This is a genomic window from Chitinophaga sp. Cy-1792, assembly GCF_011752935.1.
Classification (GTDB): Bacteria; Bacteroidota; Bacteroidia; order Chitinophagales; family Chitinophagaceae; genus Chitinophaga.
In genome coordinates this window covers 980,414-1,095,756 of sequence record NZ_VWWO01000002.1, presented here as the reverse complement: position 1 = coordinate 1,095,756, position 115,343 = coordinate 980,414, and the positions used below count along the sequence as shown (strand labels likewise).

The window sequence follows — 115,343 nt, the reverse complement described above, 5'->3', positions numbered from 1 at the left end:
CCTTACAACAACCGGAGGTCCTCTCTGTAAAAACCCGGCGCAGCCGCAAGCTGGTCTTCCTGATTTCGTTAATTATTATCAGTCTGCTTACCGCTGGCGGTGCTTTATTTTTCCATTTCATCCGGCCGGTACCTGCCCATGAGATCAGTGCTATACGTGGCACCAAAACCCGGGCTACCCTTCCTGATGGCTCTGTGGTCAACCTGAATGCCGGCAGCCGCTTACTATATCAAAATGATTATGGCCAGAAAGAGCGTCACCTGTTATTATCCGGAGAGGCTTTTTTTGATGTCAGCAGGATTCCTGATGTTCCCTTTGCCGTAACTACCGGCAACATTACGTTGAGAGCCTATGGCAGCAGCAGTTTTAACCTCTGCGCCTATCCGGAAGACAATAACATCAGCGCCAGCCTGACAGAAGGCTGCATCCAGCTGATCTATATGCAGCCACAAGGCAACACCAGTGTTGTATTGCAATCCGGTCAGAAGATCATCCTCCATAAAGACCCGCAGCATCCGGGGATGTACCAGGCCCAGTGGTCGCAGATAAAGCATAGCGCCGGAGAAATACAGGAGAGCGCCTGGAAAGACAATATGCTGGTGGTGGAGAACGAGCGGTTTGAGCACCTGGCAACAAGACTGGAGCGGTGGTATGATGTTAAGATTATTTTCAATAACAGCTTGTTGCGACAGCTTACTTTTTCCAGTGTCAGTAAAGGGAAGAATGTGCAGGAGATGTTGTCTGTGCTGAGCAGGAATTCTGGTAAGTTCAGCTATATTTATAATCCTACGGCAAAGACTGTGACGATATATGCTAAATAATTTTTTTTCTTTTTTATAAATTCAAAAGGGAGTGCCTTCGGCACTCCCTTTTGAATTTAACAAGGGGTTTTGCCGCTGCTGACGCAGCGGCAAAACCCCTTAAACCCCGAAATGCTACCAATAAGGCAGCGGCACCTTAAACCCCGAATCCAGGCAATTATCTCACCACACGGAAGCCCTGATTACTGAAAGAGGCATGTGGATGTACGGTACCGATATCAACGGAGTTAAAATAATTACAGGAGTTTTTGCTGCACCACCAGGAGCCGCCCCTTGCATGTACAACTTTACTACCGGGCTTATCAAACTTTGCGTGTCCCTGGCAGAATTCGAATACGTTGCCGTAGACGTCGTAGAGGCCCCATGGGTTTGGTGCGAAACTACCAACGGGCGCGGTATACATGAAGCCGTCGCTGCTATCGGCGGTGAGGTGATCACGCCCGTACCAGAGGTTGGCATAGCGTTTTATTTCATCGCGGTTATTTCCCCAGAAGTACCGCGTGCGACTTCCCGCCCTGGCAGCCACTTCCCACTCATCGAGTGTAGGGAGCCGGTATCCTGCCCATTCACAGAAGGCCACTGCATCCCGGTAGCTGATAGTTGTTACAGGGTGATTCATTTTTTCGGTGATATCTCCCCTGCTTCGGCCATTGGGAAAGCGCCAGGAGGCAGTGCTGTCCTTTATCCATTTATATTCTGGCAGTCCCGGTTCAAACACCATGGCGTCGTGTCTCCTTTCAGCATCCGTAATATACCCCGTGGCCTGTACAAATGCTGCAAACTGTTCATTTGTTATTTCAGTAGCGGATATCTGAAAGGAATCCAGCACGATGGTACGTATTGGATTATTGATGGAGTTGCTGTCGCCAACGACGTAGCGGGCAGCCGGAATGGTAACGAATGCCGGCTGCTGTGCAGTGGTGTGCATACTGCCCAGCAGGGAGGCAATGATCAGCAGGTAGCGGATCATTTTTTATAGTTTTTATAGAAATCGTTTACACGTTGGAGTATCAATGCTTCGTTGGCGCTGTTGAAATCGATGTAGGTGCCATAGTCTGAATCATTTCCATAAAGCTTTTTATAAGATACAGAACTTAGGAAAGGAGCATATTTGTTTTCCTTCATCAGCAGGAGGAAGATAGTGAGGATATCATGGTCTTTCTTGTCTTTCAGATATACTTCCTCAAGGAAGGGGATCATTTCAACGGCATTCATGGCCACGATAGCTTCTTTATAGTTGACGCCAACGCGTTTGCTTCTGTTCACTGATTCCCTGATCAGCGCAAGTACGGAGTCCTGGTTATCGTTGAAGAATTTGAGCTGTCTGTCGCTCCAGGAGAACTCTCCGAATGCGGATGGCAGTTGCCCGAATACTTTCTTTTGTTCGTCCTGAACGGGAGGGCTTGCGTCACAATTCTGGGAGAAGTTTTCGCCATGGATCATACAGTAGGTAAATTTCTCGCGGAAGCTAAGCGCATTCCAGGCTTTGGCGGTGAGGGCGGCGGTTTCGTTGTAGTCATTATCGCCTTCCAATTCCAGGCCTGATACCATTGCTTTTACTTTGGGTAATCCGTAGGGTGGTATCGTTACTTTACTTCTGTAAACGCCATATTCCTGGCTTTCCTTTGATGGTTCCTTGTAATCCTGGGCATTTGCAAACAGGGAGACTGACAGGAGCAGGCCGGTCAATAGTATTTTCATCTGATTAAAATTTGGTGCAAAAATAGGGCATCCGGCTAAAAAATCACAAGAGAAGATCCTTACCGATATCTTTCACATGATAAGCTGAGCCTGTCAATGGCAGCAACCGGCCGTTAGTACTGCCATCTTTCTTACTACAAGATAAGACTAACGTTAAAGATAATACGTATTTATACGCTATTTAGGGTCTTAACTTTGAAAATTAAATATTTAGATAATATATTTACACCCGCATAAAACAGCACCTATTCCAATATTTTAATAAACCCGCTGGCCCTGAGCCAGCCTAACAGATGACTGAGCAACCTACGAGGAACACTATGATAAACTTTATTATTCAATAACACCCTTATCCTTCATGAAAAAAAGAATGATGTTAAAATTTGCCGCAGGCGCGGCGATACTGGCCTTTGCACTTACCAGTTGTAGCAAAAAAGACGATAACACTTCTTCGGCTCCTGCTTATCTGCCTAACACAATTATCGATGTGAATACCGGCCTTGCCGTAGATAGCTTTGTTTTCAAAAATAATATTATCCAGAGCGTTTATAGCAACCAGCAGGAAAATGGTGCCTGGCAATACCAGTACGTATTTGTGTATGGTACTGATGGAAAATGCAAACAGGTAAAACAATTGAAACCAGCCACCAGCGAGGTAACGTACCTGGATAGTGTGGTTTACAATGGCGACAAAATAACCATCTATAGCCATGCTCCGGGAGTAGAAACAATGGATAGTGATGTATACAGAATGAGCAATAACTTTGCAGTAACCTATGGCAGCAAAGACACGGTTATCAATGCTGATTCCAAGTCGCTCAACTATGGAGAGTATACTATTTCCGGTAATAATCTTTCCAAAGAATCCTATTCTTACTATTACCTGAATATTCCTACCAAGCAATCTACCTCCTTTGACTACAGCAGAACGTATTACTATGAGGATACACCGAATGGTTTCCAGCTCGCCTTTGAGAGAAATCCATTCTTATATTTCTACCTGTGTACTTACCAGGAAGAACTGACCGTTCCTGCGTCTAAAGGTAATTTCATTAAAATGGAATCTACTGAAAACAGCAATGGTACTGTTTCCAATGAAACCATGACTGTTGTGAATACCTATGATGCTACTACCGGCCTGCTGAGCACACAGAAAGTTACTTCCGGTTCTGATAATTACTGGAACTCTAAGTTTACGTTCAGAAAAGCAGACTAAAATATTCAATACCCTTTTTTACACAACCGCCGGCGGTAAAGTCGGCGGTTTCATTTTTTCAGGACCCCAACTTTGGAAATTAAAAATTCACATAATATATTTACACTTACTTTGATAACACTTAATTCACTGTCGTAAACTCCACCTGGTTGTATGTTTGTTACACTTGGCATCCTACTCGGATGCGGGCTCTTATTACACGCATTCTATCATTTCCTGGACTGCCATGCCTTTGTAAGAGCGGGCGTAAAAGCTACTGCAACGGTGATAGCTATTGAATCAGAACCAGACATTGACTATGGCCATCTGTACGTTCCTACCTTCAAATTCTCAACAGATAAGGGTGAAGTACATACGTTCAGAGGGGAGGGCGGGCCGAAACGCCGCTGGCAACCCGATGCAATCACGGATATCATATATGACCCGAATCAACCCGAACGGGCCAAAGTATATACTGTAATGGGTTTATATAAACCGGTGGTGGTAAACTGTGTAATAGCAATGATAACATTCGCAATAGTCTTCACCGCCAGATCAAATAACCACTAAAAAGATCAGGATCAACTCCGCAGTTGTTGACCAAGCGGCTTTTCTCCTATACTTCCCCTGTCTTCTCAAAAATATTTTGAACAAATTATTATAATTATATTATATTCAAAATAATTAAATATCCCTCTTAACCTATACCTATTTTGTATGTTAACGACATCAGGCATCCTCATTGGCAGCATACTATTGCTCATTGCACTCTATTCTTTTATGGACGGGTATAATTTCACAAGAACCGCCACCAGTACTACCGCCAGCGTTATTGATATCATTTCTGAGATAGACAACGATGGTAACTTACAATATATACCGATATTTAAATTTACCACCAATAACGGAGACACCTATACGTTCAAGGGCATGGATACCTGCGATCATTACTGGCAAATCGGTGAGGAAACGGTGGTCGTATATGACCCTCATAGTCCAACAAGGGCGAAGATTGCTTCATTAACAGGTACTTATGGTACAGCCGTCATTTTATTATTTTGCGCTTCTCCATTTTTAATATATACTTGTTTACATGTACTGAATCTGGCATAAACGAAAAACCATGAATATTCCACTGATCATCGGAATTATCTCAGCCTGTATCTCCCTTGTATATTTCCGCAGGGGCTACAGATTTGTACGGAAAGGGATTAAGACAACTGCCACCGTTGTCTATGTTACCACCAAGGTAGATGGTGAAGGAGACACCCAATATGAGACTACCCTGGAATATCATGCTGGTAACCGCTCCTATCATCTCAAAACAGACACCAGTGATAAAAGCAAAAGTGTTACAGGATATGAGCAAATGGTCATCTATAACCCGGACGTCCCTACGCAGGTGGAGTTTATAAACCTGATGAGTATATATCCTGTTGCCATAGGAGCAGCAGTTGTGGCCGCACCATTCCTTTGGTTTGCATTCCTTACTTACCTTGGGGAAGTATTTTTATTAAAATAATCCTGTTTGTACCATTATCTTTATAACATTCCATTCTCCATACTGCTAAATAAGCGATATGAATATTTCTTCCTTTATCATTGGCATCCTCGCTGCTATCGTTGCGCTGGTGTTTTTCCAAAGCGGATTTCAATTTGTTCAGCAAGGCAATAAAGCAACAGCAATGGTTATCAGTGAGATAAAAGTAAATGGCAGCGACGGCGACGACTACCACGCCACCTTCGCATTTACCGGCGCCGACCAGCAGACCTATTACCTGAAGGAGATAACAGGTAATATCGGAAGATGGCGGGAAGGCGATAAAGTTACCGTCATCTACAACCCGGACCAGCCCACCAATGCAAAACTACTTACGTTGATGGGCGTATATCCTGGCGCTATTCTGTTTTCTATGGCTGCGGTTATTTTTCTGACGATTGCCTTGCTTACTTTTATAGGTAAAACCTGGCTCCTCAAATAGCGCGGCTTACAAGACGCTTTCTGCCGGTTCATCAAATTCCTTTTCACTCTTCGCAATTACGATTGTTGCCACCCCATTACCAATGATATTGGTGATAGCCCTGGCCTCACTCATAAATTTATCTATACCCACCAGAAATGCCAGGCCCTCCAGCGGCAATACACGTGTAGCCGCCAACGTAGAGGCGAGCACCACAAAACCACTGCCGGTAACGCCAGCAGCTCCTTTGGAAGTGATCATCAGTATACCCATAATGGTGAGTAGTTGCGGTATAGCCAGATGTACACCATATAACTGTGCCACAAAGATCACCGCCATCGAGAGATAGATAGATGTACCGTCCAGGTTGAAGGAGTAACCGGTAGGAATCACCAATCCTACAACGGATTTGCGGCAACCCATTGCTTCCAGCTTCTGCATAATGGATGGCAGGGCCGACTCACTGGAAGAGGTACCCAGTACGGTCAGCAGCTCTTCTTTGATATATCGCAGGAATTTGAAAATGCTTAATTTATAATAGCGTAAGATCAGTCCAAGTAATACAAATACAAAGATGGCCATGGTCAGGTACATGACGCCCATCAGTTTAATCAATGGCACCAGGGTGTGCAGGCCAAATTTGCCGATCGTAAAGGCCATTCCGCCGAAAGCACCCAGCGGCGCCAGGTACATCACATATTTCAGGGCAGTGAAAACATAGTGGGAGGTCTTACTAAAAAAATCAATCACCACTTTTCTCTTACTGTAAAAATTCAACGAAATACCTATCACAAGGGCCAGCAGCAGTACCTGTAAAGTGACATTACTCTGGAAAAAGGCCATCCAGTCGAAATGCGCAGCCGGGGCTGCCACAGGGGCATTACGCGATACTTCTATCGCTGATCTGTCGATATCTCCGGGCTTGAGCCATAGTGCCATGATGATGCCCAATGCCAGCGAAATGGTAGATACCACCTCAAAATACAGCAGGGACTTAAGTCCTATCCAACCTACCTTTTTCAGGTCGTCCATGCCGCAGATGCCCAGTACGATGGTCAGGAAGATGATGGGAGCGATAAACAGCTTGATCAGCTGAATAAACCATTTGCTGATAAATTCCATTTTTACCGCTACTGCGGGCGCAGCCACGCCCAGCGCAATACCGGCCGCAATGGCGATCAATACCCAGAAGGTAAGGTTAGTGAGGATACTTGCGACCCTGTTTTTCTTAACGGGAGCCACTTTCGGCGTGGCTGACAACATCGTTGGCATGGTTGATACAGTATGAAAAAAGCATCAAGATGCGAAAATCTTTGGAATTATGAAAGCATACGTGTTGATCATCTCCCTAAAACCCATAAAAAGCCCGCCGGAAAAGGTATTTTCCATGTTCTATACACCACAGCACGGTATAACCACCGGCTCCATCGGAGTTATAGGAACTTACATACAGGCGCTCAGCTGCCGCATCTTCATGAATGGCTACCATATGCAGACTGGGATTAAATAAAGACTGCAATGCCGCTGCCGGCAATTTATATTCCTTCTTTCCAGTGATAATGGTAATAGCTTTGTAAGCTGTCTGGGGAAGGCCACCATCAGTACCCCAAAAGTCCAGCCCATCGATCCTGTCCAGCTGCCGCTGATTACTATAATGCAGTTTATGCCGAGCTGCCACAAAGGGTATTCTTACTATCACCACTTTAATATTCCCCAGCTGTAACACAAGGCTGTCCAGACTTTTATAGGTAGCCTTACCTGCGGGCATACCGGCAATCATTTTCAATCTCGATTTATGCACATAGCCGTTACCGTTATCATCTTTTTTACGGGAATAGTCTATTTCCCACCAATCGCTATTACCTTCGCCTCCCATTACAAATACCACATCACCATTGTACAGTTTATCTTTTACAGGTTTATCTGCACCTGGCCGCTGTCTGACATTGACATAACCATCTTTATCTGCCACTACGGCAAAATCCATCTGGGCGCTGGCATGGCGGCTGGCCATCAACAAGAGCAATGATAATAATACAGGCTTCAATACGGTGTAATTTGCCGTAATATAAGCTATCGTGAGGAGGTTATCAAGTAACAAAGGGGACCAACTAAAAAGCAATCTACACCTCTTTAGTTAATCCCCTGTTTATATATCAGCCAATCATCCTGACAGATAATTTTCTCTTAGCATACGGCTACTTCTTCGGTAGCCATTTGTTTCCTGATGTTCATGAGGGCATAACGGACACGACCCAACGCGGTATTAATGCTAATACCTACTGTTTGTGCCATTTCCCTGTAATTGAGCCCGGCATAGTAACGCAGTATCAGCGCCTCCCGCTGAGAGGCGGGCAGCCGGTCCAGCATCTCTTCTATTTCGCGGTAACGCTCTGTGTTTATCAGCTTCTGCTCGGGGCCAAAGTCGGTATAGTGACTACTATCACCGATTGCATCGTTAAAGCGGATAAAGATCTTGTTGCGGGTTTCAGCCTTACGAAAATGGCTGATACAAAAATTGTGGGCGATACGAATCACCCATGGACAAAAACGGTTGTTTTCCGTATACTGTCCGGATTTCAGGGCATTGATAATCTTAATGAATACCTCCTGAAAAAAGTCTTCCGCGAGCGCTTTGTCGCGAACCAGCAGTACAATAGTAGTAAAGATCCTGTCTTTATGTCTTAGCACCAAAGCAGTAAAGGCCGGGTTATTGCCTGCGAGATACATTCGGACTAACTCCTGATCCGAAAGGTGATTATATTTCTCCATACACCATTAACAAGCTTTAAACTTTTCAAAATAATTGTCGGGAAAAATGCTGGTCCCCCTGGAAAGAGGGACCTTTGTTTCAAGATGTTATTTGTTGTTTAGTCCACAAGTTTGAGGTAGGCTTTAGCCTGTTCATAATTATTCCAGTCGATGGCACCACGGGCTGCAACTGCACCAGGGATAATGATGTAACGGTACTGCAATACTTTTTCACCCTGGTAGGTGAAAGTGCTTGCCTTGATGCTGGACTGCATAACGATGCCGCCTACACGCAGGTCGAAGCCAATATTGAAGTAGTCGTAATTTGGAAGTGATACAATTACCGGTTGGGTAGGTGTATTCACGTTCATGTATACATGTACATCGCATTTACCCAGCATGGCTGCTGTGAGTCTGGATGCCTGAATTACGGAGTACCAGCCGGTGGTATCTACACGACCATTTGCTGCGGTATCTGTAAATGGTGCAAAAGCCTGATCGAGCCATGCAGAATAGATAACATTTGCAGTTCCGGTATCACCTTTACTACCTTGAGATCCGGCAGGACCCTGTGCACCGGTTTTACCATCTGCTCCGGCAGGGCCGGCAGGACCTACAGCACCATCTTTGCCACAGGCAACAACAAACAGGATAGCAGACAGCAGCAGGGCATAGGGCATAAAGTTTTTGAACTTTTTCATAATTGATCTTTTGTTTTTTGTTTGATTTGATTTGTTTATTGGTTGATTAAATTCTCTTACCATACATTTCTGGGGCAGGTATCTCCATACTTATTTCCCAGTAAAAATCCGATCATAATCTCATGAGATCCTTTACTGACGGTATTCAGCGAGGATGTTGAGTAATCATAGGAATAACCGATATTGATCAGGGAATTGATATTTACCCCAAACATACCGGCCACGCCATCCTGTATCCTGTAGGATGCCCCGAACCAGAAGCGGTCGCGGTACATAAAGCGGGCATTGACATCAAAGCTGATTGGTGCGGCAGTAATCATCCGCACCATTACCGATGGCAGTACGGTCAGGTCATCGTTTATCCATAACCGGTAGCCGGTAGTCATAAACAGGTGAGGTATCAGTTTTCCGCCGTAGACAGAATCCCCGGCCACCTTACCGTTGGTGAAGCCTACTTTCTGCGGCACGATGTTCTGCGCAGCAGCGCCGATGAAGAAATCGGCGGAATAGAGCCACAGCCCGAAACTTACATCCGGGCGCCAGCGGTTGATAATCCCTGAGGTACCGAGTACCGGATCATTCGGATCATAGAATTCTACTTTCCTGGTATCGATGGATATCTGCTGCATACCCAGTCCTATACCGGCGCTGATACTGGTGCGTGGCGACAGGTTGATATGATGTGCATAGGCACCGGTGATGGAAAAGCGGTTGATAGGGCCAGCCTGGTCGTTGAGGATGGTAAGTCCGGCGCCGGGATGTGGTGGCGGGGTGGTATAATCCTGCCAGTAGCCACGGCCACGGGGGTTCTCTCCTTCCGGATCGAAGCCGGTAGGCGATGCCTGTGCATAGTCCGACTTACGCAGCGGGCCCTGAATAGTCATATAAGTAGTCACGGGGGCGCCGTTGAGGCCTGCCCATTGATGCCGGTGGCTCAGTCGCAGATCCCAGTAATTTTCAATGCCTGCCAGTGCAGGATTGATAATAAAAGGGTTCATGATATACTGCGTGTAGTGGGGCAGCTGCTGTGCAGACACAACAACCATACTCAATAGCAGCATGCCTGTAAACACAATCTTTTTCATGTGACTTTAGATTTAGGTGATGGGTTATTGCTTCAGCACCGTAAAGGTGGTTCTCCTGTTGAGCTGGCGTCCTTCCGGATTATCGCTGCCGTCAGACAGAGTGTTTGGCGCCACTGGCTGACTGGCACCAAAGCCTTTCCAGGTAAGCCTTGCAGGGTCAATACCTTTGCTGACCAGGTAATCCACTACGCTCCTGGCACGTGCTTCAGAGAGGCGCTGGTTGTGCCTATCACTACCCTTGCTATCTGTATGTGCCCCCAGCTCTATCTCCATGGTGGCATGTTCCTTCAGCATCTGCACCAGTTTATCCAGCGATGCAAACGATGCTTCCTGCAACGAAGCCTTATCGAAATCGTAGTATACGTTATCCATTACAACAGCCGCAGGTGGCGTCACCAGTGGCGTCATGCAGATCACAGGATTTACAGCGGTTTCCACATCCGGATCTTCCGGCGTTTGTACCTGCCCGTTACCTTCCGTATAGCCGGTAGCGTTAGCCTGCATATCCAGTGGCTGATATTCCGGTAATGTAAAGGCATAGCGGCCATCGCTGCCGGTAGTTAAGGTGGCCAGCACCGTATGCGCCGCATCCCTGATAACGACGGTAGCTCCTGGCACAGGTTGTCCGCCATCGCAGGAAACCACGGAACCACTTAACTGACGCGGTGCACGGTCTTTATGCAGGAAGAACAATTCCAGGCAACAGGCCGCATCCCTGTCTGTTCCTATCAGCACATCATCGAGGAGATTACGGTTATTGCTTCTGCTGCCGAAATAGATATCATCTTTTACGGAGTTCACCGGAGCACCCATATTCACCGGAGCTTTCCAGTTACCGGGTGTGCCTTTGCTGCTGAAGAAATCATATCCGCCCATCCCTACTCTCCCATCGGAAGAAAACACCAGCGTGCCGGTGGTACTGTGGTAGAAAGGCGCCTGTTCATTGGCTGCGGTATTGATTGTCTCCCCCATATTGGCGACAGCAACGGGTTTACCACTGGCATCGAGGGTAGCATACCATAAATCGAAAGCGCCGTAACCACCGGGCCTGTCACTGGAAAACAGCAGGTATTTCCCGTCTCCGGTAACGAAGGGCTGCTGGGCGTTTGCGCCGGGTATGTTTACCATACTATCTAACTCAACCGGTGCGCTCCAGGTATCATTATTTTTTTCTGATACCCAGATAGCAGCGATTTTTTGCCCATGATCGATGTGCCAGCGGGTGAGATATAGTTTTTGTCCATCGGGAGAGATAGCCGTAGTACCCTGATGTATATCTCCTGGTTGTTCCAGTTTAAAGAGCTGGATATTTTTCGTTTCTCCGGCTTCATAGTCTGCCGTATAGATGCGGTTAATATAAGTGCCGTTATGTGCGCTTTCCAGAGGCCTGGTGGAGGTAAACAGCAGCGTTCCTGAAGTCAGCCACAGCGGTGCATAGCTGGCGCCGGTAGTGTTCAGGTCGGCAGGCGCTTTGATCATCTTAAAAAGATGCAGGTCTTTTCTATTATTCTCTTTAATAATAAAATCCAGGTTGGCCACTTCCCTGTTGGCAGATGTGGTGAAGTTATCATCTGCTTTATATCTCTCCAGGAACTGGCGAAATACCTGTCCGGCCAGTTCATACTTGCCCAGCGCCCTTAATGAAACGGCGTAATAGTAGGCAGACAGCGGATAACTTTCCAGGCTGGTTTCCATTACGCTGGCGTAATAAGGCGTTGCCCTTTCGTAATTGTGCAGTAGCCTGTAACTCTCTGCCAGCCGAAAGGTAGCTTCCTGTTCATTGCTCACCTTATTGGCCGCAGGTTTTACTGCCGTCGCAGATACGGCCACATATGGTTTGTAGGACTCCTTACGGATAGCCTTTCCTTTTACAGAGAGGTATTTCTCGTAATAGGTAGCCGCAGAGTTATAGTCATTCTTTTTATAATAATCATCCGCAGCACGCAGATAATTATATGCCAGCTGCGCCTGGGCCGTGATGGCCATTAACAGGGCTGTTGCAGTAGTAAAAATTATTTTCTTCATGATTAAGGCTGATTACAATCGTGGACAAACAAAATCTACTCCCGGTGTACGTACTTTCTTTCTTCCGATGAAGGTGAGGGAGATTTCAAAGCTGTTGGAACCCCTGGCCATCTTCGACAGATCAGAAGTATTGATATCATAGCTCACCCCCAGCATCATATTCTTGTGCAGGAAACCAACATGCGTAGTAAAAGCATCCTGTATACGATAGTTCAGGCCCAGCAGAACATCTGTTTCCAGTGCTGCGTTATACTGTGCATAGGCGCCCAGCATCTTCTCAGATGCCGATCCCTGCTGCAGGTACAATACGTTTGGTGTTACGGAGAAACGGTCGTCAATATTGAGCTTCACACCTGCATGTGCCGTAAAGCGCATGGGAATATGTGCGTCGCCGTTGGCGCTGAACTGATCTGTAGGTTTGGTGAGGTGCATTACAGATACGCCACCGTAGATATTGTAGGCTTTTCCGGGTGTGCCGTCATAGTAGAGCACACCGGCGCCGGCATCAAAAGAACCTGCGCTGGTACGGGAAACGCCGTCTGTATATGGATTAGAAGGGTTATAGCCTGTGATGGGGTTCCATTGTTCGCCGTAGCTGAACTTGGAAGGATCAAACTTACGTTGCATGAAGCCTGCCTGCAACCCGAAGGTCAGCTGATGATAGTGGCTGGCATCCAGCTTAACACCGGTATAGGCTGCGCTGATATAGCCGGTGGTATAATTGTATCCCGCATCGCCGGCAGCCTGGTTAAGCACACTGGCACCCAGGTTGATACTTTTATTGGTAGGCACTTCAGCAGCAATACCATAAGTTTTGAACGGACTGATATTTCCCCATTGTGTACGATAGATGGCCGCTATGCGGTAGTCGCCATCAAACGCACCTGTCAATGCCGGGTTTAACCAGGAGGGATATACGTAGTATTGGGAGAAGTGCGGGTCTGTCTGCGCCATCAGCCGGTTACCGGCAAAGATGGCGCTTAACAGCATGAACAATACAGCAAAATTCTTTCTCATTTACTCAGTATTTATTAGTGTTAGTGTGTTATTTCAGAATCGCCACATAGCCTGTCAGCGGCTGGAATCCATTCTTCAGCCGGATGACATAGTAATATGTTCCCAGCGGCAGCATTCCACCTTTGGAAGTACCATCCCATGGCGTATTATAGCCGTTACTGGAGAATACTTTTGCACCATAGCGGTTAAACACCTCTACGGTAGCACCGGGATAGTCGCTCAGGTTTTTAATGATCCAGGTATCGTTGATACCATCGCCGTTTGGTGAGAATGCAGTTGGTGGTGTCACCGGCTTGAGCACTTTCACGATTAGCTTATCGGAGGCAGAGCAGTTATGTTTTCCTATAGCCGTGAGCGTATATTCTCCATCTTTCATGGCTACCAGCTGTGGCGCGAAGCTGTTAGGGTTTGGAAAATCAGCTGCCGGCTCCCAGCGGAACAGCAGGTTCACAGAGTCATTGGCCGTAGGCTGAAAATGGATCAGCGTACCCTGGGTAACTGTAAACGAAGGCCCTGCATCTATCACCGGTTGCAGGTATACGATCACCGTGCTGTTGAATGGTGCGGATTTACAACCGGCCGCATTTTCTACCAGCAGCTGTACACCATATTCTCCGGGGTCCGTATATTTTTTCGTCGGGTTTTGGGTAGAAGAGGTAGTACCATCGCCAAACTGCCAGCTCCAGGAAGTTATATTGCTGGTATTGTCGGTACTCTTATCTGTGAAAACATTATCCGTACCCTGACATAAAGTATCGGGAGCAACTGCAAAGGCAGCCTGTGGTTGTCCGAAGAACCCGCTGAACAGCTGCGTTATGCTGTTGGCACAACCCATATCAGAAGTAGCGGTGAGGGATACGTTTACCGGGCCGAAGTTTTTATAATGATAGACAGGATCCTTATCCGAAGATGTCCCGCCGGCTTCGCCGAAGTTCCAGGCGTAGCTGAGGTTACCATTACCTTTCAACGTAGAATTATTGGTGAAGGCAGCAGTACCATCCGGCATACATACTTTCTGCGGACTGGTAAATCCGGCTACCGGTAACGGATATACGGTAACTGTCTGTTTGAAGGTATCACTGATACAGCCCATGTTGCTGGTAGTTGCCAGGGCAATCTGCCAGGTGGAGTCTTTGGTATAATTAACAGCGAATTGATTGGCATTGGTGTATGATGCGGTGTTACCATTACCGAAGTTCCAGTTGTAGCTGGCAACTCCCGGTTGATTGGCAGGCGAAACTGTCACTGCGGCGCCCAGGCATGCAGGCAATGCCGCAAAGGAGGCCAGTGGCTTTGGATTGATGACAATACTGCTGGAAATGGAGTCGGCACAGCCATCCGTTGTATTAAATACATACCAGATGGTATTGGTGCCTACGGTGGCGTTGGCAGGTGTCAGGTTACCGGCAGCATCTACGCCGGCGCCTTTATAAACGCCTGTACCTGTTACCCCGTTGAGCACAGCAGCCTTATCAATTTTCAGCGTTCCTGTAATGTTCTGGCATACAGGTGTCAGTGCAGCAAAGCTCAGCTTAGGCTTGAATTTGAATTTTGTCGTCAGTACAGAATCTTTCGTACAGCCCTTATCGGTAGTAACGGAATACCTGATTGTATAGGTGCCCGCGCTGCCGTAGGTATGCGCAGGACTCTGCACTGCGGCGGTATTCGGATTCGCTGGTGTGGCAGCTGCATCACCGAAATTCCAGGCATGTGTAGTGATAACTGTATTATCACTGATGGTAGGCGTGCCGGTAAACTGTACGATACCATCGGCGGCGATACAAGCTGTAGGTGAGCTGAACGCCGCTACCGGTATCGCATATACGCTAACCTGTGTTGTCACCGTATCGCTGACGCACTGCTCACTTACTTTGACCACATGTTTTACCGTAGTGGTACCCGGCGTGTTAAATGGTTGTGATAGCGGCAGGCCGGTACTGTCTTTCAGCGTGGTATTGCCGTAACTATAGTACCACTGCCCTATTGGCTTGCTGCCGTTGAAGGTAGAGTTATCGGTAAATTTCACATTGCCACCAGCACACAGCGCTGTAACATCAGCGCTGAAGCTGGCAGTGGGTTTAGGATAGGCCGTAATGTCAAATGCGGTATCTGCCAGACATCCGTCGCCACTGATGGCCAGTAGTTTTACATTTGAAGTACCTGCGGGGAACAATTTATAAACCGTCTGACCACTATCTTTCACATTACCCGGATAGGTCCAGTACCAGCGGTGTTTTTTATTATCTGCTATACTGGTATCTCCCCTTAACGTAATGGTATCAAGTGTACATCCGGAATAATCAATGGTAAGCTTCTTACCAGGTGTATTCTTTACTTCGATGGTATACCCTACGCGCTCTGTATTGTTACAGTTTTCAATACTGGGGTGCGTAGATAATACCGTGATATCATAGCTTCCCGGTGTATTGAAGGTGTAGGTGCCGGGAAGGGTATATTTATAGTAGGGAATACCTTTTACCATTACCTGTCCTTTTGTAACAGGCGCCAGGTCGGTAACGTCTGCGGCAGGGGTCATGACACCTGCCAGGGTGCTGAGTTTCCATACCATTTTGGTAGGTTGGTAGGCCATCAGTATCGACAGTTCTACCGGTGTATTTGTACAGGTAAAATCATTCTGTGTTTTTGAAGTATCGTATTGGTTGTGTATGGCCCCTACGGCATTGAGGTTATTGACCAGTGTGCCCACGTTATAGGCGTAGCTTTCCACAGAACCCAGGCCGTATACCGTTCCGACAAAGGCGGAATCGCAGGTTACCCTCGACTGCCCGGTGGTGGCGCCCCAGCGCTTGATAGCGATAGAGAATCCCGCGCGGTTGGGATGGTCGTAGACATAATCCATGGTATTGGAGCCATCTACCAATAAGGATTTCAGTCCATCTTTAGGCAGTACCAGGGCGAGATAATTTACCGTGATACCCCACATGGTATTCCGGTAGAACCCTGCAGAATTAATCGCCTGTTCAATCGGGCTGATATATACCATTTCCGGGTCGCCAAGGCCGCCTGTATTGTTGCAGGAACCTGCAGACGACATATACTGGGCTACCAGCACCGGTTTATCAGACTCTATATAATCTCCCGTATTACTAACATATTCATAGTAAGAATTGCGTAGTAAGGCAGTTTTAGGGAAAAGCACCCCATTTTTATAAACATTGGCAGCAGGATCTTTTACAACGATTTTATAGATATTATTCTGGCGTCCCATCGGGTTATTATCTACTGCGGTAGGAGCCGTCAGATAGCGTTTACCCCATGTTTCGTAACCAAAGACCTGCTGGATATCGTTATCACCGCTGGATCCGTTTGTACCACAACCGATAGCGGTACGGCTGCTGCCGGAGAATACAGCTATCGGAAAACATTCGCCATTGGCGTTGGCAACAGATTTAATAGTGGTTCCGGTGAGTTCATACCCTTTGGAGCTGTTAGGACCGCCATCCAGTTGTCCTACCAGCTGATAGAGCTCTCCTTTGTTCAGTGTCACGGTAAATGGTACGCCTGGCAGGCGGCCGTTACGAGTAGGTACTGCAGGTGTAATTTCAATCACCGTATTATTCTCTTTGGCTATAGCAAACATGTAGGAGAAGCAGTTATTACCGTAGTACTGCTGGCTATTCACAGAAATATAGGAGTATCCCCATGTTTCCACGGGCATGAGCATGGTAGCGCCTGAGGAGGCAGTGGCATAAATATGCGCATAGGCAACGATAGGCACATCGCTGACGATATGGATGGCCTTATTAACGAAAGTACCTTCTCCACCGGTACCACCGAAAGCCGGTGGCGGTGAATACAGCCTGGCATCGTTTACACCCGCTTTCTGGATAAGATCGGAGGCGATCACAGTATTGGCGGGGATACTATAGGTTTTGGAGTAGGTAGGTCCATAAGATACGGTTACGTTGGCGGGCTTATCAGCGCTCAGGTACAGCACCATTTGCTGATCATTGGCCTGACCTGGCTCCATGTACTGGTGAAGTCCGTAGCCAACCCAGAATTCCTTACCCTTATTGGAGAGATTCTGGGCCTGGCTTTTAATGGCCACGAACTGCAACACTAACAGTAGTAACACCAGCCATGGCCTCCCGCAGGAGGCGATGGTTCGGTGAATGAGGTAGATGATCTGTTTCATATGCATGTGATCAGGGTTATTGCTTGAGAATGATTTGGCTGGCACTGGTACCATCTGCGAAGGATACCCTCAGGAGATAAGTTCCGTTTACCAGTTCAGGAGTACTCATGGCAGCCTGTTTGCTGTTGGGTGTCCAGTATTTCAGCAGCTGTCCGCCGATGGAATACAGGGCCATCTGCTGGATTGCCTTCAATCCCTGTACTGTCCAGTGTGACTGTACCGGATTGGGAAAAACTTTCAGGGGCCGGTTTCTTTCCCGGATACTATCTATTCCCTGAAGGCAGCAGTGGCCGGCTGCCAGCGCCGGAGCGCTGAACAGCCATACACTGATGATGATTAAAAGGATACGCTTCATCGTCAAAAATTTTAACTGTTAGCGGACCAGATTAATAACTCCTTTCTTCTCTGTCACGGTGCCATCCGTCAGGGTAATACGGCATACGTAGATGTATGCACCCGAAGGCAACGGTTTACCCTTGTATGTTCCATCCCATCCTTTCTGCTGACCCACTGATTCAAAAACTTTTTCACCCCATTGGTTGAAGATGCTCATGTGTACATCCCTGATGATATATCCATATACCAGCAACACATCGTTCTTACCATCATTATTTGGCGTGAAGGTGTTAGGTATGAAGATGCCATCCGGTAATGTTTTACCTGCCGCAGGATCAGAAACCTGGTCGGCACAGCCCAGGGCTTTCACCAGGAGGGAGTGGTCTGACGCAGGTTCAAGACCGTTGAGTTCATGCGTTGTTCCTTCCGGACCACTGGATGGGTTCACCCAGGTAATACCACCATCTGTTGATACGAGGTAACCTGTTGCAAAAGGCACGGCATTCCATTTAAAGTGCATGTAGTGCACGCCGATAGAATCCAGCTTCAGCACCGGTTTGGTCAGCTGTGGTGTCACCACCGCCACTGCTTTTGCTCTGGCGCCGCCGGTACATCCCTGGCTGGCACCTTCTACATACAGGGTGGTGTCGTGCGGAATATTGGTGATCGTGAATGTTGTTCCTGAATGTACCAGGTTACCGCCGGTGGCGGCATCGTACCAGTTGTACTGTGCGTTTGGTTGCGGGTCTTTCACCTCGAAGGTAACATCAGTACCCTGGCAGGTCATGATGGAATCTTTCACCAGCACAACGGTAACAGGGGCAAATACATCTACCGGAACGGTGGTATCACCGATACATCCCTCCGCCGCTACGATGCTCAGTTTCACCTGTTTGGTGCCTGGCGTCTTGTACAGCTTGGTGGTATCTTTTGAGTAGGCGTAAGTGCTGTCGCCGAAGTCCCATTTCCAGGAAGCGATGCCTACACCATTGCTCGTATGTGCGTCGCCGTTAAAGGTGGCGATATCCTCCAGGCAGTTGTTATAGTTCGGTGTGATCGTCACTACCGGCGCAGGGATTACCTTCACCTGCAACATACTTTCGAAGGTATTGCTGCAGCTTTCAAACACCGGGTGCGTGATACGGATTGGTACATAGTACAGTCCGGGTGCACTGAATACATATTCGCTGTCCAGCACATAGCGGTAGTAAATCTTACCATCTACATTGATGCTGTCTTTTGGTACCGGGTTGGTCTGTATTACATCGGCATGTGGCTTCAGGTTTGGCACCTGGCTCAGCTTCCAGTTGATTTCATCCGGCTTCACCTGTATCAGCATTGAGAAGCGGAACGGTGTTTTGGCGCAGGTGTAGGAATTGGAAGATGCCGTAGGGTTGTTGACGTTAGTATATGAATTCAGGATATTGAGGTTTTTCACCAGGGTACCTGCGTTGTAACCATAGCTTTCTACACTGCCTTCACCATAGATGATGGCGGTAAATGCAGAGTCGCACGTTACTTTGGTAGGCCCGGCTACTGCTCCCCAGCGTTTTACTACCACGCTGTATCCCGGCGCATTCGGATGCGGGTACGTATAGTCGAACACGTTACTGTTATCAATCAGGAGTGATGTTAAACCGTTCGTAGGTACGATCACGTTGAGATAATTCACGGTGATAGATTCCTGTGTATTACGGTATACGCCGATCTTTTTGACACCCTGCTCTACCGGGCTGAGATAGATCATTTCAGGGTCGCCGTCCAGTGAGCTGTTACTGCCGCATACGCTGGAAGATAACATGTACTGCGCCACCATTACCGGCTGGTCTGCCTCAATAACTTCAGCGGTAGTACTTTCCCATTCATAGTATTTATTTGGCGACAGGTTCGTTTGTCTGACACCATTCACTTTCACGATGGTATTCGGATCTTTCACCAGTACCCTGTAGATGCTCATCAGCTGGGTGTTGGCAGCAGCAGCCTTCGAGAATGGAGAAGTCAGGTATTTCCTGCCCCATGCCTGTGAAGGGAAGTTTTGCTGTATGGCGTTGTCGCCACTATAACCCGCAGAAGAGCTACATCCAAGGGTAGTACGACTACTACCGGAGAATACGGCTATTGGCCAGCATTCATCTGCACTATTCTTCACTGACCTTACGTGGCTGCCGGAAAGGTCATATCCTACCGAACCGGATTGAATGGCGCCTAATACCTGGTATACTTCCCCACGTTGCAGGGTGATGGTAAATGGCACACCAGGTGTACGTCCGCCCAAAGTAGGCACGGTAGGCGTAATCTCTACTGTGGTATTATCATAGTTGGCCATTACGTATAACCAGGAGTAACAATTATTGTCGTATTCCTGGTACGACTGTAAAGTGGCATAGTCATAACCGTAGGTTCCTACCGGCAATAACATGGTGGCACCGGAAGATGCACTGCCATAGATATGTGCATATGCTTCAATAGGTACATCACTTTCTATGCTGATACCTCTGTCAGACAATCCTTCATCCAACAGGCGGGCGTCGTTTAGACCCAGCTTAGGTATAAGGTCGGAGGTGATGGTGGTATTGGCAGGTATATGGTAGATTTTCTCCCATGAAGTACCATTGATACGCACCGTTACATTGGCGGAATCCTGGGCATTCAGGTACAGCACCATCTCCTGTAAATTGTTGGTTCCAAAAAACTGGTGATGTCCGTATGCTACCCAGAACTGTGTTCCCCTGTTGGAACTATCCGGCGCTGAGATGATCTGCTTAACAGGCGTGGTATTGGCTTCCAGACCGGTAAAGAGATCGAGGTAATGCAGACTGCTGTCTCTAATAACATTGGTCACAATATCCACTGTGCTCAGTGTATCGGTAGACCATACCTTAGCGGTATCCGTCATGGCCAGTCTGATATTCTTCTCCCGCTTGATAAAGCCCTGCCAGGAGTCTACATAGAACTGTTTATATTCAAATTCCCATTTATCCGAGGAAGGATTCGCATCTACATCTGTATAGAAATACATATAGGTAGAATCTTTCGGCACGTTTGGTGGTTTCACACCGGAATATCTGCGTACAGTCATATCCGTTGGTACGGCCACACCTGGTCTCCAGGTTATTTTAGCCACGGTATCTGTACCAAACATCCAGGTTTGCGTGGTACCTGCTGCCGGTGTAGCAGGTGTAGCAGGCAATACCGGAGGTATCACTGCCGGGTAGAATTCATACGCACCCATATCAGGCACCCCTTCCGTCAGTATTGTCGGGCGATGTGCACCATTGATATCCACACCATTATCGATTGCCTGTACACCGCGGCCATGGATAGCCCATACTTCCGGATTGTTTACATCCGGACGCAGGTCGGTATTGCTGACAAATGCAGGTTTATAAACGATACCACTCGTTTCCAGGTTGGTAGCAGTACGATAGGCAGCAAGGCTGGTATAATCCGTAGTACCCTGGCGTACCAGCGCGGCGCCATTCGTATACAGGGTATTGTAGTCCGCATTGATATAGGTGGCATTGCTGAGATATAAAGCACGTCCGCTGCTGTCGTGTGCGAAGATGTTATTTCTCAGTTTCAGTCCGCCGTCACTGGAAGATGTGGTATAATAGGCAGCATAGTTACTACCTGTTGTACTTTTGGAGCTGTTCAGCACCGTATTGTTGAACATGTTGGTAGTACTGCTGTAGGAGCTGTACAAACCGTAGGAATTGGTACCGGACGTTTGAACGTTGATTACGTTATTAACGATATTACAACCATCTCCCTCATAAAAATAAGCACCATAAACATCATTGGTATTTCCGCGCATATTAATCTGGTTGGCAGAAATATTTGCTTTAGGGCCATAGATATTCGGGTAATAGAGATACAGACCATAAGCCCTGGTGGCGGCATTGGTAATCGTTATTTTATTTCTCGCCACCGTCAGTGAGGTATCGTTATAGCTGGTATAGATACCATACTGCGTTGCACCCTGAGAGGCATTCATGGTAACCTTGTTACCGGAGATGCTGGTATTGGCACTGTAGTAGGCGTAGATACCATAATCACGTGAAGCAGTAATGGTATTGCTATCGATATTCAGGCTCGGGGTACGCGGACTACTGCTGCTATTCCAGTAGATACCGTAAGAACCGTTACTGATGGTATTGTTGATGATGACGTTTTGTTTACCATATACTGCATTGGCGTAAATACCACTGCTGTTGTTGCTGGTAGTCGTTGTTACAGGCAGTGTAATCACCATGTTGCGGATACTGTCGTAGCCTGCGCCACGATCCAGCATGATCGCACGTGCATAGGTGGTACCTGTTGGTTTTACCGTGATATTTTTCCAGGTAACATAGCTCGTACTATCCATATCCAGCACATAGTTCAATGCGGATGTACCGGCATAGGTCAGGATAACATCTGCAGCATTGCCGGTGGCACTGGTGAAGGTCACCCTGCTTGTATCGGATGCACCAGGAACATAGTGCATGGTTACCTGCTCATTATAGGTGCCGCTGGCAGCTTCAAACACAACAGCTCCTGCGATACCGCATTCCAGCTTGGAAGCTACTGCGGTAAAGGTCTGGAAGTTAGTGGTACTGGTAGGCAGTGCCGGGTTGATGGTATAGGTTCCTTTCAGCAAAGGATCGTTGAGGGTGGCCATGACAACGGTAGAATAAGCCGTATCAGTGCCGCCGCAGATTACCATACAACGGAAATACTTTTTAGTAGTTACCGGTGTGCTGGCTACTGGTGTAAACTGCGGATCCGTAAATGTTTCCCATACACCTGTTGCACTGACAGCCCGTTGCCATTGGTAGGTCTGGTGACCGCCGGTGCTGTTGCCGTTCAGATCAAGGCGCACGTAATTGCCCATACAAATAGGCGTGTTAGGCGTGAGCACAGCAGTACCCGGCACTACCGGATGTACGCAATCCGGAACGGATATTTCGAATGCACCTATATCCGGTGTGGTAGTACTCCTGGTAATGTTCAGGATATCTTTTGCAATACCCACCGGCTTACCGGTATTATCCAGCGGAGAAATCACCGGCTGTAAACTACCAGTGGTCACATCCTGGAACACAGGTTCTATACTGATGGAATTACTATCCAGTTTGGTAGCCGTTTTCCAGGCAGCCAGCGTGGCAATATTATTACCGGAATAACCCCAATAAGCAGTGGTACCGGAATTTTTCGCAAATACAGCGTTATAGTCAGATTTCACCATCGCCGCAGTAGAATAATACAGGCCATATCTCACGCCGGTACCTACTCTGCTGACTTTAAAGATATTATTGACCAGGTTAATGCCTGATACTGTACCTGAATGGTAGAACCCATAATAGGCGGAAGTAGTAGGTACGTTATTATCATCGAGTACGATGGTATTATGCAGATAATCTACATAATTAGCATAATAATCGTAGATGCCATAAGCGGTTCCACCATAGATATTGTATACAGCATTATTAAATACTTTAACAGGTGCATTGGCATCTCCGGTACTGTAATATACCCTGATGGCATAGGCGCCGTTGGTACTGCCGGATACGCCATCATGGAGGTTATGGACCCTGTTATTGCTCACCACACTGGCACCGCTGGAATAATCCAGGGAGATACCATATACAGTGGATGCTTCGTTCGGACGACCTGTCTTGTAGATATTATTTCTGTCTATTATTCCATTCTGGAGATAATAGGTTTTGATACCATCTGAGTAGAAGTCACGAACAGTATTATTAACGATAGAATCATTTTTGCTGTAGTTGGTACCTTCTGCATAGATAAGGATACCGTAGTAACCACCGCGGATGGTATTTCCTTTCAGCACTACCCCGTCACACCTGTTGCTGGTGCTGGTAGTGGTACCTCCGTCTATTCCGTTCACCACGATACCGCAATAGTTCGAAGAAGTGGAAACGGTATCCGTGATGATCACACAACGGCTGATAGTATTGCTGTCTGCATCTTTCAGCATATGCACCCCATAACCGTAGTTGGTACCGCGCGCATCAATCACCAGGCTATCGAAGGTAACGTGATCGGCTGCACGTAGTTTGATGGTAGCTCTTTCATCGGTGATCTGCCCTGTGTAGGCGATCGTATTACCGTTACCGTTAAATGTAATGGTGTTGATGGCAGAGGTGCCCGGGATAGAATCCAGGATCAGCTGTTCATTATATGGACCTGTGCCCGGTACCACGTTGAATACAACCGGTCCGCCGATACCGCAGTTCATGGCTGCTTTGGCATCGTTGAAGGTAGCGAAGTTGGTAGCGGAGTTAGGTTGTGTTTTATTGATGGTATAGGTACCGGCCGCCAGTGCAGGGTTTACGACTACACTTACCGGTGTACTGTAGGCAGTGTTGCCACTACATGTTACGGCTACACGATAATAAGCGGATGCATTTACCGCGAAGATAGTATCCGGATTGGTGAGTGGCTGGCCGATATTGGTAAACGGCCCTGCTGCTGCGGTGCCTGACTGCCATTGGTAGGTCTGACTTAACCCGGTAGAATTACCTGTCAGACTCAGTGCGATCTTTGTACCTGCACATACCGGCGATTTATCTACCGCTGTAGTGCCTGGCGTAGGTGGTGAGGTACAAGGCGGCGGTGTAAATTCGAAAGCCCCGATATCAGGCGTAGTAGTACTGCGCGGCTGATTCAGGATATCGATGGTAACCGACGGCAAAGGTGTTCCTTTATTGTCAATGCTGGCGTTGGCGGGTATGAAATTGCCGGTAGCCGGACTGGTAAACAAAGGATTGGTCGTGTAGGATTTGGCATCCTGCGAAGAAGCCCCCTGCCAGTCGTTGAGCGTAGCTTTTGCCGCCCCCCAGTAACCAACAAAATTAGTACCGCTGGTACCTGGATTATAGTAGTTATTGTAATTGGAGATAATGGTACTGGTGGCCGTACTGATATAGATACCGTACTTGGCACCGCCACCGGAACGGGTTACAGACACCATGTTGTTTTTAAACTCAACACCGTCTGTCTGTCCGGACTGATAATAACCATAATGCCCGTACGTAGTGGTGCTGGTAGAAGCACCGTCTATAGACAGCGTATTATGATAGAACCAGTTATTATCTGAACCACTGTTGTAGATACCATAAGTAGTACCTACCCCGGTCAGGTTATAGATCAGGTTATTGCTGACTTCATTTTCCAGCGTCGTATAGGTATCTACGTTAGACAGGTAGATACCATAGAAAGAGCTGGTATTTGTTGGCACCGCACCAAAAGGATTGGTGATGGTGTTGCGGGTGATTTTACATCGGGTATTGAGGCCGGAGCCATAGATACCATAGAAGGTGGTAACAGTACGTCTTACAGGCCTGCTGAGGGTATTTTCTGCAACGGTAAGCAGGGAAGCGCCACCGAAGTAGATACCATAGTAGTAGAAGTCTGTAATCTTGTTGTTTTTAATCTGCACATTGCTGTTAGGCACATTGGAGCTGCCCATTACGGTGATACCGTAATAGCCCCCGAAGATGGTATTACCGATGATGCTGAGGCTGTCGCAGCTGTTATCGCCGGTAGTGGTAGGAGAAGTAGTAGAAGTAGAGATCACGATACCGGCATAGTTACTTGCTGTGCTGGCGGTATCCAATATGAAAGTACAGTTACGGATAGTATTGGTATCAGCGTTATTCAGGATATGTACACCCCATCCGTAGGTGGTACCTGTTCCCTGTTGGGGTTTAAACACTAATCCACTGAAAGTAAAATGCGCTGCATTGTCAAGTTTTAAGATGGCCCTGTTGGCGGAAGTACAGTTATAGGTCAACGTATCCCCGTGGCCGTTAAACACGATATAATTAGCTGCGGAAGCCCCTGGTATAGCATTAAACACCAGCTGTTCATTGTAATTACCGCTGCCGGCAACCACATCAAACACGCAAGGCCCGTCGATGCCACATTTCATGTATTGGTAGGCATCATTGAAAGAGGCGAAGTTAGTACCGCCGGTAGGCAGGTTTTTGTTGATGGTAAAATTAGTACCATGCACCAGTACCGGGGAAGTCACCAGCACCGCAGTACTGTAAGACACCATACCGCTATTGGTACAGGTAATCCTGCAACGATAGTAACTGGTAGCAGTTTGTTTCTCTGTAGCAAGGCCCAGGGTATCATTGGGGATATCCGCCCAGGTGTTGTTGTCGGCAGAACGCTGCCACTGGTATTTAATACCTCTTGCAACCGTGGAGCCGGTAATACTCAGGTCGAAGGATTTACCACCACAAACAAAGCTGGCACTTGCATTGGCAGTACCACCCGTTGGTGTACCGGCGCAATCTGTTGCCGGAGTCCAGATGAAGGTGAGGTTCGGCCTGGTTGTCTGATCACCGCTGTTGGAAGTAGCGGTGGTGGAACAGACATCATCCGTATTATCAACGCGGTAGGTATGCGACGCATTGAAGCTCAGGCCGGTGGTATATGGCACTTCCGGATTTTCGGTATACCAGGTACCATCGGGCATGGGATTCTGTCCGTTACAGATGTCTACCACCAGGTTATCTGTTCCGTTCCATTGGAAAGGCATGGTAAACTGAAAAGTATTCCACCCGAGAACAGGGGAATAATCCGCAGCAGGCCTTCCTGTAAACGATACAGGCAACCAGGTGGTGGCCGAAAGGGTAGATACCGTGGTGGTACCCAGCTTGATGCTGTACCCTTCAATAACACCAACCCCATTCTTATTGATAACATTTATTTTCATACCGGAAATATCTCCGGCCACCATTCCTGCGGCCCTGAGCTCTGATGCAAGGATCAGGTACTGGGCTTTGGACCCCTCGTAATAGTCCTGTAACGGGCACGGGTACCCGGAATAGGTATTCCCGGATATGTCGTTCCCAATACGGATATCCGTTTGTGCCGATAGCCGGGAGGCTATCAGCAAAAACAGACTGGTAAGGAGTGTGATTGTAAATTTTTTCATTTCATTTTATTTGGGAATTTTCAATACAATTAGCGTTGCCATATAACCCATGCTTTACCATCTGCTGCGCTTACCTGTGCGTAATAGCCAGCCTGGAGCTGCACGAAATAAAACCCTGCAGCATCGTAAAATTTATTCTCCGTGTTGTTGATATAAGTTGCAGGAGAGGGTTTGGTGCCCAGGTAACCATACAGGCTGAAATGCATGAAGCCATTATTATCCACGGTTGGCGGGCCTTCCATACCTACACCATAGTTTATTGTGACACTGGTACCCGCTGCATTAACTACTATCAATGGCATCAGGTCTATGTCATCCTGGTATGCAGGCCAGTACGCAAGCGAATAAAAGCGGGTATACTTCGTGATGGAATAGGCATCCTCCACACCGTTGACATGCCAGCCGGAAAAAGACTGCCAGTAAGAGCCGGCATCTTTAGCTTCATTGTACCATTTCATCGGCGCTTCCTTATCTACTACCAGCGGCAACGCTGTTTCTGTTACCGTTGCGCTTTTACCATCCAGTGTACAGGTAAAGGATTTGTTGCCCCATACTACATTTTCTATGCTATGGAAAGGGAATTTGCTATTGCTGGTATCATACGGGTTAGCCATTACGATGCCACTGCCGGTAAAGGCAAAACTGCTGGCGCGTAATACATATTTTCCGTTATCCACCCAGCCAACAGCGATGGAACGCCCGGCGGGATTGATCTGAATATCATATTGTCCTTCGGAAGTTGTCAGCCGCTGGAAGAAGGTTTGCATACCATGCATATCACTCAGCGGGCGCACCACCTTATGCTGATTATAGGCATCCTGCGTTTCTTTGGTTGCCTTCACCATATAGGCGAGGGTGTGATTAAAACGGCCACGCAGCAGAATGGTATCACCGGAAATGCCGGCGAGTCCGAATTCAAAATCGGACACCATGCCGGCGCCATAATAGCCGCCATTAATAGCTGCATCCGGATCGCTGAGCACATGGATATAGGAATAGGTATCGAAGAGCAGACTCGGTTGCTGCAATGCCTTCAATCGCCAGCTGCTTTCCTTCATTTCCTGCAGGGATGCGGTGCTGTAATCGGCATACATCTGTACCCTGTTGCTATCCGTGAAGTTCATGTAAAACGTATAGCCTCCTCCCCCTTTGGGAAATATCACTGTTTCCCAGCCATAGGGCGCCGACATAATCACCTGCTGATATTTGTTGAGCGTATCGCGCAGGCGGTCGTCAGGAGAGGTATCGAAAATGGGGTCTGTATTTTTCTTACAGGCAGAAAGTGCTGCCATGCCAATGAGTATACAGGTTATGAGTTTTTTCATCCTTCGTTGGTTTAATACAGTAATTTTTCGATTTCTGTTCTGGTACGGGTTTGCAGACTATAGAAGTCTATTTTCCAGGTTTTCTTGAAGTAGTCTACCACGATGGCTTCCTTTGCGTGGAGCATTGCCTGGGCCGCAGCCTGCGTAGTGCCGCTGCTGCTGGTACCGGCAGGAATGCCGTTCACTATCTTGTCAAAACCCGCCTTACCTTCTACCAGCATGGTAGATACCATCTCCACAAAATCATCATCAAAAGCTGACATGGCATAGGCAGTAACAAATCCATCCTGGTTGGCTTCCTTGTTTGAAATATTATTCCAGTTACCGGTATAGAGTCCGGGGTTGATTCGCTTGTATTCCAGCGGGTACATCACATTCTGGTGCAGGATATGTCCGAACTCATGCTCTATTACATGAAACATTTGCTTCACCGTAGCAGAATCAGCGAGTTGATAGCCATCCATTGTTTTGGTGCGGAATTCATTGATGAGGTACAACACGATCTTACGGCCACCTTCGGCAGTACCGAGGGTGATCGTACCATTAGAATTCCAGCTGGCGCTGCCCGACAGGATAATGAACTTGGGACAGAACTTCTTCATGAATATGGAATCTGTTTCAGCGATATAGGTGCTGATCCATACCTTGCGGATAGACTCTATAACAGGAATAACTTTTTCTTCTTTAGGCGGCACCAGTGTTTTACTTACATCAAATTCGAACTGGTCCCATTTATATTTCACCTGGATATTGAAAGGCACGGTAAGTGTGTCGTACAGGTATTTATCCAGCACCGACGCTTTCCATGTATCACCGCCCAGGCCGGGGATATCATTGATGATTTTCATGTCATCTTTTTTGTTGCAGGAAAGCAGGCAGCAAAATGTACACATGAAAAGGAGCCATTTAATTCTTATCATAGTATTACCAGATATTGGTTGACAGATATTTTATTTTCTTGGGTTCAGTTCGAGGCCGCTGTTAACGACCGACTGTGGCAGCTGGAACGTACGCTGATCATCGCCCGGCGCCAGTACCAGCTGATGGCCATCCCTGGTGGTATGTGTTACCGTTATGCCATAACGCAGGATGTCGAACCATCTCATTCCTTCCTGTACATATTCTGCACGTTTAAAATCCAGTATGGCGGCCGTCAACGCTGCTTTATCATCACTTACACCATAGTATTGTTTTACTTTGGCCAGGGTAATATTATTCGTAGTGGCGTTGTAGTTAGTAATACGTTTGCTGGCGAAGAGGTTCAGGTCTTTTATTACCGCATCCGCGTTACCCATATTGGCATTGGCTTCTGCGCGGTTAAACAGCACCTCTTCCGTGGTAAACAGTACGTTCATCATATAAGGCTGTCCGATGGTGGCGTTCACAGAATTTTTCACGAAATATTCTGTGGCCTTGGGCACGAAGTAATCCTGCGTACCATAGTAGTACACGGGATAGGCATACCTGCCGCCGGTAATATTGCTGCCGATGATTTCCTGTTCTTTGTTCCAGCTGAGGTCGTAGCGGTAGCGGCCTATATATCTGCCTGCCAGCGATTTGGTTTCTGCGATGAGCAGGTTGGCATCTTCCGCTGCATTGTTATAGAGGTCGCGGATCATGGCCGGCGACATGCTGCTATACTTGGTATTCCAGGGGCGCATATGCATGGCCAGCTGTTCTCCGGGAAATGCCTGATCAGCATAGTACAGCACTTTTGTATAATCTTTTTTAAAGAGATAGAAACGCGATGCAAAAGCGTTGGCAGCAACCCTGTTGAAATGGTAGCGTGGTACGGTATAGGCATCGTCTTTGATGAGCGGGAGACCTGCCAGCAGATCTTTCTCTATCATCTCATACACATAGGCAACTGTCTTCCGCTCATACTGTTTATTGACCACTGTTTCAGGTGTTGTCACATAGGGAATACCTGGCTGATTGCCGGCGGTAGCCGGATCGTATATTTGAGAGAAAAGATTAACCAGCATAAAATGTGCGTAGGCACGGGCTACGAGTGCCTCCCCTTTCTGCGCCTGGTATTTGGTAGTGTCTGTGGCGGCAGCACATGCCACAAGCGCCTGATTGGCGGCGGCTATGGCAGCATAGGCTGCTGCCCAGTAGGCTTCAGGAGAATCCTCTTCCACCGATTCCACATCCTGGAAAAGGAAACTGTTGCTATTGGGCTTCTCCAGCTCCCCTACTCCTTTATCTTCCACATTATCCGATTTCGACTCACACATGACGATATAGCTGGATTGCGGGTAAGCAGTACCCAGCAGTTTGGAAACCTTTGCAGGCGTATCCAGGTCTGTCCAGGTACTGTCTGGCTGCTGTTCCAGGAATTTTTTGCAACCACCGGCAAGCAATACGATGGCTGCCAATCCCAGCGCAGCTTTACCCCATTTACTACGTTGATAGCTGTACGTTGTATTTTTCATTTTCATGATTGAGTTTTTAGAGGCCGGCTTTTACAGAAAAGGTGAACTGCTTTTGAATAGGCTGTGCCACACCACCGGAGTTAAAGAATTCAGGATCCTGACCCTGCAGTTTTTTGTCTGCATAGATCAGCCACGGGTTGATAGCCGCTCCGCTGAAAGACAGGCTGTTGAAGCCTATTCTCTTTGCAAAACCGGCAGGCAGGTTATAGGTGAGCGAAACGGTTTTTAATCGTACAAAATCACCTTTGGCCACACGCTCTGTGGAGTAGTTGTAGTTGTTATAGGGATAGCTTCCCCATATCAGGCTCTGCTCAAATACATCCAGTATGGAAGGCACATTCGTTCTGGATTCATCACCGGGGGTTACCCAACGGTCGTAGAATTCTTTAGGCATCGCATCCAGGTCGGAATAGGCCGTTTTGAAGGCCGGGTTCAGCCTGATTTTATTACCCCACTGATAAGTCAGGAAAATATTCAGGGAGAGATTTTTGTAGCGGAAGGTGTTAGAGAAACCGCCGGTGATAGGCGGATCTACCGGGCCTTCATATACGAGGTAACCTGTTCTGAGGTCTTGCAGGTTGACGTTGTTGGAGAGGTCTCCTTTTTCGTTGATGAAGTCAGGGATTCCTTCGTAGTGCGACAGGTCCTGGTATTTGATAGAAAACAGGCTGCGCACCGGATAGCCCTGGAGGTTACCCCCTTCTGCAACAACGAGGTCAAAAATGGCGGGGATATTCTTCGCGTTGGTGATCTTGTTGGTATTATAACCGAAGGTCACATTGGTTTTCCAGCCCCACTCCTTTTTACGGATTGGTTCACCACCGATCATCACTTCCATTCCTTTTGAGTCCATATCCGCGTAATTGGCGGCTTTATACAGCTCGCCGCCAATACCGGATGTTTTTATTTTGCTTATGAGGTCGAAACTCTTACGGGTATACGCATCAATCGACCAGTTGATACGACCGTTATACAGGCCTCCATCGATACCGATGTTGGTGGTATATAATTTTTCCCAGGTGAGGTCATCATTTTGCAGGTGCGCCAGCTGGATAACAGATTCTACTTCTGATAAATGCGGACGTTTGGTATTGACCGTCTGGAATACAATATTGGAATTGGTGGCAGGGCCCATGCTGGCGGTAAGACCATAGCTGGCGCGTAATGTCAGGTAGTCAATTTTAGTATGCTGCTGCATAAATGGCTCCTGCTCGATGTTCCAGGAAGCGGCGGCGCTGTATGTAGGCAGCCACCTGGCTTTGCTGGATTTACCCAGTCTGTTGGAACCATCATAACGGCCGGTAACGGTTACGTTATACTTATGATCAAATGCATAGTTAGCCGTGGCATAGAAGGCCGCAAAGCGGTCGAAGTCGCGGCTCATCGCGTAGTATGGAAAATTGCTCTCGATAGATTGCTTCAGGATCTTATAATCCAGGAATGGCTGGCCGCCATTATCATACTGGTAGCCGTAACCGGTGTTGCTGGCCGTCTGGCGGTCAGCGGCCTTTACCTGCTGGCCTATCAGCACGTTCAGCTGATGTTTTACGTTAAAGGTATCGGAGTAGTTCAGTCCATTCCTGAAATCGTAGTTTACCAGCTGGTCTTCTGTGCGGTTGTAGAAACCACCATAGGGCAGTACTACTTCCGGCTGTGCATCGGGGTTGTCCGGATCGCGGTAGAGGAAGCGGTTGTTTTCTGCGATGGTGGCGTTGTCGGCAGCACGGTAGGCATTGGCCATGTTCGACTTCTCTGTGATTTGATGTTCACGGGAAGATTTTACATAGCGGATAGCACCGGTAAACTCATAGCGCAGATTTTTAGTCAGCTTCCAGGCCAGGTCGCCCTGCAGGCGGAGGTCCATCATATTGAGGCTGATGTAATTATTTTCCAGTTCGTTGATGATATTGAATGGTGCATAATTTCTTCTGAAAAATTCCAGGTTACCGTTATCATCGTAGGCAGTGAGCGTACGGCTGGTATTCAGGGAATAGCTGAATGGGTTGATATCAAAATCGCGGTCGTACTTTCCTTCTACCGGGTTGCTGCTACGGGTGAGCGCACCCGGTGCCCGCTGCTGACGCACAGAGGCCAGCGTGGAGAAGTTGGTGGTCAGGCGATCAGAGAGTTTATAGGTATTGCGGTAGTTGAGTGTATAGCGGTTTACCTTATCTGCCAGCGTCCAGCCATTATCACTGAAGTAGCTGGTAGAGAAATAAGACTGTGAACGATCGGTACCACCGGAGATACTGAGCGAATGTTCCTGTACGAAGTTATTACGGAACAGGAGGCCAAACCAGTCGGTGTTGGCATTGGCATAGCGCAAAAGGAATTCCTTCCGGGCTTCCGGGGTATTCTGCAATGGGAAGCGGCCCCACTGGTCGGCATTCAGACTTTCATACATCTTCCCGAAAACGCCGTTATCGGCGCGGGAAAGGATATCGGAAGTAAGTATCCCTTTTCTTTCCAGTTCTGCCAGCACAGACATCTGCTGTGCAGAATTCATGATATTAAAATTTTTATAATCAGGCTTAAGCTGTGTGCTGTAGTTGCCACTGTAGGAAACCATGGGACGGCCTGCCTTACCTTTTTTGGTAGTGATCACCACCACGCCGTTCATGGCGCGGGCCCCGTATAAAGCAGTAGCGGCAGCATCCTTGAGGATATCGAAACTTTCGATATCGTTGGAGTTGAGTCCGGCTACTGCGGAGCCCAGCAAGGTAGTAGGGTCGCCGCTGGAGAGCTGGTCGTTGCTGATGTTCACCACATCTTCCAGTACTACGCCGTCTACTACCCAGAGTGGTTTGTTGTCGCCATTGATGGAGGTAGCACCGCGTACACGTACTTTGGGAGCGGCGCCGAAGGTACCGCTGACATTCTGGATGGCCACGCCGGCCACACGTCCTTCCAGCATACGGCTTACATCCGACAAGCCATCGATGCGTACATCCTCTGCCTTGAGGCGGGTGGCCGCCCCGGAGAATTTACTCTTATCAATACTCTGAAAGCCTGTAATGACCACCTCCTGGAGGTGAGTAGGTTTTTCTTTCATGGTAACGATATGATGGCCGCCTGCAAACTGGGAAGCTGGTACTTCTTCTGTTTTATAGCCGGTGAAGTTGAAAACAAGTACCGCATCAGCGCCTACTTTTTTCAGTTCAAATTCACCTTTGGCATCGGTGGCTACGCCGCGGCTGGTGCCTTTCACCACTATGGTAACGCCGGGCAGCGGTTCGTTTTTAGCATCGGTCACCGCACCTTTTACATCTACGGTGCGTGGTTGCAGTTTCCATACATTCGAGGAAATTTCTGTAGGGATACTGTTGTTGCGATTGTCTTTCCGGATAACGATGCGATCGTACATCACACTAAATGACAGCGAGTAGGGCGACAGGATCTTGTACAGGAGTACGCCTATCTTTTCATTGTTGGCATTGAGCGTTACCTTATTGGCATTGAGTGCATCATTGCTGGTATATACAAATGATACTTCTGCCACGGAGCTGATTTTCTCGAGCGCATCCCGAAGCAACACATCGCGTAGCTGAATCGAAATTTTTTTGTCCAGCAGGTCCTGCGTGGCCGCATTTGCCGAAAGGCTTGTCAGCAGCAGGGCCAGACAATAAACAATGTGTCGGATTTTCTTCACCATAATTCAGAGTTGTATAGACATTAAGGGTAATAGGTTCCCGTTCCGGCTCCTTGTGAGAACTAGGCAATAGCGGGTTTGCTGCATTGCAGTTAGCTTTTAATGAGATATAATCAGGATTCCTATCCGCTTGAGGAAGAGATAGCGCGTCGTGTTTTCATATTAGTCCTTGTATTTAAAATTGGTTGATAAATTCTCAATAGCATCTAAATAACATCCCTGTTAAAACAACATATACATCCCCTGAAATATCGGATGGGACAAGCTTTAGATTTGTTGTGGGCATAGTTTACCCGCCCTGAAAAAATCATGGATTTTTTCAGGAATATTTTTATAGCGTCAAAAATTAATGCTGCTGCTGATTCAAATTGAATTTGAATGGTGCATGGTTAACGCCAGTACTTCTTTTGGTTATTTTGGACAGCTACCCGTAATCATATACTCTTTCTCATTGGCAATAACTTTCACTGATCCGCTATTAGGCGCAGTCAGGAAATCCAGCATTTGCATCAGTCCTTCTGCCGGGTACAGATCACCGTTCCACAGGCAGCCTGCGAGACTTTCCTTCACGTCGATCTTAACATTGTACAGCCTTTCAATATCTCTTGCTATATCGCTGATGCGGACATCTTTATAAGAGAATTTCCCGGCACTTTTCATGGCATAGAAACGGGCATCATCGGTTCCATCTATTATTGTCGGTTCATTGGTTGATAGATTAAATACTACTTCTTTATTTGCTGTGAGTATGACAGCATTATCTTCAGTTGCTGTTCCCTTAGCTTTTGCTTTCACTTGTATTTTACCTGACACCACTACTACTTTCGGTGCTTCACCTTCCCGTACGGACATATTAAATGAAGTACCCAGTACAGTTGTTTTAATGGCAGCGGTATTAATAACAAACGGATGTTTACCATCTGTATTAACATTGAAAAAAGCTTCACCTGTCAGGGTAAGTTCCCTGTTGCTGCTGCCGAAATGTTGGGTATAGCTGATGCTGGAAGCCTTTTCCAGCTGTATTTGTGAGCCATCCGGCAAGGTGAGCACTTTCCGGTCGTCGGTAGTATTAAATACGATCAGCTGTGGCCTGCCCATATCTTTCGCGAACCATGCTGCGGTGCCTGCCAGCAATAAGATGGCGGCAGCTACGGCGATTCTTCTGAAACGCAGGCTGAATATACCTCTGAAAGAGCTTTCGTTTATGCCTGCACGTTCGTGAATATTTTTCAGCAGCTGACGGGATAACTCCCTGTCGAGTGTAGCCTTCATCTGTAGGAGGTCTGTCTGAAAATCCTGTTCTGCAATTTCCTGCAATTCAGAAAGATCATCTCCTTCGAGATATTCCCTGATCCAGTCCCATTGCTCGGATGACCAGCTATCTTCCTGTAATAATTGCTGTAAATATGCTTTTCTGTTATTCACTATCGTGACGGTTTATAAACTAAATACGCGCGACTTAAAAAAATGGGGGGTCGGTTTTCAGGATTTTTTTACAAAAACTTAATATATTTTATTTTTTAATACAAAAAGTTATTTACCGTCAGGGAAATTGAGGAAAAACAGCAGCAGTAAAATATATTTCTGGTTGCCGTTACGTTGCATATATTCATTGAGTATAGACATGGCATCAGAGAGGTGTTCTTTCACGGTATGGCGTGAGATATTTAGTTCTGAGGCTACTTCCGCATAGGTTTTTCCTTCTAATTTACACCGGGTTACAATTGTTTTTTTCCGTGGGGATAGCTGATCAATGGCTTTCATGAGCAGGCCATATTGTTCTTCCTGCATGCGGGCGCTGTCGATGGCTGTCGGGTCATCGTCCGACATAGACAGTAAATCCTGTTGTACCGCCAGTTCCCGCGCACGTTTTCGTATATGCGAGATAGATAGATTGAAGCTGATAACGAACAACCAGCCGCTCACGGGTTGGTCCGCCTTCAGATCATAACGTTTTTCCCACAGGCGACTAAACACTTCCTGCAGGATGTCCTGGGCAACAGTTTCTTCTTTCACGAACTTGAAAATATTGCGGTAAACCGCTTCATGATATTTCCAGTACAATTCGTCAAATGCGGCAACCTGACTGCTTTGTAATTGTTCGATTAATTCGGCATCATAAATATTCATATTTCCTCCTTTATATGAATCATAGCGCGGAATAATTGTGGCATTTCAAGTCTGGCACTTCAAATAACATCATAAGTTTTCATGGACCGTACTATCGCTGTATAAAATAATAACAAAAAATCATTATTTTATAAATAAACTTATATTATTCCATTTACCTACACATTAAACCTTGGTTATAAAACTAATATCTGCTAAAAAATGGGTATTATTTAACAATGATATATATACAAGGTATAAATTTACCAGAGTAAAAAGCAAAAAAATATGATGACAATGCCAGGTAACAGGTCTTGTTGTGCTTTTGGAGGTATATAAACAAAAAAGCGTGGTACATTCGTATCACGCGCTCAAAATAATTCAGAAATACTTGTTGCAGGTATTATTTCACCGGGGCTTTCGCCTGGTAAATAATACGTTTTTCATACTCTCCGAGGATAACTTTTCCATAAATTATCCTGGTCCAGCCGTTTTCATAGCCATGATTATTGGCGATCAGCCAGCCTTTGCCTGCATCTTTCTTCACTACCTTGTGCGCATCGATATAATGTCCGCGTACTTTGCAAAAGACAATATCCCCCGGTTCATAGTCGGCCGCCCTGATAAAAGTAAGCAGGGTGCCGCTTTTCAGAATGGGTAACATGGATGTGCCAAATGCCTTCATCTTACCGGTACCTGTCGTTTCAAGGTCCGATTTTAGTCGTTCAAACTTGTTCATTTATTTACATTTTAACTTAAAAAGACCAGTGGGAAATGATATGACGTGTATGCGTGAGGGGTATAAACGATCGGGTTACCAAGTATTCTCATAGGTTTTCGTAGTGCAAATATAGCTAGTATTTTCTTTTTTTCAGGGGTTTGTTTTTCTCCGGCTACGCCGGAGAAAAACAAACCCCTTTATTCCGCAATGCCGAAGGCATTGCGGAATAAAGGGGAATCAGATAGCAAACGGCAGCGATAAAAAAATAATCCCTTCTATTCTAATTTTTAGCAGCAAGGCTTTCCACCGGATTCACCTGCGCAGCTTTCAGTGCCTGGCTGCCGAAAGTAATACCGGCCAGTAACAGCATCGCTGCTGCCGGCAACAGGATTAACAATACATTCATGGCTACGTGATAGGCGAAGGTATCCAGCCATCTGGCCGTCATCCACCATGCCAGCGGCATCGCTACCACCATGGCGCCTGTGAGCGAGGCGGTGAAATCTTTCGATAACAAAACAACAATATTACCTGCACCGGCGCCCATTACTTTACGGATACCTATCTCCCGCCGGCGGCGCTCTGCGGTGTAAATAGCCAGTCCGAGTAAACCCAGACAGGAGATCACCACTGCCAGTACTGCAAAGTATTTTGACAATACTGCCACGCGCTCTTCTGCAATATACTGGGCCTGGAAATCGCTGTCCAGGAAGTTACAGGTAAAGGTATAACCCGGGTTATAGGTATTATTAAAGCGTGTCAGCGCATCGATCACATCATGTACCTCACTGCCCTTCACCTTGATAAGAATGGTCTGTACCTGATTATCGAACTGAAAAAACAACGGCTTCACAATTTCGTGCAAGGATTGAAAATGAAAATCCTTAGTCACCCCGATGACCTTACGTGGTGTACCACCAAGATCTACCAGGCTGCCTACCGGGTCTTTCAGTCCTAATACCTTCACGGCGGCCTCATTCAGCAATATACCTGCTGTATCCGTAGGAAATGCCCGCGAAAAACTCCTGCCGGCCACCAGGCCTATGCCCAGTGTTTCAATTAGGTCATAGCTTCCATTCACGTTGCGGAACATGATCGTTTGCTCGTTGCCGTTAGTTTTAACGTTAATGGGTATACCAGGCCCACCCAGTATACTGCCTACCATTGCACTGGCATGCTCCACGCCTTTCATATCACGCACGGCATCCAGATAGCTACCAATACTGGTAGCTATCTTCCCTTCTGCCTCGAAATGCAGTACATGCTCCTTGTCCATACCCGGATCCTTGTGGCGGATATAAGATAGTTGCTGATAAACCACCACTACTGCCGATACCAGCAATACGGACAACCCGAACTGAAAAGCCACCAGGCCTTTGCGCATCAGCAAAGGACCTGTTTTATTGACCATCTTTCCTTTCAGTACCAGTACGGGTTTGAATCCGGATAGGTACAAGGCAGGATAGCTACCTGCCAGCAAACCGGTACAGAACGGCACACATAAAAAGAGGAGGATATCTTTTGTGGCAGCGTGTAGTCGTAACTGTTTGCCGGTGATCTGGTTAAATTCCGGGAGTAACAGGAACACCAGTCCTGCGGCGATTACCAGGGCCAGCATGGCCATCAGGAGTGATTCCCCGAGGTATTGCCCTATGAGCGACCATCGGGAGGCGCCCATCGTTTTGCGGATGCCTATCTCTTTCATCCTTTCCGCTGATCTTGCCGTGGAGAGGTTCATGAAGTTGATACCGGCGATCAGCAATACGAACAGGGCTATCAGGGAAAAAAGCTTCACATAGGTGATGCGGCCGCCTGCCTGTTTACCATTTTCGTATATGCCATAGAGGTAGTTATCAGCGTAGGGCACCATCAGCATTTCACGGGGTACCTCCGGCGAAAAGGCTGTCAGCATGGAGGAAATCTGCTGCGCAGCACCACTTGCCGAAGCGCCTGGCTTCATGAGTACGTAAGTATGGAATGGTCCGTTGGCTTGTATGCCTAAGGTACCGTTGATGCCCATCAGCTGCCTGAACTGCCCGAATGCATATACCACATCGAAGGATATACTGCTATTGGCCGGTGTGCCTTCAAACACGCCGGATACTACGGATAAAAGCTTTTTATCTGCCAGCTGCCAGCTGATCGTTTGTCCAACTGCGGCGCTGACACTTTTAAACAGTGCTTCGGCCACCTTGCGGGAAACGACTACATCTTCCGGCTTAAGGAGCGCCGTGGCGGCATCGCCAGCTATTAAAGGGTAGGAAAATATCTTAAAATAATCTGCACCGGCAAAAATACCAGTGGCAGTAACCAGGCGGTTATCATGCGTTAAAGATAATCTGGTAAACCAGTTCTCCGGGGTTACTGGCACTGCTGCCTCCGCGCCCGGCACCTGTGCGGCAATGGCATCGGCGAGCAACGGAGAGGTGCCGTTGCCTGTCATCACGCCAGACTCCACCTTGCTGTTCTCCATTACCTGGAAGATACGCCCGTCGTTATGATGAAAATGATCGATACTTCGCTCATCATTGACCCATAATCCTATCAGCAATGCGGCTGCCAGCCCGGTACTGAGGCCCGCCAGGTTCAATAAGGTAAATAACCGGTGCTTGAGCAGATTTCTTACTGCTACCTGAAAATAGGTCCTTATCATCTTACAAGAAATATAACCTATTCCTCATTAAAAATATGCCAGCAGCTACTGCGTATGCTTATCACCGTTATAAATAGATAATTATTTATTATATGTTCGGTTTTGGCACAAAAGCATGTCCGCTTTTGGCAGCTCATTTATACCGGTAGGTTTCATTAAACTCTATTTCGTTTTTGGATACATATTCCATCACCAGTTTCCCGGCTTTTTCCGGATTGTTCGCTTTATACGCCTCCAGCACCGGTTTTACGATGGAATTACTGTAGGTTTTTGGGTAATGCAGTCCCAGATAGGTATAGGCATCTTCAAAATAAGGGTCCAGACTTTTCCCATCATCGGCCAGCAGCCTGGTATTGTCCATTCCTTGCAGGAAGTAAGTCAGGTAGGTACGACGCTGTAATCTGGCTTCCTCCAGCAATAAAAATTTAGGATATTTTTCTATAAAGGCATCCCACCAGGCCAGTCTTTCCACAAAATCCTGCGGAGATAATAAAATGCCTGCATCTTCCTCAAAAGGACTTTTATTCTCCCTGTTGATCTGCTCCAGATAAGCTTTCATTTCTTTAGAAAGATGTTTATAGAAGCGCTTACCAAAGAAATCGCCTTCTTCGCCAAGAAAAGGAGTTCCTTCACTGCAGGTAATACGGAAACCATACTGGCGTATATTTTTCTCGTATGCGTTAATGTACTTTACTGCCACAGCAGCCGTATCCTCCACCCCTATACAGGCATTGTTGCCAATAATGGTATCTTCTGTAAAATGTTCTGCCACACTGGAAAAAATCTTTTCATAGAAACCATAATACACCACGTAGGCAACATCACACAACGCAGGATCTTTCCCGGTAAATGCCTGATCAAACATATCTGCTGCCACAACCGTATTTTTCATATCAGTGGTATCCAGTTTCTCCAATGCCTGCTGATAGGCGATCACCTCCGGCGGCGACGGCAGCAGGCGATGTCCTGCGCTGTCCTGCACCACTTCAGGGGCCGATTGTTTCGTAGGGTGGGTTTCGTGACATGCTGCCAGCAACAGGGGTACAAAAAGGTAATAGTGTTTCATACAAGGTATAGCGTTAAAAATGCGGTAACTTCTTCCGCAAGATAGGGACTTCACCACCAACTGACAACTTTGCCTGCAGGTCATCTCCGCAAAAATAGCTTTCTTAATAAATCAGTAATCCTTACCGGCTTTGTATTTTTCCAATTATCACTTACATTTGAAAGCGTATTCCAAGCCAATTTGGAGCAACATTAACCCAAACATATCTTTATCATGTCAGATGTGAATAGCCTGGCAGAAGCCCTGAAAAAAAGCAATTGGGCCAACGCCAAAGAACGGATTAACCAGGGCGAAAAATTAGGAAAAGACCTCGCCTCCCACGACAAAAGATGGGTATTCGATCAGTTAGCCCGTGCAAAAGAATTTGATATCCTACTCGGATTAGCCGCCAACGGCAGCATCGAAACAGACCTGTATGAATATGAAAGTCTCAACAATTCTGTATTCGAAAGCATCTTCCGCTTCGCCTCCGACGATGACGCCACGCTGGATTTCATCCAATCGTTCTTTAGCAGGATAGACAGTATCAATGACGCCGTAGAGAACAAAACCTTGCTGGAACTGGCTTTCAACGCCAATGTACCGTTACCCGTGATTGAAATCCTCGTCAACGCCGGCTGTGATATACATTATAAAAGTAATTATGAAGAGAATTACCTCTACAAGATTGTACAGGAATATAATATCAAACCCGATACCGGCGTCAAATACCTGGAATACCTGATCCGTCAGGGCCTGGACCCCAACGCTGGCAATATCGTCCAGGAAACGCCGCTAAACCTGGCGGTAGGCAACCGCAAACTGCCCTACATCGACCTGCTGCTGGAAAATGGCGCAGACCCTAACCAGCCCGGTAAAAATGAGGAATCAGCATTTTATTATGCACTGATACACCAGGTATGTGAGGTTCCTATCTATCAGAAGCTGGCCCAATATGCTCCTGCAGATTTCAACCAGGCCAACAAAGCCGGCGAAACGCTTATCTGCGGCGCATTACGTATGCGCAAACGCGGCACAGAACAGGAAGTAGCTTTGATAAAAGCATTGGTAGCAGATGGGGCAGATATCTACCAGACATCTCTCTACTACCAGGTACCAAAAGCAGCGCTGGACTGGGTAGCAGAATATCCGGCCGCCATGCTTGAAGGACTCCTGGAAACAGACGCCATTGAGATCGACCGCCGCGACGACAAAGGGAACACGCTGCTACACAAAGTTTGCGCGTTTAATGTGAACTATCAGCAGGAAGATGCCAAACAATTATATAAAAAAGTAAAGCTCCTGCTGGAAAAAGGCGCTGACGCCAATATCACCAATGATCAGGATAAAAGCGCAATGGACCTGGCTGCCCAGGATAACCTGAAAGCCAAAGCTGTAGAGCTTCTTCTTAAACATAAAGCATAGTAACCATGTCCATGTCATTTATTGTTGCCTGCGAAAGCGGCAAACGGAAAATTGCCGAAATATTGCTGGCGAATAATGAGGTTGATGTTAAATATACCGACGAAAAAGGCAGGACCGCCCTTCACTATGCGGCGCACCATGGCTACCAGGACCTCGTAAAACTCTTACTGGACGCTGGTTCTGAACTGGACTACGAAGACCATAACGGGGAAACACCTTTCTACTTCGCCTGCCTGCAAAAACAAAAACAAACGGCCCTGCTCCTGCTGGAGAAAGGCGCCCGCACCAATATCAACGACTATAGCGGCAACAGCCTGCTGCACCTCACCGCCCTGACCGGACAAAAAGAAGTCATGGAAGCGCTGATCAGCAACGGTGCCAGTATAGACCAGGAAAATAACAATGCCGAAACACCGCTGCTGATCGCAGCGGCATGGCGCAACAAAGATATTGTACAGCTGCTACTGGACAACGGCGCCAATATCAACACCACCAACAAAGCCGGCGATAGTCCGCTGCTGGTGGCTGTCAGGGCCAAAAACCCGGTTATTGCCACCCAGCTGATAGATAATTATGCCGACTTAAACCATACGAATCATGCCGGTGAGTCGGCACTACTCATTGCCTGCTACGACTCCAACCGCGCACTGACCAATCTGCTGGCCGACAAAGGCGCTGATGTGCTGGTCACCTCCCGCGAAGGCCTCTCTCCTATCTGGTATGCCTGCGCCAATAACCAGAAGGAAATCGTCAGCATGTTCCTGGACAAAGGCATAGACGTTAATTTCAGTCAGCCGAAAACGGAGAACACCACCACCATGAACAGCTACCTGGAATGGGTGGAAACGGCCAGCAATCTTTCTATCAGTAGTTCTTTCAGCTTTAACCACAGCTATAGCAATGGTGGCGAGAGCCTGCTCCATGTAGCCGCCAAGAATGGCCACCTGAGCATGGTAAAACTGCTGCTGGAACGTGGTGCCAATATCAACATCCAGGATGAATCCGGCAATACCGCCCTGCATTATGCTGCGTCTGCCGGGAAAAAGGATATTGTAAAATACCTGCTGGAACAGGGCGCTGATGTAACGGTCGTAAATACAAAAGAACAGAAAGCGATCGACTATGCTTCCATCAAGGGTTTCAACGAAATTGCCACGCTGCTGCTCTCGTACAATTCGCCACAGTCAAGCGCTGCACCTGCTGCCACTCCAACTGCACCTTCCACGGAAGGCAATGGCATCGCCGACAAAAAGAAAGCGCTGCTCGACCTGAAAGAATTACTCGATGCAGGGATTCTTTCGCAGGAAGAATTTGACAGCGAAAAAGCTAAAATACTTAAAGGATAATTTCAAGGGAGACTGGCGTATCTATCCGTCAGTCTCTATTTTTACCCCATGAAAATTTTCATCACGTTTATATTGCTATTTTGCTGTAGCACCGGCGCGTATTCACTTTCCACTACAGATCCTGCGGTAACGCTGGCGCATACACTGGATTCCCTTCCTGCTGCCCAACGGCTGGTATTATACCAGTATGGCACCCTGAAACAATGGGCCGGCGATAGCGCCGCAGCACGTTACTGGCAGGCCAATATGCCGGCGGCAGGCAGTATGGATACTACCACCAGGAATCTGCTGGCGGCGGAATTACAGCAGAGTGCCAGGCTGGAATTCAGTATCAGCCACCCTTCCAGGATACAGGCACTGCGGGGTGTTTTTACCACCAGCCGTTTGTTACTGGGCCTGGCAGCCCTGGTAGCCGCTGCAGCCATCATACAGCTACTCAGCAAATATCTTCCCAATATATTCCAATGGCTGCGGGTACATCTTACGCCGTTGATACGGTGGCTGTTCAATCCCCGTGCACTGAGCTGGGAAATGCTGGTTATTGGCATGCTGGGCGTGTATTTCGGGCCGCTTATAACAGAAACGGTTATACGCACTATTGTCATACACCTGGGGATTTTCTTTATATGGTCGCAGCTAACGGCTATCCTTACACGCAGATATACTTTTAAATATTACAGTCCGTTAATAAAAGAAATTTTCGAAGGCGATACTGCCGGCTCCTGGCTGGCGTTTTTATATGTATCACTGCCGGCAATGATCACTGCGGCGGCCATCAGCTGGGCATTTACGCATACCAGCGACCCCTGGTTTGCCTATGAGATCATCGTACCATTAATGATCAGCATCTTTGCATTGCCGCCATTACAGAAAATGGAACGTATCATCAGCAGGCTGATTTTTCCCTTCCCCCATTATGTTGGCAGAACAAAAGATATTCGTTTAGCCGCCTACGTTACCATCACGCTGCTGGTATGGGCCGCCATGGTGCTCATCCCTGTAAACATCCCGGAATCCATTCTGGTCCTGAGTATCGTCCTGACATTAATGCTGCTCGCCTTATCCATAGAAGACATCACCCGTTGTGGCATCCCGAATTTTATCTGGATACAGTTGCTCACCTTATGTTTCTGTACAGGTGTTATCCTCACCGGCACACGTTATAGCATGTTACCCATGATATACACCGGCCTGGGAGGGTTTATCATGTATGTATTAATTAAGTATTGGGAGATACCTACCCTGTTTGGCTGGAAATGGAAGAACAGCAAAGCCTGGGGCGCGCTGGGCATGGCGGTACTGATATGGGGAATAGCGGTGTTGCTGCGTAGTCACGCAGCATGGTTTGCATTTATTAAATAGTTTACTGAGCGAATGTAGCAACCGATTCCTTCGGTATCGGTTGGAGGAGTTTCTCTCCCCGCGCGCAGCGCGGGGAGAGAAACTTTCCCTGCTATTGGGAAGCACATTATCACAATGCATCCAGGTAGGTCAGATAATCGCTGGTACTCTGCTCAATGCGGGCATCACTACCATGGTGCTCTGCACCATAAAACGCAAACAGCGGACGATAATCTGCCCTGATATATTCGAACGTAATCTGGAAAGGGGCCGTCAATGCCGCCAGGGAATATTTATATCGCCCGTCTGTACTGTAATCATCTTCATTAATACCTGCACTGATACTCAGTGCCATCTTTTTTCCCGCCAGCAGGTATTCGCTGTTTTTACCATAAGCCCAACCATGTGTCAGCACTTCATCCAACCATTTTTTTAGCAACGGCGGACAATTAAACCAATAAAAAGGAAACTGGAAAACTACTTTGTCATGTGCCAGTAATAAGGCCTGCTCTTTTGCTACGTCCAGCTGTTCATCCGGATAGGCAGCATACAGGTCGTGTACGGTGTATTTCTCAGGAAACTGCTTTAATGCTGCTGCCCATCTGCTGTTGATCTTCGATTGTGCAATATCCGGGTGTACTACTATTACTAATGTTTTCATCCCTGCTTACTTTAACAAACTTTTTAAATAACTGCCATTACCTTCATGGCAGTACAAAAGTATAGTAGCTACAGGCGATTTCGTACCTTTACGACCAATTGTACGTTACTATAAAAAGTGTAAGTATGAGTAAAATAAAGGAAACCTCCACACATTTCGGCAACAGGCAATCGTTGCAAAATGAATGCGCGGAAGTTTATGGTGCAGGACTGATCAGCGGGCAATGGACGATCGCCATTTGCTGCTACCTGCTGGGTGGCAGGTTACGATTTGGCGAACTACGCCAGCGCCTCCCCAATATCACAGAACGTATGCTTACACTCCAGCTAAAAAAGCTCGAAGAAAACAAGTTAGTGACCAGAACTGTTTTCCATGAGGTACCCCTGCGTGTTGAATATGAACTGACCCCGATAGGCTACGAAATGCGCCCGATCATCGAGCAACTGGCCCTCTGGGGAACCAAACACAAACAGTTACATCCATAGCATATTTTTTTAAAACCAGATTGTATGTTAAGAACCATCAGCATTAGCTTTTTCCTTCTTCTCTTCCTCCTTGCAAAAGAAGGAAGCGCACAGACCAACAGTGCCGCTTTCCAGGACATCTATCAGCTCATCAAAACCAAAAACTTTTTTAAAGCAAAAGAGGTTTTTGATAATAACAAAGATCTGCTCAACAAAGACCAGCTACTATTTGCTTCCGCCGTACTGGACAACGCTTTCAATAAGCTGGACCATTCCAATCAAACCATCCGCCAGCTAACTGCCGCTCCCAATACCCTGCCCGACTCCCTTCAACTGCAACTCTACAAAACCGAAGAAGATAATCTCGTAAAATTATACGACTACAAAGGCGCCAAATATGCCGTGGAAAATATACTGCAACGTTGCGGTAAACTACTTAGCGCAGATGAAAAAGAAGACCTGGCAAATGACCTGAAAATATGGAGCGCCCTTCAAAACATAGGCCGGCAGCGGGTGAGTATTAAAGGCGATAATCATCTGAAAATGACAAAAGATAAAGCCGGTCTGAATAACCTGGAAGTGGCCACCGCCAATGATACCATGAGCTTTATCTTCGATACCGGCGCCAATATGTCCACCATTTCCCGCAGTGCGGCCACGCAGCTGAAAATGCAACTCATTCCTACCGACATCACTGTGCTATCGATTACCGGCAACCAGGTGACGGCACAACTGGCCGTTTGCGACTCGCTAAAACTGGGGCATATCAGCTTCTACAATGTGGTATTCCTTGTGCTGGCAGATGAAGGCCTTACCTTCCCGCAGATCAGCTACCAGATTCAGGGTATCCTGGGCTTCCCTGTCATAGAGGCGTTGAAAGAGATACAGATTACAAAAGACGGCTACTTTAACGTACCACGACAGGAAACAAAAATCGATGCGCCTTCCAATATGGCCATGTTCGGGCTTACGCCCCTGATTTATGTAGATGATATGCATTTTACCTTCGATACCGGTGCTGAAAGCACAATGCTGTATGATAATTTCTACCAGAAATACAAGAAAGACATAGACGGACATTACAGACGTACTAAAATCAGCTTCGGGGGCGCCGGCGGTAAAGTGGTGGTCGGGGGCTACAAAATTGATCATACCTTCAATATCCTGAATAAGGCCGTGGAGCTGAAGCAAGTGAGTCTGCTCCGCAAAAACCTGCCGCCAATGGGCGTTTACGGCAATATCGGACAGGATGTTATCCGGCAGTTCGATAAAATGACCCTGAACTTTGATAAGATGTTTATCAAATTTGATTAGCACCGGGTTAAAGATATAATAATCCCGGCCTGTTCTCTAAATCAAAACGGATAGTGTACATTTACAACATGAGCAACACTTCTTACTCCTGCAATCAGCAGTCTATGCTCGAACTTACGCAACAGGGATTCTTTATTGTCGAAATAGACAACCCATGCCTGATCAGAGACTACAGCAGAAAAGATTTTTATAAGATTTGCCTTGTCACCGGTACCAGCCTGATTGAATATGCAGACCGTGCCATTGAGATTACCGGCACTACCCTTTTCTTTGGCACACCTTATATTCCTTATTCCTGGCAAACCTTGTCGGAAAACCAGACGGGGTTTTCCATTTACTTTACGGAGCAATTCCTCAAATCCGGTGGCATCAGTGAAAGTCTGCTGCAGTCGCCGCTTTTCAAAATCGGCGGTACCCCCATTTTCTTCCTGGACGAAGGGCCGCAGCAATTCATTCATAATATTTTCCAGAAGATGATTGCCCAGCAAGGCAACAACTACACCTTCAAAACGGACCTGATCAGGAACTGTATCAGTCTGCTCATACATGAAGCACTGATGTTACAGCCTGGCAACAGCTATTTCAGGCTGACGAATGCGGCTGCCCGCATCACCTCCCTGTTTATGGACCTGCTGGAACGACAGTTTCCTGTAAGTGCAGGCCAGGAGCTGCAAATCCGTACACCGCATGAATTTGCCGATTATCTTGCCGTACATGTAAACCACCTCAACCGTGCCGTAAAGGAAGTGACAGGCAAGCCTACCTCCGTGCATATTGCTGAAAGGATCGTTACAGAAGCCAGGGCTTTGCTTCAAAATACCGACTGGCCCGTAGCAGATATCGCTATAGCATTAGGTTTTGAGTACCCCACCTACTTCAACAACTTCTTTAAGAAGCATACCGGCAAGGCGCCACTGGCCTACCGTGCTGAAATTGTTTGATTTCTATAGGATTTAGTTTGATTATCGTTAACCCCTGCAGCCCTCCCCGGACTATTTTTGTGTTATAAAAGATGCAATGCCATCTGGCGGAAAGTCATGTTCCCGGCCCTTTTCCATGAATCATATGGCATCTGCAACCACTTAGAGCGAAATTATGTTATAGTGGTTACCGGAAAATGATACCGTCCCTCCATCTTTTTAAAATAAACAACAACAAAACTTCTGACAAAATGAGTAATGTAAACACTAAAGCATTCGGCACAAATGCAGCTAAAGCGCCATTGGAAGGAATGAAGATTGAGCGTAGAGACACTACCCCACATGACGTGGAAATAGAAATCCTCTTCTGTGGCGTCTGCCATTCCGACCTTCATACTGCACGCAACGAATGGCATGGTACCATTTATCCGGTAGTTCCCGGACATGAAATCGTTGGCCGCATCACCAAAGTGGGGGACCATGTAAAGAAATTCAAGGTTGGCGACCTCGCTGCGGTAGGCTGTATGGTAGATTCCTGCCGTACCTGCGAATACTGCCGGCAGGGACTGGAACAATACTGCGAGCCCGGCAATACACTCACGTATAACTCTCCCGACAAACACCTCGGCGGACAAACATACGGCGGCTATTCTGAGCGCGTAGTGGTAGACGAAAACTATGTACTGCATGTACCTGAAAACCTTGATCCTGCCGGCGCCGCCCCATTGCTGTGCGCAGGCGTTACCACCTGGTCGCCGCTGAAACACTGGCAGGTAGGCCCTGGTAAAAGAGTCGGCGTGGTAGGTATCGGCGGCCTCGGACACATGGGCATCAAATTCGCCAAAGCCATGGGCGCACACGTAGTAGTATTTACTACCTCCCAGTCCAAATTTGAAGACGCCAAACGCCTCGGTGCCGACGAAGTAGTATTGTCTAAAGATCCTGAGCAGATGAAGAAATTTCATGGTAGTCTGCACTTCGTACTGGACTGCGTTTCCGCCGAACACGACATCAACGCCTACCTGGCGCTACTGAAGGTTGATGGCGCACTGGCGCTGGTAGGCGCACCGGAATTCCCGCTGCCTGTCGCTGCTTTCAGTCTTATCCCGAAAAGATTAAGCTTTGCCGGCTCTACTATCGGCAGCATAAAAGAGACACAGGAAATGCTGGATTTCTGCGGCCAGCACAATATTACCGCAGACATTGAAATGATCAACATCCAACAGATCAACGAAGCATATGAACGTCTGCTGAAAGGAGATGTACATTATCGCTTCGTTATCGATATGGCTTCACTGAAAAACTAAGTGGTTATGAGTAAGGTACTGATCCTCGGCGCGGGCGGACAAATCGCCCAGCAGGCCATTCCCCTGCTGCTGGAAGATAAGAACGTGGAACTCACCCTGTTCCTGCGCCATCCGAAAGAACTGCCCCGGCTGCCCAAAGAGCGCGCCATTATTGTACATGGCGACGTACTCAAATATGATCAGCTGGAACCTGCCGTAAAAGGACAGGACGTAGTATATGCCAACCTGGCCGGAGAAGTAGATAAACAGGCCGCCAACATCATCAAGGCGATGCATGCGGCAAAAGTAAAACGACTGATCTTCATCGCGTCGCTGGGTATCTACGATGAGGTTCCCGGAGAATTCGGGAAATGGAACCATCGTATGGTAGGCCAGTACCTGAAGCCCTATGTTAAAGCGGCTGAACTGATAGAAGCCTCCGACCTGGAATATACCATTATCAGGCCCGCCTGGCTTACCGACAACGATGAAACAGACTATGAAACCACCGAAAAAGGCGAGCCTTTCAAGGGTACGGAAGTATCCAGGAAAAGCGTCGCCGCACTGGTGACAGACTTAGTGGAACATCCGCGTAAAGCCCACCGCAAAAGCTTAGGTATCAACAAACCCGGCACAGACGGGGATAAACCTTCCTGGTATTAACAGCTGCCCGGATACAGGTCTGGTGTGCACCCCGGTGTACACCAGACTTTTCTTTTTCCTCTCCTCCGTATATTTGTAGTACACCAAACCCTTCATGCTATGAGCTCCGGCAGTGATAAAAACAAATGGGAAGAACGTTATGCCAGCCCTGTTTATGCCTACGGCAAAACACCTAACAAATTCTTTGAAGAATGGCTGTTGAAATTTAAGCCCGGCACCATCCTGATGCCAGCAGACGGCGAAGGCCGTAATGGCGTTTTTGCGGCCCTTAACGGCTGGCGCGTAACCAGTACCGACCAGAGTGAGCAAGGACAGCTAAAAGCCCTGCAACTGGCCGCAGAAAACGGTGTACCGCTGGACTATGTCACCGGTGATTTCGGAGAGATGAATTTTCCGCCGGCATCCTTCGACGCCATCGGACTTATTTTCGCTCATTTCCCCGGTGATAAAAAATCCGGCTTTCACCAGTTGTGCAACACCTTCCTGAAACCTGGTGGTATCGTGATTTTTGAGGCCTACAGCAAACAACACCTGCAATACAAGGAAAAAAATCCGGAGGTAGGCGGCCCCAATGACATCACCATGCTTTTCAGTACCGAAGAGCTATTCCACGACTTCCCCCATTACGAAATAATACTGCTGGAAGAAAAAGAAGTGTTACAGGAAGAAGGTATTTTTCATAATGGCCTCAGCAGCGTGATACGATTTGTAGGCAGAAAGCAATAGCTTAATATTCGCCCACCGAAATGCCTTTCGCTTCCAGCGCCGATTTAATCTGTTCCATATCACCGTCATAGAATAGTGACATTGATTTCAGATTCGGAAAGTGCTGTACATCGCTGAAGTCTTTAATATTGAAAGTATCGTCTTCGCCATCCCAGAAACGAAACAGCTGGCCATAGATTTCATCGCCGCCATCCTGCTGGATATCGGTTATTTCCGTGGCCAGCCGTTTATCTACTTCCAGTGCTTCAAACCAGCGGGTCACTTCAGGAATAAAGGCGTAGCCTTCCGCTTCAATATCTATCTGGCGGCCGCTATAATGTTTTACAAAATCATACAGGTCAAAAACCGGCTGTAGCAGCCCTTTTTCATACATCAACACCTGCACCACAGCCAATTTGAAATTGAAATCCTTAAAATCGATTTTCTCTCCGGCTGCTTTAATATATTCATATTTTGTTGTATCGATCACCTCCGGCGCTTCCCGCTGCATGAGTTGCAGCGCTGCTATCTTCCCCTCGTCTATATCAAACCACAGTTCATTATCTCCCAAAACAACACTTCCGCTATCATCATTTTTCGAAATACGTTTGAGCTCACTTTCGTGCGCTGCCAGGAATGCTGGATAATCTACCCCATTGATGAGAAAGGTATCGGTAAAGGTTTGTTTTGGGGAGAAATCATATTTATTTGGTGAGATATCAAGCATAATACTTTCTGCGACTTTCCCATCTTTTGCATAGGCGGTAAGTCCGGCTTCATCCCAGGTATAAATGTGATTATATTTCTTTTTAACATGACGTCCGGGGCCCAGGATGGCTTGCAGTACCTGTATTTTTACAGGAAAGATGATGACCTGGTCTTCAATAAAGATGGTGTTGTCAATGATGGCTGCTTTCATTATTATTTTTCAGGGAGTGGGTTATAAAAACGATTTCAGGCGGAAAGTTATTAAAAGTTGACCATAATCTTCATAAGCACGACTAACAATATCTCCTGAAATGGCGGTTACAGTGAAAAAAAGCGTAAATTTAGAATAGTATATTCTGCTGATTCGTCCATCGCTTAAAAAAGATATAACCATGAAAACATTAGCATTATTAATCGGATTTTGTCTGGCCACGGCAGGGGCTTTTGCCCAGGATGCAGCACATGCCATTACGGGTGTGTGGTTTAACCAGGAAAAAGACGGGAAGATAGAAATTTACGAAAATGGCGGCAAGTACTTCGGCAAGCTGATATGGGTGAAGGACACCTATGAACCTGATGGAAAAACGCCTAAAAAAGACAGTAAAAATCAGGATGCCAGTTTACGTAACCGGCCGCTGGTGGGTGTTGTGCTGCTTACCAATTTCACGTACAGCGATGGCAAATACCGGGATGGTAAAATCTATGATCCTAAAAGCGGTAAAACCTACAGCTGTATAATGACGCCCAAAGGCAATTCGCTGGATATCCGCGGTTATATTGGTGTGTCTATGTTTGGCAGAACAACGACCTGGACAAGGCCTTAAAATATCTCAGCATACTTCGGGCAGGCTGGCAGCCAGCTTGTCCGATAGCTGTTGAAAGGTATCAAAAGGAAAGGAATCTATTCTGCTCTTTGCGTAGTGCCTTTCTTTCAGTAGCAATTTTATTTTCTTTAATTGCTGATAGGCGATTATGATAAAGCGATACTGCGTAATTTCTGTATCAATTATTTTCTTTCTCAGAAATTGATCCCCATCTGTAACCACTTCTATTTTTATCAGGTTACGTTGCGCCATATTCCTTGTTACCGTTAAGTCTGTCCAACCCTGTCCCAAAAAAAACCTTATCGTATATTCCTGCTCGTTATTGAGCAATGCAAGGAGTAATTGCATTAAATCATGTAGCGGTGCTCCCACTGCATCTGATACACCGTCTTCGTAGAACCCGTTTCCGCGGAACCACATAAAGGTCATCCATCCGCCCTTCTCCAACGTAATACTAAAATCAAAATCGTCTGATAAATCTGCCATTAGCTGCAATTTATATTTATAAAGATATCTCCCAGGAATATCATCTTCACAAAACACTGTAATTCCAGCACTTATTTCCTCACCCAATCATCCTGCTGAAATCCGCTCCCAAACTAGTAAATAATCGCAAAATACGGATGTTGATTTTGGTGTAATTTGCTATTAAATGTTTCAATAGTAAAGAGAATTAACCCCGCATCAGCATGTAACAATAAGCAACAAAAGCGGATCTGTACGGAAGTGTAAACCAGGCTAATCAATTGCTTACAACTTCCCAGGAATGAACATCCAGACTCAGACTATGCGACATGGGCTGATGCCGACAAACACGCTGGCAAAGCCAGCCATCACTTATTCATGCTAAAACAAATCATCATGGAAAACAACACTTCATCCAAAACGGAAGACCTGTTTGCAACAGCGAACCAATATATTAAAGGCGGCTTTCCTAATCCGGAAGATTATGGCAAACCACATATAAACTGGCATTGGGCAAGCGGACAATTTTTCGGTGAAGCCTATGAAAAGGCCCGCCAGTCCCTTATCGGCTCCTTACTGCCTGCATCCTACGATACCATCAACCAGGGCTTGCGGATGCTCAACTTCCTCACTGAACCTCAACCTAATCCATGGCGCAATGACTCCTTCAAACTCACGATGGCGCGCTCCTTTGCGCAGGTGGTTATTGGCAACGCCCAAACCATGCAGTATACCGGTGAAAATGCCGGCCGTAACACCGATTATATAGGGGGCATACAGCTAATCAGCGATGTAATTGATGATATCTGTCCACCATACAACAAACGGGGCCCGCATCATCATTTCGACAGCATAGACCTTTTTGTAATCGCCGCCGAGTTTAAAGCCGCAACTGGTACCATTAGCCATGAAGGCCTCCGGCAATCGCTGGCAAAAAACGCGGAAAAGCTGGCAGAAGCTGCATTAAAACAGATAAGTGCGTGATTTATTCCTATCATGAAATTATCCATAAAAACAAATATGAAACAAATTTTAAGACTACCACTACTACTGACCGCACTCAGCATTTTTTTACTTTTTAGTTGTAAAAAAGGTGATCCTGGTCCTGCCGGACCAGCAGGTACTAATGGCACCAATGGAACTAATGGCGCTACAGGCCCAACAGGTGCGACGGGTGCAACCGGGCCTACCGGAGCCACCGGCGCAACCGGCAGCGCTAATGTGATCTATTCCGCCTGGGTATCCACCAATCCGTGGAATGCTTCCACCACCTCCAATGGCAGTGGTAAAAACACGTTCTATTTCGATTGGTCCACCACCCAGGTAACACAGGATATTCTTGACAAAGGAGTAGTACTGGTGTACGCAAAATTATATAGTGACCCGGATGGCATCGGCAGTATTAAACAACTCCCTACCTCCTACTACAATGGCGGTAGCACCAACCAGGTATACAATTTTTCAACTGCCCTGAGTTTTAACAAGATCAGGGTCATCTGTGATGTGGTTCCACTGGGATCCCCCTCTACCAGCAACCAGGTGAGATATATTATCATCCCGGGTGCAGTAGCAGGTGCACGTACTGCCAGCTACGACTATACGAAAATGAGTTACGAAGATGTCTGTAAACTTTTCAATATAACTCAATAAAATGAGCAGATTGAAAAACCCATCACGGCCTGCATTACCCATGCAGGCCTTTTCTATGGCTCCTATCTGTTACAATATCCGGTGATGCATTTCATAAAAAAAGCCAACACCCGAATTCGTATGGATATTGGCGTTACCGTTGCGAAAAGCCCCTGTTATCTTCAGAACTTATCTTTATAATATTGGGCATCGTTCAGGAATTTCTTCACCGCTTCCAGGTTGGTATAATCCAGGTCGATGATATCACTGACTGCCTGTTGTTTGTTTTGAGCGTGCCGGTAGTAAGATTTGCAGATCGTATAGCCCATAAAATACCCCAGATCCCCCATGGTGGCAGATGTGCTACCATTATACAACCAGTTCGACAACTCTTCCCCGAACATTTCTTTTTTAAACGCCTCTTTTAGCTCCTGTTCGTGTAGGCGGCCATAGGTAAGGTAGGAATGCATCAGCGGCTCATGCAGCACCAGTTCAGTGATGAAATCGCAGGCGCCTTCATAAATACTCTGACTCAGCAATACTTTCCCCTCCCCTTTCTGCTGCGTATGTACGTATTCGTGGATTGCCACAGGTATGATATTATCTGTTTCCTTTGGCTGGAAGAAGTTGGCCAGGCGTTTATCCGGAAATTCGGAAACATCCGTATAACGGTTACCCGTGGCTATTTCCGTACCTATCAGTGCAATTCCTGTTTCTGCTACACCGGCGGCACGTACGGCGGTAATGGTGAAATAGAGCGGTGCCGGGCGCATGGCAGGATACATCGCTTTTAATGTGTCCAGGTAAGCCTGTATCAGTGGCAATGCCGGCGGCACTTTCAGGGTGTTGGGCCTGGCAGAAGCCCAGAACTTAGGGTATTTATGGATGCTGGCTACCAGCCTGGCCGCATCGAAATTACGGAGCTGCATAAATGCTTTCAGTCCTGCGGTGCCTTTATCAATATAGAGTTTTTGCATGATAGCGACCTGCAGTGCGGTATCTGCGGTGGTATGTACACTGTCGAATGCTTCCCAGAAGTGGTCGATATCGGAAATGTACACGGCGGCGTTTTGCTGGGCATCGGCTTTGCCGATACCTGCGGTCGACATGATAACCCAAAGGAAGCAGGACAATAATTTGTTTTTCAAGGGTTGATTCGTTTTGAATTGTTACAGATCCTGGTTGAACTTAAATATCATACACACCGGAATTCGCCTACACATCTTAAAAAGCATTTTAAAAATATGCATTTTTATCTATATAAATTACAGATAAACGTATATTCATCAACGTTACAAATTAAATATCAGCTAAATCAGCAATTTATGGATTGGTGGGTACAGGTTACAATTATTGCAGAATATCTCGAAGATGCGCCGGCAATAGCGCAATACATTCATGATCAGGACGCAGGCAAATGGAAGAAAAAAGAATATAACCGTGCCTGTTATAAGACGGAAGAAACCGGACAGGTGTTATTCTATACCTATCAGTTGTATTATTCCTATGAAAGGCAAAAATGTATACCCGACTGGTTAATAGCGGAGTTGTCGGCCCAAAACCCTCAGGCCTATTTCACCGCAATGGCAGACATTCCTCTCCCTGGTGCCCTTTTACGTTATCAGGCAGGGAAAATACAGCATCATTATTTAATGGAACAAAGGCGTACGAATTTAATACTACCACTCGATGATTTCGATAAGCCCAACGACCTTTGTAATCCAGACTTCCTGTACCATTGGTTTGGGCATGGTAAAGCGGAACAGCAAATAGCCATTGACGATCAATCTCTAATCATAAGTCAGGAGCTATTCGATGGAATATTCCCGCTGGAACCTGAAGAATGGGAGATACTGGACAATTTAATTGCCGAGTGGAACCTGGGCGGATTAAGATCTACCTGGACAGAAATTAAATTTGAGTAAATCATCTGGAAAAATAAATTAATCAACAGCATATGGGTTGGTGGACACAGATTACCATAATTGCGGAGCACCTGGAAGATGCGCCGGCAATAGCAAAATACATTTATGAAGAAGACGGGAAGAAATGGGAAAAGAGTGGTTATACCCGTGTATGTTATCAGGAAGAGCCAGGAGGAGCAGGACAAAGATTGTTTTACACCTATGAAAGACGAAACTGCATACCAGACTGGATCATAGCGGAGTTATCGACGCAAAACCCTACGGCATATTTCACCGGAATGGCCGACTCTCCTGCATGGCTTTGTTCTCCTGGTGGCCTGATGCGCTATCAGGCAGGGAAAATGCTGGACAATTATCTATTCGATAGAAAACGTACGAAGCTGATAACACCACTGAATGAAACCGATCAACCAAATGATCTCTTTAATCCTGATTTCCTGTATAACTGGTTTGGACATGGTAAGCCAGAAGCGCAGCTAACTACAGTACCACCTCACCTGGCTTTAAAGGATCTGAAACTATTCGAAGGGAGCTGGGAGTTCGATGCCGAAGAAATGGAAATACTTGATAGCTTCATTGCTGAGTGGGACTTAGGTGCATTCAGATCTGCCTGGACAGATATTACCTTCTAAAAATAAAGAACCTTCTCTACTAAAATAGAGAAGGTTTTTTTTAACAAACACTGAATATTAAACCTGGCCGTTTTCATCTCTTGGTGCGCGGTAAGGTTGCTTGTCTACTTTCCTGTAGGCCCAGCCGAATATCAGCGGGAATACCCACAATGAGAACAGCATCGCGCAAAGAATACCACCAATTACAACCCTGGCCAGCGGCCTCGAACTTTCGGACCCTATCCCATGCGATATCGCTGCAGGAAACAGCCCTATCGCCGCCATCAGGGCCGTCATCATCACCGGTCGTATTCGTGTATTCACACCCAGCTTGATAGAATTATACAACCGCGCTTCTCCCCTCACCGTGGCGAGGTTCTCCTTAAACCGCGTTATAAGAATGATACCATCCTGGATACATATACCAAACAGGGCAATGAAACCGATACCGGCGGATATACTGAAATTGGTGCCGGTAATATGAAGGGCCATGATACCGCCGACCAGCGCAAATGGTACGTTGGTAAATACCAGCAGGGCATCCTTGAAATTACCGAACATACTTAGCAACAGCAGGAATATCAAAGCCAGACTGATAGGCACCACCAGTGTCAGGCGCTTTTCCGCGCGCTGCTGGTTTTCGAAATCCCCCTGAAACTGCATACTGTAGCCACGTTGCAGCTTCACTTTCTTCTTCACTTTTTCCATGGCTTCTGCAATGGTACTACCCATGTCGCGCCCCCTGACGGAGAACTTCAAGGCGGCATAACGACGGTTGTCATCCCTGAAAACCAATGCAGCACCTGTTTTCTGCGTGATGGTGGCAATCTCTTTGATAGGTACCTTGCTGCCATTCTGCGTAGGCACCAGCAGTTCGCCTATCTGGGCAGGCGTTTTCCTGAATTCTTCCGGCATACGCACCCTTATATCAAAAATCTTAATGCCTTCATATAACTGGCTGGCCGGCGCCCCACCTGCTCCCAAACCTGTCATGGCCATACTGATCACGGCATTGGCCTGGGAAGTGGCTACACCATACAGCGCCATCTTCTGCTGACTCAGGTTAATATCCAGCTCCGGCTGTCCGATGTTATGCATAATGCCAAGGTCTTCTATCCCACGTACATCTTTCAGGACATTATAATATTCATCCAGCTTACCTTCCATATAATTCAGGGAATCGCCGTAAATCTTCAGCACGATGCTTCCTTTTACCCCCGATACGGCTTCTTCTACGTTATCCATGATAGGTTGGGAGAAGTTGAGATTGACACCAGGAATGACCGACAGCGACTTATTCATCTGATCGATCAGTTCCTCCTTGCTGATCTTCGGCTTCCACTGCGATTCAGGGAACATCAGGATATCAAATTCGTTGTTATAGTAACCGGTAACGTCGGTACCATCGTCCGGACGGCCGGTCTGCGATACACAATACTGTACCTGCGGGAACTTCATAATGATATCCCTGGCCTGTTTGGATACCTCCACCGACTTCTGCAAATCAATACTGTAGTTGGTTTGAATACGCAGCCAGATACTACCTTCATTCAGTTCAGGCAGGAACTCAGAGCCCAGCCATTTAAACGAATAGATACCCACCACCATCACCACCATGGCGATGGCCACTACCAGCTCCTTTCGCTTGAATGCCCTGATGAAACCCATCAGCATAAAGCCCATCATGGCATGGACGATAGGATTATGTTTCTCCCTGACATTCTTCCGCATCAGCATACTGATCAGCACCGGCACCAGCGTAAGCGTGGTAATCAATGATCCCAGGAGTGCGAAGGTTAAGGTGTTGGCCAATGGCGAGAACATCTTACCTTCTACTTTCTGGAAAGAAAAAATAGGCAGCAGGGCCGTGATAATGATAACGTTCAGGTAGAATGGCCGCTTACCGATATCCGCAGCATTCTTGCGGATAAGGCCCAGCTTGGACATCTTATTAAACCGCTCCATCCCGACCTCCTTGGCCTTATGGTCAAGGACGACAAATATCCCCTCCACCATCACGATCGTTCCGTCCAATATAATCCCGAAGTCTACCGCACCCAGCGACAACAGGTTAGCACTCATCCCCATCAGGTGCAGGCATATAAATGCGAACAACAATGATATCGGGATAATACAGGCCACAATGAAAGTGGCTCGCCAGTCGAACAGGAACAACGAAATCAGGATAATCACCAGCACAATACCTTCGATGAGGTTATGCAGCACCGTATGCGTAGCATAGTCTATCAGGTCGCTTCGATCGTAGTAAGGAACAATTTTAGTATCTGCCGGCAGAACGGAGCTGTTGAGATAATCGATTTTATTCTTCAGCGCAGTCACCACTTCGGAAGGGTTTTCCCCTTTACGCATCACGATGATTGCCTCTACCACATCTGGCTGGTCTGTTACCGAATCTTTCCCGTTTTTATCAATTGTTCTGTCACTTCTTCCTACCCAACCCAGTCGGGGTACATTGGAAATTTCCACGGTGGCCACATCTTTTACCAGCAGCGGTACACCGTTGTTATTCTGTACGATAATATTTTTTATCTCTTCGATATCATTGAGCAAACCGATACCACGTACCACAAAAGCCTGGTTATTCTGGGAGATCATATCTCCCCCCACATTAATATTCGTGTTCTGAACGGCATTGAAAACATCCAGTGGCGTAAGGCCCAGGTTGGCCAGCTTTCCGGGATCTACCTTGATTTCGTAGGCTTTTGTTTTACCACCGAAGCTGTTGATATCAGCGACACCGGGCACGCTGCGCAGCTGGCGGTCGATCACCCAGTCCTGCATGGTTTTGAGCTCTCTTACATCCCGGAAGGTACTTTTCAGTGAATAGCGGAAGATCTCTCCCGTAGGGCCGGTGGGCGGTTGTACAGAAGGCTGTAGTCCGGCCGGTAGATTAGCGTTGGGCAGCAGGTTCATGACCTGTTGCCGTGCCTCTGCATCTTTCACATCATCATCGAAAATCAGTTTTACGTAGGAGAGGCCGAATATGCTGGTAGAGCGGAGACTTATTTTTTTCTGTACCGGGTTCATGGCCACTTCAATAGGCACGGTAACGAACTTCTCCACTTCTTCAGCGCTGCGTCCGGGCCATTGCGTGATGATGGTAATCTCTGTATTGGTCACATCCGGGAAAGCCTCAATAGGCATGTGAATGAAGGTAACCACACCCGTGATGATCATCAATGCAGTGATGAACAGTATAAAGAATTTGTTTTTTATCGAGAACCCTATGAGCCGACTTAATATCTTAGTCATTTGCTTGTATTAAAAGATACGGAGTATGATATGACGGAACGAGTAGCCGGTTAACTGTTTAAAGCCTGGTAGATCAGGATTACATCGTAGGCAATCACCCTGTCCCCTTCCTTCAGGCCGGCAGCGATATATGTTTCATTTCCATTGGCACCCAGCACTTCTACCGGTGTGATTTTTACATCACTTTTTCCGTTGTATATGAGCACGTAATACTGGCTATGATCAAACATCAGTGCGTGTGAAGAAACGGTGAGCGCCTTTTTTCCGACAGGATTGAGTACGTTCACGCTGGCAAACATCTGCGGCTTCAGGAGGTAGTTATCGTTCTGCAGTACAATGCGGACTTTCATCACCTTGCTGGCGGGGTCCAGCACATTCAGCATCTTATCTACCCTGCCTTTGAAAACCTTATCAGGATAGGAAAGGGTGGTAACGTCTACATGGTCCCCCACGTGAACGCGGCTGATATTGGACTCGTAGACGTTGGCCTGCACCCATACGTTTTTCAGATCTGAAATGGTAAAGAGATTATTGCCATTATCCGTGCGGATGACGGTGTTATTGGTAATATTTTTCTGCACAACAAATCCATTGATGGGAGATTTCACCACATAGATTCCCTGGCGGTTGTTGCCATTGATTTTGAGTACCCTTTGCTGCATCTGCAACTGCGCAATTGCCTGATCGTAGGCAGTTTGGGCAGCGGTGAGGTCCAGCTGTGAGGAGAGGCCGTTTTTGAAGAGGTCTTTGGTGGCTTCCAGCTGTTTTTTGGCGCTGGTAACATTTGTTTCTGCCACCACCATGCTATTTTCGTAGCCGGCCATTTCACTACTTTTTACTGTCGCCAGCACCTGTCCTTGTTTTACGGCGTCGCCGAGTTGCACGTTGGCATCCTGTACGATACCGCTGACAGGCGGGAAGATGCTCACCTGGTTATCCTGGTTGAAATCGACCATACCGGTGAGGGTGATGGCATCTACCACCGGTGTCATCCGGACGGTATCGATTTTCAATACCTTCATGATGGAATCGGGTATTACGTAGGCGGTACGCTCGTCGGTTTTCTGTTCCTGTTTGTGGCCGCAGGAGCTGAGTGTTGCCACTGTCAGCGGCAGCAGCAGTAACAAGGCGTTGTATGGTTTAAGTATTGCTTGCATGGGGATGCCGGTCTTTATTTAATTAAAAAAATTGAAGCCAGTGAAGAAGTTAATACTTTCCAGTGCGTTCAATTTATTCAGTTGTATTGCGTTTATCTGTAGGGTATTCTGTTTGTAGGAGTCGTAGAAGTCGAGGAAATCGAGCAGGCCCATGGTGCGCTTTTTATAGGCATCGAGGGCAGCGCTGATCAGCCGGCTGTAGTCGTTCTGGAATGCCGGATCTACTTTCTTATAGAGCTTATCTGCGTCAATAGATTCCTGCAGTGCGCGGTATACATTTTCTTCCACTGTTTTCTCCACGCTTTGTTCCGTCATCTCATTCATTTTCACGGCAAATTTTGCAGACTTTATATTACCCTGGTTGCGGTTGAATGCGGGGAGATCTATCGCGATACCTGCCATGAAGAGGTCTTTGATGTAGCTGCCTTGCTTGTCGTAGTTGATACTGAAAGAAGGATCAGGAACGGCGAGTGCTTTCTGGTAGTTGTAATTCAGTTTGCTTATTTCCGTATTCTGCTGGGCGATTTTCAGGTCGGTGCGGCGTTGATAGGCAGAATCCACCAATTCGGGCAGCGGGTATTTCAGGGGATTGATATTGGCTGCCAGTGTGGGATCGAGCTGGGGAACAATATACGTGAGTGTTTTTACCTGTAGTAAGAGTTTCAATTCACTCTGTGTATTGTTGATCTGGTCTATCAGTGCCTGGTATTCGCTTTGCAAACTATAGAGCTGTGCTTTCACCCTTACGATCTCTTTTTCCGACACCCAGAACTTCCCTTCTTTCTGCAGGCCGTTATAGCTGTCTACCACTGTTTGCAGGCCATCAATTTCATCTTTGTAGACGCTGGCGCTTTGTTGCAGGTAGTAGATGGTGTAGAAGTCGGTGCGCAGGGTGTATTTAAGCGTCCGGAGCAAATCATAGAACTGGTATTCAGCCAGCCTGGTATTAGATTTAGCGAGTTTTATCGCTTTATTTCTTTTACCTGCGATCACTATTTCCTGGCTGATATTTGCCGACGCTTCACCAGCCTCAGAGAAGGGAGAAGGAAACAGTTTGTTGGCAGGTGTTGGCGTGATGTTGGGATCATGGCCAACAAGTGCGGTAGCAAACGAGAAGTTTGGGTTGGGGTACAGGCGTGATTGTATTTCCAGTGCCTGTTGAACGTTGACATTGTACCTTTGTGCCAGCAGGGCGAGGTTATTTTTCAGAAAAAGATTTTCTGCACTGTCAAGCGGCAACTTCAGTGAATCCGCAGCGGGTAACGGATTGTTTTGCTGCGCATTCACACTGACCACGCTCATGCATAACACAAGCCACAAACGCAATATCTTATTACATTGCATAGAGAAGATATATTAGGGGAGCTTTTCGATGTCAAACTTAGTCAAATAGAAAATCCACGCAAATTAGAACCTTCTAATGTGCAGGGAACGATCAGTGGAACAAGTATCATATTTTATAAATTATATATTTTTAGATTGCTATTACAGAAACAGTTAATCATATATTTTTCGATAAACTACCCGCCATATTAGAAATTGATTAGTAACGTGTACGGCTGCTTGCTGTTAGGTATCCCATCAGCTCCGGTTGAAAAAGCGGGGAGTTTTTTTTATATAACAACAGGCAGTAAGAATAGTTGAGCCTAACCATGCCATCCTGCCCCTTTATTTTCCACTCTTCATTTTCTGCGGAAAATCCAGCAAAAAATATACATATTGTGGCTGACGGCCTATGTAGGGCCAACAGTGGGCATCAATTTACATTAAAACAAGCGTTTATATTTTCCACATGATCAGTCAACCCGAGGTTCTTACCAGTAAGCCACAAGCTATGGTACTTAGCAGCAAGCCACATTACCCTATCCTGGATGGTTTGCGCGGCGTCGCCGCTATGATGGTAGTGGGCATGCACGTATGTGAGGCCAATTCTACCAGTATAATGGACATGAAAATTAACCACGGCTATCTGGCGGTGGATTTCTTCTTCCTGCTTTCAGGGTTTGTTATCGGCTATGCCTACGACGACCGCTGGACGAAAATGAGTATTGGCGGCTTTTTTAAGCGGAGGCTGGAAAGGCTGCAGCCACTGGTTATCCTGGGGATGATCATTGGCGCCATCTGCTTCTACTGGTCCGACTCCCCTACCTTTCCCAATATCCATAACGTACCGCTGTGGCAGGTGATCGGCATTATGCTGATAGGCTTCACATTAATACCCGTACCCACGTCTATGGATATACGCGGATGGCAGGAAATGCACCCCCTGAACGGGCCTGGATGGTCACTATTTTATGAATATGTAGCCAATATACTATATGCTGTCGGACTCCGTAAGCTTTCCAAAGCAGCGCTGTCCGTGCTGGTATTCCTGGCAGGAGCAGCCCTGCTGTATTACTGCGTTACCTGCAAAAACGGCGATGTAATCGGTGGGTGGTCTATCACCCAGGAACAGCTGACTATCGGATTTGTCAGACTGATGTACCCCTTCTTTGCAGGGTTGCTGATATCACGTACCATTAAGCCAGGAAAGATCAACAATGCCTTTTTCATCAGCGCACTGATGCTGGTGATATTGCTGTCGGTACCCCGCATTGGCGGCGAAACACAGCGCTGGATGAACGGCCTCTACGAGGCGCTGACCATCCTGTTCCTCTTCCCGGTAATCATCTATATCGGTGCCAGCGGCCAAACCAGCAGTAAAACGGGAACGGCTATATGTAAATTCCTGGGAGACATCTCCTACCCTATCTACATTACCCATTATCCATTTATCTATATTTACACCGGGTATGTAAATAGTCACCCCAGAACAGAAACCACCCCTAATATCCTTTACGGTGCGCTGACATTTATAGTAGCCGTTTCCGTGGGTTATGCCAGTCTGAAACTATACGACGAACCGATAAGGGCGTGGCTGAAACGCAAGTGGGGCAATGCCTGATCTTCTTACAATAAAATAAAAATACCCCTTTATGGTACAGTACCTTAAAGGGGTATGACCAAAATACTGAACCCCATCCCCATGCGCAAGCCCGTCACCCTTATCATCCTTAGCCTGCTCTTACTGGCTACCTCCTTTTCCTACGCCCAGAAAGCAAGCATTTCCCGTGACAGCATTCTTCAGAAATACCTGCATAATGGCGCCTACCAGTACGCTATTTATTCGCAATCCTGGAATGTATATCTCGACAGCGCGCTGGCTATACTGCCACAAGATGCATTTTTATGGCAGCAGAAAGCCATGCCGTACTTCAAAACGTTGAAATACGAAGTGGGCATGGCTTACCTCGATAGCGCTGTTAAATACAACCAGCCGCGATATATAGATTACAGAGGTTTTATTAAATGTATTTTCCTGAAAGATTATACAGCCGCCATCGCTGATTTTCAGCTGGCCAGCCAGGTCAATGGCGACATAGGGATTATGGACCATGAATACCGCTTCTACATTGGCTTATCCTATCTTCAGCTCAATAAATATGACAGCGCCGCCAGCTGTTTCCGGGAATGTATCCGGCGGCAACAGGCACGTTTCGGTGACAGCATGGTACATCACCTGGTAAATTTCTATATGGGCATCACCTTATATGAACAGCAAGAATATGCTGCGGCTATCTCCTATTTTGATAAAGCATTACAGCGGTACTCCAACTTTTCAGATGCAAAATTCTATAAAGCCCTGTGCATGGGTTACTTACAGCAAGATACAGCAGCAATGCAACTATACGAGGAGGCGGTGAAGGATTTTAAGGATGGTTTTACGATTAATGAAGATAATGCCATCTATGAGCGCTATCCATATCAGGTAAACAGCTTCTTACTTAGCCGTCTTAAACCCTGATAAATTTTCATATACCCGTTCCTGTTAGTTACCAACAGCACTTCCCAGGAACGGGCCTATGGATCAGCTACTCAGCCTGACAAGAGCTGTCGCTGTAGTATCCAGAAAGTTGACCTGTTTTCCTTTATTACTTTCGAAGATAAAATCGCGGAAGGCCTGCCCGGGATATTTGGAAAAATCTCCTACAATTGCCAGCCGCATTTTATAGTTGGTATACTTCTGCAATATCTCTCCTGCAATACCGGTGCTGAGGTCGAAGAATGCCGGTGTGATATTATCTTCATGAAGAATGACCCTTTCCACATCCTGATAGTACAGGTTGCCCAGCAGGTCAAGGGCATCTTCCGTATTACTTATCAAAACACCTGTTCCCTGTAATTCCGCTACGGGATAGTTTCTCGTCTGATGAATCTTAATTTCCATAATGGTTAACAATTAAAGTCCCCAAAGATAAGTTACTTATTCTACTAAATCCTGGTAGGCGAAGAGTCCGGGTGTACCGCCGGTCATTACAAACAGCAGGTTACTTCCTTCCGGAAATCGTCCCTGTTCTATATCTGCCAGCATACCAGCGAAGGCTTTGCCACTATATACGGGGTCGAGGAATATACCTTCAGTGGATGCCAGGAGCTTCAGTGCATGCCACATGGCCTCCGTGGGGATGCCGTAGGCTTCTCCGCGGGCGCTGTCGCTAACGAATACCTCTTCTGCCGGAATCGATTTCGTATAGCCGAGCAGGTTAGCTGTAGCGTTTGCTTTCTCCAGGGTAGCCTTTTTAGTAGTGACTTCATCTGCCAGCACGGCATAGGAGCGAATCTGCGGGCCGGTATGACCGGCGTATTTTTGTCCGGCCAGCAGTCCGGCATGTGTGCCACTGCTACCGTTAGGCAATAGTATATGCGAGAACGTGATATCCATTTCCTGGCTTTGCGCCATGATTTCCAGGTAGCAGTTGGCGTAGCCCAGCGCGCCGATCGGACTGGAGCCTCCCATCGGCATTGTATATGGATGTTTGCCCTGTGCTGTCAGCTCTGCCTGGCGGGCTTCCAGCACGGCAGCCCCTGATCCGTTTTCAGGAACGATATGCATTTTAACACCTAAGATCTTTTCCAGCAGGATGTTGCCGTTCTGGTTATAGTTGGCCGTTTTAACAGGCACCAGTTGCGACAGTACCACCTCACAGGCCAGTCCGGCGCGGGCCGCCGCAGTGGCGGTCAGGCGGGTGTGGTTCGACTGTATACCACCTGTAGTGAGGAGCGTATCCGCACCCTTGCTGATGGCATCATGCAGAAGGTATTCCAGCTTACGCAACTTGTTGCCACCAAGGCCGATGTCCATCACATCATCCCGCTTTACATAAATATTGACGCCGTTCAGTCGGCGGTTGAGGTTCGTTAAGGGATGAATAGCTGTTGGTATTGCTATCAGTGGATAGACAGGAAATTTATCTGCCAGGTAATTTTGTTTCACAGTAAAAAGATGAAGTGGTTAGACAATCAGTTTTGTTCAGATAAAGCAGCTAATACTGCCATTGCTTTTGCTGCATCGGCGGCAGGCACGAAGATATGATCGTGGTGGTAGGCCGCCACTACGTTGCAGCTGATACCATTGCCGGACAGCGCCTGCGAAAATGCAGCAGTGAGTCCTACCGCTTCCAGCGATGAATGCACGGTTAATGTAATCCAGGCAGCCACAAAAGTATATTCCAAGCCCAGCATTTTCGCATAGGGTTGTTCCAGAACGACGGTCCATCCTTCTTTCTCCCTGAATACAAACACTGCCTGGCTTATATCCAGCTGTTCAATGCCTGGCATCGTACAAAATACATATGTCCCTTTGTTCAGTTCAGGTTTCATATGTTTCAGCAAATGGCGAAGGTTGTTTTCTCCAGTCATAATGAGTCCGTGCTTTGTTTCATCCAAAAATACATCATCCTGATTGTCAGGCACAAAACAATTTTCCTGGCAAGTACACATACATTCATAACTTTTAGTATATTTAGTAAGCAATGCAGTAACCCTGGTTCCGGCTTTTTCCACGTATGCTCCCTGGCCGGATAGTGCACCACGATAGTACGACAACGATCATTTCATTGGAGCCAATTTCTCTTACGGGTAAATCTATCGACGATATTTCACTAAAACCCAATCTGAACAACAATGAAAAATTCAAGCCCTTTGTTTACAGCAATGATTGCTGCATGTCTGTTTTCCGCCACCTTTCTCCTGAGTGCCTGCACGAAAAATCTGACGGACTCAAATCTTTCGACACAGTCTGGTGTATCCGCCCAAAGCGCCAGCGCTGCCCTTACCGCCAGCGACAGCAGCTTACAGGCGTATAAGAAAACCCAGCATGAGATTTATGCCGGCTTCTATCGTTTTCAGGGTCCCTGCTATGGCGCAGGATTGAACGGCTCTAACTTTTCCGCTATCCCCGACAGTATGGACGTACTGATCGTATTTTGTTTCAGCTCCACCTCACCAGTTGCCGACAGTGTGCCTGTATGGATCAACAAACTACACAACAAAGGCACGAAAGTCATCGTTACCGGTAATCTCAACCTGATATCAGGCGCCTCTGCCAATACAGCCGGCTATGCCGCCACTGCGAAGTATATCATGGATAGTATCGTCAACAAATATGGCTTTGATGGTTACGACGTAGACATTGAGAGTAACCCGAGCGGCACCACCCTCACTACCATGACCGGTGTTTACACCGCATTATCTGCCTACCTGGGGCCTAAGTCCGGCACCGGTAAGCTGCTCACCTTCGATACGAATCAGAGCGGCTCCAACAGTCTGTTTAAAAAAGTGTATACCATGGTAAATTATGTATGGCTGCAAGCCTATGGCAGGGGTGCATCTACCTTACAATCTACCTGGAACACCTTCTCTCCTTACATCAGCTCAACACAGTTTGTTCCAGGTTTTTCTTTTTATGAAGAGAATGGATATCCAAGTAATGTATGGTATGATGTAACCTACCCGGTAAATGGTACCGGCCGTGCCTATGATTATGCCAACTGGGAACCTACCGGTGGTGTTAAAAAAGGTGGTGTATTCAGTTATGCGATCGACAGAGATGCGAATCTGACGTCGTCTACAGACAATACGCTTTATTTGCCTACTTATGTAGTAAGTAAGGCGTTGATACATATTATGAATCCGTAATTGTTGATTTTACAATTAATTTTTCTTAAAAGAGGTAGGAGAATGTAGATTTTCTCCTACCTCTTTTTTTCATCCGATACCTTCGGTATCGGATGGAGGGTTCCGCGCTGCGCGCGGGGGCGCTTTTAGCAGCGGAGAGTGAAAATTTGCCATTCTTTTTTACAGCTGATACCTTCGGTATCAGCTGGTTTGGTTCCGCGCTGCGCGCGGGGGCTATTTTCTAATAGCGAGTGTACTCCCCCTTTGTTACGACCGACTCCTTCGGTAGAGGATGGGAGTTCTACGCTGCACACGGGGGCTCTTACCTGAAGTATCCCTGCAAGTTTATGCAACCGATTTCATGCTACTATAATGCATTCGCCTACATCAACGTACCGTCTTTTTTTCAAAAAAAATAACATTGTCCATCTAAATAATTTAATTGTCCATCTTCTCACTGATTTTTAAATGTAGATTTGACATTTAATAATTATCAGCTATTATCATCAACTAAAATCGGACATCTAAAAATTCCCGTATGAAAAATTACACTGGGGTGAGCATTTCACCACCTGCCTGGATCAGGCATGCAATCCTGCTCTTCCTTATTATGGCCAGCTTTTCAGCATTCGCTCAGAAAAAGATTACCGGAAAGATTACAGAAGAAGGTACCGGCGAGCCAGTAATCCTGGCTTCTGTTCAGATTAAGGGAACAACAAAGGGAACCACCACAGATGAAAAGGGACAGTTTTCACTGGAGGTAAAAGAAGGCGAACGCCTGCTTATTTCCTCCATGGAATATGAGGCCAAAGAAATTACCGTGGGTGCAGCCACCACTTTAAATTTGCAGTTAAAACGCAGCACTGCCGGCCTGAATGAGGTGGTAGTGATTGGCTATGGATCGGTACGGAAGAAAGACCTTACCGGCGCCATTGCTTCCCTGAAAGCTGCCGATCTTAAAACAGAAGGTGTAAGTAACGTAGCCCAGGCCTTACAAGGCAAGCTTCCGGGTGTAACCGTAGAATCTGCGGGTGGTAACCCAGGTGCAGGTACGCGTATCCTCATCCGTGGTGTGGGTACCCTCGGCAACGCAGATCCTTTATACATTTTAGACGGAGTACCCGTAGCAGGCATTGGCAACATTGCATCACTCGACATCGAATCGATCGATGTACTGAAAGATGCTTCTGCAGCAGCGATCTATGGCTCCCGTGCTGCCAATGGCGTAGTACTGATAACCACAAAAAGTGGCAGGGCAGGAAAACCTAAGATCGATTTCAGCACCAACTTCGGCATACAGAAACTCGCGCACAAATTGGATGTCCTGAACGCTTCCGAATGGGCGACCGTAAGTAATGCGGCACATGATGCTGCCGGATTGCCACGCCTCCCTATTGCCGCCAACCCTAATACATTAGGCGCCGGCACCGACTGGCAGGACGCCATCTACAGAAGTGCCATGATCCAGCAATACCAGCTGAACATCAGTGGTGGCAGCGAGTCTACCAAATACAGCGTATCCGGTAACTATACCGACCAGAATGGTATCGTAGATGTCACCAACTACAACCGCTATGGCATCCGTGCTAAATCTGAAACCACCAAGGGCAGACTGAAAGTAGGCGAAACTATTTTGCTCTCCCGTGAAAGATGGGTAACCATGCCTGGTGGCTGGGGCGGACAAGGCGGCGACCCGGTTGGTTCTGCCGTTAAGATGATCCCGGTATTCGGCATCTACGACAGCACCGCCATTGGTGGCTACTCCGGCGCCAGCGGCAACGTAGTAAACGTAGCGAATCCTGTTGCACAGCTGCACCTCGAAGATATCAACAATGTTACTACTACCATTATCACCAACGCCTTTGCAGAGTTTACCATCCTCCCATCATTGAAATATAAATTCAACCTGGGTTATACCAACGCTACCAATGAGGCAGAGGATTATATGAAAAGACATGACGTAGGAACCCTGTTCAGTCAGCCTACCAATGATCTTACACAAGGCAAAGACAGAACCATCCTGGTACTGGCTGAAAACACCCTGAACTTCGATAAAACGATCGGTAAACACAGCATTCAGGCATTGGCGGGTTACTCCTACCAGAAATCGACTTATAATTATATGGTGGCCTCCAAAACCAACCTCTCCGACGGTATGAAGGAGTTGGATGCAGGCTCCAATATCGGTACTGTAGTGGGCAACAGTAAAGTAAGCACGCTGCTTTCTGTACTGGGCCGCCTCATGTACACGTACGACAACCGCTATAGCTTAACAGCCAGCTTCCGTCGTGATGGATCTTCCCGATTCGGCCCTTCCAACCGCTTCGGTAATTTCCCTTCCGTAGCTGCCAGCTGGAACCTCTCCAACGAGAAATTCTGGAACATTAATAAAAACACCGTTTCCTTCCTGAAACTCCGTGGTAGCTTCGGTATACTCGGTAACCAGGAAATCGGTGACTACCAGTACAGCGCTGCTGTTGCTTCCAATATCAACTATGTTAGCGGAGCAGACCAGCAGAAATGGTTCGGTGCTATCCAGACGGCTTTTGCCAATCCTAATATCAAATGGGAAAACACCAAAACCACCAACATCGGCTTCGATGCAGGCTTCTTCAATGATAAGCTGACCCTCACCGCCGACTACTTCACCAAAACCACTACCGACGTATTGCTGAACGTTCCGATCCCGGGTTCGGCCGGTTCTTCTGCCAATCCTACCGTTAATGCCGGTACATTGCAGAACAAAGGCTTTGAAATGGGCCTCGCCTACAACAATACCATCGGTAAATTCAAATATGGCGTAAATGGTATCATCTCCGCTGTCAGGAACAAAGTAATTGAACTGGGTACCGGTTCACAACAGATCTTCGGCGGACAGCCTACCCACCACGGTGCAAACTCCACCCTCACACAGGCTGGCGGAGAAGTAGCTGCCTTCTACCTGATCAAATCCCTGGGTATCTTCCAGTCTCAGAAAGAAATCGATGATTATAAAGACAAGAATGGTAACCTGATACAACCGAGTGCAAAACCTGGTGATATCAAATTCTATGATGCCAATGGCGACGGTGCTATCAGCAGCAGCGACCGCGTAAACATGGGTAGTCCGTTCCCTAAATTCGAATATGGTATCGGTGGAAACGTGGCTGCCTTTAATTTTGACCTGAATGTCTATTTCCAGGGTACACACGGCAACAAGATCTATAACGGTCTGCGCCAGGACCTGGAAGGCATGAACCTGGAGTTTAACTACAGCCGTGCCACCCTCAACGCCTGGACACCTACCAATACGAACACCAATATTCCAAGAGCGGTGATCGATGACCCTAACTACAATGCACAAACGTCTTCCCGTTTCCTTGAAGATGGTTCTTACCTGCGCTTAAAAACACTGCAGTTAGGTTATACCATTCCTGAGAGATTACTGGAACGTGCAAAAATCAGCAGCATCAGGGCTTACTTCAGTGCCAACAACCTCTTCACCATCACCAACTACAGCGGCTTCAACCCGGACATCGGCAGAACCGGCAGTATCCTGGACAGAGGTGTAGACTTCGGCCATGTTGCTTATCCGCTTGCCCGTACCTTTTCTCTCGGCGTTCAACTGTCATTGTAATTACTTAAAATTCAACGTATGAAAAAGATATTTATCTCGGTCGCAACCATCATGGCTTTAGCCAGCTGCTCCCGCGATACACTGGAACTCACTAACCCGAACCAGATTACAACGGAGACATTCTGGAAAGATGAAACGGATGTAAAAAGTGCACTGGCAGCCACCTACGGATTGTTCAAAAACGTGAACGGTGGTTACTGGGGTGTTCGTGGTGTGGAGCTTTCCAATGGCCGTGGCGACGATTTCTTCATCAGGAATGACGTGAGTTACCTGTACCAGCTGTCGACCTTCACCAATACACCTGATAATGCTGCTGCTACCAGCGTTTTCAATAACTCCTATATGGCCATTTTCCGCGCCAACCAGATCATGGAGAACATCAGCAAAGCAAAACTCTCTGCTGACCTGGAAAAAGCCTATATAGCAGAAGCAAAGTTCCTGCGTGGTATCAACTACTTCATCCTCGTAACCAACTTCGGTGATGTACCTATTCGTACTACCGTTCCCGTTAGCAAGGATGATTATTTTATCGCCAAATCACCCGCAGCGGACGTATGGGCACAAGCCATCAAAGACTTCACCGAAGCTGCTGCCGACCTTCCTGTTTCCAGAACAGGCAGTGATCTTGGAAGAGCCACCAAAGGCTCCGCCATCGGCTATCTTGGCAAATCTTACGTATACCTGAAACAATGGGCGAATGCTGAAACAACGCTCAAACAGCTGACCACCTCTCCTTACAGCTATTCATTGATGCAGGATTACAACGACAACTTTACCACCGCTAAGAAAAATAACAGCGAGTCTGTTTTTGAAATTCAGCTGGCAGACGTTGGTGGTACCAACCCATGGGCTGGTGAAAACTCCAATGAAACCCTGGGAACCACCACTGCACAGGAATTTGCACCTTCAGAAGTAGCAGGATGGTTTGAAGTGAGTCCGACAGACAAACTATACACCGAGTTCCAGAAGGAGAAAACAACCTCCAATGAGCTGGACCCTCGTATGTACGCTACCCTCATGTGGGACTACCCTAATGCGGTATTCTACCAGAAACCATTCAGTGCCTTCACCCTGGTATTCGGCTACAAATCCATGTATAAGAAATACCAGAATTACCTGCAAAAAAATGAACTGAGCGGTTCCAGTGGTGCGGCAGACTATACTACCAGCATCAATGAGCGCGCATTGCGTTATGCAGATATCGAGTTATTACTCGCAGAAGCACTGACCATGCAGGGCAAAACCGGAGAGGCATATCCTTATGTACAGGCCATCCGTACAAGAGCCAACCTGGGTACCTTAACCGCCGGACTCGGACAAGATCAGCTGATGGCTGAAATCAGACATCAGCGTATGCTGGAATTCGCCCGCGAAGGACAGCGCTTCTACGATCTGCAACGTTGGGGACTGCTGAAACAGGAATTGAGCGCCAGCGATAAAATCGGCGTTCAGTATTATGTTGCCGGCAAACATGATTTCTTCCCGATACCACAGGCAGAAATCGACAACAACCCGAAAATGGTACAAAATACCCTCTGGAAATAAGTATTCATAATGTGTGACGTTAGGGGCTGGCCTATTCCTGGGTCAGCCCCTTTTTATATCCGCTAACAGCAATAAATTATTTCTGGCAGTGTATTTCAGATAACGAGAACGGCGACCCCGTCTATATTCCCCAGCCGAAGGTTGTCCAATGCCTTGTTGGCATCTTCCAATGGAAAAATATATGTTTGTGTCTGAATAGAAAACTGATGCGCCAATGCCAGCAATGTTTCACCATCTTTCCTGGTCAGATTGGCAACAGATTTAATAGTTCGCTCTCCCCATAATAGCTGATAGGGCAAAGACGGAATATCCGTCATATGAATACCACCGCATATAATAGTTCCACCTTTTATGGTGTCTTTAAGGGCTTTCAACACCAGTTCTCCCACAGGAGCAAAGATGATGGCCGCATCCAGCAACTGCGGGGAAGTCTCAGTGGAATCACCTGCCCATGCAGCACCATAGCTGGTAGCAAAGGCCTGCGCAGAAATATCACCCGGCCTCGTGAAAGCATATACCGACTTCCCATGATTGATAGCCACCTGTATGAGGATATGTCCTGCCCCTCCAAAACCGTATATACCAATGTTTTTAGCGTTAGGCGGTAACATCGCATAACTGCGGTAACCTGTTAATCCTGCACATAGCAAAGGGGCGCCGAAGGTGCCACAATGCTTATCTGAAAGTGGAAAACAATAGCGGTGGTCAGCTACAGCATATTCTGCATAACCTCCATCAATGTTATAACCTGTAAAGCGTGCATGATCGCAGAGATTTTCCTGCCCGTTTCTGCAGTAATCACATTCACCACAGGTATACCCCAGCCACGGCACGCCAATCTGTTGCCCGATCGTTATGTCTTTAACCTGGCTGCCTAAAGCGGCTACCACTCCAACGATCTGATGGCCAGGCACTAAAGGTAGTTTGGGATGCTTAAGATCTCCATCAATAATATGAATATCCGTGCGACAAATAGCACAGGCAGTCACTTTAATCAATACCTGGTAATCGTCAGGATGGGGCACTGTTATGAGACGCTGTACCAATGGACTGCCGGCTGCTTCCAGTACCATCGCTTTCATGAAATGAGGGGTTTCCATGGTGATAATATTTCGGGTTAATTGAGGCTTATATTTCCAATGGAAATTTAATGGTTTTCCAGCTACTAAATATTTACAATAATGGTTTTTTCCCTGTCACGGGAACAAAATGACATTTTCCGACAAATAAAAAAGGCGCCTTTCGGCGCCCTTCCAACTATTAAGAGACCACTATTTGTCGTTGTTAATCAACTCCATCGTATAACTCATTTCCGGGTCTTTACCGGCCTGTATATACGAAGCGCACTTACTCACCGGCACTTCCCTGTCAGGCATCACTCCATGGCCCTTATCTGTGCTGGCATTAAAGAAATACAACTCCGACATCGGCACATTCAATATACATTTGGTACGTGGCATCAGGTATTTCATGAACCACGCTGCCGTAGTAGCGGCTTCACCACTGCCTGTTTCATGCCCTATTATGGTACCACGTTTATTCTGCTGTACCAATGATGCAAAATAGGTAGCCGCAGATACGGTACCACCACCGGTCAGCACATATACCTTCCCGTGGAATGCATCTTTATCCGGAGGGAAATTCTCCAGCAAACCTTCTCTCAGGCGGGCATTACCGATATATAACCCGGTGCTGTCTTTATCAAACCGCTGATAAAGAAAATTCTTCTGCGTCTGAATATCTTCGTCGGATAATCTTCTTCCATTCTCCGCAATCGCATACTCCGGCATGGCGATGTCGATCGTATGGGTGCGGTAATTGTAAACGTTACGGAAAGGTTTGTCTGTCAGGAAGGAATACAGCAGCGCTGAAATAGCCGGATTACCGCCACCATTGCTGCGTACATCGATGATTACCTGTTTGTATTTACGATTGTTCAGTTCCCTGAAAAACTCGCTGAACTCTTTATAGGCATCGGATTCATTGATACCAAAAGTATTCACTGTCAGCAATCCTGTTTTCGTATCATCGTAATAGTTATTGTAGATGGCATAGGAACGCTGCAACAGGTTTACCGGCAGCACCGCCATGCGGCTATCATGAAAAGCCTGTGTGGAATTGGCATAAGGCAGCGTCACCTTTTTGGTATCTGTACTGCCAGGTGCGATGTAGCTTACCTGGAACTGCTGTTCATGTGGCGACAGCAGGCTGTACATCACCTGGAAATTAGGATACAGGCGGTCCAGACCACTGGTGATGTACCCATCGCTGTATGCCGGGGTCGACAATGCCTGTAGAATGTCCTTGGCAGCCATGTTGTTGATGCTGGTCACTTCCGCACCATAAGGAATAGCCCCTCCTTTTATATTGACAAAAATCTTTCCTCTCTCTACTGCTACCGGAAAAGGAAAAAGGTTGATCATACTATACAAATCCTTTGCGTGGTCATTGTTTACACTCAGGCTTGTATGTACATCCCTCACCAGGTATACCGGCGAATACTGCAGCACAGATACCACGTCAGGTGCTGTGGCAGCCTTTTCCATCAGTGAATCGACCTTACGCTGAAAGCTGGCGGAGTCGATAAACTTATAGGGATTGGGGTGTTGCTTTTTCAGTATTTCTGCTGCCAGCCTGAAGTCGGCAATAAAATCTTCTTTGGTAAGATTCGACAATTTTTTATCCTGGGCAGATACGCGCATACTACACAATGCACAAAGTACAGCAGCCCCGGAAAGCATCCATCTCTTCATTTGATTGGTTTTTGAATATTAACATGCCTGGGAACGTATCAGCTCCAGTATACCTTCATTGCGAATGATCATCATACCTTGCCTGTCTTCCGTAATACCTTCCTGCAGACGGTATGTATAGCGCGGGCGGCCGCCTTCCAGTACGGTAGGCAGAAACGCAAAACGAATATTGCTGTTACCTTTCAGGGCCTCTCCTACTTCGATGATATGGGTAGAAACAATGAAGAGGCAGTCCTGGTACTCGGCAAAAGCCTCAGTCACAGCCAGTGTACCGTCATAGGCATCTTTCACGTTGGTACCTTTAAACAGTTCATCGAACATGAGCAATAACCGCTTCCCACTGGCAGCCGCTTCTGCGGCCTGTTTCACGCGTACCACCTCTGCATAGAAATGACTGTATCCCAGGTGGATATTATCTGCCACGTTGATAGAAGAACAGATACCCTGGCGCACAGAGAACACCATGGATTCCGCTGCTACCGGAAAGCCCATATGTGCCAGGTACATGCAGATGCCCACAGATTTCATCCAGGTAGATTTTCCCGCCATATTCGCACCGGTGAGGAACAATACATTACTGCCTTCTTCCATCCTCAGGTCGTTGCCTATAGCCCCTTGCAGACAAGGGTGCCTCAATACCTTCACCGAAAAGAGGTTCTTTTCTTTCGGCATGGCCACCGCATAGGCAAAGCCTTTACTCCTGGCCACATCACTGACAGCTATGTACATATCCAGTTCGTAAATGAATGACAGCAACTGTTCCATAGCTGCCAGCAGGCGGCCTTTCAGGAGGTGATCATAGTAGGCAAGGGTTTTCACGGATAAGGGCTTGTATATATCTATATTCATCAGCTGATCCACTTCCTTATCTGCCAGTATATCACTGATGACAGCCGCTTTGGCGGCATATTTTTCTGTAGTAACAGGGAGTGCCTGCAGGAACAGGAAACAGCGTTTCAGCGTAACGATGGTAGCCTGCAAGCCTTGTACCTTTTTCCGGTAGCGCTCATCCCTTGTAAGCGACGATAACCCTTTTTTTATCAGTGTATCGATGACAGTAATGACGGCATTTCCCGCAACACTGCCATCGAGGTATTCGCGCATCATACTGAGTTGCGACACGTCGAAGGGAAAGCCCAGGTTAGCCTGCTGGAAAGCCTGGAAGGTAGCCGCCCTTTCGTTGATGGCAGCAGGGTCTTCCAGCGGACTGCGAAACACTTCGTCCAGCATTTGTTGTCCGCCGCTCGTCTTCACCTGGTTGAAGAGGTGATATACAGAACCGTTACGGTATTTACCCATGAGGTTCAGTTCATCTGCGGTCTGTTTATCTATATTAAAACTCATAGCTGTTCTTTTATTGTTCCAGTGCACGTTTACGGCCGTTCTTCAGAATATCCAGGATACCTTCATTGCGGATGATGATCATACCATGGCGATCATCCGTGATACCACGTTCAAGGGTATACGTATATTCCGGTGTATGTCCTTTCATGCGTGTTGGCAGGTAGAGGAATCCGGTACCGGGGAATTTTTTCAGGTCGTCGCCCGCTTCTACAATGTGGGAAGAGATCACGAAGAGACTGTCTTTCTTTGCGGTGAATGCGCCGGTAATAGCCACGGTGGCTTCATGCGCATCTTTAACGTTGGTACCGCGAAACAGCTCATCAAAGATCACCAGCAGCGATTTCCCTGCATGTAGTTCTGCGGCTATCTTTTTCACGCGTAATACTTCCGCATAGAAATGGCTGGCGCCCATGCCCAGGTTATCCGGCAGGTTGATCGTCGTGAAGATGCCATCCAGCACTACAAATTCCATGCGCTTTGCCGCTACCGGAAAGCCCATATGTGCCAGGTATACTGCTGTGCTGAGCGAGCGCAGGAAGGTGGATTTACCGGCCATATTGGCGCCTGTCAGGAAGATCACATGCTCTCCCGGGTGCAGACGTACATTATTCCCTATGGCATTTTTAACACCAGGATGGTACACACCTTCCAACAGGAGCATATCGCCGCCTTTCGCTACCGCCACCGGAAAAATGAACTGTTGTGCTGTGGCCACGGCAGCTACGGCGAGGTATACGTCCAGGCGATATACCTGCTGCATCAGCTTTTCGATGCGGCCACGTTCGCGGGTGCGGAACAGGAGATCGTAGGCGGTAACGGCAGCGAAGGAAAGCTTACTGCCGTTTTTTTCCTGGTGCACCGGTTCCAGCGCAGCATCGTTCAGTAATTCCCTGATAACGGCGCGCTCTCCTTCATAGGCTTTGATCTGCTGTACGGCAGGATCGCTGACAAATGCTGAGATCTGCTGTACCAGCGCTATCACCGCCGATACGCCGTTGTTGATATCCTTTTCACTCAGTGCAGCGTTCCTGGTGGCATTCTTCGTTTGTACGTCGGCGTTAGCGATGTACTTTTCTGCCATATCGAACAAGGCTGCATTGAAAGGAAAGCTGATATTGTTTTTTGCGAAATGCGCTATAATACTACTCCTGGTGTTGATCGCTGTCCTGTCGGACAATGGGTTCCGGAACATCTCCTTCAGGATCGTTTCGCCTCCCCTTGTCCGGGTTTGATTGAACAGGTCATAGATCCCCTTGCTGTCGCGCTTTCCGAAGATCCTGAGATCTTCAATTGTCTGATCATCTGTATGCAAAATCATTGCTTCCTGTTTTAATTATTTTCTTTTTCTTCTGATCAGTAATACGGTTCCCAGCAACAATACAAGTGCCGGCAGCACCCATACATACACGATTCTGAGCATACCTGCGCCGGTAGAACCTATCAGCAGCAGGGTATCGTTAGGCTTCGGCTTTGGCGTATAAATCGGGAATTTGCCATAGTCGAGCCAGGAGTAGATACTCTGTCCGAGGAAACCGCCACCCTGGCGCAGGTTACTCATGAAGTCGGCATCAGCGGTAATGACGATGCGTTGTTCTTTGTTGTGCTGGTTTCTGCTGAGAGAAACCATGGTTGTATAGCGTGGAATCTGACTGTCACCATCTGCGGGATTAAATACCGGCGGCACTGAATCCGTTACCACGGTTCCGGCTTTCAGCCAGACTTTCCCGGTGCCGGTCTGCAACAGTGGTTTTACCGTATATCCATTGTCGTTAGTCCATTCCAGGGCAGTAACACCTGACATCAGCTGCGGTAAACTGTCTTCCCCTTTTTTGAACTGCTCCTTCAGCAATAGCATTACGCCATCACCGGAAAGGTCCGTAGCCTCCCTGGTCAGGAAGGGTTTCACCATATGTGGCATTTCTTCTTTGGAGAGCTCAATGAGTGTACCATCGGTCATCTTCACGCCCAGCTGCGACAGCAGCGGGTTCAGAACCTGTTGCTTGCCTGGTTCTCCCAGGATAAACATATTGCCGCCGTTATCGATATAGTGCTTTAACTTATCCATGGTAGCGACACTGAGGGCCGTTTTCGGATCTGCGAGTACCAGCGTGCTGATATCTGCCGGTATCTCCTGTGTTTCTGCACAAATAGTATCTGCATCAAAACCCATGTTTATCAGGGCATAGCGATTTGTTTTCGCAATAGAGTGGTAGTTAAATTCTCTTTCTCCGCCCTTGGTGATATCGCGTTCGAGGTTGCCCATGAGGAAAATATTCTTAGGCATAGCCGGTTGCGTGAGTCGTTTGATGGCGGCGGATACCTGCTGCTCTTCCGGCCAGAATGTAGCATCATCGAAGGTGCGCAGGAAAGTGGTTTTGCCTTTGTATTTCAGCTGCATCACAAGGCGGTAGTTTTCCGGCGAGAGGTCGATTTGCTTACGTACTTCAGGGCCCGGTACGAACAGGGAAGGCTTGATTTCGTAACCATCGCACATCTTCTCTGCTATCTCTTTATGACTTTTACCCCCCCACATGATATCCAGGGTCTTATCACCATCCCGGGTATCATAGTAGTAAACGTAGTTGAATTTAATATCCGGCTTAAAGCGCAGGAAAGGTTCCCAGAGGTTCCAGAGGTAATCATTTCTGTTTTCCGGCAAACCGCGCTGCAGGCCTGTTCCGAAGAGATTACAATACAGGGTCACTTCCAGCGGCCCGTCGTTCATCTCTTTAATCACCTGCTGTGTATTGGGATGTATGGTATTACTGTTGGTAGCAGTAGTATCCCAGTAACCGATATAGCCTGGCCTGGAAGTAAAATAACCGATCACCAGCACCAGCACTGCCACGCCGATGTACCTGCCGGCATTCACATACCAGGGCTTTGATTCACGGCCAGCCTTCAGCTTTATCAGTGTAAAGCTGACGAACATATATACGATGAGGATAAAATATACGAAGTCTTTGGTGGTGATAAGTCCACGCAGCATTTTGGAAGTACGTCCTGATATGGAAAGAAAATAAGTCAGGTCTCTTACTAAATCATATTTCTGCCACAGGCCACCAATACGGCTCAGCACAAAGATGATGATAAAACTACCGATAGCAGATACGATCTGGTAGTTAGTCAGACTGCTCATAAACAACCCGATAGCGGTATAGGCGCATACCAGCAGATAAAATCCCAATGTGGCAGATAACAGCACACCATAATCCGCATGTTGTATATTGATCATCCCTGTGATCATAAATACCCCTACAATCCCTACCAGCAGCAGGTTATACAACATCACTGCCAGGTATTTCCCTAAAACGATCTCGCGGATTTTTACGGGAGATGAATAGAGTAGTTTGATAGAACCGGTGTTGATTTCACGGCTGATAAGGCCCATGGTCAGCAATGGCACAAACAGGTAAAGGTTTTGTAGTACGTTCATGAATATGCCATCCTGTGCCAGGAAGATGGTGGAAGTCATGGCAATACCGAAGTCTTTGAACTTAGGCGTATTCTGCACCAGCACTTCCTGCCATTTAGCCATAGGATATAATGCGCCCGTATAATAGACGCCACATTGTATCATAAAGGCAATTGTAAGAAACCACGCTACCGGGGAATAGAAAAGATTTCTCAGTTCTGTTCCCGCGATTTTAAATATCATCTTCATGTAAGAATATTATTGGAGAGATTGAATAGATAGTTGCTTGAAAATATCGTCCAGCAGGCCTTTATCGAGACTGATCTCCCGTAGTCGCCATCCTTGTTGTACACTGGCTGTGATAATTCTTTCGGTGATATCTGCATCACCATCAAAATAAATTCGTATCTGGCGGTCGCTGAGGAACTCCACTTTAGCGGCGCCGGGTATCTTCATCAATTCACCGGAAGAAGGAGGATTTTCCATACGTACCAGCACACTATGCGGTTGTACGTAGTTATTAAAGGCATCCATGGTATCGGAGAAGATAACGCGGCCCCCTTCAATCATCACTACTTCACGGCAAAGCAGGTGTACTTCGTTGAGGATATGGGACGACAACAATACGGTATGGTCCTCTCCTATTTCGCGGATTAGTTTTCGCGCTTCTATCAGCTGGTTGGGATCGAGTCCGTTCGTCGGCTCATCCATTACTACCAGTCGTGGTTTATGGATGATGGCCTGTGCGATGCCTACCCGCTGCCGGTAGCCACCGGAAAGGTTACCAATCAGCCTGGAGCTGAAATGCCCGATACCACAGCGTTCTTTGGCTTCTTCCACCGCTTTTCTGACACTATGCTTTTCCATCTTCCGCAGCTGTGCGCAATAGGTCAGGTATTCATCCACGGTGAGGTCTGCATAAACCGGTGGGTACTGTGGCAGGAAGCCGATTTCTTTTTTGGCTTCTTCGGGGTATTTTCTCATGCTGATGTCGTTGATATAGACATCCCCTTCTGTCTGATTCAGCACACCACAGAGGATATTCATGGTAGTGGATTTGCCGGCCCCATTGGAGCCAAGCAAACCAACCACACCAGTTTCTGTAATTTCCAGGTTAATATCGCGTATAGCCCATGCGCTGCTATACCGGTGCGAGAGCCGCTCAATTTTCAATATCGTACTCATTGCGGTTGTTGAATGTTGTTAATATTTTACGATCATCACCTGTTGTTTTTGTTTCCCTGTTCCGCCGGGTATACCAATCAACGCGAGTGCCCTGTTCTGGTATAACCATGGTTGTTGTCCGGATGATGGTGGCGGATAATGCACCCCTGTTGTTGTAAACGTTGTTATCAAAGCATCTGTGGCGGCATCTCTGAACTCAAAAACATATTCATCCAGGTGTGCATTGACAGGATAGGTGATAAATGCAGATTGTGTTTTAAACGGTAGCGACGCAGCTTCCGGCGCGCTCTTGCCGCGCTGAACAACCTTCACCGGGCCACTTCCCGGCGAAAGATTAATAAACCGTATGCTGGTAGTACTGTCGCCGGCAGGATGATAGGGTAATGATTCTTCTGTCAGTAAGGTGTCTGGCTTTGCCAGGGTGCCCGTTACATATACCATATGAATAGAACCTGCTGCCAGATGAAGGTTCAGCTTCACCAGCGGCTCATCTTTAGCGGTTGTATCCGGATAGTTGTAGATCCATATCGGCTGCTCACCTGCATTCATGCTGTAGTGGCGTGTCGGCAGCGATGCATCTGCATATCCCAGCACGAAGGTGTAGTAATAATCGTAGGGCAGTCCTCCCTTGAAATTGGTGGCCAGGTAGGAACTTCCTACTACTGCATTCATGATATTCACTGCTGCTGCCTGCCTGGGCAGTACATCCTGTTTACCGCAGGACATCAGCATCATCCCTGACAGTAACGCATATATGAAAAGTTGTTTTTTCATCTTAGTAGAAAGGATTTTGGGTGAGGAAATGATTGGTACTGATCTCCAGCACAGGGATAGGATATACCGCCTGATAATCGCCTATCCATGGTTGTTTTAAAGGATCATTTGCCAGCACATCGTGCATGAGTTTAGTACGTTTCAGATCGAACCAGCGGTGTCCCCATTCGGCAAAGAGTTCTGTCCTTCTCTCTTTCGCTACCGCAGCAAGTACCTGGTCTTTATTCAGGCCGGCAGACAGCGATGATAATCCTGCCCTGTTTCGGATCATGTTCAGGTCGGAGATAGCAGTGGCAATACCGCCGGCGCCGCCGTTGGCAGCGGCTTCTGCGCGGATAAGGTATACTTCCGCGAGGCGTAATGCCATATAATATTCTGTAGGCAGCATGCCCGGTATACCTGTGGCCTGTCCTACCTTATACTTGGCAGGGAAGTAAGTGACGCCTGGTTTATCGTTGTTGCCGGTAGTATTATCCGTGCTGTCTACCCATTGTTTCCATCGAAGGTCGCCTGGCTCGAAAGTAGCCGCCAGCGAAGGCGTCAGACAATACGTGGCCGGTGATATTTTCATCACCAGTGGCTGCATGATGAACCCTTCCGGCGTGGCGCCTTTCAGCGAGAAGCTGGTGGAAGTTTCCTGTAGTTGCCACAGTGCTTCTCTGCTACCGGTCAGGAATACACGGGAAAGATCGCTTTCCAGCGTATAATCTGCCTTATCGTCAATCACTTCTGTGGCGGCCGTAACGGCATTGCTATAATCGCCGGTATAGAGGTAAGCCCTTGCCAGCAAGGCAAGTGCGGCGTATTTGTTAGGTCTTATACGTTCGCCGGTGGCGGTAGGATAAGCTGCAGGCATGCTCTGCGAAGCCTCTTTCAGGTCATCAATAATCAGTTTCCATACCTGGTCCTGTGGCGCTCTCGACAGTTTAGCGGTTACGTTAAAGTCGATGGTAAGCGCCAGTGGTACATCTCCGAAAAAATTTACCAGGTAAAAATAACTGAACGCACGTACGAATTTCGCCTCTCCCGTCAAAGCCTTGCGCACACTATCTTTCAGGCTAGCGGATTTACTGGCTGCTATTCCTTCAATGATAGAGTTGGCGCCATAGATGGCATCATATGCCGATCTCCATGCAGACCATGGCTTATCGCTGTTATAGATGGTCAGTTTATTGGTGTTGATACCGTAGAGCGATTGATCTGCGGTACCCCTGTAGTTATAAAGTTCATCGGAAGATAACCCGCCGAGGATGGTAGACAATCCTGCGGAAAAGCCTTGCAGTCCCATTTCCTGAGCACTGCCAGCGTTCGCACCGTTGATCATCTTACTATAAACACCTGCTATCGCACTATTGGCTTGTTTTTCTGTGCTGAATACCTGCCCGGTGGAAATGGTATTGATAGGATCAGGCACTGTCACCAGCTTTTTGCAGGCGCTCAACATGCCCAGCAGCAGCAGGCTGCCGGCAACAACTATATTTCTCTGATTTCTCTGCATAGCCATTGATTTTAGAGGTTAAGGGAAAAGCCGCCGGTGATAGTTCTGGAAGGTGGAACACTGGACCTATCCCGTGTTTCAGGGTCCATACCCGGGTAGCTGGTGATGGTGAAAATATTTTGTGCCCGTACAAAAACGCGGCAGCCGGCCATATGCATTCTCTTCATCATTGCATCAGGGAGGCTATAGCTGAGAGCGATGTTACGCAGCCGGAGATAGGAGGCATTTATCCATGCGGCATCAGACGAACCAATAGAGGTACCGTTGGAATTGCTATAGGCGGGATAGGCGGCGATATCACCAGGTTTCTGCCAGTGGTCGTGCAGGGCAGCTACCGGCAGGTTACCAAATGCTCCTGGCACCACTATGAAGGGATTTTCCCCGATCTGACGCTTGTAATCGAAGAACAGGTCAAGGTTCCAGCCTTTATAGGTAAGTCCGGTGCCCATACCACCGTAGTATTTAGGATTTTTATCCAGTACGATGTAGCGGTCGTCGTTGCCGGTGCCCGGAGGTACGCCACCATTGGAGATTGCCTGACCATCCTTGTTATGATCTTCAAAAGTGTAGCGCCCTGTTTGAGGGTCCACTCCGAGGTAATGCAGCACATATTCCGCACTCAGGGACTGTCCTACGCGGTAAAGGGTATAGTACGGCGACTCCTCAATACCCGGATAAGATACCAGTCTGTTTTTATTGGTAGCGATATTAAAGTTGATGGTCCAGCGGAGATCTTTTTTCTCCACCAGTGTGGCGCGGAGGGTGCCTTCCCATCCGGTGTTGGCAACTACGGCAGCCCAGTTGGCGGTAACGATGCTGAAACCGGTATAAGACGGAGTAGGGATGGCAGTTACCTGGTCGCCGGAACGGTAGTTATAATAGGCCGCTTCCAGGTTGATACGGTCTTGCAGGAGGCTGATATTAAAGGCAGCTTCATATTTTTTATTCGACTCCCAGTGGTATTGCTGGTTCATGGCATGTATAGGCACCAGCGGCTGTACACCGTCGTACGGATATAACGGCGTGCCGCTAAGCTTCACCGCCCATTGCGACAGGTAGGCATAGTCTCCGATGGAGCCATCGCTACCTGTGATACCGTAACTGGTACGCAGTTTCATGAAGCTCACCCATTCCGGCAGAACTGCCTTCATCCATGGCTCTTCCGAGAGGTTCCATGCCAGGCCCACCGAGCCGAAGTTACCGAACTGACTTCCCGGCGCAAACCTGGAAGAGCCGTCTCTCCTGCCATTCAGGTTAATGATATATTTATTGTCCCAGTTATAATTGATACGTGCAAAAGCACCGGCATATTTATAACGGGCATAGTTTTCAGCAGTTTGCTGGATCAGTGCATTGTTGATGCTTTTGAGCATATTATCATCGGTGTAGCCTAAACCGAAGGAGGTTACTGCATCGGTGATCGTAGACTGTAAGCTACCACCCACCTGTATTTTCAGGTCGCCCTTGCCGATGTAGCGGGTATAGGCGATCTGCGGTTCTATGATCCAGTTGGTATTTTTTGTGGTGCCGAAGTTGGCCATACCTGTTGGATTCAACAGCGGATTCTGGGAAGCAATAGGTACGATATAGCTGGTATTGGCAGCCATATTCGTAAAGCCTGCGGTAGTAGACAGCGTAAGTCCTTTTACCAGTTCATAGTTGATACCCAGGTTGGTGCTGAACTGGTTAGTTTCCATCGCATTTGTCTGCAACAGGTAACCAAACGGGAAGTCACTGCCGTTATTGCTGGCATTCCATTCGTCCCAGTTGAGTTCTCCTTTGCTGTTATATATCCCTGGCGCATTCGGCGGCAGGTTTAAAATATTTGGATTGGCGGAGATGGCATCTACATGTGTATAGGAATATTGTGTTCCGAGGTTAACGGACAGTTTCTGGTTCTGGCTGCGGTGGCCCAGGTTGGCGCTTAAAGACGCCTGCTTACTGGACCCGCTCTGGCTCAGTACATCTACCTGACGACTGTAGTTACCGCCAATACGGAAAGTATTGCTGGCATCTCCGCCTGACAAGCTGGTGCTGACGGTTGTCTGGCTACCTGTTCCCAGAATCGTTTTCTGCCAGTCGGTATAACGGGTAGTATCCCAAACCGTAATATCGGCAGCATTGGCAGGAGTAGGTGTGACGCCATCATTCTTGAAAGCCTCTTTTCTCATCTGCACATACTGCTGTGTATTCAGCATTTTCCTGTAATGAGGAATATCTATATAACCCTGGTTAACATCGAAGCCGAAACTTGTTTTGCCAGGCTTACCTTTTTTGGTAGTGATGAGGATAACACCATTTGCGGCGCGGGAGCCGTAGATAGCGGTAGCATCTGCATCTTTGAGCACTTCAATACTTTCGATATCGCGTGGGTTCATGCTAAAGAGCGGGCTTTGTCCATTTGTTGCGGTCATGCCGGCTTGCATATATCCGGCGCTGACACCATCAGGATGATATACATCCGGGAGGTCGAGTACTGTCAGGGGCACACCATCGATCACATAGAGCGGATCGCCGATAAAATTGGAACCAAGGGAGTTGCGTCCTCTTATTTCCACTTTCACCGGGGCACTGGCATAGCCGCTGGTTTGGGTGATGAGTAACCCGGGTACCTGCCCTTGCAAGGCCAGCAGCGGGTTCAGTACGGGTTGTCTTTCTATTTCCTTTGCAGTGATCCTGGAGATATTACCTGTGGCCAGTCGCTTACTGGTGATACCATAGGCCTGTACCACTGCCTGGTCCAGCTCGCTGGTGGCGGGTTCCAGCTTCACGTTGAAGATGGTTCTCAGGCGTGCAACGGAAACCGAAGTTTTCTGAAAACCGATGCTGGTGAAGGTGATGATATCGTCTTCATTGACGTTCTTCAGTGTAAACAAACCTTTTTCATCTGTTTGGGTGCCTTTGCCGCTGGCGGCGATTACTGCGGTAACACCGATGAGTGGAGTGGTGCTTTTGTTGTCAGATACCACACCCGAGACATCGCGCGTGGGCGCTTTGTCTTCGGGGGTAGCATGCTGCATGTCATCCGTTTTCCGGATCACCACAATGGTAGTACCTACGATACTATATTTCAGTGGTAATCCGGCAAAGAGGGATTTCAGGAAAGTAGCTATTGGCTGGTTTCTGGCATTTACGGAAACGGATACAGTGACGTCTATCTGGTCCGGATTAAATATCACGACGTAGCCGGACTGTTTTTTAATCTCTGCAAACACCTGTTGCAGCGTAGCTTTCTTGCTGCTGTAGGTGATTGTTTGTGCTCCTGCCTTCAGGGAAATTCCCAGGCAGAAGACCATCAGCAGCATGACGGTCAGCCTTTTAAATGGCCGGTGGCAGGCTGTTGACCGTGTGCGAATAGTTGATGCTGGATTCATGGTAATTCTGGTTGATGAAAATAATTTGTTTTAGTATGGACAAAGCTCCGCCTGTAGCTTTTCAGCCTGTACCGGGTATCATGCCGGTACTGATAATTTCAGATGATTGGAATAGCAGTAATAAACTGTTTGTTGGCGAATAACAGCAAGGCTACCCCTATAGCTTTACAGCTTTAATGCAACATAAGCGCGATGGCCATAGCCATTAAATGTTCAAAAAATCAGGTATGGTACACATGACAATAAATGTTACGGCATAATAATCAGTTTGCGTCCTTCGAGCCGGTAATGCACGCCCATAGTACTTAGTATGGTCAGGGCGTCGTTGAGTCCGAGGTCTCTTTTAATCTCACCGCTGAAAGGAATATGTGGCACGCCATGTTCATATACCACCTCTACATCGTACCATCGGGCCAGCTGCCGGAGTACTTCGTCGAGGGCGGTATGATCAAAGCGAAACAGTCCATCCTTCCAGGCAACGACCATTTCTGTATCTGCGTTGCTGGCCACATTCAGCTGATCGTTGCTGACAACAGCCTGTTGTCCGGGCTTCAGCACTGCTGAAGCGTTCTGATGTATCATCCTTACACTTCCCTGTAATAAGGTGGTACGAATAGTTGGTTCGTCGGTATATGCGTTTACGTTAAATGCTGTTCCTAATACTTCTATGGTGGCTTTACCATCTACATCTACTACAAATGGTTGCTCTGCCTGTTGTTTAATATCAAAATAGGCTTCTCCGCTGATTTTCACCGTACGGTTCTTCCCATGGAAGGCCGTAGGATAGGTAATTGCAGATCCTGCATTCAGCCATACGGCGGTACCATCGGGCAGCATCAGGCGGTATTGTCCGCCTTTAGGTGTGGAGAGCGTATGCAGCTCTGTATTGCCGGCATGCCCGTTATAGTCCAGCTCCCCTTTATTATTGGCAACCTGAAGGCCGTTTTGCTGTACGATATTACCATAGGCACTATCGAGTTGTATCTGTTTACCATCGGGCAGCGTGAGGACGGCATGGTTGCCGGGAACGACCAGTGGCTGATTAGCTGCCAGCGGCGCCTTACTTTTCTGCGGCTTCATCAGCCAAATAGCGGAACCTATCAGCAGCAGCACCGCTGCGGCCGCGGCATATGGCTGCCAGCGTCTGCGTATAGGCACTACCGGAGTAGCGGTACTGTCCATCAGCTTAGCCAGGATACGTTCCGTGCCTCCCGGCAGTAAAGCAGGCGGCTCCCCGAAAGATTGGCGGTATACCGCTTCCAGTGCAGCTTCCATTTCTGCATTATCTGTTCCAGGATTTTCCCTGAGCCATGCAAACAGCGCTTCACTATCGGCCTCCGTAATGGTGCCGGCCAGAAATTGCTCCAACAACACTTTAACAGGAAAATTATTTGGCTCCATATCTATAAGACTAATGAATAAAACAAATGGGTGGATGGATTTAAAAAAAATCTGAAAATTCTTATTTCAGCGCTACCAGCAGCAGTAGCAACCCGATATCACCATGGGCCAGGAGGTAGTCCCGTATTGACTTTACGGCCAGCGACAGGTGTTGTTTGAAGGTATTCCGGGAGATATTCATCATGGCGGCGGCTTCTTCATAGCTCCTGCCCTGCTGCCGGCAAAGGATGAAAGCCTCGCGGCGCTGGGGCGGCAAACTGTCGATCGCCTGCTGCAGCAAGGCCTCATATTGCCTGGATTCCACGGTATCCATCAGCGACTGCTCATTGATGCCCAGCGTAAGGCGATGCGTAATTTCATCGCGGATGGTATCATATAAGGCAATGCGGTTGAGTTGTGTGAGGGCAGTATTGCGCGCCAGCCGGTAAAGGTAGCTGTCAAAAGATTTTTTGATATCCAGCTGGGCCCTGACTTCCCAGACTTTCAGAAATACGTCGTGGACCAGGTCTTCCGTAAAGGCCGGATTCCTGGTAAATTTTACCAGGTAATTATATATACCTGCGTGGTATTGCTGGTATATCGCTGTGAATGCCTCCCGGTTGCCGAGGGCTAATTGCTGCAGTAAATCCTGTTCATTCATCCCTATATTGCTATCAGCCCCTTTTACTGATGCACCAGTAAAATTAATATTAATTGTTAAAAATCATAGTAGCAGAGAGGATGGGTGGTTATCCTGACGGACAAATACAGGTATATCTCTGTAAAAATATTAATAAAATACCTGATAAGTCAGCTGGACCGATTTGCCAAATCTTTGAGCCAATTCACCAAGGATCGGGTTTAGACATGCTGTTATTTTGTTCTGTTAATGATATGGGTATAAGGACAGGTTTATCAGGATGTACTACAATCGCTCAGTCAACATTTTTGCTTAAATTAGCTGCCTGTTGAATGATGCATTGCATCAAAGTTTCCATCCTTTCCCTGCTTCCATACTGTTACCTGCACAACATGTGCAACGCGGACCACAACAGCAATCTTTTGAGATAATGATTTTAGACTATAAGAAAATAGAACTCTTTGGGAAAACACTATTACAAAAAGTGGAAGTAAAACCACCTTTCGAATATGCATTTCCCGTGGCTGAACAGGCTTGCTTTTTATATATGTTAAAAGGTGAGATGACCTATCAATCAGGAGATGACCATTTAGAAATTCCTGCTAACCATTCTTTACTGCTCAACTGTTTAAACTCCGGTAAACAAATACACGGCACCATTCCGGGCAGTGCCGGTGAAATCATCATCGTTACTTTCCATCCGGATATATTAAGAAAAGTTTACGACAAGGAAATTCCGTATATCTTTCAGCCCGGCCATCAGGCAACCTACCTGTCAAGGGGAAAGGTTAACAATGACTTTCTGATTCAAAAATATATTGAAGGATTACTCTTCTATTTTGAAAATCCATTTCTCGTCAATGATGAAATTTTAATTTTGAAATTGAAAGAAATCATTCTGTTACTATCGCAGACACAACAAGCGGAGACTATACGGGTAATTCTCTCTCAACTGTTCTCCACTACCACCTATACTTTTAAACAGATTATCGAAGCCAATATTTTCCTACCTGTTAATATAGATGAGCTGGCAGCGAAAACCAATTTGAGCTTATCCTCTTTTAAGCGGGAGTTTAAGAAATTATATAATGACTCACCCGCTAATTATATAAAAAATAAAAGACTGGAAAGAGCAGCAGAATTGCTGGTAGCCACAGCGCAACGTATTACCGACATTGCCTTTGAATGTGGATTTAATGACATCGCCAATTTCACGAAAAGCTTTCATGACAAATATGGCCATTCACCTACCAACTACAGAATGCATCATATGAAGTAAGTGTAACATTGCATGTACCAAACCCCTTTAAACATAAATGTTTAAAGGGGTTTTCTTTTTGAGCCGGATTATCAAATCATTGAACCAATCTGCCAAATACCTTCCCGGTTTGTATTGCAATTTTGCAATATCAAATCATTTAAAAATCAATTTATGGGACTGTCACATTTAGGTATTTTTCATACCATCATAGGCGTTGCAGCGATAATTTCCGCAGTTATCTCTTTAGTAAAAACAGCAAAAATAGATCTCTCCCTACTCACCGGTAAAATCTACTTTTATTGTACACTCATTACCTCGCTCACTGCCCTGGGGTTGTCTAGTATTAAAGGGGTGAATCCGGGTCATATACTGGCATTACTGATTGTAGTCCTGATATCCGCTGCTTATTACCTTCACACAAAAAAACAAGGCAGCAACAGGGCCCGTTTTTTTGAAAACTTCTTTCTTTCATTCAGTTTCTTCCTGTCATTAATTCCTACCGTTAATGAAACCCTTACCAGGGTACCGGTTGGACATCCAATAGCACAGGGCCCGACAGATCCATTGATTGGTAAAACACTATTATCTTTACTTATTCTATTTATTATTGGTGCTATTTTACAATTCCGGAAGCAAAAAAGCATCAATAATTATGCATAAGTTCCCGTATAATTAATGGCTGATAAGAGACCGCCAACAGGAAATATCCCGTGCGGTCTTTTTCTATTTTACATACCGTTATTCCTCCAGAACTACAGCAGTAAATCTTGTTGAAACCCCCGACATTTAACCGTGAAAACACGCCGGAACATTGCGCTAAAACCACCATTGTAAAACCAGCGGGCTCATGGTACTTTTAGCATTACTAAGTCCTTCCCTTTTTATATGAAAGCTACTTCTTCGCTCAACACCGTTAAGGTGCCTGACATTTCTCTGCCTGCTGCCGGCGGTACAGTGAGGGCCGCAGATGAGCACTACCACACCAATGCCTATACCGGCAACGCAGGTTTTTCCATCCCCATACCGTTACCTGCTTCGCGGGCACTAACTCCTTCCCTGGATATCGGCTACAGTTCAGCAGCGGGTGATGGTATACTGGGTATGGGCTTTCATCTCAACGAATCCTGCATCAGCATAAAAACCAATAGGGCCTATCCCCGCTATAACAACGAAGACATATATACGCTTGATGATACAGAACTGGTGTTTGCCGGCACGGCCACCATCACAGAAAATGGTGTACTGGTAACAGTAGATACCTACCTGGAAAGGTTTCAGACTACCTTTAGCCTGATTCAGCGATACAGTTCCCAAAATAATACTTACTGGAAGGTTACCTTCAATGACAATTCCTCCATCATTTACGGTGACACCCCGGCGTCCCGCATTGCAGACCCTCAGCATCCCGACCACATCTTTGCCTGGTATGCCGCCAGACATACAGATGCCGTCGGAAATATGATACAATACACCTACACACAGCTGGACCCACAGGATGCCAATATCTATATGACCGGTATTGCCTATGGCAATTACCACCAGCCGGGACAAGATGATATTTTTGCGTTTAAAGCCTGGATAGATTACGGCCAGCTGGATGTACAGCTTAATGAGAACAGCCTTCTGTTTACAGCAGCTTCGAAAATACCAGCTAAGCGCACAGACATCAACTGTAATTACCGTGCAGGTTTTGCCGTTTATACGCAGTTCCTGGTAAAGCATATCATAGTAGTACACGATTTCCCGGATGAACCTACCGCCGGACAAAACTGCATCACCGCACTGTGGCAGATGGATTATACTGCCGTTAAAGATGCGGCGGCCTGCACTACACTGAAAAGCGTTACGGAATATGGCGCCATCAGGACCAAAGAAAATGAATACCAATTAAAGGCACTTCCACCGATATTACTGGATTTCAGCACCTTCGGCCAGCAACAGCTGACATTCACCCCGATTATGGACGACAAGGGGGCCATATTCAATCAGCCATTGCACCTGCTGGACCTTCACCGCGACGGGCTTCCAGGACTGCTCTACCGGAATGCAGACACCCTCTACTTTTACAGGGCAAAAGGGAATGGTGTTTATGAAGTCCCGAAAGATAGTCTCACTGCGCCCAACGGCTTTGCCGACCCTTCCCTGCCCATGCAGGTTGTTTCCCTGGAAGGCAACGGCCAGTTTCAACTGGAATACAGCAACGATCATTATAGCGGCTACTATGCCCAGAATGAACAGGGACAATGGCAACCCTTTACGGCTATGCCGAAGATAAGTCTGGATAACATGGCCGGCTATACGGAGCGGCTGGACTTCAGTGGCACCAGTCGCGCAGATGAATTGCTTATCACGCCAAAGGCATTACACTACCGTGCGTCGCTGGGGCTCGAAGGTATGAGTACCGACCTTCAGTCCCTGGAGAATATCCACGCTGTAGAACAGGAACAACTCCCCGACCCTTACATATATTATGGCTTCGAAAATATTTTCGGTGATGGCATGAACCATCGGGTGAAGATCACCGGCAACACGCTGACGGTATGGCCCTGTTTAGGTTATGGCCGTTTCGGTGCGCCCATTACGCAGTCATTGCCAATAACCGCCGGGTACCACATTAACCTGCAACAACGGCTACTAATGGCGGATGTCAGCGGTTCCGGCACAAGTGATATCGTTTATATTTTTAGAGACAGGATCACTGTTTGTTTCAACCACGGCGGACTGGCGTTTTCTACGCCGCAGGAATTTACTTTTCAAAATGGGCTGGAATGGACAGATACAGACCAGATCCGGTTTACTGCCATCACCGGGAAAGGTAATATTTGTATGGTATTGTCTAAATTGAGCCCCCATACTTATGATGGCAATTTCAGGGATCTCGCACATTATTTTTATGAATTTAATGGTAAAACAGATGATTTTTGCCACAAACCTTTCCTTTTAAGCAGGATATCCGGTAACGCCCTGACGCATGATATCCGGTATAAAAGCTCCCTGCAATATTCGCTGGTCGAGCCATGGTATACCAGGCTGCCCTTCCCGGTCATAGTAGTGGCGGAAGAACAAACAACAGACCTGGTCACCGGCACCAGTTACGGCGTTGCCTATAGTTACCGCGATGGCTATTATGATCCGGTATCGCATGGATTTTTCGGGTTTGGCAGCACTACCAGAAAAGATATTACAACAGATACTCCGGGCACGCTGACAAAAACCTGGTTTCACCTGGGTAATGGCCTGGACGAAGACAAGATGAAGGCGCAGTTTTTTAATGGCGGTAACGACTACCAACTTATCCCCGCTAGCATTACTGAGGAGAAAGATTTAACTGCCCTGTCGGGAAAAATACTGCATGAAGAAGCATATGGCCTCGATGACATGAGCTGCCCTTTCACCGCCGAAAGCAGCAGCTGGCAGCTGATCTGCACGCAGCCAGCCACAAAGGCCACCAAGGCTGTATACCGCAGCTATGATTGTCAGGCGGTCTCCTTCAATTACGAAAGACGTGCAGACGACCCGCTGATTCACCATGCATGCATATTACTGGCCGATCAATATACACATACGCTTTGCAGTGCCAGTCTGACCTACCCGCGACGTACCCCACTGATCCCTGAACAGGCCATACAATACTGTACCGGTAATGCCTATACGTTAAAAAACCAGGATACCGCAGGATTACCGCGCCGGATAGGTGTACCGTTACGCGTTGAGTCGTTTGAAATCACCGGTATCCCACCTGCTGCTGACGGTATTTATCGCTACGAAGCGCTGCAGCAGCAACTAGTCGATGACAAAGGATTTCTGCACCGGCTGCCGCCTTCAGGAATACCAGGAGATACAACGGCCGCCCGCCTCCTCTCCTGCGACCACCAATACTATTGGGCCGACGAAAAACAATTGGCCGTATGGCAGGAAGACATGCCACTGCCCGCCGTTTTACTGGAGCAATACACCGCCACCCTAGCCTTTGATGATACGGATATCAATAAAATACTACCAGGCAACGGACACCCCGAAGAACTCTCAACAGCGGGCTTCTGGCGGGATAACGCCGGCCTCTGGTGGACTCGTACTGCGCGTGCTACCTATGAAGCGTTACCTGGTTTCTGCCTGCTAAAACAACTGCAATATGATTGGGTCGATATAACAGATACACTTTATACATCTACCCAAATCACCCATGATATATATTTCCTGCACGCAATTGCCAGCAGTCAGTGGCTGAATAAAGAGATATCGCTCACTACCCGCGCTACGATTGATTACCGGGTAATGCAGCCTTACCGGATCACAGATATCAACGGCAATTACAACGAGGCACTGTTCGATGCCCGCGGCGAAATCATTGCCACCGCTTCCATCGATAAATCTCGTAAAAGCGGCGACCAACCGCTGCAAGACTTTAAACAGCAACCGGTCACTGATCCCGGCGATGTGATGGCCCATCCACTGCATTACCTGCAAGGTGCTGCCAGCTTTGTGTATTATCAGTTTGCCACTCAGCATAATGGCCAGTGGCTGCCCGGCTTTACCATGGTCCTTTCCCGCACGGAATACAAGTCTGCCGAAGATACTACCGTACAACGGGCGGTATCCTATTCGGATGGACTGGGCCGGCACCTGGAAACTAAAGCCTTTAAAGGAGAAACGGGCGCCATGTGGATGACTTCCGGCCGTGTAACCTATGATTCAGCAGGAAACGTTAAGGAGCAATACCTGGGTTATTTCAGCGACAGCTGGACTTACAACGCAGACTGGGATGGCAGGATTCTGCCCACACCGGCAAAATTCACCTATGATGCTACCGGCAGACTGCTATCCACCCTTACGCCTAAAGGGTTTATAACCGCCAGCCAGGTGCTGAATGCATGGGAAAGCAGGGATTATGATGAAAATGATACTATTCTCGAATCGCCTTATTATAAAAGTGGTGCGTGGAATAACAATCCGCAGGAGAAAGACGCTGTTACAAAAGCGGTAGCCTGTTACAATACGCCAGCGACCATTGTGTCGGATGGATTAGGAAGAGCCATTTTAAGTATTGCGGATAATACTTCTGGTAAAACCTCCCCTATCAACTGGCAGCAAACGAGGCTGGGGGCCGCAGAGATTAACGCCGCAGCTCCCGCCCTGGAAGTCAGCCGGCAGTCGTTTGATATACTGGGAAGATTGCTGTGGCAGCAGGATGCACGTTTCACCGAACAAAATAATGCTACCTATAATATTGAACATATTTATCCCGTAAGCACCGGGCTTTTCTACACCAATAGCAGCGACAGTGGTATCACCTACGGCTATACGAATGTGCATGGTCTGAAGCATTCTCAATGGGATGCATTGGGTATCAAACATACAGTTGCCTACGACAACCTGCAACGCCAGGTAAGTATTACGGTGCAGACGCCCGCGGGGTATAGTCCTGCAGTAAATCAGCCAGTAGATATTAAAATCTATGGAGAGCATCATCCGGCAGCGATGGAAGCGAACATGATGGGGACTTTATGGAAGCATTACAACGACGGCGGACTTTCCTACGTAGATGCCCTGACGTTTGATCATTTCGCGGTAAATGAGCATTTCCGTTTCAAAAAAGATTATAAACAGGCGTCTGACTGGCATACACTCTCTGATGACATGCTGGAAGCGGAAGTCTTCACCACCGTTAACACCCATGATGCAGCGGGGAAGCTACTATCGAGTACAGCGCCTGATGGTACGGTCAGCAGCTGGGCCTATAGTACGCTGGGGTATTGCCGGAAATCGGGGGTACAGGTACAGGGCACAGGTAGTATACAGCCTGTTTTAACTAATGTACAGGTAGATGCCAATGGTTTGCTCACCCATATTAGTTATGCGAATAATATTCTTACCCAACAGCAACATGATCCGCTGACGCTGGAAGTGGCCGGCATTCAATGTACGCGCAATGGAACGCTGATACAGGATTTGCAGCTCTGGCATGATCCTGCGGGGCATGTTACCTCCGCATTGAATGCGCAGCAGCAATCTGTCTTCTTTAATAATCAGCAGGTAAATCCGGTATTCTCCTGGACCTACGATGCCGTTTATCGTTTACGCATTGCCACCGGTCGACTACAACTACAAAAAGGCTCCCTGGCATCACTGGAGCAGTACACAGAAAACTATCAATACGATAAAAGCGATAACCTCACGCAGCTTAAACGTACCTGCGCCAATGGTTTTACGCGACAATTTACGATCGCGGACAAATCTAACCGTATTACCGGTTTAACTATTGGTAAGGAAAATTTCACGATAGCGTATAACGCTGCCGGCTATATGAAAAATACGGCAGATACAAATAGCAGTACCCTTAGCTGGAATATAACCGGCAACGTCAGCTCCGCCACAGTTGTAGCCAGGGAAGATGGTCTGGCAGACGCAGAGTATTACGTGTACAGCAATGGTATCCGGGTAAGAAAAGTGACAGAGAAATATGACGCTGACGGAAAACTGCTCACCCTTACGGATAAACGATATACCGGCACCTACCAACGCACTACCAGCACTACCGGTAATACAATGCACAGCATATCCATTGGTGGCGCCAGTCAGCGGGATTGCCTGCTGCAGTATTTTACGGTGCCAGCTACTACAAAGATCACTGCTCCGGCGATATATCGTTTTCAGCAGGTAGAAAATATTACTGTATTTTCTATGGAAACAAATATAGACGGAGGCCTGATTAGCTACGAAGAGTACAATCCTTTCGGAGAAACCGTTTACAGCTACGATCCTGCGCACCTGGACAGCACCCGTGAATATCGATATTCCCAGCAGGAAAAAGATCTGTTCACCGGGCTGTATTACTATGGCTATCGTTACTATGCGCCATGGCTATGCCGCTGGACACGCCCTGATCCTGCCGGCCCCGTTGATGGACTCAATCTTTATGCGTTTGTGAGCAATGACCCGGTGGGAAATATTGATGTGCTGGGATTTGCCACCCAAAACAAAACAAAAAAAAGAAATGCGAAGAGGCAACCTGCTAAAAACGCCGGCAGAAAAGGAAAAACAACTACTGCGCGTAGTACTAAAAAACCAGTTACCGCCGCAGTAATGCAACAAAGGATAGTGGCGGAGCAGCAAGGAACAGTGCCTAAAAAGCCTAAACGAAAATTCGTCAAGCCTCCCACACGCTCACTACGACTCAAAGCAATAGAAACGAAAGAACGGGCAGCAGCAATAGCGACAGCCCAAGGCCTTACCGGCTATGACAGAATCGTTGCTAAAGTTACTGAACGCGAGATACTAAAAACAGACAACGGCGACTTTGGCCAACTCATCAAAAGAAAAATGAAGGATCAGAAAGGGATTAATGAAAGTTTAGTTAATACTACAGAAATAGATGAGGTAACGAATCTGATAGATTTCAATAAGGAATTTTATTCACACAATATTACAATAGATAACAATACGGGCAGAAAAATCTTCTATGCCTATGGAAAAATTTTTCCTGCAGCCCAAATAAAGGCCGATAGACAGCCCATTGACAAACAAATGCCGCCCAACCTGAATACTGAAATACATGACCGCGGACACCTGATCTGGCAAAGTGGCAATAAACATGAAGAGATTGACACAGAAACAAACCTGATCGCCGAAAATTCAAAAGTAAACCAGTTTACCAAGACAGCATATGAAAGAAGAACACAAAAGCGGGCAAGTAAGTACGAGGTACATCATCTGTCTATTCCTCAATGGGACGCAAATAATAATGTTACTGGGGTTTACCATTTCTCTTTTGCGAACAGAAAATTCCGTGAAGGTATTTACATCGCTAACCCACAAAGAAAACTATTATTCCACCGATAAACAGATAAAGATATCCATCTACCCAAAAAGCATTCAAATAGCATTATATGTCAAAAGCATTTAACGAAGAAGTCAGTTACATGACCTTATTTCCTGAAACCACTTTCAACAACATTACACCAGCCTACAGCATGTATGGGCCTGACGCCTATCTCCTGTACCTGATATATACCGTGGTGGACCCCAAAAAAATAGCACCACTCATTGATGTACTTGCCCTGTTGAAAAGAAGGCCGGACATCGCGCAACTGCAACTCAACGAAGACACCACCAACAGCGTAAAGCCTTACCTGCAGGGCGTCATCAATTCATTACTCGCGCACCTCGTTAGTCCTGCTGCTTTAGACAACTGGCAAACGATCCCGCAACAGCATCCTTCCTGGCAGCAGGCTGCCGCCGGAAAGAATTCCTTTGTGCCCTACAACCGCCCGGTAACCGGCATACGGGCAGGCCTGAACGCACTGGGCCTATCGCTGCATGAACTGGCCTACCACTTTGCAGCAGATGGATATAATAGCCCTGCCGCCGTGTACGCAGAACTGGGACTAACGGCAACGGATATATACATCCTCTGCAATCCCGATACCGGTCTGGATACATGGGGACCGGCCACGATTACACCTGACCAGCTGATGATGTGTACCGGCCTCAGCTCGGACCAGTTGCTCCAACTGGTATATAATGGCTATCTCAACACCGATACCAAAAGCCTGGAGCAGTTATTTATTAACTACAATACCGCCGGCTCTCCCCCGTTGCAATACCAGCCACAAAAGCAGCCGGGCGAGCAGGGAACGTTTCTGAATATCTCTGTTGAACGTTTGCTACGCATCCGTATGTTCCTGCTGCTGGCAGACAAAACCGGATGGGACTTTAAAACCCTGAATGAAGTACTACTGCAAACAGGTACTAAAAACTTTACCACCGCCGATATAGACAAACAACTGCAACCACTCTTTCAGTACCATTTTATTTCCAAAGTACTGCATAAACAATTCAGGTATATACTACCAGGAAACACCGCCCTCACATCCTATCCCGGCCTGATCGCGCAGCTGGTACATATCGCCGCCGGCCTCGATATCAACGTGGTGCAACTGAAGCAATACCTGGACATCCAGCATATTCAACAGCCTGATATAACGGTTATCTACCAGTTATGCCTCTTACAAAAGCAACTCACGGATGCCGGCAGTTCACTGGCTACCTACATCCCGGCATTCATTGATGCCAGTAATGCCGAAGCGAAGTTCGACGCATTTGATAAGTGGTTCACGGTATTGCAGACATCTTTACAGGAACTGACGGTAACGTACAATGCCAATACTACCGATTTGCCCGCATTGATGTTTAAGTATTGGATACATGAATTGTCTGTTTACTGGGGCGTGAATGAAGATATCACCTATAATCTCTTTGCCGGTTATATATCAAAAACTGGTATTCCGGAATATGCGGCTGTCAATGGAATTTTTAGTAATAGCCATCTGCCTGCTGATATCACCAAAGCAAAAACCTTCCTGGAAGCATGGCTGCCTTATGTATTCATGGCTGATCGGTTTAAAGCAGATACCGGTGTAGTGTATACTTTCAGCGGAAAACTGGCAACGGAGCAGCCAGTGCAGGATACGCCACCTGCATACAGCGTAGACCATATACTGCCGTTATTATATTTACAGGAAGTATATACGCAGACCATTGCAGAGAAACGCACCGCACTGCTGGCGCTGATGCAGCAGACATCACTCACTGCAAAAGAAATGCTGACATCCTTACCAGCCATTACCTCCTGGCAGGAAGCAGATATACAATCGCTCTTCACCGCATGGAATATCGCAGACAGTACCGGCGGCATAGCCTGTATCCACCTGCTTTCCAGACTGGCGACATGTTTCAGGATATCTACCACTGCTGCTTTGTCAGCGGCTACCATCAATGGTTACCTGCATGCCGTTACCAGCAATGATTTTACACAACTGGCCAATATTGCCACTGCCTTCGAATCCTATCTTACCGGCCTGGCAGCAAAAAACACTGTTCTCCAGAACGCCTTGCGGCAGCAACAGGGCGCATGGCTGGAAAAAGACAGGAATATACTTGTGCCCATTGTATTATGGAGCCTGCATACTGCATGGCCCGATATTGCCTCCTGGGAGCATGTATCTGACTATTTCCTGAACGATGTTTCCGCCGGTGGTGCATTGGACATCGCGCCGGTAAGGGAAGCAACGGATGTTGCTCAGTCATACCTGCAACGCTGCCGCAATGGTCAGGAACAGGTGCAGGCCAAAGCATTACAGACCATCACCGCTGAAGAATGGGCTCAGCTGCTGGATTATAGGATATGGCAGGCAGAACAGAAGCTATTGCATTATCCGCAGCAATATTTTCAGATAGATAACAGAACAGATGCCACTCCTGTATTTAATAATTTTAAAAATCATTTGCAGCAACAGGATGTAGATAATACAGTAGCACAGGAAGCCATCGGGTTTTATATAGATGAATGGCTGAAGCTCAGTGACAAAACAATTGTAGATGCCTACTATTATTTACGGGAGCGCGATCAGCAATTTATGATCACCTTCCTGGCAAAAAGCAATACTGCCCATCAGCAGTATTATTATCTCGAAGTGGTAGCCACCAATAATGAGCTGAAAAATCCTACACCATGGATAGCCGTGGATATTAACATACCTGCATCACAAGCCAGTATTATCTATATCTACAATAAATATTTCATCTTCTGGTCTGTATTAAGTACCAAAACAGACACTGATCCCGGTTCTAAAGAAAATAAGAAATATCATCTTCATACCGCTACTATTAACTATATCACGCAGGATACACGTGGCAACTGGCAATCACCGGCTACATGGGACAGCTTCCCGTTTGACCTGGACCTGGAAGATGCCCAAAGTACAAGCCGCGTATTACTGATGAATACAAACGCAGGCCTCACCCCGCTAAAATCCTTCCTCACACCAGATCAGCCATACTGGCAGAAGCCGGTGCCACTATGCATCAACAATACGCTTTACGTATATCTGTCGCCGTTAATTCCGTTACGTACCAATCTGGATACGTCGATGAAAGTGCCTGCAACAATGATATCGTCCGCCTATTATGATTTTTGTAAAATAGTGGCCGATGCGTGGCCAAAACAAGCAGCCATTGTCTTTCCGCCGCGCTACATGAGTGCAGCTGGCATCATCAGCGAACGGGTAGCTCCGCAGATATTGAAAACTACGGACAATATATACCTGTTTCCATGGGAACAAAATGGTATACTTGCGGGAGTTGCCTCCTACCCGCGCTTTTCACTGTTTGATGTACTGAAAAGCTGCACCAGCACATTTTATCTTGCTGATGAATTTTACAAGGAAGGCAGCGATATACTCAATACCCTGCCACAGTCGGGCAATGGCCATGGCAGCAACTGGGTACTATACAGTGTACAGGCTATCCGTGGCATGCAGGCCATGCTCGCCAATACAAACCTGGGCAGTATCCTTATCTCAGGAACCTTAGGCAAGGAACCTATGGTATTCGGTGTAGATCAGTATAATAACGCCGGCGTTGGAAATACCTTTGCTGTGGCGACTTTCAACATGGTCACCATCAGCAATCTGTTCCCGCAGCTATATGAGCAGTACTTCCGGGTACATGGACTAAAAGCTTCGCTGGATACCACATTACAGGCAGCACCATTAGCTACTGACGCGGTGTATGATTACAGTAATTATCGTACAGGCCATAACGTTATTCTTCCTGCTATTAAAAATGCTACCCAGCTACTTTTCAGCGGCACCGATGGTTTCTATGCAACCGAATTGTTTTTCTATGCGCCGGCACTGATAGCGCAGTACCTGCGAAACAACCTGTGGAATGAAGCCGCCATGAACTGGTACCGCTATATCTTCAATCCGCTGGCCGGTAATGCCAACCCACAGCAAGCCTGGCAGTTCTATCCATTCTTTAGTTCCACAGACAATACTTTTACCCATGAGAAAAAATGGGTAGTAGAACAATATATCCGTAATGTGCTGGAATGGGGAGATAATGAATTCCGCCAGGAAACGTGGGAAAGTCTGAGTATGGCCACACAGCTGTATTTCGAAGCCACCGACCTGCTGGGCACCGCTCCTGCCATACTGGACCTCCTCTATGGCTACCGTGGCGGAAACCGTTGTGCCAATACGATAGGCCCGGATAAAATGCAGTACTTTTTCAGCTGGCAACAGGATGAGAATTTAAGTGGCCTCTGGAGCCTCGTGGATGACAGACTACACAAGCTACGCAACGGATTGAATATAGATGGCCAGCAGGAACATCCATCTGAATACGGTACTCCACTGAACCCTGGCAGACTGAAACTCGCCATGCAGCATGGAGGCATCAACCCATATGACGACAGTAACCTGAAGACAAATACGGGCATTTACCGGTTCAGGGAATTGCTGCCGGTAACAGCATCCGTGATAGAAATGGCCGCCGGCTTTGGTAATCAGCTCCTGGGAATATTACAGCAACATGATGGAGAAAAGCTGCAGCTATTACAGGCTACCCATCAGCTGAACATGGAAAATTTCATTGTGCAGAATTATCAGGCGCAGATAGATGCTGCCGAAGCAGAAATACTGGGCTTACAGGCCAGTCTGGATAAGGCACAATATGAGCAGCAACATTACCGTAATCTCATCCTTAAAGGACTGATACCACAGGAGGCAACAGCACTCCAGGAGATGCAGACAGCCATGCAGTTGCAGGAAAGTGCTGCCGCACTGCGGGAAGGTGCTACCATCGCACATTTGATCCCCACCATTTTCGGATTTGCGGATGGCGGCTCACATCCTGGTTCTGCCATTGATTCCGCCGCCCAGATACTAACGGAAACGGCTACTGTAAAAGACCACCTGGGCGGCCTTACCAGCACCAAGGCAGGTTATACACGCCGGACTGAAGAATGGACTTTCAACGAATCTGATGTAGCCTTTACCGTGGCGCAGTTAACAGCAGATATAACGGCCGCGAATAAACGCTTACTGACAGCACAGGCAGGACTACAGCAACAACAGCTGGCCGTCACGCAAAGCAGGGAAATGCTGGATTATTTGCATAAAAAATTCACCAACGGAGATTTATATGGTTGGATGAGCGGACAGTTATCCAGCCTGTATTTTAAAGTGTACCAGCTGGCGCTGGCGGCATTGCACCGGCTACAGGCGGCCTATGCCTATGAACTGAACGATCAAAGCAATTTCATACCGGCTAATTCCTGGAACAGCCTGCGTAAAGGACTGCTGGCTGCCGACACACTGAAGCTGGCCGTGGCCCGCCTGAATGCCGCCTACCTGAATAATAACAAACGCAGGCAGGAAGCCGAAATAATGATCTCCCTGAAACAACGCTACGCTGCATTATTCACGCAATTCCAGCAAACAGGGAAAATCGATTTTAAAATCCTAAAGGATAATACCTGGATTAATAACAGTGGTACACTTAAAATTCATGCCATTTCTGTTTCTATTCCTGCTGTTATCAGTCCGTATGAGGTATTTAACGCGACATTCAAAAATAACGGCTTAAACGAGCAGATAATTATCTCCAGGGGCATTGATGACATGGGCATCTTCCCGGATGAATTCAGCGACGGCCGTTATCTCCCCTTTGAAGGACTCACCGTTCCGGGGGCAGATACAGACCCCAACGCATCCTGGTCGCTGACAATACCTGATGCAGACCTCGCAAAACGTATATCCGATGTCGTTATTACGATAAAATACAAGGCATTTTAATACAAAAGACAGGATGTCAAAAGTTTGTTTGACGGGCGCCAGCCCACCGCGCGCAGCGCGGAACAAAACAACCGATACCGAAGGTATCGGTTGCAAATCCGGCAAACATAATCTGTAATGGAATTACTTTTGACACCCTGTCTTTTCTACCTATACTTTTAGAAAGAATAACGGAGTCCCAACTGCCCCTGCACCCTTGAATTCAGGTAATCAATTGCATAGGGATTACCCGGATTACTAAACGTATATACAGGATAGTTACCTGCATTCTGTTTCACAGGGAACAGCGTAGGCGCCAGGCCTACGCTGGCAGTAGAGTTAAAGGTATTTGGTGAGAAATACACCCTGCCCCAGTTACTGCTGACCAGGTTGGTCAGGTTCATAATATCGATGGTAAGGGTAATAAACCTGGTACTCTTCGAGAAATAAAACTCCTGTGCGAAGTGCAGATCGGCGGTAGTATTCCAGGGCGTGCGGCCCGCATTACGTTCTGTAAAGGCGCCGCGGCGACTACTCAGGTATTTGTTGCCGTCGATATAGGCGTTGAAATCTGCTGCCTGCTGCGAAGCAGTAACAACAGCTCCGGCAGTAGTGGTATAGTCCTGGAAGAAACGAATCGCCTCACTTTCTTTAGGAATATAAGCCACACTCACCTGCTGCGGCAGGCCCTGCATACTGTTATTGACGATACCATAGGTAAACGGACTGCCCGACTGTGCACTCACAAGTAAGTTGATACGGCTTGTCCAGCGGTCGTTCCAGGCACGCTGGTAACCAACGTTGACGAGTATACGATGACGAATGTCAAAGTTAGACCATGCCAGGCCGGTGTTATTCGGACTCAGCGCCTGGTTCAGCTGCCAGTTGCTTTCCATGGAGTTACGGATACCATTGAATGCATCTTTGGAGCCACCATAGGTATACGCCACCGAGGCATTGAAGCCACCATTGAAACGGCGACTCACCGTACCTGTCAGCGAATACCTGTAGCCAAGGTTGGTATTACTCAGCTCATAGGCATTGGAGAAACGTGGGTCCACACTGCCACTATACACAGGAAACTGATGCGCACTGTCAAAGCCGTAATACCGCGGGTTGTCTTTAATATTCACCTGCTGGAAAAATACATCATGGATTGTTTTGGTGTACAAACCTTCTATCCCGAATTTATAGCCGCTTTCCGCAGTATAATCCAGTGCCAGGTTTACGCGTAATACTTTCGGTAATACGAAATTATTATCCACTACATCCACCTGCGTTTTGCCGACTTTAGCGCTGTTAACATCCGTTCCGTTTGCGGCAATAAAATCTGCGATACCATTTTTACCGGGCTTCACCGGATCAGATCCTGGTGCAAACGGCTGCTGGTCGGCCTTCTGATCGTAGGCGCCATAGTTGATACCGGTGTTATAGAAGGCATATCCCAGCCATGCCAGCGGGATACGGCCGGTAAATAATCCGGCGCCACCACGCAGCACCAGCTGCCCATCTTTTGTCATGTCGTAACGGAAGCCAATCCTGGGCGACAACTGCACCTTATCCAAGTAATGATTGCTGATCTGGTTCAGCGGCGTATAGGTGTAACTGTTACCAAAATAGGTATCGGTATAGGCATTTTTCACCTGATCGCTCAGCGGCTGCGTATGTGGCAGGAAGGTATAGTCTGCACGCAGGCCCGGCGTAATACGGAACCTGTCTGTAACACTGATTTCATCCTGGAAGTAGGCACTGAGCATATTTACATCAAATACTGCTTCCGGGTGCGTGAGGATATAATCCCTGGAGTTATTGTTATAGTTGTAACTACCTCTTACGCGGTAAGGGTTATTATTCAGAAAATCTTCTATACTTAAATAATCTACGCGGCCATTCCATGAGTTGACAAAGCCATAGCTGATATGGTACAACTCATTGTGTGTACCCAGCAACATCGTGTGTTTGCCACGGTGCCAGGTAAGGTTATCCGTAATTTCCCAGGTGCGCTGTTTCATGTTGAAGATAGCTGCTTCCCTGTCGGTACCCATATAGATCGTAGTACCTGGCGTACGGCCCATGATCTGAATTTGCGGCAAAGCCGGGTCCGATAAAGGATCACGGTAATCGTGAATTGTAGTATACCCCACTATCAGGCTGTTGGAAAAATTTCCTTTCAGGGAAGACTTGAGTTCCGCAACGGTGGCACTGGTATTATTGGTTTGTTTATAAGCCATGGAGCTGAAGCGAAAATCCATCTGGTCGCGGTCCATATTCACGGCGCGGGAGAAGATGGTATTATTTCGTATAGCCAGCTGGTTATGCGCATTAATATTCCAGTCGAGACGGTTGAAAAATTTCTCCGACCGAGAATAACTCGTATAGGCGCCGGCGGTACCCGGATCAAAGACATTACCGTAGTGGTTCAGTGTATAGTCACGAATATCAGTGGCATCCTTCGCACTGAGTATCTGTGCGGTTTCCGGCTGTCCGGCCATGAGCTGCACGGGGTCCTGGCGGCGGGTAATTTCTTCGTTGGTAAAGAAGAACAATTTATTTTTTATAATCGGGAATCCCAGTCTGACACCAGCCTGATAATCATAAAAATCGTTGTTCATCTTCCCTAAAGACCCTGTTTTATCATTCCCTGTAGTGGCGGCATTGCGGCCAAAAACATAGGCAGACCCGGTTACGGTGTTGGTACCGCTGCGTGTTACCGCATTGATGCTACCACCGGTGAAGTTACCGATCTTCACATCGAAGGGCGCCAGGTATACCTGCATATCTTCAATGGCATCCAGGGAAATAGTGTTGGTGCGGGTACTGGATCCAGGCGCGCCGGAAGTACCGGTAATACCACCTGCGGAGGGACTGAAGCCTATCGCATCATTATTCACCGCACCATCGATGGTGATGTTGTTATAACGGAAGTTCGTACCTGCGAAAGCGTTATCTTTTGAGCCTTGCGGCACCAGTCGGGTCATGTCCTGCAAACTGCGGCTGACGCTGGGCAGGCTGCTGATCTGTGAGCGGGTAATGTTTTGTCCGGCCCCGTAGGTATTGGCTTTATTTTTTGTATTGGCAGATGTGATCACCACTTCTGACAACTGTTTTTGTTCTTCTGTCAGTAAGAAGTTGAGCTGTTGAGGCTCTCCCAGGCGAACAGTCACCTGGTCCCTGTTAACTGTTTTTCTTCCTACCATACTAACAGTAATGATATAGGGGCCGCCTATACGAAGTCCGGGTAAATAGAAACTCCCCAGTTTATCCGTACGCGTGCTGTACACCGTACCGGAAGGCTGGTGCTTTGCGATTACGGTAGCATCAGCCAGTGCGAGGCCGGTGCTGTCGGTCACCTTACCGATAAGACTACCATCCGTTTGCTGCGCAGTGGCGATAGTCAGGCTGCATAGTAAAACGACCAGCGTCAGTAATAGCGCTTGTAATTTTTCATTTATCAGTGAGAACATAAAAATCGTTTAATTATTTAAAAGCCCGGAGATGCTATGTACTACGCCGTTACCTGCGAGTATATTTTTTCGGGAGATGCTTACACTGGCCCCCGAAGCAGTTTGCAGGGTGATACCTGCAAATCGGCCCTGACGCAGGGGATCGGGCACAAGTGTAAAAGTAGAAATAGCGCCACTGAGCATATGCTCCTGGTAAGTATTGGCGGTTACATCTGCTTTCAGGATATAATCATAGATAAAATTCCTTCCCGTAGCGATATGTGCCTTCACGATTTTTTGCAGCTTGGACACATCCATTTTATACACACTATCCACCGTCATCACACCGATAGCGTTGAATGCCGCGTTTACCGGGGCAAACACCGTATAGGGGCCGCCGGTGTTATAATCTGCTGCAAGGCCGCTCTGAATAATGGCAGCGTTGAACATCGACAAGGCAGGATCACCTGAAACCGCCTGCTGTACATCGTTATAGACGATCGGGTAAAGCACCCCATCCGTAATGTTCACCAGGCCATTCGTTGCAGGCTTATCGAAAGTGCTTACTCTGACACCATTTACCACAATAGCGGTATCCCGGCTATTCACCCAGTGTGTAACATATAGTGGCTGTCCATTTCCGGCTGTCAGTGGCTGGTTAAAAGCCATCGGTAAGGAATCAAGCTTAATAGCGCCACGAATAAAATGGTACGGCATCATGGCACGGATAGAATCAGTGGCACGTATCAGCGCTGCGCCAGATGACCAGCCCGCTGCCGTAAAAGCATCGTTGGACGGGCCTAACAAAGTATACGGACCAGGCTTACTTAATGTATCATCATAATGGGTAGTTACCAATGCATACCTGCAAAGCGATAAACTGAAATTGCTGTTCACCACGGCGGCAATACCTGTTTTGGCATATATGTTTTCAGGCTGCACTTTATCTTTGGTGCAGGCAGTAAGTAGCACCACTCCCATCATCAGCCGTGTAATAATTTTTTTAGGTTCCATTATAATTCTTTTATGGAGTAGGCAATAAAAGGTTATCAACGCGGTGTATCACACCGGTAAGCGTAGTGATATCCGACGGTGCTATAATAGTGGCAGCGCGGCCCTGCGGGAAATCCTGCCGGTGCAGCACCACCTGCCCGTTGATATTGGTAGCCAGCAAAGCCCCTGCTGATGGCGCATTGCTCAAAGGTTGCAGGAACATATTATTGAGCAGGTCTATCGAATATATGTAGGTATAAAAAGGATTCAACGCGTTATAATTACTCAGTATCTGATGATTCACCAGTATAGAATCCATATTGGTACGCATCTGGGTATAATCAGGTGCAGTTACCAATGCAGACTTATCTATATAATTATTGATATCTGCAATAGAATTAAAACCGGCTTTTCTGAAAGCATTGTTATCCGGAGCAAATACAATAGCAAAAGGTTCCTTACCAGGTGTATTGCTACCAATGGCCAACACCAGCGAAGAAGTATCGTTATACTGGCCTATAATTCCTTTTGCAGTATAGATGGCATTATTCTTCTTCAAGGCTGCCATATAGAAGCTGAAGCTGGTATCATGATTCAACACCTGGTAACTTTCATAGAAAGGCTTCACGATCATTGTATCCAGCAGGAACAGGCTGCCATTGATAGCAGGAATAGCCGGCGCCTTGCTGGCTGTTCTGCCATTTAATCTTAATGTGCCGGATGTGAGTCCTACCGCTATCCTGTAGTAATAGTACATGTTGGTCCACGACAGGAATGGTGACGGCACCTGCGAACGCGTCAGTGTTCTGTCGCCGGCCATTAATGGATAGAAATTTGTTTCCCCGGTAAGATCAACCGTATTTGCCGGCAAACCACCGGGTATGGTCAGGTACCGGATAATCGTATCCAGCGTCGCTACCGGAACCGTACCGATATTATCAGCAGTAAACCCTGCGGCCTGCCATGCCTTGTTGGAAGGCACAAACATCGTATAGGGGCCATTGGGGTTCTTTCCGGCCAGACTATCCATATAACGCTGTATGGTAGTACGTTTGATAGCAGCACTGAAAATGGATGCTTCAGGTATGGAGTCTATCAGCTGTGCCAGACTTTTATTGACGTTGCCGGAATACGGCAGCTTATCTCCTATTGGTTTTGGCGGTTCCTCCGTTTTTGTGCATGCGCTGATCAATAGCAGCAACAGGCAAAAACAGTATAATGACCAGTTAGTATATTTCTTCATAAAGAATTGCTGTTGTTAGAATATTATCTTCTTACTTAATTACTTTACCCGGCAATACCAGTATATCTCCCAGCATATGTACCACGCCATTGGAGCAGGTATAATTGATATAGGTACCTTTCAGGAGATTCAGGCCCAGACCCTGTGTAGTCTCTCCCAGGAAAGGCGTACCCTGGTTACCGTAAGGCTGGTTCCAGAAGGGCGTCACCGGTACCAGTGTGGAGGTCAGCGCAGAAGCAGCCGTTACAACGCCAACGCCTAAACCGAATGGCTGCTGCCCCATCACTAATTTATATTTGGCATCCGCCAGCGAAAAAGCAAGGAAGTTAATACCTGAAGGAGGTGGTAATTGTAATATATCCAATACAAACAGGTGATTGGGTTGCAGAAAATAACCACCAAATACCACCGGATCATATTTGTTTGCATCCATTCTACTGATGCTGTCCAGCGTGATTCCCCAGCGGTCGAAAGTGGAGTCCATAGGTGCATACACGGTAAACGGACCATCTGTGCCCAGTTTATCCCAGTAGCCGAATTTTTTAAAACCCGCTACGAGATGCGAAAAGGCTGGTCGGGAAGAAAGGAATTCCTGCACCGTTTGGGGCAGCACTTTCAGGGTGTTTCCCAGCGGATATACCACACCGTTCAGTTGTGTAGCGCCATAAGTAGCCGCCACAGAAGTACTCAGGGAAGGCTGACTTTGTACGATAACGCCATTCACCGCTAACGCAGCATTATACGCGGAGGAGCGGGAAATATAGAGCCTTGCCCCGTTGAGGTTGTCGTACCGGTTATCGGAAGACAATGGAATATCGCTGTAAAAGAGTCTGACAGGCAGTATATGCGTTCTGACAAAGTAGCGTAAGCTATCTGCGGGCCATTTATCAAAATCGGCTGCCGTGAGTACACCATCTTTATTGAAGGCTGCATTCGTGGGCGCCAGCACCGTATAGGCTGCGCCGGCCTTATCCAGGCTATCTGCCAGTCCGGCTTTATTGACTGCGGCAGCAAAGAGGGAAAAGTCAAAATTATTTTTCAGATAGTCGCTGATAGTACCGGCAGCCATGGCCTGTTGTTCCGCCTCAAAATCCGGCTTTTTACAGGAGAAGACCATCAGCACCAGTACCAATAACCAACCGCTATATTGTAGTTTTTTCATTTGTTTTTTATTGAAGATTTTCAACCATAAACCTTACATGCGCTGTATCACTTATTTGGCGGCGCATAGCTACGCTGCACGCTCATCATATACACCTGGTTATTGATGATTTCTATGGTACTGATAGTAGCGAAAGAACGCTGCGCATAGCTTCCCGAGGCGGTATACCGTATCAGGTTGGGCAGCCAGCAGCTGGCGAGGTAATCCCTGTTGGATACTCTTGGTATACTTTTCCTGGCAGCGGCCGAAGTGGTACCTCTGCCGTCATCGCTGCCGTTGCTGCAGGCGATGGCGCCGTATTTAGGATTAGCGGTGGCCATCCCCTGTGTAGCCGTTACCGGTAGTATGCCCGGCATAGGGAATAACCCTGGTTTCATCAGCACCAGCAGCTCCCATTCGCGGCTGAGTATTCCTTTCGTCGTATCTGAGGCTGCAAACATGGGCATACTGTAATAAGGTGCAGTGCCTGCATTATGTGAGCGAACCACCGTTCCGAGCCAGATATTGTTAAATCCGGGAATCACCGTACTACCGATGGCCGTTCCTTCTACATACGGATATCCGCAATCATCTTTATAAAGCGTATAGTAAAGGTTCATGGTATCACCGAAGGCCGTACATTTATTGGTAGCATTGTAATAAGAGATCGCTGTTCTCATACCCGGGTTGGCGGCAGCATACCCTTCGGCACTCAGGTTGTATACATTAGCATACAGCAGGGTATCCGCAAAAGGCAGCTTTGTAAACTGTTCCTGACGGAGGTATAAAGTCACCGGTAAAGGATATTGCTGCGATACGGTTTTCTGCAATACTTCCATGGTATAAATCTCTCCCGGTTTAAATTCCACGGTACTGTCCAGCAGCAGGTTTTTACGTTCCCGCTCCAGCAATCCGAAGAAAGACATTTCGCTGATCGGGCGACTGAAAAACAATACCCGGTGTTTGCCCGAAGCTACCTGCGCCCAGCTGGAGAGGTTGATACCATTCAGGATAGGCCCTACCAGTACTTTCTGGCTGCCAGGATATTCCGTATTACGCCAGGAAGTAGTGCCGGCATTGGCAGGATAAGGCCCTGCATAGGCGCTTCGCTGATCGAGGTGGTCGCCTACGATCTTACCACCTGTTACCAGCCCGTTCGCGTCAAACTCAGGATCAATGATCATGGTGAGAAAGGGCGGCGGCTGATCTTTGGTGGTAACGTTTACGTCATAGTTCAAACTATTGAATACACGCAGGTAGGCCGCATCGGGAATAAGGTTGTATTCTGTTTTACGGCAACCCGCCATTATCAGCAGCAGGCAACAGTAAGCCAACAGGCTGTACAAACGCTTACGGCTATACGGCATTGTATGATTAAAATGCGTCATGATCGCTTTCTTATTTACTGGTTATGTTTTACTACTATCATCCGGGGATGCTGGCTGCTGTTGTTTCTGCCTATCAACGCCACGGTATATACGCCTGACTCCGCACCGGCATTGCCATCCAGGAAATACATGGCAGGCATCTTCACAAAATCCATTTTAGTAAGTGCCGGCACATTAATCAGGCGGTTGCCAGGTAATACGCCTGGCTGCGACTGATAAGCCTCCACAGCGCCTCCTGTTACCACGCCAAGATCGATATAGGGATAAGGGACAGTTACTGCCGAAGGCGCTAACCCAGGCTGCAGCTGCTGTGCAGCGGCAGCGGCAGAAAACATCGCTTCTGTAAACAGCGCCCCGTTCTTAGCGGTAAAGCTGACATAAGGTAAATCAGGACAGAGATTGAGGAAACGTGTTTGCACCAGCACTTTATATTTCAGCGGATCATAGCTGTTATTGGCGCCATCGGAGCCGTCAGCATTGGTACCATTGCTACGGAGTCCGCCCATATTGTTTGGTATAACGCTCATGGCTATACTGTTATCTGTAGCCGGATAGGCCCATAATGTGAGGTTATCGCCTCCGCGAATGGTAATATCCTTTTCCATAGCCGTTTTACCGGTAGCATCAGTCGCTTTGATATGGTGCGTTCCCGCTACCAGTATCGTATATCCGCCGGCGTTACCATAGGTAACAGGCACCTGCGATACGCCATCTACCTGTATGACCATACCTTTCTCTGATTCATCAAACGCATTCACCAGCTGTAAGCGTCCATAGGTAAGGTTCGCAGCAGGGTCCACATCGGTGACCACAGTGAAACAGTTAGGGTACAGCGGGTATTCCTTGTATTGATACACGCTGGACATCTGCGCCACTACAATCGTATATACACCACCGGGCTGAAAGGTTTGTACCGGCGCATAATACACCTGTGTACCACCTAATGAGTAATTCGTTTGTGAAGCGGCATCGGTCAGCAAGGCAGGCCTGCCGGGTATTTGCAGCCCCGAACCATCTATCAGCACCTTGAACTGGTAGCTGCCATAAGGCAGTTCTATGTAATCAGACCAGCTATGATTGGCAATACCGGAAGTGGTAGTACTTACAGGGGTACCATTCGCATAGGCCAGCGATAAAGTACCGCTACCATTGCCGGTAGCCATACCAATATTTACCAGGCGAATACGTATATGCGTAGGATCTCCGGGCAATGCGGTATTACGCGGTACCGCCGTCATACTGTAAATACCATTCTTCGCGGCGGCGCTGGTTCCCAGGTAATAATCCCAGGGCTTGTAATAATCTTCCTGTACCTGGAAAGAATCGGCGATAAAGTCCGGCTGGCCCGTACCGCCGGGATTTCCGGCTTTAATGGTGGCCTGACCTTTATTATCCAGGAATTGCTGGGGCAGATACCAGCTGCCGTTAAATTTTCCGGAAGCGGGAAAATACGGTGTCGGATAAGGCAGGTCTACCGGATTGGATAACGTTGTTGCATACCAGTTAGTAACACGGGTACTGTTTACGATCAGATCTGTTTTGTTGAAAGTGATCAGTCTTACCGTTGATTTAGCCATGTTGCTGTAATCCGGCTCGTTGCCCGGCCGCACGTCGGTCTTGCTCTTATTGCAGGCCGTGCCCAGCAACAGCATACCGGCCATCAGCGCATGAAAAAAATATTTTGTAGTAGTCATACTCATATTCACTTTTTTAGAACAGGTTATAGGTAAGGCCAAGCATAAATTCGGTTCCCCTTTTATAGCTTCTTCTTAAATACCTGGTACCATAGTATTTTCCGTTCGTTTGCGGGTTGCTGTATACTTCTTCATATGGACTGTTGAGGATATTTTTGGCATAACCTTTAAACACCAGTCTTTTAGCCAGCTGCTGACTGAAGATGAAGTCCAGCACAGGCATTGGCCGGCTGTACAAATCCGGAGAACCGTCCATATTTACCTGTATCAGCCTTTCTCCTACCATATTGAAAGTGGCAGTGATATCTGTACCTGATTTTTTATTGGTATAGTTCAGGAAACCATTGATGGAATAAGGCGCCTGTTCAAACAGCGGACTGTTTTCCGGCGACTGGCGATCAATAATTCTCGCAGCATCCAGGCGTTCTTTGTTTTTGCGCACAGAACTGGAAGCAACCATCAGGTTAGAGCCGATGAAGAAGTTGTTGAGGGGTTTCCATAACAATCCCAGGTCTTTTACTATCTCCAGCTCAATCCCCCATACATGTCCGGCATTGGGGTTGTTCTGATAGGCCACCGTAGGGAATTCCGGAAACTTCGCATTCACGCCGTCCGAATTCTGGATAAATACTTTTTCTAACTGGTTACGTATTTCTTTGGCGAAGAAAGATGCTGCCAGTACTTCTCC

Annotated in this window: 78 protein-coding genes (2 of these 78 running past the window's edge); 29 read left to right on the top strand and 49 right to left on the bottom strand. The window is 47.3% G+C overall.

Annotated features, from left to right (window positions below; translation table 11 throughout):
• Positions 1-821, top strand: partial view of a FecR family protein gene (locus F3J22_RS18565; RefSeq protein WP_167019436.1) — the 3' portion only. It extends 220 nt beyond the left edge of the window; only the last 821 of its 1,041 coding nucleotides appear in the window; its start codon lies off the left edge, out of view; the stop codon is at positions 819-821.
• A 157-nt stretch (positions 822-978) separates the two neighbouring features.
• On the opposite strand, the gene F3J22_RS18560 is transcribed toward F3J22_RS18565, so the two are convergent.
• Together F3J22_RS18560 and F3J22_RS18555 are read right to left on the bottom strand one after the other, a co-directional pair.
• On the bottom strand, positions 979-1,791 hold the full coding sequence (locus tag F3J22_RS18560) for an SUMF1/EgtB/PvdO family nonheme iron enzyme (RefSeq protein WP_240155130.1): 813 nt from the start codon (positions 1,789-1,791) through the stop codon (positions 979-981).
• Positions 1,788-2,522 carry a hypothetical protein gene (locus F3J22_RS18555; protein ID WP_167019435.1) on the bottom strand — a complete coding sequence of 245 codons (735 nt, stop codon included), beginning with the start codon at positions 2,520-2,522 and terminating at the stop codon, positions 1,788-1,790. Before F3J22_RS18555 ends, F3J22_RS18560 begins: the two co-directional genes overlap by 4 nt.
• Positions 2,523-2,880: 358 nt before the next feature.
• Here F3J22_RS18555 and F3J22_RS18550 point away from each other — a divergent pair, with 358 nt between their 5' ends.
• From F3J22_RS18550 to F3J22_RS18530, 5 genes are all read left to right on the top strand, one after another.
• Complete coding sequence (locus F3J22_RS18550) at positions 2,881-3,738, top strand: hypothetical protein (RefSeq protein ID WP_167019434.1); 858 nt, start codon at positions 2,881-2,883, stop codon at positions 3,736-3,738.
• Positions 3,739-3,891: 153 nt separating this feature from the next.
• On the top strand, positions 3,892-4,287 hold the full coding sequence (locus F3J22_RS18545; protein WP_167019433.1) for a DUF3592 domain-containing protein: 396 nt from the start codon (positions 3,892-3,894) through the stop codon (positions 4,285-4,287).
• A 147-nt stretch (positions 4,288-4,434) separates the two neighbouring features.
• On the top strand, positions 4,435-4,830 hold the full coding sequence (locus F3J22_RS18540; RefSeq protein WP_167019432.1) for a DUF3592 domain-containing protein: 396 nt from the start codon (positions 4,435-4,437) through the stop codon (positions 4,828-4,830).
• A gap of 10 nt (positions 4,831-4,840) precedes the next feature.
• Entirely contained in the window at positions 4,841-5,239 is a 399-nt protein-coding gene (locus tag F3J22_RS18535) for a DUF3592 domain-containing protein (protein WP_167019431.1), read from the top strand.
• Positions 5,240-5,297: 58 nt separating this feature from the next.
• Positions 5,298-5,699, top strand: a complete 402-nt coding sequence (locus F3J22_RS18530; protein ID WP_167019430.1) for a DUF3592 domain-containing protein — start codon at positions 5,298-5,300, stop codon at positions 5,697-5,699.
• Positions 5,700-5,705: 6 nt separating this feature from the next.
• Here the strand turns inward: F3J22_RS18530 and F3J22_RS18525 are convergent, their stop codons facing one another.
• From F3J22_RS18525 to F3J22_RS18435, 19 genes are all read right to left on the bottom strand, one after another.
• The gene (locus tag F3J22_RS18525; RefSeq protein ID WP_240155129.1) at positions 5,706-6,950 is read right to left on the bottom strand and encodes a cation:dicarboxylate symporter family transporter; all 1,245 of its coding nucleotides are present in this window, start codon (positions 6,948-6,950) and stop codon (positions 5,706-5,708) included.
• A 76-nt stretch (positions 6,951-7,026) separates the two neighbouring features.
• On the bottom strand, positions 7,027-7,725 hold the full coding sequence (locus tag F3J22_RS18520) for an SH3 domain-containing protein (RefSeq protein WP_167019429.1): 699 nt from the start codon (positions 7,723-7,725) through the stop codon (positions 7,027-7,029).
• Positions 7,726-7,865: 140 nt separating this feature from the next.
• On the bottom strand, positions 7,866-8,450 hold the full coding sequence (locus F3J22_RS18515; RefSeq protein WP_167019428.1) for an RNA polymerase sigma factor: 585 nt from the start codon (positions 8,448-8,450) through the stop codon (positions 7,866-7,868).
• 98 nt (positions 8,451-8,548) lie between these two features.
• Positions 8,549-9,130, bottom strand: a complete 582-nt coding sequence (locus F3J22_RS18510) for a collagen-like protein (protein ID WP_167018489.1) — start codon at positions 9,128-9,130, stop codon at positions 8,549-8,551.
• 56 nt (positions 9,131-9,186) lie between these two features.
• Entirely contained in the window at positions 9,187-10,215 is a 1,029-nt protein-coding gene (locus tag F3J22_RS18505; protein WP_167019427.1) for a type IX secretion system membrane protein PorP/SprF, read from the bottom strand.
• 24 nt (positions 10,216-10,239) lie between these two features.
• The gene (locus F3J22_RS18500) at positions 10,240-12,240 is read right to left on the bottom strand and encodes an OmpA family protein (RefSeq protein WP_240155128.1); all 2,001 of its coding nucleotides are present in this window, start codon (positions 12,238-12,240) and stop codon (positions 10,240-10,242) included.
• 12 nt (positions 12,241-12,252) lie between these two features.
• A complete protein-coding gene (locus tag F3J22_RS18495) occupies positions 12,253-13,257 on the bottom strand; it encodes a PorP/SprF family type IX secretion system membrane protein (protein WP_167019426.1) in 1,005 nt (334 codons plus the stop codon).
• A gap of 28 nt (positions 13,258-13,285) precedes the next feature.
• A complete protein-coding gene (locus F3J22_RS18490; protein ID WP_167019425.1) occupies positions 13,286-17,413 on the bottom strand; it encodes a PKD domain-containing protein in 4,128 nt (1,375 codons plus the stop codon).
• A 16-nt stretch (positions 17,414-17,429) separates the two neighbouring features.
• Positions 17,430-17,768, bottom strand: a complete 339-nt coding sequence (locus F3J22_RS18485) for a T9SS type A sorting domain-containing protein (RefSeq protein ID WP_167019424.1) — start codon at positions 17,766-17,768, stop codon at positions 17,430-17,432.
• An 18-nt stretch (positions 17,769-17,786) separates the two neighbouring features.
• Positions 17,787-26,702 (bottom strand): right-handed parallel beta-helix repeat-containing protein, encoded by an 8,916-nt coding sequence (locus tag F3J22_RS18480; protein WP_167019423.1) that lies wholly within the window; start codon positions 26,700-26,702, stop codon positions 17,787-17,789.
• 29 nt (positions 26,703-26,731) lie between these two features.
• Positions 26,732-28,027, bottom strand: a complete 1,296-nt coding sequence (locus F3J22_RS18475) for a DUF4302 domain-containing protein (RefSeq protein ID WP_167019422.1) — start codon at positions 28,025-28,027, stop codon at positions 26,732-26,734.
• Between the two features lie 11 nt (positions 28,028-28,038).
• Entirely contained in the window at positions 28,039-28,875 is an 837-nt protein-coding gene (locus F3J22_RS18470; RefSeq protein ID WP_240155127.1) for a putative zinc-binding metallopeptidase, read from the bottom strand.
• 102 nt (positions 28,876-28,977) lie between these two features.
• Positions 28,978-30,468: a RagB/SusD family nutrient uptake outer membrane protein gene (locus F3J22_RS18465; protein ID WP_240155126.1), complete on the bottom strand. Its 1,491-nt coding sequence runs from the start codon at positions 30,466-30,468 to the stop codon at positions 28,978-28,980.
• 10 nt (positions 30,469-30,478) lie between these two features.
• Positions 30,479-34,114: a SusC/RagA family TonB-linked outer membrane protein gene (locus tag F3J22_RS18460; RefSeq protein ID WP_167019420.1), complete on the bottom strand. Its 3,636-nt coding sequence runs from the start codon at positions 34,112-34,114 to the stop codon at positions 30,479-30,481.
• A gap of 408 nt (positions 34,115-34,522) precedes the next feature.
• Positions 34,523-35,536: a FecR family protein gene (locus F3J22_RS18455; RefSeq protein WP_167019419.1), complete on the bottom strand. Its 1,014-nt coding sequence runs from the start codon at positions 35,534-35,536 to the stop codon at positions 34,523-34,525.
• Positions 35,537-35,644: 108 nt separating this feature from the next.
• Positions 35,645-36,241, bottom strand: a complete 597-nt coding sequence (locus tag F3J22_RS18450) for an RNA polymerase sigma factor (RefSeq protein WP_167019418.1) — start codon at positions 36,239-36,241, stop codon at positions 35,645-35,647.
• Between the two features lie 382 nt (positions 36,242-36,623).
• Positions 36,624-36,959 carry a S24 family peptidase gene (locus F3J22_RS18445; RefSeq protein WP_167019417.1) on the bottom strand — a complete coding sequence of 112 codons (336 nt, stop codon included), beginning with the start codon at positions 36,957-36,959 and terminating at the stop codon, positions 36,624-36,626.
• A gap of 262 nt (positions 36,960-37,221) precedes the next feature.
• Entirely contained in the window at positions 37,222-39,594 is a 2,373-nt protein-coding gene (locus F3J22_RS18440; RefSeq protein WP_167019416.1) for an FtsX-like permease family protein, read from the bottom strand.
• 133 nt (positions 39,595-39,727) lie between these two features.
• Positions 39,728-40,660, bottom strand: a complete 933-nt coding sequence (locus F3J22_RS18435) for a hypothetical protein (protein WP_167019415.1) — start codon at positions 40,658-40,660, stop codon at positions 39,728-39,730.
• Positions 40,661-40,873: 213 nt separating this feature from the next.
• Between F3J22_RS18435 and F3J22_RS18430 the strand changes: the two genes are divergently transcribed.
• The 3 genes from F3J22_RS18430 to F3J22_RS18420 are packed head-to-tail and all read left to right on the top strand — an operon-like array spanning position 40,874 to position 44,772.
• Positions 40,874-42,064, top strand: a complete 1,191-nt coding sequence (locus tag F3J22_RS18430; RefSeq protein WP_167019414.1) for an ankyrin repeat domain-containing protein — start codon at positions 40,874-40,876, stop codon at positions 42,062-42,064.
• A gap of 5 nt (positions 42,065-42,069) precedes the next feature.
• A complete protein-coding gene (locus tag F3J22_RS18425) occupies positions 42,070-43,410 on the top strand; it encodes an ankyrin repeat domain-containing protein (RefSeq protein WP_167019413.1) in 1,341 nt (446 codons plus the stop codon).
• A gap of 48 nt (positions 43,411-43,458) precedes the next feature.
• The gene (locus tag F3J22_RS18420; protein ID WP_167019412.1) at positions 43,459-44,772 is read left to right on the top strand and encodes a hypothetical protein; all 1,314 of its coding nucleotides are present in this window, start codon (positions 43,459-43,461) and stop codon (positions 44,770-44,772) included.
• A gap of 109 nt (positions 44,773-44,881) precedes the next feature.
• Here F3J22_RS18420 and F3J22_RS18415 read toward each other — a convergent pair whose 3' ends face one another.
• A complete protein-coding gene (locus tag F3J22_RS18415) occupies positions 44,882-45,412 on the bottom strand; it encodes an NAD(P)H-dependent oxidoreductase (protein WP_167019411.1) in 531 nt (176 codons plus the stop codon).
• A gap of 125 nt (positions 45,413-45,537) precedes the next feature.
• Here F3J22_RS18415 and F3J22_RS18410 point away from each other — a divergent pair, with 125 nt between their 5' ends.
• The 6 genes from F3J22_RS18410 (at position 45,538) to F3J22_RS18385 (ending at position 50,785) form a co-directional block, all read left to right on the top strand.
• On the top strand, positions 45,538-45,897 hold the full coding sequence (locus tag F3J22_RS18410) for a helix-turn-helix domain-containing protein (protein ID WP_167019410.1): 360 nt from the start codon (positions 45,538-45,540) through the stop codon (positions 45,895-45,897).
• Positions 45,898-45,921: 24 nt separating this feature from the next.
• A complete protein-coding gene (locus F3J22_RS18405) occupies positions 45,922-47,190 on the top strand; it encodes a retropepsin-like aspartic protease (RefSeq protein WP_167019409.1) in 1,269 nt (422 codons plus the stop codon).
• A 68-nt stretch (positions 47,191-47,258) separates the two neighbouring features.
• Positions 47,259-48,131, top strand: a complete 873-nt coding sequence (locus F3J22_RS18400; protein WP_167019408.1) for an AraC family transcriptional regulator — start codon at positions 47,259-47,261, stop codon at positions 48,129-48,131.
• A gap of 230 nt (positions 48,132-48,361) precedes the next feature.
• Positions 48,362-49,417, top strand: a complete 1,056-nt coding sequence (locus F3J22_RS18395; RefSeq protein ID WP_167019407.1) for an NAD(P)-dependent alcohol dehydrogenase — start codon at positions 48,362-48,364, stop codon at positions 49,415-49,417.
• 6 nt (positions 49,418-49,423) lie between these two features.
• Complete coding sequence (locus F3J22_RS18390) at positions 49,424-50,059, top strand: SDR family oxidoreductase (protein WP_167019406.1); 636 nt, start codon at positions 49,424-49,426, stop codon at positions 50,057-50,059.
• Between the two features lie 99 nt (positions 50,060-50,158).
• Positions 50,159-50,785, top strand: a complete 627-nt coding sequence (locus F3J22_RS18385) for a bifunctional 2-polyprenyl-6-hydroxyphenol methylase/3-demethylubiquinol 3-O-methyltransferase UbiG (RefSeq protein ID WP_167019405.1) — start codon at positions 50,159-50,161, stop codon at positions 50,783-50,785.
• A 1-nt stretch (position 50,786) separates the two neighbouring features.
• Here the strand turns inward: F3J22_RS18385 and F3J22_RS18380 are convergent, their stop codons facing one another.
• Positions 50,787-51,683: a hypothetical protein gene (locus tag F3J22_RS18380; RefSeq protein ID WP_167019404.1), complete on the bottom strand. Its 897-nt coding sequence runs from the start codon at positions 51,681-51,683 to the stop codon at positions 50,787-50,789.
• A gap of 181 nt (positions 51,684-51,864) precedes the next feature.
• On the opposite strand from F3J22_RS18380, the gene F3J22_RS18375 reads away from it, so the two are divergent.
• Positions 51,865-52,296: a DUF2147 domain-containing protein gene (locus F3J22_RS18375; protein ID WP_167019403.1), complete on the top strand. Its 432-nt coding sequence runs from the start codon at positions 51,865-51,867 to the stop codon at positions 52,294-52,296.
• 6 nt (positions 52,297-52,302) lie between these two features.
• Here F3J22_RS18375 and F3J22_RS18370 read toward each other — a convergent pair whose 3' ends face one another.
• Positions 52,303-52,782: a hypothetical protein gene (locus tag F3J22_RS18370; RefSeq protein ID WP_167019402.1), complete on the bottom strand. Its 480-nt coding sequence runs from the start codon at positions 52,780-52,782 to the stop codon at positions 52,303-52,305.
• A gap of 375 nt (positions 52,783-53,157) precedes the next feature.
• On the opposite strand from F3J22_RS18370, the gene F3J22_RS18365 reads away from it, so the two are divergent.
• Both F3J22_RS18365 and F3J22_RS18360 read left to right on the top strand, forming a co-directional pair.
• Positions 53,158-53,745 (top strand): hypothetical protein, encoded by a 588-nt coding sequence (locus F3J22_RS18365; protein ID WP_167019401.1) that lies wholly within the window; start codon positions 53,158-53,160, stop codon positions 53,743-53,745.
• Between the two features lie 36 nt (positions 53,746-53,781).
• Positions 53,782-54,411 (top strand): hypothetical protein, encoded by a 630-nt coding sequence (locus tag F3J22_RS18360; RefSeq protein WP_167019400.1) that lies wholly within the window; start codon positions 53,782-53,784, stop codon positions 54,409-54,411.
• 161 nt (positions 54,412-54,572) lie between these two features.
• Here the strand turns inward: F3J22_RS18360 and F3J22_RS18355 are convergent, their stop codons facing one another.
• Complete coding sequence (locus F3J22_RS18355) at positions 54,573-55,538, bottom strand: hypothetical protein (RefSeq protein ID WP_167019399.1); 966 nt, start codon at positions 55,536-55,538, stop codon at positions 54,573-54,575.
• A 177-nt stretch (positions 55,539-55,715) separates the two neighbouring features.
• Between F3J22_RS18355 and F3J22_RS18350 the strand changes: the two genes are divergently transcribed.
• Together F3J22_RS18350 and F3J22_RS18345 are read left to right on the top strand one after the other, a co-directional pair.
• Complete coding sequence (locus F3J22_RS18350) at positions 55,716-56,315, top strand: hypothetical protein (protein WP_167019398.1); 600 nt, start codon at positions 55,716-55,718, stop codon at positions 56,313-56,315.
• 32 nt (positions 56,316-56,347) lie between these two features.
• Positions 56,348-56,947: a hypothetical protein gene (locus F3J22_RS18345; protein WP_167019397.1), complete on the top strand. Its 600-nt coding sequence runs from the start codon at positions 56,348-56,350 to the stop codon at positions 56,945-56,947.
• 57 nt (positions 56,948-57,004) lie between these two features.
• On the opposite strand, the gene F3J22_RS18340 is transcribed toward F3J22_RS18345, so the two are convergent.
• Genes F3J22_RS18340 through F3J22_RS18330 form a run of 3 tightly spaced genes read right to left on the bottom strand, consistent with a single transcriptional unit; the run spans position 57,005 to position 62,700 of the window.
• On the bottom strand, positions 57,005-60,199 hold the full coding sequence (locus F3J22_RS18340) for an efflux RND transporter permease subunit (protein ID WP_167019396.1): 3,195 nt from the start codon (positions 60,197-60,199) through the stop codon (positions 57,005-57,007).
• A gap of 50 nt (positions 60,200-60,249) precedes the next feature.
• Entirely contained in the window at positions 60,250-61,356 is a 1,107-nt protein-coding gene (locus F3J22_RS18335) for an efflux RND transporter periplasmic adaptor subunit (RefSeq protein ID WP_167019395.1), read from the bottom strand.
• Positions 61,357-61,374: 18 nt separating this feature from the next.
• Positions 61,375-62,700, bottom strand: a complete 1,326-nt coding sequence (locus F3J22_RS18330; RefSeq protein WP_167019394.1) for a TolC family protein — start codon at positions 62,698-62,700, stop codon at positions 61,375-61,377.
• A gap of 448 nt (positions 62,701-63,148) precedes the next feature.
• Between F3J22_RS18330 and F3J22_RS18325 the strand changes: the two genes are divergently transcribed.
• Positions 63,149-64,300: an acyltransferase gene (locus F3J22_RS18325; RefSeq protein ID WP_240155125.1), complete on the top strand. Its 1,152-nt coding sequence runs from the start codon at positions 63,149-63,151 to the stop codon at positions 64,298-64,300.
• Positions 64,301-64,354: 54 nt separating this feature from the next.
• The gene (locus F3J22_RS18320) at positions 64,355-65,200 is read left to right on the top strand and encodes a tetratricopeptide repeat protein (protein ID WP_167019393.1); all 846 of its coding nucleotides are present in this window, start codon (positions 64,355-64,357) and stop codon (positions 65,198-65,200) included.
• 63 nt (positions 65,201-65,263) lie between these two features.
• Here the strand turns inward: F3J22_RS18320 and F3J22_RS18315 are convergent, their stop codons facing one another.
• From F3J22_RS18315 to F3J22_RS18305, 3 genes are read right to left on the bottom strand one after another with little or no spacing between them, the layout of a single operon-like run.
• Positions 65,264-65,623 carry a DUF4180 domain-containing protein gene (locus tag F3J22_RS18315; protein ID WP_167019392.1) on the bottom strand — a complete coding sequence of 120 codons (360 nt, stop codon included), beginning with the start codon at positions 65,621-65,623 and terminating at the stop codon, positions 65,264-65,266.
• 36 nt (positions 65,624-65,659) lie between these two features.
• A complete protein-coding gene (locus F3J22_RS18310) occupies positions 65,660-66,670 on the bottom strand; it encodes a D-cysteine desulfhydrase family protein (RefSeq protein ID WP_167019391.1) in 1,011 nt (336 codons plus the stop codon).
• A 26-nt stretch (positions 66,671-66,696) separates the two neighbouring features.
• Complete coding sequence (locus F3J22_RS18305) at positions 66,697-67,095, bottom strand: ACT domain-containing protein (RefSeq protein WP_167019390.1); 399 nt, start codon at positions 67,093-67,095, stop codon at positions 66,697-66,699.
• A 264-nt stretch (positions 67,096-67,359) separates the two neighbouring features.
• Here F3J22_RS18305 and F3J22_RS18300 point away from each other — a divergent pair, with 264 nt between their 5' ends.
• The 3 genes from F3J22_RS18300 (at position 67,360) to F3J22_RS18290 (ending at position 73,513) form a co-directional block, all read left to right on the top strand.
• Entirely contained in the window at positions 67,360-68,373 is a 1,014-nt protein-coding gene (locus F3J22_RS18300; RefSeq protein WP_167019389.1) for a glycosyl hydrolase family 18 protein, read from the top strand.
• A gap of 517 nt (positions 68,374-68,890) precedes the next feature.
• Entirely contained in the window at positions 68,891-71,968 is a 3,078-nt protein-coding gene (locus F3J22_RS18295; protein ID WP_167019388.1) for a TonB-dependent receptor, read from the top strand.
• An 18-nt stretch (positions 71,969-71,986) separates the two neighbouring features.
• Entirely contained in the window at positions 71,987-73,513 is a 1,527-nt protein-coding gene (locus tag F3J22_RS18290) for a RagB/SusD family nutrient uptake outer membrane protein (protein ID WP_167019387.1), read from the top strand.
• A 95-nt stretch (positions 73,514-73,608) separates the two neighbouring features.
• On the opposite strand, the gene F3J22_RS18285 is transcribed toward F3J22_RS18290, so the two are convergent.
• The 11 genes from F3J22_RS18285 to F3J22_RS18235 form a co-directional block, all read right to left on the bottom strand.
• Positions 73,609-74,613 (bottom strand): zinc-dependent alcohol dehydrogenase family protein, encoded by a 1,005-nt coding sequence (locus F3J22_RS18285; RefSeq protein WP_205195407.1) that lies wholly within the window; start codon positions 74,611-74,613, stop codon positions 73,609-73,611.
• 171 nt (positions 74,614-74,784) lie between these two features.
• Positions 74,785-76,266 carry a S41 family peptidase gene (locus tag F3J22_RS18280; protein ID WP_167019386.1) on the bottom strand — a complete coding sequence of 494 codons (1,482 nt, stop codon included), beginning with the start codon at positions 76,264-76,266 and terminating at the stop codon, positions 74,785-74,787.
• An 18-nt stretch (positions 76,267-76,284) separates the two neighbouring features.
• A complete protein-coding gene (locus tag F3J22_RS18275; protein WP_167019385.1) occupies positions 76,285-77,610 on the bottom strand; it encodes a DNA mismatch repair protein in 1,326 nt (441 codons plus the stop codon).
• Between the two features lie 10 nt (positions 77,611-77,620).
• Complete coding sequence (locus F3J22_RS18270; RefSeq protein ID WP_167019384.1) at positions 77,621-78,928, bottom strand: DNA mismatch repair protein; 1,308 nt, start codon at positions 78,926-78,928, stop codon at positions 77,621-77,623.
• A 15-nt stretch (positions 78,929-78,943) separates the two neighbouring features.
• Positions 78,944-81,274 carry a Gldg family protein gene (locus F3J22_RS18265; protein ID WP_167019383.1) on the bottom strand — a complete coding sequence of 777 codons (2,331 nt, stop codon included), beginning with the start codon at positions 81,272-81,274 and terminating at the stop codon, positions 78,944-78,946.
• Positions 81,275-81,283: 9 nt separating this feature from the next.
• A complete protein-coding gene (locus tag F3J22_RS18260) occupies positions 81,284-82,210 on the bottom strand; it encodes an ABC transporter ATP-binding protein (RefSeq protein WP_167019382.1) in 927 nt (308 codons plus the stop codon).
• Between the two features lie 18 nt (positions 82,211-82,228).
• Positions 82,229-82,984, bottom strand: a complete 756-nt coding sequence (locus F3J22_RS18255) for a DUF4397 domain-containing protein (RefSeq protein ID WP_167019381.1) — start codon at positions 82,982-82,984, stop codon at positions 82,229-82,231.
• Position 82,985: 1 nt separating this feature from the next.
• The gene (locus tag F3J22_RS18250) at positions 82,986-84,482 is read right to left on the bottom strand and encodes a RagB/SusD family nutrient uptake outer membrane protein (RefSeq protein WP_167019380.1); all 1,497 of its coding nucleotides are present in this window, start codon (positions 84,480-84,482) and stop codon (positions 82,986-82,988) included.
• Between the two features lie 11 nt (positions 84,483-84,493).
• Positions 84,494-87,856 (bottom strand): SusC/RagA family TonB-linked outer membrane protein, encoded by a 3,363-nt coding sequence (locus tag F3J22_RS18245; RefSeq protein WP_167019379.1) that lies wholly within the window; start codon positions 87,854-87,856, stop codon positions 84,494-84,496.
• 249 nt (positions 87,857-88,105) lie between these two features.
• A complete protein-coding gene (locus tag F3J22_RS18240; RefSeq protein ID WP_167019378.1) occupies positions 88,106-89,257 on the bottom strand; it encodes a FecR family protein in 1,152 nt (383 codons plus the stop codon).
• 61 nt (positions 89,258-89,318) lie between these two features.
• A complete protein-coding gene (locus tag F3J22_RS18235) occupies positions 89,319-89,897 on the bottom strand; it encodes an RNA polymerase sigma factor (RefSeq protein ID WP_167019377.1) in 579 nt (192 codons plus the stop codon).
• Positions 89,898-90,204: 307 nt separating this feature from the next.
• On the opposite strand from F3J22_RS18235, the gene F3J22_RS18230 reads away from it, so the two are divergent.
• The 4 genes from F3J22_RS18230 (at position 90,205) to F3J22_RS18215 (ending at position 104,774) form a co-directional block, all read left to right on the top strand.
• Complete coding sequence (locus F3J22_RS18230; RefSeq protein ID WP_240155124.1) at positions 90,205-91,155, top strand: AraC family transcriptional regulator; 951 nt, start codon at positions 90,205-90,207, stop codon at positions 91,153-91,155.
• A 153-nt stretch (positions 91,156-91,308) separates the two neighbouring features.
• Positions 91,309-91,797 (top strand): hypothetical protein, encoded by a 489-nt coding sequence (locus F3J22_RS18225; protein ID WP_167019376.1) that lies wholly within the window; start codon positions 91,309-91,311, stop codon positions 91,795-91,797.
• A 225-nt stretch (positions 91,798-92,022) separates the two neighbouring features.
• The gene (locus F3J22_RS18220) at positions 92,023-98,976 is read left to right on the top strand and encodes a SpvB/TcaC N-terminal domain-containing protein (protein ID WP_167019375.1); all 6,954 of its coding nucleotides are present in this window, start codon (positions 92,023-92,025) and stop codon (positions 98,974-98,976) included.
• Positions 98,977-99,023: 47 nt separating this feature from the next.
• Complete coding sequence (locus F3J22_RS18215) at positions 99,024-104,774, top strand: neuraminidase-like domain-containing protein (RefSeq protein ID WP_167019374.1); 5,751 nt, start codon at positions 99,024-99,026, stop codon at positions 104,772-104,774.
• A gap of 158 nt (positions 104,775-104,932) precedes the next feature.
• On the opposite strand, the gene F3J22_RS18210 is transcribed toward F3J22_RS18215, so the two are convergent.
• The 7 genes in view from F3J22_RS18210 to F3J22_RS18180 are tightly spaced (at most 47 nt apart) and all read right to left on the bottom strand, a layout consistent with a single transcriptional unit that may run on beyond the window.
• The gene (locus F3J22_RS18210) at positions 104,933-108,217 is read right to left on the bottom strand and encodes a TonB-dependent receptor (RefSeq protein ID WP_167019373.1); all 3,285 of its coding nucleotides are present in this window, start codon (positions 108,215-108,217) and stop codon (positions 104,933-104,935) included.
• A 9-nt stretch (positions 108,218-108,226) separates the two neighbouring features.
• Positions 108,227-109,210, bottom strand: a complete 984-nt coding sequence (locus tag F3J22_RS18205) for a fasciclin domain-containing protein (protein ID WP_167019372.1) — start codon at positions 109,208-109,210, stop codon at positions 108,227-108,229.
• Between the two features lie 10 nt (positions 109,211-109,220).
• The gene (locus F3J22_RS18200) at positions 109,221-110,432 is read right to left on the bottom strand and encodes a fasciclin domain-containing protein (RefSeq protein ID WP_167019371.1); all 1,212 of its coding nucleotides are present in this window, start codon (positions 110,430-110,432) and stop codon (positions 109,221-109,223) included.
• A gap of 31 nt (positions 110,433-110,463) precedes the next feature.
• Entirely contained in the window at positions 110,464-111,594 is a 1,131-nt protein-coding gene (locus F3J22_RS18195) for a fasciclin domain-containing protein (protein ID WP_167019370.1), read from the bottom strand.
• 47 nt (positions 111,595-111,641) lie between these two features.
• Positions 111,642-112,961: a hypothetical protein gene (locus F3J22_RS18190; protein ID WP_167019369.1), complete on the bottom strand. Its 1,320-nt coding sequence runs from the start codon at positions 112,959-112,961 to the stop codon at positions 111,642-111,644.
• Between the two features lie 14 nt (positions 112,962-112,975).
• Positions 112,976-114,661 carry a DUF4397 domain-containing protein gene (locus tag F3J22_RS18185; RefSeq protein ID WP_167019368.1) on the bottom strand — a complete coding sequence of 562 codons (1,686 nt, stop codon included), beginning with the start codon at positions 114,659-114,661 and terminating at the stop codon, positions 112,976-112,978.
• A gap of 10 nt (positions 114,662-114,671) precedes the next feature.
• On the bottom strand, positions 114,672-115,343 hold the final stretch of the coding sequence (locus F3J22_RS18180) for a TonB-dependent receptor domain-containing protein (RefSeq protein ID WP_167019367.1). It continues 2,799 nt past the right edge of the window; the window shows 672 of its 3,471 coding nt (coding positions 2,800-3,471); the start codon falls outside the window, past its right edge; the stop codon is at positions 114,672-114,674.

Bases quoted from the DNA above. Each gene is read 5' to 3' on its own strand.
- F3J22_RS18225 (WP_167019376.1), top strand. From the start codon at position 91,309: ATGGGACTGTCACATTTAGGTATTTTTCATACCATCATAGGCGTTGCA.
- F3J22_RS18395 (WP_167019407.1), top strand. From the start codon at position 48,362: ATGAGTAATGTAAACACTAAAGCATTCGGCACAAATGCAGCTAAAGCG.
- F3J22_RS18360 (WP_167019400.1), top strand. From the start codon at position 53,782: ATGAAACAAATTTTAAGACTACCACTACTACTGACCGCACTCAGCATT.
- F3J22_RS18315 (WP_167019392.1), bottom strand. From the start codon at position 65,623: ATGGAAATTAAGATTCATCAGACGAGAAACTATCCCGTAGCGGAATTA.
- F3J22_RS18555 (WP_167019435.1), bottom strand. From the start codon at position 2,522: ATGAAAATACTATTGACCGGCCTGCTCCTGTCAGTCTCCCTGTTTGCA.
- F3J22_RS18210 (WP_167019373.1), bottom strand. From the start codon at position 108,217: ATGTTCTCACTGATAAATGAAAAATTACAAGCGCTATTACTGACGCTG.
- F3J22_RS18380 (WP_167019404.1), bottom strand. From the start codon at position 51,683: ATGAAAGCAGCCATCATTGACAACACCATCTTTATTGAAGACCAGGTC.
- F3J22_RS18545 (WP_167019433.1), top strand. From the start codon at position 3,892: ATGTTTGTTACACTTGGCATCCTACTCGGATGCGGGCTCTTATTACAC.
- F3J22_RS18365 (WP_167019401.1), top strand. From the start codon at position 53,158: ATGGAAAACAACACTTCATCCAAAACGGAAGACCTGTTTGCAACAGCG.
- F3J22_RS18445 (WP_167019417.1), bottom strand. From the start codon at position 36,959: ATGAACAAGTTTGAACGACTAAAATCGGACCTTGAAACGACAGGTACC.
- F3J22_RS18405 (WP_167019409.1), top strand. From the start codon at position 45,922: ATGTTAAGAACCATCAGCATTAGCTTTTTCCTTCTTCTCTTCCTCCTT.
- F3J22_RS18305 (WP_167019390.1), bottom strand. From the start codon at position 67,095: ATGACTGGAGAAAACAACCTTCGCCATTTGCTGAAACATATGAAACCT.
- F3J22_RS18285 (WP_205195407.1), bottom strand. From the start codon at position 74,613: ATGGAAACCCCTCATTTCATGAAAGCGATGGTACTGGAAGCAGCCGGC.
- F3J22_RS18335 (WP_167019395.1), bottom strand. From the start codon at position 61,356: ATGCAAGCAATACTTAAACCATACAACGCCTTGTTACTGCTGCTGCCG.
- F3J22_RS18540 (WP_167019432.1), top strand. From the start codon at position 4,435: ATGTTAACGACATCAGGCATCCTCATTGGCAGCATACTATTGCTCATT.
- F3J22_RS18415 (WP_167019411.1), bottom strand. From the start codon at position 45,412: ATGAAAACATTAGTAATAGTAGTACACCCGGATATTGCACAATCGAAG.
- F3J22_RS18535 (WP_167019431.1), top strand. From the start codon at position 4,841: ATGAATATTCCACTGATCATCGGAATTATCTCAGCCTGTATCTCCCTT.
- F3J22_RS18470 (WP_240155127.1), bottom strand. From the start codon at position 28,875: ATGAAAATCATCAATGATATCCCCGGCCTGGGCGGTGATACATGGAAA.
- F3J22_RS18485 (WP_167019424.1), bottom strand. From the start codon at position 17,768: ATGAAGCGTATCCTTTTAATCATCATCAGTGTATGGCTGTTCAGCGCT.
- F3J22_RS18345 (WP_167019397.1), top strand. From the start codon at position 56,348: ATGGGTTGGTGGACACAGATTACCATAATTGCGGAGCACCTGGAAGAT.
- F3J22_RS18430 (WP_167019414.1), top strand. From the start codon at position 40,874: ATGTCAGATGTGAATAGCCTGGCAGAAGCCCTGAAAAAAAGCAATTGG.
- F3J22_RS18190 (WP_167019369.1), bottom strand. From the start codon at position 112,961: ATGACGCATTTTAATCATACAATGCCGTATAGCCGTAAGCGTTTGTAC.
- F3J22_RS18205 (WP_167019372.1), bottom strand. From the start codon at position 109,210: ATGGAACCTAAAAAAATTATTACACGGCTGATGATGGGAGTGGTGCTA.
- F3J22_RS18265 (WP_167019383.1), bottom strand. From the start codon at position 81,274: ATGAAGATGATATTTAAAATCGCGGGAACAGAACTGAGAAATCTTTTC.
- F3J22_RS18330 (WP_167019394.1), bottom strand. From the start codon at position 62,700: ATGCAATGTAATAAGATATTGCGTTTGTGGCTTGTGTTATGCATGAGC.
- F3J22_RS18370 (WP_167019402.1), bottom strand. From the start codon at position 52,782: ATGGCAGATTTATCAGACGATTTTGATTTTAGTATTACGTTGGAGAAG.
- F3J22_RS18440 (WP_167019416.1), bottom strand. From the start codon at position 39,594: ATGATAAGGACCTATTTTCAGGTAGCAGTAAGAAATCTGCTCAAGCAC.
- F3J22_RS18220 (WP_167019375.1), top strand. From the start codon at position 92,023: ATGAAAGCTACTTCTTCGCTCAACACCGTTAAGGTGCCTGACATTTCT.
- F3J22_RS18435 (WP_167019415.1), bottom strand. From the start codon at position 40,660: ATGAAACACTATTACCTTTTTGTACCCCTGTTGCTGGCAGCATGTCAC.
- F3J22_RS18350 (WP_167019398.1), top strand. From the start codon at position 55,716: ATGGATTGGTGGGTACAGGTTACAATTATTGCAGAATATCTCGAAGAT.
- F3J22_RS18185 (WP_167019368.1), bottom strand. From the start codon at position 114,661: ATGAGTATGACTACTACAAAATATTTTTTTCATGCGCTGATGGCCGGT.
- F3J22_RS18290 (WP_167019387.1), top strand. From the start codon at position 71,987: ATGAAAAAGATATTTATCTCGGTCGCAACCATCATGGCTTTAGCCAGC.
- F3J22_RS18245 (WP_167019379.1), bottom strand. From the start codon at position 87,856: ATGAATCCAGCATCAACTATTCGCACACGGTCAACAGCCTGCCACCGG.
- F3J22_RS18525 (WP_240155129.1), bottom strand. From the start codon at position 6,950: ATGCCAACGATGTTGTCAGCCACGCCGAAAGTGGCTCCCGTTAAGAAA.
- F3J22_RS18250 (WP_167019380.1), bottom strand. From the start codon at position 84,482: ATGCAGAGAAATCAGAGAAATATAGTTGTTGCCGGCAGCCTGCTGCTG.
- F3J22_RS18270 (WP_167019384.1), bottom strand. From the start codon at position 78,928: ATGATTTTGCATACAGATGATCAGACAATTGAAGATCTCAGGATCTTC.
- F3J22_RS18495 (WP_167019426.1), bottom strand. From the start codon at position 13,257: ATGAGAAAGAATTTTGCTGTATTGTTCATGCTGTTAAGCGCCATCTTT.
- F3J22_RS18215 (WP_167019374.1), top strand. From the start codon at position 99,024: ATGTCAAAAGCATTTAACGAAGAAGTCAGTTACATGACCTTATTTCCT.
- F3J22_RS18530 (WP_167019430.1), top strand. From the start codon at position 5,298: ATGAATATTTCTTCCTTTATCATTGGCATCCTCGCTGCTATCGTTGCG.
- F3J22_RS18375 (WP_167019403.1), top strand. From the start codon at position 51,865: ATGAAAACATTAGCATTATTAATCGGATTTTGTCTGGCCACGGCAGGG.
- F3J22_RS18515 (WP_167019428.1), bottom strand. From the start codon at position 8,450: ATGGAGAAATATAATCACCTTTCGGATCAGGAGTTAGTCCGAATGTAT.
- F3J22_RS18255 (WP_167019381.1), bottom strand. From the start codon at position 82,984: ATGAAAAAACAACTTTTCATATATGCGTTACTGTCAGGGATGATGCTG.
- F3J22_RS18550 (WP_167019434.1), top strand. From the start codon at position 2,881: ATGAAAAAAAGAATGATGTTAAAATTTGCCGCAGGCGCGGCGATACTG.
- F3J22_RS18200 (WP_167019371.1), bottom strand. From the start codon at position 110,432: ATGAAGAAATATACTAACTGGTCATTATACTGTTTTTGCCTGTTGCTG.
- F3J22_RS18480 (WP_167019423.1), bottom strand. From the start codon at position 26,702: ATGAAAAAATTTACAATCACACTCCTTACCAGTCTGTTTTTGCTGATA.
- F3J22_RS18425 (WP_167019413.1), top strand. From the start codon at position 42,070: ATGTCCATGTCATTTATTGTTGCCTGCGAAAGCGGCAAACGGAAAATT.
- F3J22_RS18400 (WP_167019408.1), top strand. From the start codon at position 47,259: ATGAGCAACACTTCTTACTCCTGCAATCAGCAGTCTATGCTCGAACTT.
- F3J22_RS18325 (WP_240155125.1), top strand. From the start codon at position 63,149: ATGATCAGTCAACCCGAGGTTCTTACCAGTAAGCCACAAGCTATGGTA.
- F3J22_RS18500 (WP_240155128.1), bottom strand. From the start codon at position 12,240: ATGAAGAAAATAATTTTTACTACTGCAACAGCCCTGTTAATGGCCATC.
- F3J22_RS18510 (WP_167018489.1), bottom strand. From the start codon at position 9,130: ATGAAAAAGTTCAAAAACTTTATGCCCTATGCCCTGCTGCTGTCTGCT.
- F3J22_RS18300 (WP_167019389.1), top strand. From the start codon at position 67,360: ATGAAAAATTCAAGCCCTTTGTTTACAGCAATGATTGCTGCATGTCTG.
- F3J22_RS18235 (WP_167019377.1), bottom strand. From the start codon at position 89,897: ATGAATGAACAGGATTTACTGCAGCAATTAGCCCTCGGCAACCGGGAG.
- F3J22_RS18475 (WP_167019422.1), bottom strand. From the start codon at position 28,027: ATGAAAAAACTCATAACCTGTATACTCATTGGCATGGCAGCACTTTCT.
- F3J22_RS18490 (WP_167019425.1), bottom strand. From the start codon at position 17,413: ATGAAACAGATCATCTACCTCATTCACCGAACCATCGCCTCCTGCGGG.
- F3J22_RS18505 (WP_167019427.1), bottom strand. From the start codon at position 10,215: ATGAAAAAGATTGTGTTTACAGGCATGCTGCTATTGAGTATGGTTGTT.
- F3J22_RS18295 (WP_167019388.1), top strand. From the start codon at position 68,891: ATGAAAAATTACACTGGGGTGAGCATTTCACCACCTGCCTGGATCAGG.
- F3J22_RS18280 (WP_167019386.1), bottom strand. From the start codon at position 76,266: ATGAAGAGATGGATGCTTTCCGGGGCTGCTGTACTTTGTGCATTGTGT.
- F3J22_RS18450 (WP_167019418.1), bottom strand. From the start codon at position 36,241: ATGAATATTTATGATGCCGAATTAATCGAACAATTACAAAGCAGTCAG.
- F3J22_RS18240 (WP_167019378.1), bottom strand. From the start codon at position 89,257: ATGGAGCCAAATAATTTTCCTGTTAAAGTGTTGTTGGAGCAATTTCTG.
- F3J22_RS18195 (WP_167019370.1), bottom strand. From the start codon at position 111,594: ATGAAAAAACTACAATATAGCGGTTGGTTATTGGTACTGGTGCTGATG.
- F3J22_RS18320 (WP_167019393.1), top strand. From the start codon at position 64,355: ATGACCAAAATACTGAACCCCATCCCCATGCGCAAGCCCGTCACCCTT.
- F3J22_RS18465 (WP_240155126.1), bottom strand. From the start codon at position 30,468: ATGAAAATGAAAAATACAACGTACAGCTATCAACGTAGTAAATGGGGT.
- F3J22_RS18410 (WP_167019410.1), top strand. From the start codon at position 45,538: ATGAGTAAAATAAAGGAAACCTCCACACATTTCGGCAACAGGCAATCG.
- F3J22_RS18340 (WP_167019396.1), bottom strand. From the start codon at position 60,199: ATGACTAAGATATTAAGTCGGCTCATAGGGTTCTCGATAAAAAACAAA.
- F3J22_RS18390 (WP_167019406.1), top strand. From the start codon at position 49,424: ATGAGTAAGGTACTGATCCTCGGCGCGGGCGGACAAATCGCCCAGCAG.
- F3J22_RS18275 (WP_167019385.1), bottom strand. From the start codon at position 77,610: ATGAGTTTTAATATAGATAAACAGACCGCAGATGAACTGAACCTCATG.
- F3J22_RS18260 (WP_167019382.1), bottom strand. From the start codon at position 82,210: ATGAGTACGATATTGAAAATTGAGCGGCTCTCGCACCGGTATAGCAGC.
- F3J22_RS18385 (WP_167019405.1), top strand. From the start codon at position 50,159: ATGAGCTCCGGCAGTGATAAAAACAAATGGGAAGAACGTTATGCCAGC.
- F3J22_RS18460 (WP_167019420.1), bottom strand. From the start codon at position 34,114: ATGGTGAAGAAAATCCGACACATTGTTTATTGTCTGGCCCTGCTGCTG.
- F3J22_RS18420 (WP_167019412.1), top strand. From the start codon at position 43,459: ATGAAAATTTTCATCACGTTTATATTGCTATTTTGCTGTAGCACCGGC.
- F3J22_RS18560 (WP_240155130.1), bottom strand. From the start codon at position 1,791: ATGATCCGCTACCTGCTGATCATTGCCTCCCTGCTGGGCAGTATGCAC.